Origin of the sequence: Devosia sp. MC532 (genome assembly GCF_016461625.1) — a bacterium.
Lineage (GTDB): Bacteria > Pseudomonadota > Alphaproteobacteria > Rhizobiales > Devosiaceae > Devosia.
In genome coordinates this window covers 114,789-230,131 of the sequence record NZ_JAEMNZ010000002.1, presented here as the reverse complement: position 1 = coordinate 230,131, position 115,343 = coordinate 114,789, and the positions used below count along the sequence as shown (strand labels likewise).

Sequence of the window (115,343 nt, the reverse complement as noted above, 5' to 3'; positions counted from 1 at the left end):
TCGGCTTTGGCGTGGCCTATGCAGCGCGTGTCCGCACCGGGCCTGTGACGCAGGGGTTTTCGCGCATCGCGACGCTGGGCTATGCCGTCCCGGGGACCGTTCTCGCCATTGGCATACTGGTGCCTGTCGCCGCTTTCGACAGAACGCTAGACGGCTTCTTGCGCGCCAACTTCGGCCTGTCCTCTGGCCTCCTTCTCTTGGGATCAGGCGCGGCACTCCTCTATGCCTATAGCGCGCGGTTCCTCGCGATTTCGACAGGCGGGATCGAGGCAGGACTGTCGCGCATTCCGCTCTCTTATGATCATGCTGCGCGCACCTTGGGCCACAGTGCATCTGGCACGCTGCTCAGAGTGCACCTGCCCCTGTCACGCACGGCGCTGATCGCGGCGGCACTTTTGGTGTTCGTTGATTGCATGAAAGAATTGCCAGCCACGCTGCTGCTGCGACCGCTCAATTTTGAAACGCTCGCAACACTACTCTATGGCGAGGCCGCGCGCGGCACTTATGAAGATGCTTCGTTAGCGGCAATTTTATTAGTAGCGATAGGGATATTGCCGGTCATATTGCTGGCGCGCACGGGACGACCGCGAAAACTCTGAGCCTTCTGACACTATCGGTCCAATAGAGTTTTATTCTCTCATCTCACGTTCGATTGAGCGGAATTTTATTCTCCTGAACACGCTTTTAGACCCCTGTGCTTTGAAAATTATGCCCCGAAAAGGCCATGATTGGGTCAACGCGGCAGATACGCCGAGCTCATCAGGACGAGAGAATGACAAAATTTTCCCGACTACTGACCACCGCAGCAGTCAGTGTTGCATTGGTTGCCACTCCCGCCCTCGCAGACGACGCCAGCCCGCTGGTCACTGCTGAGTGGGTTCAAGAAAATATCAGCAATCCCAACGTGCGCATCTTTGAAGTCAGCGTTGATACTGGCGTTTATGAGCGCGGCCATATTCCGGGTGCGTTGAACCTGTCGTGGCACACAGATCTCGTCGACACCGTTCGTCGCGACATCGTTTCGAGCGAAGGCCTGGAAGCGATCCTCCAGCAGGCCGGCGTGACCGAAGACACCACTGTTGTTCTCTATGGCGACAACAACAACTGGTTCGCAGCTTGGGGCGCTTGGGTGTTTGATATCCACGGCATCCACGACGTAAAGCTGCTCGATGGCGGCCGTAAGTACTGGGAAGCACAGGGCCTGCCGCTCGACACCGCAACTCCAGAATACGCAGCTTCGACCATCGACCTGCCAGAAGAAGCGGCTCCGATCCGCGCGCGCCTCGTTGACGTTCTCGAGGTTGTCGAAGGTGGTGCCGACGTGTCGCTGGTCGACATTCGCGGTCCCAAGGAATTCTCGGGTGAGATTTTCGCTCCAGAAGGCGTGCAGGAACTCTCCGTCCGCGCCGGTCACATCCCTGGTGCCGTGAACTTCCCATGGGGCGGCGCTGTGCAGGAAGACGGTCGCTTCAAGTCGACCGAAGACCTCAAGGCAGCTTTCGCGGCTATCGGCATCGACGGCTCAAAGCCGATCATCACCTACTGCCGCATTGGCGAACGTTCGAGCCACACCTGGTTCGTTCTCTCGCGTATCCTTGGCTACGAAGTGAAGAATTACGACGGGTCTTGGACCGAATATGGCAACTCGGTTGGCGTTCCGATCGACAACCCATCGGGCACCGTTTGGGGCCGCATCTAAACCAGAGCTGAACTAGCTTTGACGATCTGACATGGCGGACGCTTCGGCGCCCGCCACTGACTTTTCCGGGGCATTCTTATGACTTTGTCGCCATCTCGCTATCTCGTGCCGCTGATTGCAGCGACGGTGCTGATCTGGGGTTTCGTTTCTCTCAACAGTGCGGGCGTCGAAAGCCGCCCCCTCGCTTTGTCACTGGTGCTCGGCACGGCCTTCGGCATTGTGCTGCAGCGCAGCCGCTTTTGCTTCCTCTGCAACTTCCGCGATCTCATCGAGAAGCGGCAGGCAGGGGGCATCATTGCCATTCTGGTGGCATTGGCCGTTGGCGCGATTGGCTACACCACCATTTTTGGCGCTTGGCTGCCGACACCGGCGCTGGAGCGCTTACCCCCGACCGCCCATATCGGCCCGGTTAGCATTACCCTTGCCATTGCCTCGACCGTCTTCGGCATCGGCATGGCCATCTCTGGCTCATGCCTTTCGGCGCATTTCTATCGCCTTTCTGAAGGCTCCGTCATTTCGCCCTTCGCCATCATCGGCGCTTTCTTTGGTTTCGGCATTGGCTTCCTCACTTGGAACAGTCTTTTCCTCGCTGTGACCACCAATGCCTTTATCGGCTGGATCCCGCACCACCTTGGCTATGCTGGTGGGCTGACGCTGACGCTGGTTTTGCTCGGCGCACTGGCGATTGGTGCGCTGCTGTGGGCCAAGCCGCAAGCAACGGAAGCGGAGCCAGCGCTGACGCTGGAAACCGGGGTTAGGAACCTGTTCTTTAAGCGCTGGCCCGCGATCATTTCCGGCACGCTGGTGGGCATTATCTCCACCCTCGCCTATTTGCGCGTTGCGCCGCTGGGCGTGACCGCCGAACTCGGCTCGCTGGCGCGTACCGCAGGCACTGCGGGAGGCATTGTGCCGTCGAGTCTCTTTGGCTTGGACACGCTGCGCGGCTGCGCCACCATCATCAAAGAAACGCTGCTCTCCAACAACGGCCTCTTTGTTCTGGGGATTATCGGAGGGAGCTTTATCACCTCGTTTATCGCCGGTCAGTTCCAGCCGCGTCGCCTAAAAGGCTCTGACGTTACCCGTGGTCTTGTCGGCGGCCTGCTGCTGGGCTGGGGCTCGATGACGGCGCTTGGTTGCACCGTGGGCGTTTTGCTCTCTGGCATTCAGGCTGGGTCCTTGTCGGGCTGGGTCTTCCTCGTCTTCATGTGCCTTGGCATTCTGCTGACCTGGCGCTTGGCGCGGGTCTTCCGCATCAGCCTTTAAGGAGCAATGCGCCTGGCTCAAGTCAGGCCCTACGATAGAAGCGTTTACCAAGAGGCTGCGGCGCGCTATGCCAATGGTCCAGCGCGCCCAGACTGCTTACTTGTTTGCACGACACGAAATTGTTTTAGAACTTTTGACGTCTCGCATTGCAGTCTTTCCGCACGCGCAGGCGTAAAGAAACATGACTAGTACAGGCCCTCATGTACGACGTATTCGATGAATATTTGAACCGCGATACTTGGCACACACCCGACTCTCTCGAGGATAATGTGTTCCACCGCACGCTCCGCAAGGTCGTCGACAATATCAACTTCACACCCGACGCGATGGGCGACTATTTTCGTAAGGTGAAGGGGCTTGCCCCCGGTGCCGATTGCGAACTGGCACAAGCCATCGCCCGCCGTGTCGCCGACGCGAAGGCCGTGCAGGATTATCGTCAGTATAATCCAAGCCACTAAGTCTTTCCGCTCAGGCGGCGTGGGTTGAAACATCTTGCTTCCATCGGCACTTGCCGATGGAGCAATATCAGGGCATGGTCACCGCCCCACCCTAAGCGGATGAACCAATGTCTGAGTTATTCTCCCCCATCACGCTCCGTGACGTGACTCTGCGCAACCGGACTGTGGTTGCGCCCATGTGCATGTATTCCTCCATCGACGGCTTCGCCAATGATTGGCATTTCGTTCATCTGGGGCGCTTCGCCATTGGTGGTTTTGGTCTGGTGATTGTGGAGGCCACGGGCGTTGTGCCCGAGGGACGCATTTCCTATGCGGACATGGGGCTCTGGAAAGACGAGCACATCGCTCCCCTCGCCCGCATTGTCGATTTCCTGCACACGCACGGCACCGCCGCAGGCATTCAGCTGGCCCATGCGGGGCGCAAGGCCTCGACATCGGTCGAATGGCGCGGAGCGGATGAGCTTCAAACGGAAGAACAGCGCAAGGCCGTGGGCTATGAACACTGGGTACCAGTGGCGCCGAGTGCTGAAAGCCACGACCCCAATGACGACGACTATCAGGTGCCAACAGCACTGGACGCTGCCGGTATTCAGCGTGTCATTGACGGGTTTGCAGACGCTGCAATCCGCGCCGACAAGGCGGGTTTCGATACCGTCGAAATCCACGCCGCACACGGCTATCTGCTCAACCAATTCCTCTCGCCACTCGCCAACCATCGTACCGACGAATATGGCGGCAGCCGCGAAAACCGGATGCGACTGGTTTTGGAAGTGACCGAAGCGGTGCGGGCGGTGTGGCCTGCCAGCAAGCCGCTGATGGCGCGCATCTCCGCGAGCGACAATGCGGAAGGCGGCTGGACAATTGAGGATAGCGTCGTGCTGGCACGCGAGCTCAAAGCGCGTGGCGTTGAGGTGATCGATTGCTCAAGCGGCGGGTTTGCGCAGGGTCGGATCAAGCCCGAAGCGAATTATCAGGTCAAGTTCGCCCAGCAGGTGAAGGCCGAAGGCGATATTCTGACCATGGCAGTGGGCCTCTTGGGTGACGTTGACGCCGCAGAACAGATCATTGCGCGCGGCGAGGCCGACTTCATCGCGCTGGCCCGTGGGGCCATGGACGATCCGCAATGGGCCGCCCATGCGCGACGGGCGCTTGATGGTTCTTATGACAACTGGCCGGTGCAAACAGTGCGGGTGCAGAGTCGAGATAAGGTTCTCGGCGTGCGGAAATGACAAAGGGGGCTCACGCCCCCTTTTCTTTTACAACAGCACCTGTGTGCCGATTTCCACCACCCGCCCAGAAGGGATGTGGAAGTATTCGGTCGCGTCGCTGGCATTGCGCGACAGGCGAATGAACAGCTTGTCCTGCCACGTGTGCAAGAGCGACGTGGACTTGCCAATTTTGAGGGAACGACGCGAGAGGAAGAAGGAGGTCGACATGATGTCGAACTTCCAGCCCAATTTGCGCGCCAGCCCCAGAGCCTTTGGCAGGTTCGGCGTTTCCATAAAGCCGAAGGTGATGACGACGCGGAAGAACAGCGCATTGTAAGCGTCGATCGTGACCTTTTCATCGTCCGGCACGCGCGGCGAAGTCGAGGTGCGAACCGTCAGAATGACGTTCTGCTCATGCAGCACCTTGTAGTGCTTGAGACTGTGCAGCAGCGCCGTCGGCGCGCCCTCGATGTCGCTGGTGAGGAAGATCGCTGTGCCGGGCACAGTCGTTGGCTTTTTCTTGGCGAGATTATCGACGAGGAACTGCAATGGCACTTCATCGCGACGGGTCTTTTCTTGCAGACGGCGACGACCGGCCATCCAGCTGCCCATCAAGAGCGCGACAAACACTGCGACCGCCGCAGGGAACCAGCCCCCCTGGAAGAGCTTTGACGCGTTCGCGGCAAAGAACCCGCCGTCGATAATAGCAAAGACCACGCCAAATGAGGCAACGGCCCAGAGCGGCCATTTCCAATTGCGGCGCATGACAACGAGCAACAAGGCCAGCGTGACAATCATCACCCCCGACACGGCAATACCATAAGCATTGGAGAGGGACGCCGAGCTACCGAATGCAGCAACGAGGATCAGCACGCCGATCATCAGGAACATGTTGATCTGCGGCATGTAGATCTGACCGCTCTGCGTCTCCGACGTGTGGAGCACGCGCATGCGCGGCAGCATGTTCATAGCGATAGCCTGCTGGGTGAGGCTGAAGGTGCCGGTAATGACCGCCTGAGAGGCAATGATGGTCGCCAAGGTGGCGAGGATCACGAAGGGCAGTAGGGCCCATTCAGGCTGCATCTCATAGAACGGGCTGACAACGTTGTTGACGCCCGTATGCAGCACATAGGCCCCCTGCCCGAAATAATTCAGCAACAGGCACGGAAAGACGAGGCCAAACCAAGCCAGTACAATCGGCTTGCGGCCAAAGTGCCCCAGATCGACGTAGAGCGCTTCTGCGCCCGTCACGGCAAGAAAGATTGCCCCCATCACCACGAAGGCGATGCCGAGGTGGGTGACAAGAAACTCGATGCCGAGCAGCGGGTTCAGCGCCCACAGGATCGCCGGGTACTGCATGATATTGAAGAGGCCCGAGGCACCGAGAACGAGGAACCAGATCGCCGTTATGGGGCCAAAAATGATGGCGACTTTCGCCGTGCCAAATTTTTGCACGGCAAAAACGCCGACAATAATGACCAGTGTGATTGGCACCACCCAGCGCGTCATGCCCGGGGCCACAAGATCAATGCCTTCAACGGCTGACAGAACCGAAACGGCGGGGGTGATAATGGCATCGCCGAAGAACATGGCCGCGCCCAAAATCCCGAGCGCTGTAATCCAGAATGGTGGGTTGGTGAAGGTCTTGCGGGCAAGCGCCATCAAGCTGAGCGTGCCGCCTTCACCATTGTTGTCCGCACGGGTGACGAAGAACACATATTTGACCGCGACGGTGAGCGCGAGCACCCACACGATCAGCGAGAGCAGACCAAGGATCTCGACATTGGTTGCCGCAGCGCCCGGGCGCACGTGCATGGCCTGCCGGAAAGCGTAGATCGGCGAGGTGCCGATATCGCCATAGACGACACCGATCGCCCCGAGGGTCAGCATGGGTAGATTGTTGGACTTGTGATCGCTGTGGGGGACGTTCACATCACCGACGCTGGGCGCGGTGTTTTCCGAATGCGTCATGAGCGTTAGGGCTCTCGCTGTAGCAGGGCGGGCGCCGCTATACACCCGCACCCATAAACTATCAATGCCCGGCGCGATGCTTGGTTCAACAAGAAAAAAAGGCCGCTCGATTTGCGAGCGACCTTCCAAGACAAGAATTGTCTCTGAGCGTGAGTGATTTACTCAGCAGCGATTGCAGTTGCAGCGTCTGCTTCGCGAGCCTGCTTTGTAGCAGAGGCCCACCAGATCAGCTGATCGAGCATGTCCTTGGCCGCGCCACCGATTGCACCTTCGATGTCGTTCAGCGACTTGGTGCCGCCAAAGCCTGGGTGAACCGAGGCAAATTCAGCGCCAGCAAGGTGAACTGCCGAGCGAGTCGAAACCATCTGCAGCTCAACACCGATGTTCCGCAGGTGCTCGATAGCGCGTGCGCCACCAACACCACCGTAACCGAAAGCGCCAAAAGCCTTCTTGTTCCACTCGACATAGGCCTGATCAATTGCGTTCTTGAGAGCGCCAGAGATCGAACGGTTGTATTCAGCGGTTACGAAGATGTAGCCGTCGAGTTCAGCAATTTTCTTCTGCCACTTCTGCGCATTTGCGTTCTGCGAAGGCATCCAGGCAGTGGACGCAGCTTCGTCAAAGAATGGCAGGTCATAGTCGCGCAGGTCTACGATTTCAGCTGCGATTTCAGGGCGTTCGTTGGCCTTGTCAGCAATCCACTGGGCAGGGACGTGACCGAAGCGGGTCGGACGAGTGGTCGAAATAATAACGCCAATCTTGAGCTTGGACATCTGAGTGCCCTCCTTGGTAACAAAACGTAACTGAGGCGATATATGTGCCTGTCTCGTCCGTTCACAAGTGGGCACTATTATGTTCCCAGATACAGATGTCTCACTAGGTAACACCGATGTAAGTATCGGAAAATCCTAGGCTTTTAGAACAGAAAATGGACGGATCACGATAATCCGTCCATTTTCAGCATAATTAAAACGCAGTGTTCTGTTTTATCGAACAGTCTTCAGCCTGCGAGGACCGCGCAGTAGCGGCGGGTGGCTTCAGCAAAGCCATAGAGGAGTGCATCTGCGGTGATGCCGTGGCCAATGGAAGCCTCTGCGACGCCTCTCACCTGTTCTTGGAAAGCGGGCAGGTTTTCAAGGGTCAGATCATGCCCGGCATTGACACCCAAACCAATGGCAAGGGCAGCGGCGCAGGTATCAGCCAGCGCCACGAGTTCGCGCTGCGCGGCAGCCCGGTTGTCATAGCAAGCACCATATGGGCCGGTGAACAGCTCGATACGATCGGCACCAACCGCCTTGGCAGCAGCAACGCCGTCAGCCCCTGCATCTGGATCGCAAAACAGCGAGATACGTCGACCTTGAGCACCACGGAGGCGTGGAATGACCGCATTGAGAATGTCGGCCTGACCGACAAAATCCCAACCGTGGTCAGAAGTCGCCTGGCTCGGATCGTCAGGCACCAGCGTCACTTGATGGGGATTGATGGTTTCGATCAGGGTGATGAAATCTTCGCTGGGATAGCCCTCGATGTTGTATTCAACATCGGGATACTCCAAGGCCAAAAGCTCAGCCAAAGCGAACACGTCCGTACGCCGAATATGGCGTTCGTCGGGACGGGGATGAATGGTGATGCCCGCAGCGCCCGCGTCCAAAACCACGCGCGCCATGCCGGTCACACTCGGCCACGGCAGATCGCGGCGATTGCGGAGTTGGGCGACGGCGTTGAGATTGACGGACAGCAGAGTCACGGACGGATATCCTTACAGCAGATAGCTTCTGCTTACGCCCTGCCCCACCGAGGAGCAATACTGAAGCGCTAGGCCGTTAGACGCAGACTAAAAAACACCCGGCGCGATGAGCGAACACCGCGCCGGATGATTGGGCATTACATGCTTTCAGGACCGCGGCTGATCGCAGCCAGACCGGTGCGGACCACTTCGACGAGACCAAGCGGCGCCATCAGAGCGATAAAGCTATCGATCTTTTCTGGCTTGCCGGTGACTTCGAAAACGAAGCTCTCGACGGTCGAGTCGATGATGTGCGCACGGAAGGCATCAGCAAGACGCAGCGTTTCAGCGCGATGATCGCCCGAACCACGAACCTTTATCAGCGCCAATTCACGCTCAACGAAAGCGCCTTCTGCCGAGAGGTCGTGGACCTTGTGGACCGGCACGAGACGCTCAAGCTGGCTCTTGATCTGGATCAGAACCTTTGGCGTGGCGATGACAACAACAGTGATGCGACTAAGTCGACTGTCGTGTTCGGTCTCACTGACGGTCAGGCTCTCGATATTGTAGCCGCGCGCCGAGAAGAGGCTCACGACACGGGCGAGGATACCGGGCTCATTGTCGACCAAAACCGAAAGCGTGTGGCGTTCGTTCTGCTGGGTTTCTGGAGCCATGAAATAGGCGGAACCAGTGGGCTGGAGATGTGCGTTCATTTTTGTTTCTCTCCGCAGCTGGCTTAAACCAGCTGGCGTCCCTTCTCGTCGATGATGTCGCCGATGTCAGCGGTATCAGGCAGGATGATTTCATTGTGCGGCTTGCCCGATGGGATCATCGGCAGGCAGTTCTCGTCCTTCTCGACGATCACGTCGAAGATAACTGGGCCGTCATAGTCGAGCATTTCCGCGATTGCCGCGTCGAGCTCGGCTGGGTTTTCGCAGCGAATACCCTTAGCGCCATAAGCTTCAGCAAGCTTGACGAAGTCCGGCAGCGATTCCGAATAGGAATGCGCATAGCGCGAGCCGTGCAGCAGATCCTGCCACTGGCGGACCATGCCCATGCGCTCGTTGTTGAGGATGAAGATCTTGATCGGCAGACGATACTGAACCGCCGTCGAGATTTCCTGCATGGTCATCTGAACGGACGCTTCGCCGGCGATATCGATCACCAGCGCATCTTCATGCGCAACCTGCACACCAACAGCAGCCGGCAGGCCATAGCCCATGGTGCCCAGACCACCCGAGGTCATCCAGTGGTTTGGCTTATCGAAGTGGAAGTGCTGCGCAGCCCACATCTGGTGCTGGCCCACTTCGGTGGTGATGTAGACTTCCTTGGACTGGTTCTTGGTCGCTTCATACAAGCGCTGGATAGCCCATTGCGGCTTGATGACGGTGTCGGAGTTCTTGAATTTGAACGAACCAACGGCGCGCCACTTTTCAATCTGGCTCCACCAAGGCGCAATCGCTTCAGTGCGAGGCTGATTGGTCTTGGAACGCCAGATGCGGATCATTTCCGCCAGCACGCGGTTACAATCGCCAACGATTGGAATATCGACGCGGATGATCTTGTTGATCGATGCAGGGTCGATATCAACGTGGATCTTGCGGCTGTTTGGCGAGAATGCATCGACGCGGCCGGTGATACGGTCGTCAAAGCGTGCGCCGATGTTGATCATGACGTCACAGTCATGCATCGCCAAGTTCGCTTCGTAAGAACCGTGCATGCCCAGCATGCCCAGCCACTGCTTGTTGGAAGCCGGGAACGCGCCCAGACCCATCAGGGTCGAGGTGACTGGGAAGCCAGTGAGTTCGGCCAGCTCGCGCAGGGATTCGGAGGCTTCCGGACCCGAGTTGATGATGCCGCCACCGGTGTAGAAGATCGGACGCTCAGCCTTGAGCATCATATCGACAGCCGCTTCGATAGCCTTGAGGTCGCCATCCATCTGCGGACGGTACGACTTGGCGCGCAGCGTGCTCGGCTCTGGACGATAGTAATCGCCAACCGCGAACTGAATGTCCTTCGGAATATCGATGACAACCGGACCCGGACGGCCAGTGGTGGCGACGTGGAAGGCCTCGTGCAGGATGCGTGGCAGGTCCGCCACGTTCTTTACGAGGTAATTGTGCTTGGTGCACGAACGGGTGATGCCGACCGTATCGCATTCCTGGAAGCCGTCGGTCCCGATTAGGGTCGTTGGCACCTGCGCGGTGATGCAAACGAGCGGAATGGAATCGAGAAGAGCGTCGGTGAGGCCGGTCACCGCATTGGTCGCGCCCGGGCCCGACGTCACGAGCACAACGCCCGGCTTGCCAGTCGAACGTGCATAGCCTTCGGCCATGTGGGTCGCACCCTGTTCGTGGCGCACCAGAATGTGCTGGACGAAGTCCTGCTGGAACATCGCATCATAAATTGGCAGCGCAGCGCCACCGGGATATCCGAAGATATGTTCAACGCCCTGATCGGTGAGCGCTTGGATCACCATTTCAGCGCCGGTCATTTTTTCGGCCATCATTCAGCCCTTCCTAATTCTCCCCCGGAGGGAAATCCGTCGTTCTCCGCCTCTCCCCGCGCGGCGGAAAAAAGGCAATAAAAAAGGCCCCGTTTGGGACCTTGTGTTCGGCGCATCCGCAATCGCGCGGGGTTTTACCCCACGGTGCCGATGCGCCTGCTAACCACTACGAGAATGAGCGCCCGCATGGGACCTCTCCTGAAAATTCGTTGCGCATTGATAAAGTGATTGTGAGTCCTGAGTCAACCCAAAATGCCGCATGCAAATCACCAGCTGAGATCGCCTCAGCCTGCCACACAGGCTTTTTTAATGGCAGGACGCCTCCAAAGTGCTAAAGGCGGCACAACACAGATTATGACCTTTTGGTGACATGAGTAAAAGCGCGCTCGACAAAGACTTGCAGCGTGTTTCCGGAATGGAAACGGCAACCTTCAATTTAACCCGCTCGCTCGCAGCGCCGGGCATCGCCTTGGTCTTCCTTCTGCTGGCCGCAGTTTGGGCCAGCTACGCGATGGGCGGCTCGCCAGGCACATATATCGTCGTCATATCGGCCTGTATCGCAGGCTATATGGCGCTAAACGTTGGCGCCAATGACGTCGCCAATAACATGGGCCCAGCTGTCGGTGCCCGTGCCATTACCATGGGCGGTGCTCTCGTAATCGCGGCAATCTTCGAAGCGGCTGGCGCTCTGCTCGCTGGCGGCGACGTGGTCAACACAGTAGCGCGCGATCTGCTGATCGCACCGGACTTCGAGTCGAAGACCTTTATTACCGTGATGATGTCTGCCCTGCTGGCCTCCGCGCTGTGGGTGAACCTGGCGACCTATATTGGCGCGCCAGTTTCGACCACTCACGCCGTTGTTGGTGGCGTCGTAGGCTCCGGCATTGCTGCCGCAGGCTTTGGCGTCGTCAACTGGGGCATGATTGGCGCTATCGCCACCAGCTGGGTGATTTCGCCAGTCATGGGCGGGCTGTGCGCAGCAGGCCTTTTGTGGTTGATCATGAAGACGATCACCAATCGCCTCGACAAGATTTCAGCGGCGCGCGTTTGGGTACCAATCCTTGTCGCACTGATGACAGGCGTCTTCGCCATTTATCTGGCGACCAAGGGCATGAGCCGCATTTGGAAGCCTGAACTGCCGATCGTCGTGACGCTGTTCTTCGTGTTCACCGCACTTGGTTGGATTGTTTCCATGCCAATCGTGCGCAAGCAGTCGATGAACCTTGAAAACCGCAAAAAGCATGTAGCGACGTTGTTCCGCATTCCGCTGGTAATCTCGGCCGCGCTGCTGTCCTTCGCGCACGGCGCAAACGACGTTGCCAACGCAATCGGTCCAATGGCCGCTATCGTCAGCGCCATCGAGAGCGGCGGGGCTGACGCAGGTGGCATCAGCTTGCCATTCTGGGTCCTAGCCATTGGCGCAATCGGGATTTCACTAGGCCTCGCGCTGTTTGGCCCCCGCCTCATCCGTACTGTTGGCGAGCAGATCACCAAGCTCAACGAAATCCGCGCATTCTGTGCGGCGCTGTCGGCGGCTGTGACCGTACTCGTCGCTTCAGCACTCGGCATGCCGGTTTCCTCAACGCACATCGCTGTGGGTGCAGTGTTCGGCGTCGGGTTCCTGCGTGAGTATTTCTCGCGCCGCGATATGGAAGGCTCGGCAGTTCCGGTTAACGCTAAGTTCGTTGACCCATCCCAGCTCAATGCCACCCCGGAAGAGGCACTTGCCAATGCGCGTAAGTCTGAAGGGCGTCTGCTGGTCCGTCGTCAGCACGTTTACTCGATCGCGGCGGCCTGGGTCGTGACCGTCCCCGCATCGGCCGTTTTGTCGGGCGTGCTCTATTACGTGCTGAGCCTGATCATTCGCTAATCAGCAACAGCATTAGCCAAACAAAAAGGCCCGAAACCTCATGGTTCCGGGCCTTTTCTCTAATTCGAAAGGGATCGCTTACTTGCCGAGATAAGCCGTGTGAAACTTCACGGCGAGACGCGCCAATGAGCGATCGGCCAAAAGACGCTTGGCTTCTGTCAGCGTCGCCCAGTGGCGTAGACGCTGCCCTTGCTCACGCCAGCTCTCGAGCTGCTCGGTGACGAGAAGTGGGTAGAGATCGACATTCACTAAAGTCGCCCCTTCCCCGCCGGTGCTGGCGCGGTAGCTGCCAATAACGTCCTGCGAGATTGTGCCGACAACACCCGCCTCTTCAGCAGCCTCGCTCGCAGCGCTGTCCCAAGCAGTATAGCCAGGCTCAATAGCACCCTTTGGAAAGATCCACTTGCCGCTGCGGCGCGAGGTGATCAGCAGGAAAGCCATGCGCCCGTCGATGATCGAATATGGCAGAGCTCCGGCCTGACGCAACGCATCTGGCGTTTCGACGGCGGGGCTCCAATGCTTAAGCAATTCGCGCAAGGTCACGACCCTTTGGATAAAATAGGTTGGTCGCTCCTTGGCACAGCTACGCCGCTTGTGTCCACACCACAAACAGAAAGGGCCCCGAAGGGCCCAATCAAAATTCGTTATAACGAGCCGAAAAGCTCGATTAGCGTGCCAGTGCAACGTTTGCTGCGGAAACCTTGCCGTCACGGCCGGTTTCGAGTTCGAAGGTGACCTTGTCGCCTTCGTTCAGGCTCTGTAGGCCCGAGCGCTGCAATGCAGAAATATGCACAAACGCGTCTTTTTCGCCGTTCTCAGGCGAAATAAAACCGTAGCCCTTAGTGGTGTTAAAGAACTTCACGGTGCCCGTAATAGTAGACATAGCAAGACCTCGAGGTCGTAGATGCTGCTCGCGCAGCGTTGGGTGAGCCTGACAGCAAGTTGTCAGAACGTACATTTTCACCAGATCAGGAGGTAGCCTAGTTTCCGGAAGCCCGGTCGTTCAGTTAGCGCAAGTCGAGTGGCACGTTAGTACCGATTATCTACGTAGACTGAACAATTTTCAAGGCAGAACTCACTGTAAGTGAAAGACACCCGGCCGGGGGGCCGACCGGGTGTCTTACGCCCAAAAGGGCGTACGCCGCAGGGGGCGCTACGGCATCTAGAGACGGTGTTAGCCGCGCGGACAAGCCGCTACGTACTGCACACCTGTGCGTGGGTTGCGGTACACGCACTGATTTGGATTTCCGTTATAGTTACGGCTTTGCAGAGCATCGCCAGCAGCCGCACCAGCGATCGCGCCGATACCAGCACCAACGATAGCACCAGCTGCACTGCCGCCGGTGATTGCCGACCCTACGACCGCGCCACCGACGCCGCCAACGGTTGCACCCTGCTGGCTAGCAGTACATGCGGTGAGCGAGAGAGCCGCAACTGCGACCACCAAAATCTTAAGCATGGAATATCCTCCACGATAACTTCCGCGTCCAAAATGCGCGACATCCGTGAATGGTTCCAGAATTCCGCCCAAATTATTTATTTAATTTAGCGAGGCCCGCGCCACTTAGGGCAAATCCAAGCCATCCCAAAATCATAAGCCCACCGCCAATTGGTGCTGCACCTGCAAAAAGTGGTGCACTGAGAAACTCACGCAACGCCAAATCCGCGCCAAAAATCAGCGTCCCGAGCGCCAGAACTGCCCCCGAAACGGCGAAGGAACGAGACCGACCAAAGAGGCCAACCGCCAACAACGCAGGGCCATGGGAGAGAAAGACCGCCGCGATGGCAGAAAGATTGCGCGAGTCCACCATATGGGAGGATGCAGCCGCAGCAGCGACGCCGCTCGCCCCAAGCAAACCCGCAACGACAAGCAGGCCTCGATGCAACACAATCATGTCCAACTCCTTAGCCGCCCTTTTATAGCGCCAGCGAATGGTCTAGAGGATCACTCTCTAAGAGAGTATTGAATATGAGTGAGATGGTCGCGCCAATGCCAGAGCGTGCTTCGCGTGGCGCCTGGGGGCGGGAATTTATCGAGAGTTTTTCTCTCGCTTGGCCGCTGGTTATTGCTCAGCTTGCTCAAAACGCCCTGCAAACAACAAACGTCGTCATGGTCGGCTGGCTCGGCCCGTCCGATCTGGCAGCGGCAACGCTGGCCTCAACGTTCTATACCCCTTTCATGCTGCTCGGCACCGGGATCGTCGCAGCTGTATCAGCGCTTGTTGCACAAGCGCGTGGGCAGCGGGACATCAAGGCAGTGCGCCGTGTCGTGCGCCAAGGGTTCTGGGCGGCCCTCATGATTTGCGCGGTGCTTGTGCCGCTGATCTTACAGTTTCAGAACATTTATCAGCATCTGGGCCAAGACCTCGACACGCTCGCGCATGGCCAGAGCTACATCAATATTCTGGCGTTTTCCCTGTTTCCGGCGCTCGGCATTATGGTGCTGCGCTCGTTTTTGTCAGCGACCGGCATCACCCGTCCCATTCTGATCATCACCATCTTCGGCGTGCTCATTAATGGGCTGATCGCATACAGCCTCATCTTCGGCAATTTTGGTTTGCCGGAAATGGGCATTCGTGGCGCTGGCGTTGCCTCGCTCGTGGCGAACTTGGCGATGTTCGCCATGATGCTGACCTATGTGTTGCGTCACCGCAAACTTAAGCGCTTCAACATCCTCGTGCGCTTCTGGAAGGCGGACTGGGGACACCTCAAGGAAATCTTCCGCATTGGCGTGCCTATGGGCATGACGACACTGGCGGAAGTCGGGCTATTCACCGCCGCGGCGGTGCTCATTGGCCAATTCGGCACAGACGCGATTGCAGCCCACGCCGTCGCGTTACAATGCTCGTCGACCGCTTTCATGGTACCTCTGGGCTTGGGATATGCCGCAACTGTCCGCGTTGGCTTGGCCTATGGTCGCGGCGACAAGGAAGGCATTCGGCGCGCCGGCTGGGCGTCCTTTATCCTCGGAACCGGCTTCATGGTGTTCTCCTGCGCCCTGTTCCTGCTCGCGGGTCGACAGATTGCCGGGGTGTTTTTGGATCCGACGCTCGAGTCCAACGCCCATGCGATCAATCTTGCTGTGACCTTCATCGCAGTGTCGGGCCTGTTCCAACTGGTCGATGGCGCTCAGGTTACGGCAGCCTATTCGCTGCGCGGCCTGAGCGACGCGAAGGTGCCCATGTGGATCGCCATCTTTGGCTATTGGTTCATCGGGCTACCGACCAGCTATGTCTTGGGCTTCACCTTCGGCATGGAAGGCTTGGGCGTGTGGCTCGGTCTTGCTGTCGGCCTCGCCTTCGTGGCTGTGCTGCTGGTCGGGCGATTTGCCTATCGCGAACGCCTCGGACTGCTCAAAACACTGAACCCCGCCTAAAGCGGGGTTCCTCCAAGGCCCAGTCTTGGCCAATCAGCCATGCGGTTGCGGAACCACGTTCGCTGCCGCTTGGCATATTGATGGGTGGCAGTCGTGGCGAGACGGATCGCCTCCTCCTCATCCATTTCCCCTTTCAGCCAAGCCGCAATTTCCGGTACGCCAATTGCCTTCATGGCAGGCAGCATCGGGTCGAGGTTTTGCGCCAACACCGCCTTCACCTCCTCCACAGCGCCATTGTCGAACATATGGTCAAAGCGATGGGCGATACGCTCGCGCAGCACCTCGCGTTCGGGCCACATAACAAAGCGCTCAATATCGGCGTCAGCCAAAATTCCAGCCTGCGGCTCGTCTTGATAAGACGACAGCGCCCTGCCCGTTGCCCGCTTGACCGAGAGCGCCCGAACCACACGCTGAGGGTCAGCAACCTTGAGCCGAGATGCGGTGATGGGATCTTCCGCCGCGAGCAGCGCCATACGCTCAGCCTCGTCAAAATCGGCAATCTCTTCTTCAACCGAAATCATAACGGCTTGAGGCACTTCTGGGATGTCTGCGAATCCCTTCGTCAGCGCATCGAAGTAAAGTCCTGTGCCGCCGACAAAGATCAGCTCACGCGCTGGATCGACCTCTTGAATCAACGCATTAACTTTTCGGATATATTCGCCGGTTGAGAACCGTTTAGCGACAGGCACAACGCCATAGAGATGGTGCTCGGCCTGCGCTTCGTCTTCAACAGATGGACGCGCTGTCACAACACGAAGCGTGTTATAAACCTGCATTGAATCGGCGTTGATAATCACGCCGCCACCCGTCTGGGCGCGCGCGATTGCCAGCGCCGACTTGCCGCTGGCAGTCGGACCCGCTATCAGAACCACGCGCCTCTGGGCCATCATTTCGTTCTCCCGAAAGTCGCTTTATCCATGCCGGTTCTTTCCCTGATCGCCAACCCTGCAGACCCTGATTTCGACACCAAGCTTGCTCAAGCTGTCGTGGCGGAAATAGGCGGGGAACTCAACTGGCTGAACAATGGTATCGCCTGCGATATCATTGAGCCAAAAGCTGAGAACGCTCTCACCCTCGCACGCGAGATCATCGGCACGCGCGCCGTGGACGTCAATTTGGTGCCCACCGATGGTCGCCGCAAGCAGCTTCTTGTCGCAGACATGGACTCCACCATGATCCAGCAGGAATGCATCGACGAACTGGCCGCTGCCTTGAACCTCAAAGACAAGGTTGCCGAAATCACCGAACGCGCTATGCGCGGCGAACTTGATTTCGAACAGGCGCTAGACACGCGTGTGGCTCTCCTCAAAGGCCTTGATCGTGCTGCCATGGACGAGGTTCGTCGTGGCTCCATCACCCTCATGCCGGGTGGGCGTACGCTGATCCAGACCATGAAGGCCTATGGCGCTTACACCTCGCTGGTGTCGGGCGGCTTCACCTTCTTTGCTGACTATTTTGGCAAGCGCATCGGCTTTGACGAGGCCATCGCCAATGTTCTCGAATTCGACGGCGATAACCTCACCGGCACAGTGAGCAAGCCGATTGTCGACAAGACCACCAAGCGCACTCGCCTTGAAACACTCGCCCAAGAAAAGGGCCTGTCGCTGAGCCAGACCATGGCTGTGGGCGACGGTGCCAATGACCTCGATATGATCGCCATTGCGGGCATGGGCGTCGCGCTGCATGCCAAGCCGGTCGTAGCGGCGGCCGCAGGCTACCGCATCGACCACAGCGACCTCACGGCCCTGCTTTATCTGCAAGGCTATGACGACGAAGAACTCGTCCGCTAAGCCAACACCAAGATCCAATAGAAAAGGCCGGCGCAGTTTCCTGCGCCGGCCTTTATCATGTCTAGTCAGCTTTTACTGAGCTGCTGGTGCAGCAGGCTCGGCTTCAGTCGGAACCACTGGTTCAACGGGGGCCGGAGCTTCAATACCCACGGTTGGCTGCAAAGCCGTACCATCTTCCAGCGTGATGCTTGGAACAGTGGTGTCCTGCAGGCCAAGGCCGTCGAGGAGTGGCTCAGTCGGTGCATCGACAACTTCTGGAACAACCAGAGGCTGGATCGGAGCACCAGTGATTTCGCCGCGTTCTGGCAGCGCGCCGCCCGAACCGAAGTAGCTGAAGAAAGCGCTGTCTGGCGACAGAACCATCGTCGTGCCGGTGTTTGCCAGCGACGTACGATAGGCTTCCATCGAACGGTAGAACTGGAAGAACTCTTCGTTCTGACCATAGGCCAGCGCAAAGATACGGTTCCGTTCAGCGTCGCCCTGACCGCGGAGGATTTCCGCATCACGGGTTGCAGCCGCGACGATTTCAACCGCCTGACGATCAGCGATAGCGCGCAGGCTCTGAGCCTGTTCCTGACCACGAGCACGAAGCAATGCAGCTTCGGCAAGACGTTCAGCACGCATACGTTCAAAGGTCGTTGCCGAAACTTCAGCATCGAGGTCGGTACGCAGGATACGTACGTCGACAATATCGAGACCGAGGTTTGCCAGATCCGGACGGATCAGATCACGGGTTTCCTGCATCATCTGTGCGCGCTGATCAGACAGAGCGTCTGAGAATTCACGCAGACCGTAAACCTGACGCAGAGCCGCATCGAGGCTTGCGCCGATACGGGCTTCAGCGACTGCAAGCTGACCGGTCGCACGTTCACGGAACAGACGCGCATCAGCGATGCGGTAGGTCAGGAAAGCGTCAACCTGATAGAATGCGTTGCCCGACACCTGAACACGCATGTTCGAGATATCATAGCGTAGCAGACGATCGTCGATCATCTGAACGGTATCAACGAAGTCGGTCGGGATCTTGAAGTAGATGCCCGGCTCGGTGCGCACGTCGGTGATCTGACCGAAGCGCATAACAATGGCCTGCTCGCGTTCGTCAACGACGTAAAGCGAGGAGAAGACGACGTAGAGGGCGGCAAGAACCAGACCGCCGAGAACATAAAGACGGTTCATGATCAGTTCCCTTCAGTGGTGTTGCGCTTGCCCAATTCTGGCAGCGGCAAATAGGGAACAACGCCCGAACCATTTGCACCTGGCTCGATCAGCACCTTTTCGGAGCTGCCCAGAACCTGTTCCATGGTTTCGAGGAAGAGACGCTGACGGGTCACTTCTGGCGAATTCACGTATTCAGCATAGATCGAGTTGAAGCGTTCCGCCTCACCGGTAGCTTCCTGAACGACGCGGTTCTTATACGCAGCAGCATCTTCACGAGCCGCTGCGGCTTCACCGCGAGCGTTACCGAGAAGGGTGTTGGCGTAAGAACGGGCTTCTTCCTGAAGACGTGTCTCGTCCTGACGCGCACGCTGCACTTCATTGAAGGCATCGATAACGTCAGCTGGAGGACCAGCATTCTCGATCAGCACCTGGCTGACATTTACGCCGAGGCCGTAGCTTTGCAGCGTCGCCTGAGTGATGCGCAGAACTTCCTGCTGAATGCCGGCACGGTCGTCAGAGTAAATGTCCTGAGCCGGACGACGACCAACCGCTTCACGCATCGCGCTTTCAGACGCGTAGCGCACCAGCGATTCCTGATCGCGAACGTTAAACAGGTAAGAGACCGGATCGTTGATCGCCCAGAACACGGAGAACTGGACATTGACGATGTTCTGGTCGCCCGAAAGCATCAAACCGTCGCCCGCATTGCTGCGCGACGATGCAGTCGCTGCACCGATCTGGGTCTGATTGACGGTCGTGGTTGCACGTTCAACCGATTCAACAGGCCACACCATGAAGTGCAGACCCGGGCCCGAAATCTCTGGCTTGGGCTTACCGAAGCGGAGTTCAACACCCACTTCTTGCGGGTTGATGGTGTAGATAGAGTTGGACACCCAAAACGCTGCTAGCGCGAGGAAGCCGCCGATAAACAGCCACTTCCCACCTGGAACGTTACCTTTAAACTGGTCACGGCCACGATTGAGAATGTCTTCGAGATTGGGGGGATTACCGCCCGGACGACGCGGACCACCGCCGCTGCCGCCACCGCCGCTATTGCCGCCACCACCTGGCGCTTGGCCCCAAGGGCCGCCATTGTTGCGGCCGCCTCCGCCACCATTATTCTCCCAAGGCATCGCAATCCTTTCGGTGTCTAAGAGAAAATCTGTTCGTTCTTATATAGGCATGCGCACCCGCGTATCAATCCGCGAGCGCTTGGCGCGTTTCATAGACCTTAATGGAATATGGCGCGCCGTCTTTTTCCGACGGTTCAACATGTGGTTCGGCCACAACCTGCCAGATTTCTGGGTCGATCTGAGGAAAGACGACGTCGCCCTCCGGCTCAAGCTCGACATGGGAGATATAGAGCCGATCCGCCTTGCCGATGGCTTGCGCGTAAATCTCCCCGCCGCCGATGACCATAAGCTCATCAACACCGAGCGCGCCGGCCAAGCTCGCGGCCAATTCTATGGCTGCTTCAAGGCTTGCCCGGACATGGACGCCCGCTGGAACAGCATAGTCTTCTTGCCGCGTCACCACGATATGCGGGCGCCCCGGCAAGGGCTTAGGGAAAGTCTCGAACTGTTTGCGCCCCATGATCATGGGCTTGCCCATGGTGGTTGCCTTGAACCACGCGAAATCGGACGGAATGCGCCACGGAATTGTCTGGTCAGACCCAATGACACTGTTCCGCGCCACCGCGGCAATCAAGGCAAGCTGCATGGAATACGGTCCTCAGTTCATCAGCTGATCGGAATGGCGCAGCAGAAGGATGTCGATCTCTCCTGAGGCCCAGTAATCTGTTTTGACCATTTCAAAGGTCGTTGGCCCGATTTTCTTGACGCCGTCCCCACAAAACGACACCAGATTTTTCGGGTCGCCCTTGTCGACAACGAGACGGAAGTTCTCGATTTGCCCACCTGCCCAATTATTGCCGGTGGTGACGATGTAGGAAATCCAGTTATCCCAATAAGGGGCGTATTCCTCGCCCTTCGGAATGGATTTCCGCACTGTATTGCGGAAGCCTTCATCGACGCAGTACTTGGTTGCGTATTCGCCCTGCGGGTCCCAGCCGCTTTCCGGATCGCCGGTGAGCAGGACGTTGGTACCAACCGTACCGCCAACGCTTGGGCGGTATTTGTGCTCGACCACAACCTTATCATTGGCTGGGAAGGTCGCCTCCCAAACATAGGAGGCGCGATAGGTCCAGAGCGGATAGGTATCATCCTGCACCTTGCCCTCGCCCAAATCATAAACCTCACGCTGAACAATGCCGAGACGTTGAAGCGCGCTCTTGTCCTCCGCCGACAGACCATTGAGTGCGTCTTGGGTCTCGTCGGCGAAATTGACCAAGGGGACGCCCATGCTGGTCAATAGCGCGCTTCGGTCCACCCCGACGGCCACGGCATATTCATAAAGCGTCGCGGGAAGCTCATCGCCGTCGAAGGTCGTCACAAACTCAAAGAGGTTGTCGAGCGGCCCTGTCGGATAGGACACTGGGCTATGATAGGAAAAATCAATGTCGGGCATCGGGAAGGCAACGAGCTGCTCAATGTCTTCGTCGCTATTGTTGCGGAAGACATATTTTACGCGGATCTCGTCGACCGAGATGTAGAGTTCCTCGCTCTCCATCGAGATATGGTCATTGGTGACGAAGTTGAGCCCATTCGTCGTCAATTGAACCGACGTGTCATTGGCAACACTGGGTCCCACCATAATTCCGGCAGCCACCATAAGTGCGATGAAACGCATGTGAACTCCCCACTCTGCCCGCTCCTCGTGGGGAGCAGGACTCTCGTCAAAATGCCTTGTTCCGGTTTAAGCATGTTCAGCTGCGGCGCAAAACCAGCAAATTCGCTGAATTACAGCCGACGAAAGCTGACAGGGGCCTGAGCCTGCACTAGAGCATTCCTCAACACCGCATCCGGGCAAGTAATTAAAGCGCGCAAATCATGGTTCAGACTTGGCAATTTTGGGCGTTTCTGTCCGCAGTGTTTGCGGCGCTCACCGCCGTTTTCGGCAAGATCGGCGTCCAGAACATCAATTCGGACATGGCGACGCTGATCCGGACAATCATCATTCTGGCCATGACAGCGGCCATTGTCGTGTCTTTTGGCCATTGGCAGAAGCTCGAAACTATTCCCGGCAAAACCTGGGTGTTTCTGCTGCTTTCTGGCCTCGCCACAGGCGCATCTTGGCTGTGCTATTTCCGTGCGCTTCAAATGGGGCCGGCGTCGCAAGTCGCGCCCATCGACAAGCTCAGCGTCGTTATGGTCGCTCTCTTCGCAGCGCTGTTTTTCGGAGAAAAGCTGGCCGTGCACAATTGGCTGGGCGTGGCTCTGATCGGCGTGGGCGCAGTGCTCGTCGCGATCCCTTAATCGGGGCGATTGAAATAAGCGAACCACTTGCGGTCGAGCGCGGCATCAAGATCAATGCCATTGTGGCGCGCATAGAGCAGCATCATTGCGAGAAGGTCAGCAGCCTCATCATCGCGCTTCTGCTTGATCTCGTCTTCGCTCATGCCCTTGAGCCGCCCGCGACCCGATAGGCGAAGATGCTCGGCAGTCAGCTCGCCCAGCTCTTCTTGGAGTTTGAGGATGAACCAATCATCATTGCGTTCGACATTCATGCGTTCAGCATAAAGGTCGGAAATCTTGGCGACGAGACCGGTCAGCTCTTCGAGAGTGCGGCTCATACGGAAACCGACGCCTTAATATGCGGATGCGGGTCATAGCCCTCAAACGCAAAGTCCTCGAAGACAAAATCTTCCAGACGCTTGCGCTCTGGGTTCATGATCAGCTTGGGCAGTGGGCGCGGCTCGCGCGTCAGCTGCAACTTCGCCTGCTCGAAGTGGTCATTGTAAATGTGCACATCGCCAAAGGTATGGACGAAGTCGCCCACTTCGAGATCGCACACCTGCGCCATCATATGAGTCAGCAGCGCATAGGAAGCGATGTTGAACGGCACGCCGAGGAAAGTGTCCGCCGAGCGCTGGTAGAGCTGGCAGGAGAGCTTGCCGTTGGCGACATAGAACTGGAACAGACAATGGCATGGCGGCAGCGCCATATTGTCCACTTCCGCCGGGTTCCAGGCCGAAACGATGTGACGGCGGCTATCAGGCTTGTGCTTGAGGCTTTCAACAAGCGCACCGAGTTGGTCGATGTGACGACCGTTGGGCGCGGGCCAGCTGCGCCACTGCGACCCATAGACCGGACCAAGATCGCCGTTTTCATCGGCCCACTCGTCCCAAATCTTGACGCCCCGCTCCTGCAACCAGCGCACATTGGTCTCACCGCGAATGAACCACAGGAGTTCATAGATGATGGATTTCAAGTGCAGCTTCTTGGTGGTTAGCAGCGGGAACCCCTCTTGGAGGTTGAAGCGCATCTGATAGCCAAACAGCGATCGCGTACCGGTTCCGGTACGGTCCGACTTGTCGGCACCGGTTTCAAGAATATCGGAGAGGAGTTTTAGATACGGCTGCATGACCCATAACTAGCGCGATTCGCCGCCGAGGTGTTTCTCGATAAGTCGCGTCAAAGTTGCGATCTGCTCCTGTTGGCGCAAAATGAGACCGCGAATTTCCTCTTCGCGAAGCCGATCGAGTTTTTCATGCAGGGCCATGATCTCGATCTCCGATTTCAAATTCACCTCATAATCATGGGAAGACACCTCCCGATCCTTCGCCGCCTGTCGGTTTTGGCTCATCATAATGACAGGTGCCTGCACGGCCGCCAGCATGGACAGCATCAGATTGAGAAAGATGAAGGGATAGGGATCAAATGCCCGACCGGCCAATAGCAGATTGGTGGTCACCCAAAGCGCCAACACCACGCCAAACCCTGCGATAAAAACCCATGAGCCGCCAAAGGCCGCGACCTTGTCGGCCAACCGCTGTCCAAAGGTCAGACGGTCATTGAATTGCGCCTGCGTATCCCGCGATAGAGTGCGTCGCTCTATCGTTTGCTCAAGGACGTTGCGTTCCTGGTCGGTCAGATTTTCCATATCCTTGCCGAGGAACCTATCGGACGCATGCGCAATACGGGCGGCGGGATCGGAAGACATGGGTTTGTTCTCTTGCTTTATGGATGGAGCAATACTGGCACTGCGGTGGCGCAAGCCAGAGCGGCATCCTACTCCCATATAGAATGCTGTCAGCACCTGTCTCAGAGAGTATTGCCGACTTCAGGCGAGGCGACTGACGAACTCCGTCTCGTCCTTTTCCCAAACATGCGACTTGTCGATATGCGCCAGCGCCCATGCGAACATGGTCTGCATGCCACGCAAGTCCCGCGCCGCGACCGCTTCTTCCAAGATCTCGTTGATCCGCATCTTGGCGGGCAAATGGCCAAGAGGTCCGACACGCTCAAACTCAACACTTATGCCCTCATCAACCCAAGCGCCGACAAGAGCCGCGAATTCTTCAGAAATGAGGAAGGCGGTGAGCTCAAGAACGAGAATTGTGATCGTGTCATTGTCGAAATGCTCGGAGCGTATAACCACGCCGCTCCGCAACGGATGCCAAGCCTCGCCCAACTCAGGCAGGAAGAAGTAGCCGCAGTAAAAGCCGCGGCACACGGTTGGACGTACGTCATAAACGGTGCAGCCCTGCCCTTCGGCGCAATGCAGGCACAAAAAATTGGCGGGCTTCTGCAGTTCTTCCGTGCGGATTGGCGCAAAGGAACAGCAGGCGGTGCAGCTTTCGCAGCTACGCCCTTCAATTGGCTGCAATTCCATAGACCCCTCCAATTCCCCCGGACCTTAGAAGAGCGTGAATTGGGCCAGCTTGTCTAGCACCAGCTTTCGCGCTTACCGCGCCATGGATGGGCCAGACCTTCAGCGATCATAGTGTCTGCGATGGATCGGCCATTGCGCTCGACGATGCGCAGTTTGCGCCCGTATTGGTCTTCGTCACGCTCATAATCGCCCAGTGTGAAAGGCGCTGCATTCAACAGCGAGATAAGGCGCGTTGTTGCGCGCTGGCCCAATGCCGCTTCCTGCGGGCAAGATGGGCTGCTGACTTCGGGCGTATTCAAATCGGCGATGCGATATTTCACACCATCGAGCCAGAAGGTGTCGCCATCGACAACGCAGGTGACGCGATTTCTCGTACTGCAGACAGAAAAATGTGCGCTCATCCTAGCGGCTGTCGCCACCCCAGACGGCGCAACACCGGTCGAGGCAACAGCGCTGATCCGTGGCTCAATAAGCCATTGCGCCAACCCGCTGCGATCGACGCCCACAACGACCAAAGCGCCCAGCATAAACGAGCCTGCAATCGCATAGGCGATGGGGAATTTCACCCACCACGGCATGCGCTGGGATCGGCGCAAGCGGTTAGATCGTACGAGATAAAGGCGGGGCGGCATGGTTACTCCTACACAGAGCAACCTGACCTATCCGATCTTAATCCCGTGTGAATTTTATGCAGAGCGTTTGCATCCTTACGCCCAGTCACCTATATAGAAGGGGCTCGCAAGAGCTATGGCGATAAACTGTCATTGTAATAAACCCATCGGACCCGGGGGCAGTACCCGGCGTCTCCACCATCTCCCCTCTTTACGAGGTGAGCCAATGGGGACGAAACAGGATCGACGAGGGCGTAAAGAGTGTGCTTTCGCTCGGCATGGTACCACCGTTATCGGACTAAAACTTATAGTTGCAAATGACAACAATAAGGCTCCAGTAGCTCTCGCAGCGTAAGCTGCGCGACATCTGGGAAATAAGTCCTCCGCCCCTAGCCGGGCGATAGGCGGGGTTCGCAGGCACCTGGCAACAGAAGCCTGCACTCAATCTCCAATCCGATCGCAAAAATCCGTCTTTGTTCTTGAATTATCAGGGAACGTAGGGCTGATATGAGCCGTTCGGATTCGACACTACTCTCGGGAGAAGCCCCAATGGCCGAAGACCACATGCGTTACGATATCCTCACGCAAGAAGCGATGCGGGGCGTCGTGCGTAAGGTATTGGCGGAGGTGTCGCGCACCGGCCTTCCGGGTGATCACCACTTCTACATTTCCTTTGCGACCCGCGCTCCTGGCGTGCGCATCTCGGAAGAGCTGATCAAGCAGTATGATTCCGAAATGACCATCGTGCTGCAGAACCAGTATTGGGATCTCAAGGTCAACGAAGCCAGCTTTGAAGTGGGCCTGAGCTTTAACGGCAATCCCGAAATGCTGCTCATTCCGTACACCGCTATCAAGGGCTTCTTTGATCCGTCCGTGCAGTTTGGCTTGCAGTTTGATCCGAGCAACGTTGCCGATGATCAGCGCGACGATACCGGCTCTTCTTCCACTGCTGCTGCGTCGGAAGAAAATTCTGCCGAACCGGTCGAAGCGAGCGGCGAAAAAGTCGTTTCGCTCGACGCTTTCCGCAAGAAGCCATAAGTCGTCTCGGAGATGGACAAACGCTCCTTCTCCATTGTCGGCCACCGCACATCGATTGCGTTAGAACCCGCGTTTTGGGCTGGGCTTGAGGCCATGGCACAACAGCGCGGGTTAAGTTTGGCTGGCCTCGTCAGACATATCGACGAAACCCGCGACACGCAGAACCTATCTTCTGCCGTGCGTTTGGCCGTATTGGCCTATTATCGCGATGGCGAAGCTTTGGCTCGCTCCACAGACCCTAAGGCAAAGGCCGAATAGTCGGCGCGAAAAGCGTGGGATTCTGCGGGGCATCGGGCGCGCTCTGAATGAGCATTTCAATCGTCTGCTGATCAAAACTTGGCAACATCGGCTCCGGCGCGACGAGCGGCTGGGAGAATGGCGGCACTGGCTCTGCCTCACGCGCCGCTTCCTCCTCGGCGGCAAGACGCGCGGCTTCTTCCTCAGCAGCTATGCGTGCTGCCTCTTCCGCAGCTAGGCGGCGCTGCTCCTCAATACGCCGGTTCCGATCTTCCGCCGCTGCACGCTGCCGTGCCTCGTCTTCAAGACGGAGCGCATCTAGGCGATCCAGCTCAATCTCATTGGCGCGCACCTGCACGGCAGCGGAAATTTCTGAGAGATCGAGAGTGGCTTCGGGGGCAGAGACAGTCCCGCCAAGTCTGGTGAGAATGCGCGCATTGTCGAGCTCAACCAAGCCGCGTGGATCTTCAAACGCTTTCGGCATCATAACGAAAGAGCCGCTGACACCCATATCGTTGAGCGCCAACTGGAGCGAGCCCGAAAGGGTGGCTGCCTCACCGTCAATAAACATATTGCCCAAGCGCACTGTGCCGCCCGCAATCGTGAAAGCGCCCGGTGCCACAGCGGCACTAAATTTGCCCTCGGCCAGAGCCGCACGCATGACGGTTTCCAAAACGTCTGGCGGGGTGTTGAGAACATCGTCGACGTTCACGAGTGCTGGATAGACCGCCGTAGAATGCCCGGCGACGCCGAATTCCTGAATGGCAAAATTGCCTTCCCCGGAGAGGCTGCGCACCACCTCGGCCAAGCTTTGCCCTGCCCCTTCAAACTGGCCGCTGCCATCGAGAATGCCGGAAAGACCCAGCTCTGGTGCCACGGCATCAATAGTGACGCCGGTCATGGTCCCGCGCCCAGAAATGGTCCGTTCGCTCAAAGCGCCAGCGCAACAATTGACGAGGTTCAGCGAGAGCTTGCCGCCGCCCAATGCGGTTTCAAAGCGCCCCAGCGTGGCCGATTGCTGGTCCCAGAGGAACATAAAACTGGTATCGCCGCCGATCGTCCGCCCATCAAGGCTCAGCTCGCGGGCGATGACTTCAATATTGCCACGCGTTTGGCGGGGTGCGAGCGCGGTGGCCAGGGGGCCTTCTGGCCAGACGCCATCTGCCGCACCGATAAGCGCTTCGCCTCCAAAGAGGAACGCTGCCAGTGCGGTTGCGTCCACACGATCGGTGGTGATGGTGCCGCCAAAGCCCGGCAATTGTCCGATCATCTGCATGCTGACGTCGCCACTAAAGCGGGTGTCGCCTGACGCGCCGGTAATCTCAGAAAGGGCAAGGCTGCGACCAGCGACAAATTCCATGCTGGCGCTGGCTTCCACCGATGGCAGCTGTGCGCCGGACACGCCAACCAATGCCGCCAGCCCACTGCCATCGCGCAAGATCACGTCGGCCGTGCCCGTGCCGGACAGAACAGCGCCATCGTCAAAATCGAAATCGCCATAAAAGGCGACGACTTGCCCGTCCTGCCCCAGAGAGAGACGGCCAGTGAAGCCATCGGCGAGTGTGCCGTCAACAAAGGCGCTGCCGACCATGGCCTCATCGCCGGTAAACAACGCTGGCCCGGTCCAACCGAATTGTTCGAGCAGCGCGAGGCTATCCTGCGCCTCAATCGAAGCGACAACAGAAAGTTGGCCCTCGCCCATGTGCGAGATGGGCCGTTCACTCTCGACGCGGACGTCCAGCGCAGCCTCGGCAATTGCGCCATTGGCGGTAATGGTCTGGCCACTGCCCTGTTCTGCATCGGCCAGCACAATCTGCAAATCGGCTGGCATGGCCAAATCGATGGCTTGTTGCCAATCGAATGGCACATTGGCCATTTCATAGAGTGCCGTGAGGCCAGGCGCGCCCGCCTCTTTGAGATTTAGGCCACCCGAAAGCGTGACATTGGGATCAAGCAACGATCCGCTTAGACGCACAGTGCCGTTAAAGCCGACCCCGCCCCAATCATCGACCGATAGGCGCGAGAACCGGATAGCGTCGCGCGACCATTGCGCCTCGCCGACAAGGTTTTGCGCGGGCAGACCGAGCACATCGAGCGCCTGCGCCTGCACTGAGAAACTGCCATCGGGGAAGCTGATAAGGAAATTGCTGTCGAGCGAGGCATTGGGCGCGAGCGCAAAGAGCGCCTCGCTCAGCGGCGCATCGAGGTCTCCCAAGCGCAGCACAGTGTCCAGTCTCGGCTCTGCGCCAAACCCAATGCGCAGGTCCAGCCCATGATCCTGCCCGCCCAAGGCGATCCAAGCATTACTGAGGCCAAAGGCGTCAGAGCCCAAACGCACGCGACCGTGCAATTCCCCCGGAACGCCGAACAGTGGGTTGTCGTCGCTTGGCTTGCGCCAAAGCGCTGCCAGTGCGTCGAGACGCTGCGCCCGCATGACGATGTCGCCCATGACGCCCAAGCTTCCGCCGGCATTGGTCACCTTGCCCGAAAAACGGGTTTCGGTCTGACCGGGCAAAAGCCCGATGGCTTGCGCAATGGTCCAGCTATCGCCGTCCGTCGTTGCTTCAACGCGCAAATTGCGCAGCGAGAAGCCACGCATCCCAACCTCAGCAAGGTCAATCTCAAGCTTGCCTGCCATTTGGGGAATAGGCGGAGCCGGAATTTCGCCCAAGAGGCGGACGAATTCATACGCCTGTTCGGCTGCAACTTCGCTTGCATCACGCGGCGGGAGCGAGAACACGCCCCCCGAAACCATAATGTCAAAGAAGCGCGTTTCCCCCAGCTGCACATTGGCCGTGCCGGTGAGCCGCATGCCCGAGCGGTTCTGATCTGGGCTCAACGTAAACCCGGTCAGCGACACCCGATCGGTGGACGCGGTAATCTTGGTTTCGAGCACCAGATCGCCCGTAATGTCCTTAGCCGCCGTGGCGAGCTGTGGTGGCTGACGATAGGTCAGCGTGCCATCAAACTTAGGGGCGAGCCCACTTTCAAAAGAGCCATCGGCATTAAAAACCGTATTGGTCGCGAGATCGCGCACCATGGCCGACACGCGCGCTGCACCCTGCGCATCGCTGGCCCCAGAGTTGAGCCGCAGCTCATAGCGCCCATCGGCATAGTCGGCATTGCCCTGAAACTGGAATGGCCCACCAAAACTAGAAAGCCGCAGATCGCCTGACAGATTGGAAACAGTGAAGGTTTCGTGGCTCCGCACATCATTGAGCCGCACACTGCCATCGGTAATGCTGGCGTGGCCCAGAGCGACACCGGTTCCGGCGTTCGACATATCAACGCCACTGGCCAAGAGACCATTCTCGTCGATGGTGAAATCAACAACGGGACCAATCAGCGAAACCGAGGTGGCGTTATAAATATCGCGCAAAAAGTCCATCAGCGCGAACTCAGCTTCAACCCGCCGAACCGTTGCCGCCGGATCGGTGGCCGGGCCCACCACCACATCGTCAAACTCAAGACGCGGGGTCGGCAACAGTGAAAACGCAATATCTCCGCGAATGGACACATCTGTGCCAAGCACTTGGCTGGCCAGCACTTCCATGCGGTCGCGATAATCCGCCCAGTGGATGAACCGGGGCAGAATGAAAGCTGAGCCGAGCACCACGATAGCGAAGATGCCGACCACGATATAAATGCGATTAAGCAATGTTGTGCCTGCCCCGGACAATTTGGAGCGAAGTGTAGGCGCTTGCGGCCCCCGCGCAAGCCATAGCCGCAATTTGCGCAATGAAAACGGGAGAAATTTCCAGCTCCGCCGCTGACGGATCGGTGAAAACACCCGCTTCTATACAGGGGGCGGCGCACTCCCTATATTGCAATGAGAACAAAATGAGATTCGACGAGGCTTGGCGACGTGGCAGCGATGCTGTGTGCGCCTTGGAAACTTTCGCTAATGGTCGACCACGCGCCCCTGCCCCGCCCCAAAGCTGGCCCCATCACAAGCCAACTGAACCGTCAGCCGCCGGTTGATCGGAATATTCCCGATTATCTGCACGGTCTGAACCCGGAGCAGCGCGACGCCGTGCTGACCACGGAAGGCCCGGTTCTGGTTCTGGCGGGCGCGGGCACAGGCAAAACGCGCGTTCTCACCACCCGTATTGCGCATATTTTGAATACCCGCATGGCCTGGGGCTCGGAAATTCTCGCTGTGACCTTTACCAATAAGGCCGCAGCGGAAATGAAGAAGCGCATCCATGATCTGGTGCCTCAACTCGACGGCCTGCCATGGATGGGCACGTTTCACTCGATCGGCGTCAAAATTCTGCGCCGCCATGCCGAACTGGTTGATCTCGAACCACAGTTCATTATTGTAGACACGGACGATCAGCTCAAGGTCATAAAAGAGATCTTAGAAGCCGAAGGCATCGATACCAAACGGTGGACGCCAAAACAGTTCGCCGGAATGTTGGACGCTTGGAAGAACCGCGGATGGCTTCCAAAAGACGTGCCGAGCTATGAAGGCGAGCACTTTGCAGACGGCAAAGCGATCAAGCTTTACTACGATTATCAAGCGCGTCTCAAAACTCAAAATTCCGCTGATTTTGGCGATCTTCTGCTCGAATGCATCCGCCTCTTCCGCGAAAATAAGGACGTTCTAGCCGAGTATCATCGCCGGTTTAAGTATATCCTCGTGGACGAATATCAGGACAGCAACACGGCCCAGTATCTGTGGCTGCGTCTGCTCGCTATGGGCAAGCCTGCGCCGGAAGCAAACATCTGCGTGGTAGGTGACGACGACCAGTCTATCTACGGTTGGCGGGGCGCTGAGGTGGACAATATCCTGCGCTTCGAGCAGGATTTTCTCGGTGCCAAGGTTGTCAAACTCGAGCGCAATTATCGCTCCACTGCCAATATTTTGAAAGCCGCGTCGACCGTCATCGCCTATAACGAAGGCCGCTTGGGCAAAACGCTTTTCACCGACATTGCCGAAGACGGCGAAAAGCTGCTGCTCACGTCCGTTTGGGACAGCGAAGAAGAATCGCGCCACGTTGGCGAAGAAATCGAACAGCTGCAGCGTGACGGCGAGCAGCTCAACGATATCGCCATTCTGGTGCGCGCCTCGTTCCAAATGCGTGAGTTCGAAGAACGCTTCATTAAAATGGGCCTCAATTACCGAGTGATTGGAGGCCCGCGTTTCTATGAGCGGAAAGAGATCAAGGATGCTGTTGCCTACTTGCGCGTAGTGCGCCAGCCTGCAGATTCCCTCTCTTTCGAACGTGCTATCGGTGTGCCCAAACGTGGCATCGGCGACACCACAGTCAAAACCCTCAAAGAAGCGGCGCGGCTATTACAAATGCCTCTGCTCGAGGCGACCCGACAACTTCTACAAACTGAAGAAATCAAGCCAAAGCAACGTACCGTTCTAAGAGAGCTCATTTCTCAGTTCGACGAATGGAGAGCCGTAGGTTTGCGGCGCTCAATACAAGCAGTCGAGCTGAACGAGGATGGTATAGAGATCTATGTCGATGCAGAAAGTGATCCGATCCCACCCAATCAACTTCTAGAACGCATTCTGGACGAGAGTGGCTATACGGAAGCCCTTCTCAGGCCGCTTACCGACGACGAACTCGAGCTCATGGCTGAGGGCAAGATTGTTAAGCGCAGTGCCAAAAATGGGGAAGAGCAAGGTCGACTAGACAATTTGAAAGAATTGGTTCGTTCGCTAGAAGACTTCCCTAATTTAACAGGGTTCCTCGACCACATCTCCCTCGTCATGGATCGTGACGCAGGCGACGCCAGCGATGCTGTTTCGATCATGACGCTGCACTCGGCAAAGGGTTTGGAATTCAACACAGTCTTCTTGCCCGGCTGGGAGGAAGGCCTCTTCCCCCATCAGCGCTCCCTCGACGAAAGCGGCAAGGCTGGGCTCGAAGAAGAACGGCGCCTTGCCTATGTGGCCATCACCCGTGGCCGCAAACGCGTGCGCTTGTCTGTGGCGCAGAACCGCCGCATCCATGGCCTCTGGCAATCCGCCATTCCAAGCCGTTTCTTAGATGAACTTCCCCCCGACGTGGTGGAGGTGAAAGACACCGGCTCGTCCTATGGCGGCTATGGTTATGGTGGTGGCGGCGGCGCATCGAGCCGCTTTAATAAGATCGATCCATTCGAAAGCGTCTATGAAACGCCCGGTTGGAAGCGTGCCCGCGAAAACCAATCGAGCCGCAAGGGCGGTGGCCCCATGACGATTGAGGGCAATCTCGTCGCCCGCTCGGTCAACACCGGCAGTCAATCGAGCAGCTATTCGCTCAACGACCGCGTCTTCCACCTCAAATTCGGCTACGGCACAGTCACCAATGTCGAAGGCAATAAGCTGACGATCGATTTTGAGAAAGCCGGAACCAAGAAGGTTTTGGAGAGCTTTGTGAAGCCGGGCTAAGAGCCCGGTTTTTCTTCATGCTGCCCTATCCATTCGTGAACTCTGCTCCCATTTAAGCGTTGTGCCTGCACACACTTATGGGAAGAAAACATGATCCTCTCCACCACACCCACTCTCGAAGGCCGCCCCGTCTCGCAATATCTTGGCATTGTTACGGGTGAAGTGATCGTCGGCGCTAATATCTTCAAAGACCTGTTTGCCGGTATTCGCGACATCGTCGGTGGCCGCGCGGGCGCTTATGAAAGCACACTGCGCGATGCACGCCGTGAAGCGTATCGCGAGCTGGAAGAAGAAGCCCGCCGCCTCGGCGCCGACGCTGTTGTGGGCATCGATCTCGACTATGAAGTGGTCGGTCAGGGCGGCTCCATGCTGATGGTTTCCGTCTCCGGCACGGCCGTAAAACTCTAATTCCGCGCGGGCAGGACACACTGCGCCATTGACTTGGACGCCTCTCCTGCCCCAATGGCACCGAACTCCAATAAAGGTCGCCCATGTCCGTCGAACAAGTCTCCGTCGCTCTCACCAAAGAACAGGCCTATGCGCTGGTCGACGCCGTGTCTGAACGCGACGATCTGGCCACGACCGTGTCGTGCCACGAGAACGAAGAAACCGGCGAGTGGATCTTTGAGGCCGGCTGCGAAGACACGCCAAACCTCGAAGCGTTTAACGAAATCGCTCAGCAGGTTCTCGGCGGCGCGGTGACCTTTACCGTCGAAGAAATCGACCCGAGCATCAACTGGGTGGCCAAGTCTCTCGAAGGCCTGGCTCCGGTGATCGCGGGCGGCTTTTACGTCTATGGCTCGCACTCGACCGACCCGGTACCCGAAGGCCTGATCGCCATGCAGATCGACGCCGCACAGGCGTTTGGCACGGGTCACCACGAAACCACCACCGGTTGCCTTGAAGCCATCGACATGATCCTGGGCACGAAAAACCCGCAGAACATGATCGACGTCGGCACCGGCACGGGCGTTCTCGCCATTGCATTGGCCAAGAAGCTCAACCGCAGGGTGTTCTCGACCGATATCGACCCGATCGCTGTCACCACGACGCTCGAAAACGCTGCCCTCAATGATTGCGCTGAACTGATCGAATGCATCGAAGCGACCGGCCTCGACCATGAAGAGATCACCTCCCGCGCGCCTTATGATCTGGTCGTCGCCAATATTCTGGCGGGCCCGCTCACCGAACTGGCTCCGGGCGTTGGCGCTGTGACGCAAGAAGGCGGCAATGCCATCTTGTCGGGCATTCTCAACACTCAGGCGCAGGGCGTTATCGACGCTTACCTCGCAGCCGATTTCAAGCTGGTCGAGCATCTCAAGCGCAAGGATTGGACCACGCTTATTCTCGAAAAGAACTAAGCAGCTGCGCCTCAGAAATAGAAAAGCCTCCCTTCGGGGAGGCTTTTTTGTTGGCCCGTCGATCAAATGCGCAATGCGGCGCGAGCCAAAATGCAAAGGTCCAAAAACAAAAAATCCCCGAAGGTGGCTCCGGGGATCGTCTGGTCTAGATTGTCAGCGTAATGCTTGCAGCCGCCTTATGGGCGCTTAGTAACCGCGCCAATCAGCTGGTGCTGCATGCGGTAGCTGACCTGGCGGGTAGCTTCGCGACCACGGCAGTCAATCAGACCACCCAGTGTGCTGCGGAAGCTATTCTTGCTCTCGGTCATTCTCTACTCCATGCGACGGCGGCAATCCGTTGCGCCGTCTGTGCGTTTCTCTATTCCATCCGCGCCATTCCAGTTAGTGGGGCGCGAACAGATCAGCTATGCCTTTTATGCAAGGCGACCGATTAGATGTCGGTATTGTGCTTCTGAGCAGCCTTGGTCTTGGCATCGAACTGAGCAACATAGCGTTCAGCCTGCTGTGTGCGAGCATCAACGATGGCATTCAGGGCGCGGCGGAAGAAATTCTCTTGCTTCGTCATTTTTCTCTCCTAGTGTTCGACACTAAGATAGGCATTCTTCGGGCTACAACCAGTCCGATAAAGACAAGCCAGCTATGCCCAGAGCGCAGCACGGCGCAGGATTTGTAAGCATGACAGACCGTTCTTTCCCGCCCACGCAGTTTCAGAGCTTCGAGGTCAAGAGTGACCCAAGCCAGGTCGCGCCCCGAGTCGCTCAGTTGCGCGCGGCGATGAAAGCTGCGGGCGTGGATGCCTTCCTCATTCCACGCGCTGATGCGCACCGCGGGGAGAGCGTGCCGGAATGCGATGCGCGCTTGGCATACCTCACCGGCTTTACCGGCTCGGCGGGTCATGCCTTGGTCACAGCGGATAAGGCCGCGCTTTTTGTCGACAGCCGCTACACCTTGCAGGCACCCGCGCAGACCGACACAGACGTTTTTAAAATCGAGGAACTGGCAGTTGGCTCGGCCAGCCCGGTACTGCGCGATTACATCGCCGAGGGCGCGACCCTTGCTTACGATCCCTGGCTGCACACTCCGGGCGAAATCCGCACCTTTATTGATGCGCTCAAGGGCTATGCCAAGGTCGTTCCGCACACCAATCTCGTCGATACCATCTGGCACGACCGCCCGGCAGCGCCCATTAGCCCGATCGAATTCCTGGGCCACAACCGCGCCGGCAAAACCGCGCAGGACAAGCTCACTGATCTGCGCAAAACGCTGAGTGACGAAAACGCCGCTGCTGTGGTGCTCACTCTGCCCGAAAGCATCTGCTGGCTCTTCAATATGCGCGGGCGCGACGTGCCCAACACGCCCTTCGTTCTTGGCTTCTCCATCGTGCCACAATCCGGCACACCGAAGCTCTTTCTCGACGAAGGGAAGATCACGCCCGAGATTAAACAGGCACTTTCTGGCATTGCCGAGATCGAACCAGTAACCGGATTCTCTGCCGCTCTTGCAGCTTTCGGCGCAGATGCGAATAGCGTTCTAATCGACCCACAATCTGCCCCCGCTGCCGTTGCCGAAACGCTGACCAAAGCCGGCGCCAAGCTCATCGAAAAGCGCGATCCGATCCTTGGGCCCAAGTCGCGCAAGAACGAGGTCGAACTCTCCGGCATGCGCGAAGCGCATAAGCTCGACGGCGTTGCTCTCGCCAAGTTCCTGCATTGGTTCGATACCGAAGCCCCCAAGGGCAATCTCACCGAGATCGGCATCGTCACCGCGCTTGAAGCCTTCCGCCGCGAGGAAGAAACCTGCGTCGACGCCAGCTTTGATACCATTTCCGGGTCCGGACCAAACGGCGCCATCGTCCACTACCGTGTTACTGAAAAGACCGACCGTCGCCTCAATCCCGGTGAGCTGATGCTCGTCGATTCAGGCGCGCAATATCTCTCCGGCACCACCGACATCACCCGCACGCTCTACACCGGTTCAGCCTCACCCGAGGAGATGGACCGCTATACGCGCGTGTTGAAGGGCATGATCGCTATTTCCATGGCGCGCTTCCCTGTCGGCACCAGCGGCGCAGTCATTGATGTGCTGGCGCGCCAATTCCTCTGGCAGGATGGCATCACCTACACCCACGGCACCGGCCACGGTGTGGGCCATTTCCTCGGCGTCCACGAAGGGCCGATTGGCATTTCCAGCCGCTACACGGCGCCCCTAGAAATCGGCAATGTGCTCTCCAACGAGCCGGGCTACTACAAGGCCGGAGCCTATGGCATCCGCATCGAAAACCTGATCGTGGTCGAGGAAGCCAAATCCTTCCCCGGCTATCTGGAGTTCGACACCATCACCCTCGCGCCCATCGAAACGCGCCTCATCGACCAAAGCCTGCTCACCACGCCGGAGCGCGATTGGCTCAACGCCTTCCACGCCAAGGTGTGGGACGAAATCAGCCCGCGCCTTACGGGCGAGGTGAAGGAGTGGCTCCGCCGCGCCACCACAGCGATCTAATCAAACCAAAGGGCAGTCTCTCGACTGCCCTTTTTACATTCGGCTATTTCGCGACCCGCTCAAACCACTCGTCTTCCGAGATCACCTCAATGCCGAGGCTTTCCGCCTGTTTGAGTTTAGAGCCTGCCCCCGGCCCCGCAACCAGAAGATCGGTTTTGGCCGAAACCGAACCCGCAACCTTCGCGCCTAAACGCTCTGCCATTGCCTTGGCTTCGGTGCGTGTCATCTTCTCAAGACTTCCCGTGAATACCACGGTTTTGCCCGCGACGACGCTATCGGCCGAGATCACCACCACATAGGGCTTTGGCCTCACCTCAAGCAGCAAATCGTTGAGCGCAGAGACGTTCTTGTCATTGGCAAAAAATGACATGATCGAAGAGTGCACTGTCTCCCCAATACCCCCGATTTCCGGGAAGAGCGCGTGCCCATCTTCGTGGTGTGCCGCCGCAAATGCGACATCGCGGAATTTTTCAATCGTGCCAAATTCCTTGGCCAAAAGCGCCGCTGTGGTTTCACCCACATGACGAATACCGAGCGCAAAGATGAAGCGATCGAGCTCAGGTTCACGACGCGCATCAATAGCATCGAACAGCTTTTTGACCGAAACAGCACCAAACCCGTCAGCGTCCTTGAGCTTCTTGAAACTCTTGGCGTCTTCAGCCTTTAGGGTGAAAATATCCGCGGGACGCTTGATGCGACCTTCTTCGTAAAACTGGCTGATCTGCTTGTCGCCCAAGCCATCAATGTCGAGCGCATTGCGCGATACGAAATGCTTTAGGTTCTCGACGGCCTGTGCGGGGCAGAACAACTCGCCCGTGCAGCGACGCACCGAGTCGAGCTTACCTGTCTTCTCATTGATCTCGCGCACAGCTTCGGAGCCGCATACCGGGCAAACATGGGGGAAGACGAAAGGCTCAGCGCTTTCAGGGCGATCTTTGATAACGACATTGACGATCTGTGGGATCACGTCGCCCGCGCGCTGCACAATGACGGTATCTCCAACGCGCAAATCCGCACCATCGCGGATGGGCTCGCCCTTATTACCAATGCCTTTGATATAATCTTCATTGTGCAGCGTCGCATTTTCGACGACCACGCCACCCACAGTAACGGGCACCAGTCGCGCCACCGGCGTTAACGCCCCCGTACGGCCAACCTGAATATCGATCGCCTCAAGCCTAGTGAAGGCCTGCTCTGCTGGGAATTTATGGGCAATTGCCCACCGAGGGGCGCGGGCGACAAAGCCCCAGCGTTCCTGCAAGTCAAGTCGATCGAGCTTATAAACCACGCCATCAATGTCGTATCCGAGCGCCGCGCGCTGCACTTCAATACCGTGGTAATGGGCAATCAGCTCTTCGGCGGACGTCGTGCGGATCATCAGCTGATTTGTAACGAAGCCCCAAGATTTTAGCTTCCGAACGAAATCAAACTGCGTTTCGGCCGGAGGCTGCGGATTACCCGCGCCATCCTCTGCCAGACCCCAGGCATAGGCAAAGAAATTGAGTTTCCGGCTCTTGGTGATTTCCGCGTTTTTCTGGCGCAAAGACCCCGCAGCGGTATTGCGTGGATTAACGTAATCCTGCCCACCGAACTTGGCGGAATGCTCCTTGAGGCGCTGGAACTCGGCGTGGTTCATATAAACTTCGCCGCGGATTTCGATCACCGCAGGCCAGCCCTCACCGGTCAGTTCGTGCGGAATATCGGCAATGGTTTTGAGGTTTTCGGTGATATCTTCGCCCACTGAGCCGTCACCACGCGTTGCGCCCTTTACGAACACTCCGTTCTCGTAGCGCAGCGATGCAGAAAGCCCGTCGATCTTTGGTTCAGCCGTGAACTCAAGCTTGAACTCCGGGTTGCGCAGCGTATCGGCCATGAAGAACTTCTTCGCCCGCGCCACAAAATCGGACACATCTTCATCGGTGAAGGCATTAGTCAGGCTCAGCATCGGCCTGCCATGGCGCACATTGGCAAAGCCATCGGCAGGTGCAGCACCCACAGCTCCGAGCCTACGCAAATAAGGTTTGTAGACCTTAGCTTTTTCTACAGAGAAAATGTAGTTGAAGACGTTACGGAAGGAGTCATACGCACCGTCCGACATTATAGGCTTCGAGTCTACGTAATATGACTCATCGGCCTTCTCGATGACACCAAGCAAATATTCACTTAGCTCGTTTTCTTTCGTGATCGCAGAAAGAACCAAGCCTTGGAGCTTAATTTCCCGCTCCTCCTGAGACAGGCCAATTAGAGGCTTATGAGCGCGATCATATATCCACTCTAATCTGCCAACATCTATGTTTTTTAGGATGTTTACGACGTCAGACTTCCGCGTATTAGGATATGCAGAAACCCAGTCATCAGCGATTGCGTTGATATATTCACTTCTTTGGTGAGAACTTAGCTTAGGACGAGTTGGTAGATCGCTCATCTAACACCACCTGGATACCAACTATACTTTACGTACAATGGGCAACAAAATCACCGGTTCCAGCGCAGATAACCGGCCCGTTTCGTACGGACGTCTACTGAACTTATCCAGCAGACGCCACCCGAAACGAGTGACCGATACTCGATCGAAGTGCAAAATCGTGTCAGCAGTCGCTGGCACCAACAAAAACCTAAATTGAAAGCTCAGTGCACTCCGCTCAGGAGCTTATTGGCAGCAGCGCGCGCTTCATCGGTAATCTCAGCCCCCGCCAACATACGCGCCACTTCTTCCTGTCGCGCATCCCGGTCCAGCGGACGAACATGCGTGCGCATGAAAGCGCCCTCTTTGACCATCTGCTTCTCAATAAGCAGGTGACGGTTCGCGCGGGCTGCGACCTGCGGGGCGTGTGTCACAGTAAGAACCTGCACTGTGCTTGCCAGCCGCGCCAAGCGGCGACCAATCGCATCGGCAACAGCACCACCAACACCAGTGTCGATTTCGTCAAAAATCAGAACTGGAGCCGAGCCGCGATAAGCGAGCACCACCTTAAGCGCCAGCAGGAAACGGCTCAATTCGCCACCCGACGCCACCTTGAGCAGTGGCCCAGCGGCCGTGCCCGGATTGGTCTGAACGTGGAACGCGATCTGATCAAAACCAGCGGCAGCGACACGGTTCTTATCGACCTGCTGGTCGACAATGAACTTGGCCGCACCGAGCTTCAAATCCGGCAGTTCAGCCTCTACCGCCTTGGTCAGCGCTTTAGCCGACTTGGCTCGGCTCGTGCTCAACTTTTCTGCCGCCTCTGCATATTTGGCCCGCGCCAGCGCTTCGGCCTGCTCCAGAGTTTTGAGGCGCCCTTCCCCGCTTTGCAGCGTATTGAGATCGCCTTCATACTTTTCGAGCACTTCCACCAAGCCATCGCAGCTGGTCTGGTGCTTACGCGCGGCCGCGCGCAGCGCGAAAAGACGCTCTTCGACCTGCTCGAGCTCAGAGGGGTCAAACGCCATTTCACGCTTCAGATCTTCCAAGGCGTCAGCCGCTGTATCAAGGGTGGCCAGCGAAGCGTCCAGCGCATCCACAATCGGCTGGAACAGCGTCGCCCCGCTGTCCAGCTTGCGCAGCAAGCGCCGCATAAGGGCTGCGAGTGCAGGCGATGGCGCATTTGGACCGTTAAGGATTTCATCAATCTCGACAACATCAGCAGCAGCCTTTTCGGCTTGCTGCAACTGTTGGCGACGTTCGGACAATTCTGCCTCTTCGCCCAATCCCGGTTTCAGCTTGGAGAGCTCATCAACCGTGTGGCGCGCATAGTCTTCGGCGGCAAGAGCCTCATCAACCTGCGCGCGCTGCTCCTCAACGGCCTGTTGCGCCTCAACCAAGGTCGCCCAAGCGTCCCGCACAGCCGCTGCCGGTTTGGCGAGTTCACCAAAAGCGTCGAGCGCCGCGCGGTGCGTGGCCACATCAACCAAAGCGCGATCATCGTGTTGGCCGTGAATTTCGACGACCTGGCTCCCCACCTTTTGCAAAAGCGAGGCCGACACCGGCTGGTCATTGATAAAGGCGCGGGTACGGCCGTCCGAGAACTGAACACGCTTGAGGATCACGTCCTCATCATCGGGCACAGCGTTCTCGCGCAACAGCGCCCGCGCCGGATGATCTGCGGCCAGTTCCAGCACGGCGACGACCTGCCCGCTATCCTGCCCCTGCCGCACCAACGAGGCATCCCCACGTCCACCGAGCGCTAAAGTCAGCGCATCAAGCAAAATGGATTTGCCCGCGCCGGTTTCACCGGTGAGGACAGTCATGCCGTTATCAAGCGCCAGATCGAGCTGGTCGATGAGAACGATATTGCGGACCGACAGCGCGTTTAGCATGCGCGAAATTCCCTCAAGGGACTGGGCTTTGCTTGTCTTATCAGCTTGGCTGCGGATTGAGACGTCCGCGAGACGCCTTCCACAGCAAAGCCGCTAACACAGCCGCGTGACACGATAGCAAATCAGAACAAAATAGCAACACCGTCTTTCGCTAACCCCAGAGCGAAAAACAAAGGGCCCCGTGTGGGGCCCTTCAAACTCGTCAAATTGACGCGCTTAGTTGCGAACGCCGGCCAACCAGCTGCCCGAATTCAGGCTTGGTGCAAGGCCCTGCTTACCGAGAAGTTCAAAGCCGCGCTTGTACCAATCGCTCGATGGGTAGTTGTGGCCAAGAACGGCGGCAGCCGACATGGCTTCTGTGGTCAGACCAAGCGAGAGATAAGCCTCGGTCAGGCGGTAGAGCGCTTCTTCGATGTGAGTCGAAGTCTGCCACTTTTCAACGACTTCGCGGAAGCGATTGATCGCCGCGGCATACTGGCCATTACCGAGGTAATAGCGGCCAACCGACATTTCCTTACCAGCGAGCTGGTCATAGGCGATCAGGAGCTTTTCCTTAGCGTCCTTGGCGTGCTCGGACTTCGGATAATTGTTGATCAGGAGCTGATAGGTGTCGATCGCATCCGTCGACAGCTGCTGGTCACGGGTAATATCCTTGATCTGAGCGAAATAGGCAGTGCCCTTCAGCCAGAGGATATAGGCGGTTTCAGAGCTCTTGGGATAGAGCGCCAGATAGCGGTCTGCCGCGAGGATCGCCTCGTCAAACTTGCCGATGCGATAGTTCGCATAGACCTGCATGACCTTGCCCTTTTCGGTCAGCGGATCCAGCGGATGCTGGCGATTGAGCTGGTCGAGCTTGCGGATCGCGGTCTGATAGCGCTGGCCATCCATATCGTCGAGCGCACCCTGATAAAGGGCAGCGGCAGGAATGATAGCAGCTTCTTTGAGCTTAGGCGGCTGGAACAGACCACCACCGGCGCAAGCCGTCAGTGCTGTCGCAAAAACGCCAATGGCAGCGAGCCGAACGGCGCGGGCTGTAAGCTTCTTCATTGCATTAAAGGTCACGTACGGCCCCGTATTGGTTCATGCGCACTAATGCGACGTAGTTTCCAAATGGATCAAAACTGTGGCAGCAGAAATCAACGTCTCAGCTTGCCGAGCGCAGATAATGGGACACCTCAAGACCTTCAGGTTGGTCGTTGAAGGCTTCCATTTCAAGCGGCAGATCCTCCGCGCTAACTATCTCATAATTAGCATCGCTGGAAAAGAGACCAGTCAAAACATGAGCATTGAGCGCATGGCCCCCTTTATAGGAGCGGAAGCGACCGAAGATCGGCAAGCCAGCGAGCGAGAGATCACCCACGGCGTCGAGCAGCTTGTGCCGGACGAATTCGTCCTCAAAGCGCAGACCACCTGGGTTCAGGATACGGTCTTCATCGACTGTGATAGAGTTATCAAGGCTCGAGCCGAGCGCAAAACCAGCCGAACGCAGGATTTTGGCGTCGCGCGCAAAGCCAAAGGTACGGGCGCGCGATACGTCTTCAAAATACCGGCGCGGCGTCCAGTCAAAGATCATGCGCTGGCGGCCGATGACGCGAGAATCAAATTCAATTTCAAGATCAAGCGCGCGCCCGTTGTAGGGCTCAAGCGCTGCGAAGGCGTCGTTGTTACGAACAGTAACGGCGCGCATCACCTTGAGGAATTTCTTGGCAGCCGGCTGCGTGACCAAACCGGCTTCAATAATTGCCTTGGCAAAGGGATAGGCGGACCCATCAAGGATCGGGCATTCCGGTCCTTCAAGCGTGATCAGCGCGTTGTCGACGCCAAGTCCCGAGAGTGCGGATACCACGTGCTCAACGGTCGAAACACTGTAGCTATCGCCCAGGTCGATCGTGGTCGCGAGCGTCGTGCGGCTGACGCGCGTGTGCAGCACCGGAACCGTCTTTGTATACGTGCCGCCGCCGAGGGCGCGTCGAATAACATAGCCAGTATCGGGCGCTGCAGGCGCCAAAATCATTGTCACAGGCTGCGCCCCGTGGACGCCGTAGCCAGCAAAGTTAATCTCGCTGGCCAAGGTCCGCTGACGCGTAGATAGCTTAGTCATGCCTGGAATATTCCAAATAGGTCACGCTCAATCAGAACGCTTATCGAAAAAAAGCTCGGTGCGGAAGCCGCACCGAGCAAGGTTTTCACCTGTTGATCACGAAAAGACTAACCGTGCTTACGCAGGAATGCTGGAATCTCAAGGTGTTCCTTCTGCGCGGGTGCAGCAGGAGCGCGACCATGTGTATCAAGATTGCCACGCGCGCCTTCGGTTGCTGGCGGGACACGCGAAGCGCGCTGACCACCATTCTCGATTGCACTGCGAGCCGCAGCATCGTCAGCCATGGTCTGGCGCGGTTCAGCACGAACCTCTGCCTGCGCAGGAGCGCCCAGGTTCAGACCAACATTGGATGCCAGACGCTTGAAGAGTGCGCGAGCATTGCGTGGCTCTTCAGTCTGCACCTGCGGAGCGACTGCTGCTTCCTGAGTGCGGCGAGCGACAGCTGGCAGCTCTTCAGTACGCGGCATACGACGCTGACCGTCCGGACGCGCTGCATTGGATGGAACATAAACCGAAGGGATCGGCTGTTCCTGAGCAACGACAATCTCTTCTGGCTCATAGTGAGATTCAGAAGCCGGCACGTATGGTTCTACGACGATACCGTCGTCTTCGTGAAAGGAAACTGGCGATGGCTGCGCAGCGGGCGTTGGGTGCTGAGCGTGGAACGCCTCGGCAACCGCAGCTTCAACTTGCGAGCTGATGTCTTCAACTTCCATCATTACTGGCTCAACCGGAGCCTGCGGCACCACGGGACGGTTGGCCTCAACCGGAACGTGGCGTTTTACTGATAAAGGGGTGCGGGACGCGTGCGGCTTAGCCGGCTCCATTGCCTGAACCATAGTCGCGTCGGTGCCAGTAGCAACGACAGATACGCGGATCGTACCGTTCAGGTTTGGATCGTAAGTCGCACCAAGAATGATATTCGCGTCGGTATCCACTTCTTCGCGGATACGCGAAGCGGCTTCATCGACTTCATAAAGGGTCAGGTCTGGACCGCCGGTGATCGAGATCAGCAGACCACGAGCACCATGCATCGACACATCGTCGAGCAGTGGGTTCGCGATAGCCGCCTCAGCAGCGTGACGTGCACGATCTTCGCCCGAAGCTTCGCCCGTACCCATCATCGCCTTGCCCATGCCACGCATAACAGCGCGCACGTCAGCGAAGTCGAGGTTGATCAGGCCTTCCTTGACCATCAGATCGGTGATGCAAGCAACACCCGAGAACAGCACCTGATCAGCCATCGCGAAAGCGTCCGCGAAGGTGGTCTTTTCGTTGGCAACACGGAACAGGTTCTGGTTCGGGATAACGATCAGCGTGTCAACGTGACGGTGCAGTTCGTCAATGCCATCTTCAGCCAGACGGGTACGACGATTACCCTCGAAGTTGAACGGCTTGGTCACAACGCCAACGGTCAGGATGCCCTGTTCGCGCGCAGCCCGAGCCACGACGGGCGCTGCACCAGTGCCAGTACCACCACCCATGCCGCAGGTGATGAACACCATGTGCGAGCCGGAAAGGTGATCGTTGATTTCGTCCCAGCTTTCTTCCGCTGCCGCACGACCCACTTCCGGGTGCGATCCAGCGCCAAGACCTTCAGTGACGCCAACGCCAAGCTGAATGATCCGCTGTGCCTTCGACAGGGCGAGTGCCTGCGCGTCGGTGTTTGCAACGACAAAATCCACGCCTTCAAGGCCGGATTGAATCATGTTGTTTACGGCGTTGCCGCCACCACCGCCCACACCGAACACGGTGATGCGGGGCTTGAGTTCCTGAATATCGGGAATAGTGAGGTTGATCGTCATGTGTGGCCCCATAGGTGGCGTGGTTGATTAAGATTTAGCGGCCTAATCGTTAATCCCACCCTAACAATTGCCTGTATTGCGCAGTTCTCGGCGCATTTTGCGACACCACATGCAAGGCACGCCCTCTGGTGTTAACCAGCCGATAAGCAACAAAATTAACCTTGCACGGTGCGGAGCTGGTCAGTTTGGGCCTTGATAAAGTGATAATAAAATAAACGAATGCCCATAAAGTGAGAGGGCGCTCGCTTAACGAACGCCCTCTCCTGATTTGGCTCTACGGAGTTATCCGTATCTATCTTTGTGTGTTAATTCGCGTCCAACGCCGCCACCTGATCGATCGTTTCCGTCGACGATCAGAAGCTGCTACGCAACCAATTGCCGACTCGTGAGAGGTAGCCGTCCGTCCCAATGAGTTTGCGGCTACTGCGCGGCTCGGAGTATTCATTGGCGCAGACCTGCGGATAAACCAGCATGCCCGCCACTGTCGCAAAGGCGGCGCCACGAGCAATTTCAGGCAGGCCCGAAATTCCCATCGGGCGACCATTGCGGACGTTGCGAGCAAGGGTGCGACGCGCCACTTCCGGCAGGCCAGTCATTTCGCTGGCCCCACCGGTTAACACGAAGCGACGTCCGCAGACGTCCATCATGCCCGTGGCCTGCATGCGGTCGCGGATTGCTGTCAGCACTTCTTCGATACGCGGACGCATGATGCGGGTCAGAACAGCGCGCGGGATTTGCCCCGGCGCTTCGTCATGACTTGCACCCACGGGCTGGATCGGGATCATCTCGCGTTCGTCCGCCTGCCCCGGCAGAACCGAGCCATGCAATGTTTTGAGGCGCTCTGCGTCCTGCACGCTCACCGAGAGCTGGCGCGCGATGTCGAGTGTCAGATGGTGGCCACCAATGGCGATAGCATCGGCATAGACCATGTGCCCGTCGTTAAACACCGACACAGTCGTCGTCGCGCCGCCAAAGTCGATGCAGGCGACACCCAATTGCGCTTCATCATCCACGAGGGTTGCAAGACCCGAGGCATAGGGCGTGGCAACGATAGCTTCGATCTGCAAGTGGCAGCGGTGAAGCACCAGTTCCAGATTGCGCATAGCCAGAGTTTCCGCGCTCACCACGGCAACGTCGACGGACAGCTTCTCGCCCACCATGCCCTTGGGATCACGAATGCCCTTGTGACCATCGAGCGAAAACCCGATCGGCAGCGCGTGAATAATGGACCGTTCTGGGCGAACCGAGCGAGAATTGACCGCCTTTAGCACGCGCACAAGGTCAGACTTTTCCACCTCTTGGCCGTCAAGATTGACCGCCGCCGAGAAGGTTTCGGACCCTAGACGACCAGCGGTAACGTTGACGAGCACGCTTTCCAGCGTCAGTCCTGCGGCGCGCTCAGCCATGCCCACGACATTGCGAATAGCCTGTTCGGCCTTTTCAATATCGGTGACGACGCCACTCTTGACGCCTGCGGCAGGACCATACCCAAAACCGATCACTTCCGCCTTATGCGTACGCCCCTTCAAGGAGCGACCTTCGCTGCGCGGCACGAGACGCGCGATAATGCAGCAGATCTTGGTCGACCCAATGTCGAGCACGGCCACCAGAGTGGTCTTGCCAGGTTGAACCGGACGAAGCCGGGAGGTCATCGCATCGGTGATCATTGGGGTGTCGTCACAGTTTCTTCGATAGGCTTATTGGGGCGGAGCGCGACCAGCGTGTCATTGCGCAAATCAATCTGCGCCAGATCGCGGTCGAGCAATCGGAATTCATCTTGATAGTCTTGCAGCTTGCGCAGCGCTTGGGCGACGCCCTGCTCCGGCAGCTGCACCCGCAGGCCAGTGCTATAAATCAAATCCCAACGACGGTCGGCGATACGCGAAATCGCCACCAACTCGTCTTTGAGTTGCGGAACAGTGTCGATGGCGCGGATCATCGCTAAGGCATCGTCCGCAGCGCCATCGCCAATGACCAATGGCAGATCGCCATAGGCACCACGATCCTCGCCGATCTGATCCCCTGCCCGATCAATCAAGAAGGTGATGCCATCCACGCGCCAACGCGCAACCGGCAGTTTCTCGGTGATCGTAACGTCCACCTTGCCCGGATAGGTCTTGCGGACCAACACGCTTTCAACGGCCGGAAGCTCAGCAATGCGCTTGCGGGCGGCATCCACATCAAAACTCATCGTCGAGGTTTCGAGCTGGATCGCCAAAGCGTCAAAAACATCCTGCTCGGATGTCAGTGTTTGACCGGAGATCGAGATTTCCGAAACGGCAAGGCCCGCATGCGCAAATTGCGCCTGCGCCAGTTCGACCCCGATCATCGCCAGATTGCCGATAGGCTCACGGACTTGGTAGAGCCCGGCACAGCCAGCGAGTAGCAAAACAGCAGTAAAGACCTTACGGATCTTCCCGCTATGCAATACCCAAACGCGGTTCAGGGAATTTTTGATACGGCGACGCGGAGCGCGCGCACGGACAGGCAAAGCGCGGGTCGTCACTGGTCGCGCTCCAGCGAGAAGTGCCTCGCTTTTTACCTGTTGCAACTCGCGTCCTCCACCATCCAGGAGACTAGATCTTCGTAAGAGTGTCCGGCATGCAGAGCCTGCTCGGGCACCAGGGATGTCGCTGTCATACCCGGCTGGGTGTTGATTTCGAGACAAACCAGTTCGCCATCTTCCCCGGCCGCCTCGTTGTACCGGAAGTCACTTCTGGTCACGCCTCGGCATCCGAGTGCTGCATGGGCAGCTAATGCGAGCTTTTGCACTTTGTCGTAAATTTTCGGTTTCAGATCGGCAGGCAAAATATGCACCGACCCACCAGCCGCATATTTTGCTTCGTAATTGTAGAAGCTGAGGTTTGTGACGATCTCTGTCACCCCTAGCGCCACATTACCCATCACTGCGCAGGTGAGTTCACGGCCCGGAATAAACCGTTCAACCATGACCTCTTCGCCATTATTCCAATCTTCGCGCAACAGTTCCTGCGGCGGATGACCAGTCTCGGCTTTGACGATAAACACGCCAAAGCTGGAGCCATCGGCGATCGGCTTGATCACATAAGGCGGGGCCATAACGTGATCGCGCGCCGCCTCTGCCCTGGTCACGATGACGTGATCAGTGACAGGGATACCCGCAGCCTTAAACGCGATCTTGGCCTGATGCTTATTCATCGCCAGTGCCGAAGCCATCACGCCCGAATGCGTGTATGGGATATCGAGCAGCTCGAGCACGCCCTGGATCATGCCGCTTTCGCCAAACGGGCCATGCAAAGCGTTGAACGCCACATCCGGCTTGAGCTGACGCAGTACGTCGGCAACGTCACGGCCAACGTCAACCTCGGTCACCCGATAGCCCGCATTGCGCAGAGCCGCAGCGCAGCCAGCGCCAGAGCTCAGCGACACGGGACGCTCGTTCGACCAACCACCCATCAAGACCGCGACGTGCTTGCTCATTGTGCAGCCTCATTCTGTGCAGCAGCCAATTGCGCTGGAAGCGCGGCCGCCCATTGCGTGATATTGCCTGCACCCAAACACACAACATAGTCGCCTGCTGCCGTGCGTTCCGCCAGAATTGCAGCAAGGTCTTCAGGACCAGCAAGAACGCGCGCATCGCGATGACCACGGGCACGAATGCGGTTGACCAATTCATCATTGGTCACGCCCTCAATCGGCTGCTCGCCCGCCGCATAGATTGGCGCTACCAGCACGGTGTCTGCGTCGTTGAAGCAGGCCGCGAAATCATCAAACAGATCCTGCACACGGCTAAAGCGGTGCGGCTGAACAATCGCCACCACATCGCGTCGTGCCGATTGGCGCGCTGCCTTCAATACTGCCGCGATTTCAACGGGGTGGTGACCATAGTCGTCAATCACTGTCACGCCGCCCGCTTCACCTGTCTTGGTGAAGCGACGCTTGACGCCCGTAAAGCCCTTGAGGCCCTTGCGGATCGCTTCTGCAGGCACATGCAGCTGGTCCGCCACGGCAATCGCCGCGGTCGCATTGAGCGCATTGTGAATGCCCGGCATTGGCAGTTCGAGCCCATCAATCCGCAATTGCGTCTGACGAATACGGTCACGAATTTCGACCGAGAAGGTCTGAACGCCGTCATGATTTTCGACATCGATCAGGCGCACGTCTGCCTGAGGGTTGCGCCCATAGGTGACAACACGACGATCGCGAATTTCGCCAACCAGCGACTGCACAATCGGATGATCGAGGCACATCACCGCAAAGCCGTAGAACGGCACATTCTCAACGAACTGGTGGAAGGCCTTCTTCACGCCTTCAAAGTCACCGTAGTGATCAAGATGCTCAGGGTCGATGTTGGTCACGACCGCCACGTCCGCCGGCAGCTTCACGAAAGTGCCGTCGCTTTCGTCCGCCTCAACCACCATCCATTCGCCGCCACCGAGACGGGCATTGGTGCCATAGGCATTGATGATACCGCCGTTGATCACGGTCGGATCAAGATTGCCGGCATCGAGCAGCGCCGCGACCAGCGTGGTCGTCGTCGTCTTGCCATGCGTGCCGCCAATAGCAATGGCGGTCTTAAACCGCATGATTTCGGCCAGCATTTCGGCGCGACGCACCACAGGCAGAGCCCGCGCCCGCGCTTCCATCAGCTCCGGATTGTCTTTCTTGATCGCCGAGGAGATCACCACGACTTCAGCTAGCCCGAGGTTGTCGCCGCTCTGACCGATCTCAACCTTGATCCCCATGTCGCGCAAGCGCTGAACATTGGGATTAAGCGAGGCGTCGGAGCCCTGCACCGTGTAGCCTTGGTTGTGAAGGATTTCGGCAATACCGCTCATGCCAATGCCGCCAATGCCGATAAAATGGACCGGCCCGATGTTCCGCGGCATCTTCATGATGGAATTCCTTCATTCGTCTTTGGTGCAAGCCCAGCGATTTGCTCGGCAAGGTCGGCCAGTTTCTCGACAGCCTGAGGCTGACCCAAGGCTCTGGCAGCCTCAGCGGCTTGCTGTAATTTGGCAGGATTGCTGAACAGGTTCTGCAACCGAGTGGCAAGCGATTGCGGTGAGAGTGTGTCTTGCTCCATCACCCAGCCGCCGCCGCCCTCTTCGAGCACCTGGCCATTGTATTTCTGATCGCTATCGAGCGCGCCGGGCAGCGGAATCAAAATCGCTGGACGGCCAATAACGCAAAGCTCGTTTACGGTGGATGCCCCAGAGCGTCCAATCACCAAATGCGCATTGGCGATACGCTCCGGCAGATCGCCGATAAAGCTCGCCAACTCAACATTGGTGCGCGATTGGCGGTAGCTTTCCGTCACGCGATCAATGTCTTCGGGCCGCGCTTGCTGAACGATCTGCAAACGCGAACGCAGCGCATCCGGCAGAAGCGCAATCGCCGCCGGAACCACATCGGAGGTAAAGCGCGCGCCTTGGCTCCCGCCAGTCACCACCAACCGGATCGGACCGACAGCGTCGAGCGCGGGATAAGGGCGGCCCGCCACAGCCCGAACACGGTCACGCGCCGGATTACCCGTCACCACTGACGCCACTTTTTGCGCATCAGCAAATTTCGCCTTGGCAAAGCTCAGCGCCAGCGTATGTGCAAAACGGGTCAGCGCCCGGTTGGCGCGCCCCATGACCGCGTTTTGCTCGTGCAGAATGCCCGGCACGCCGGACAGCTTCGCCGCGATGAACGGCGGGAATGTCGGATAGCCACCAAAGCCTATAACGGCGGCAGGCTTGTCCTTAGCGAAAATGCCATAGGCCTTGGCCACGCCACGCAGAATAGTAAAGCCCGCACCCGCGGCCTTCACCAAATTCGCGCCTGAAGGGGTGGCGGAGGGGACGATATGGATCGCCTTGGCCGGGAAGTCCGCGCCATAGGCTTCCACCCTATGGTCCGTCATCAGCTCGACAACATGACCACGGCGTTGCAGCTCTTGAGCCAGCGCCATAGCCGGGAACAGGTGCCCACCGGTCCCACCGGCAATAAGAATAAATCTGCTCATTCTGCGGGGGCCACCACTGCACTGCGATACGAAGGAATGCCGGTCGCCATACGCTCTTCCGGCTTGGTACGGGTCAATGCAAGCATCAGCCCCATACCAAAGGCCACTGCAAACATGGACGTGCCGCCATAAGAGACGAATGGCAGCGTCATCCCTTTGGGTGGGATCAGGTTCAGGTTCACAGCGAGATTGATGCCCGACTGCATCGCAAACTGCACGGCAATGGTCGATGCGGCCAATCGCGCAAACAGACTTGTCTGACGCTGCGCCGAGATCATCGCGCGGATCACGATAAAGGCGATGAGACCAACAAGGCCCATGCAGAACAGAATACCAAACTCACCCGCCGCCGCCGAAAACACATAGTCAGCATGCGCGTCGGGAATGAGCTTTTTGGCCAGCGACTCGCCCGGACCACGCCCAAACCACCCGCCTTCCAGCAGGGACTGAATGGCGCGGTCGATCTGATAGGTGTTACCACCAGCATCAGGATTGATGAACGTATCGATACGGCGCGACACGTGCGGGAAGAACATATAGGCCCCTGCCAGCGCACTGACCGCCAGTAGCCCCAGCCCAATAATCACCCACCAGCTGATCCCGGAGAAGAACAGCAATACGGCCCAAGTAGCGACCACCAGCGCGGTCTGCCCAACGTCCGGCTGCAGCAGCAGCGCCGCCACGATCAGGACCATGAGCCCCGCGGCCATCCAGCGCCCTGGCACGTTGCGATGGATGAGCGATTCAGAAAACAGCCACGCGCTGATCACAGCGAAGGCAGGCTTGACGAATTCTGATGGCTGAATGGATTGCCCGGCGAGCGAAACCCACCGGCGCGCGCCCTTAACCTCGGTCCCGAAGTAGAGGGTCGCCCAGAGCAATACTGTCATCACCACCAGCACGCAGAGCGCGCTCAAGCGTGCTTGGCGGTGAGACAGTAGAGAGGTTGCCAGCATAACTGGCACCGCCAAGACGCAGAACATGGCATGGCGGATTACAAAGTGCCACTCATCGAGCCCGATGCGTTCGGCCACAGCAGGGCTTGCGCCAAAGCTGAGGACCATCCCACACGCCAAAAGCATAATCAGAGCGCCGAGCAGCTCGCGGTCAATCGACCACCACCATTCGGCAAGCCAAGTTTTTTCAGCACGGGAGAACATCATCGGGAAAGCCCGGTTACGCGGTACAACTTACCTCGATTTGTAACCAACGATGGTTACCGATTTGCCAAGGCATTTGCGTTTTGCAAAAGCGTGATCAGAAAAAAAACAAGCCCCGGCGAACCGGGGCTTGCTTGGAATTTCAATGACTTGATCGACTTAGCGGAGCTTGAGGCTCGACAGACCAATCAGCGCCAAAACAAAAGAAATGATCCAGAAGCGAATAACCACCTGACTTTCCGTCCATCCCAGATGCTCGAAGTGGTGATGGATGGGCGCCATTCGGAAAACGCGCTTCCCTGTCAGCTTGAACGAGGTCACCTGCACGATCACCGAAACCGTCTCAAGAACGAAGAGACCACCGATGATGCAGAGGACGATTTCGTGCTTGGTCGCAACCGCGATCGTGCCCAAAGCACCACCTAAGGCGAGCGAACCTGTGTCACCCATAAAGATCTGCGCCGGTGGCGCATTGAACCACAGGAAGCCAAGTCCTGCCCCGATCAGCGCACCGCACACAACCGCCAATTCAGCCGTACCCGGCACGGAATTGAGGAAGAGATAGTCCGCGTAGTTCTGCGAACCAACGACATAGGCGATGAGGCCAAAGCAAGCCGCCGCCACCATCACCGGCACAATCGCCAAACCATCGAGGCCATCTGTCAGGTTCACCGAATTGCCCGCAGCAACCACGACGAAACCGCCGAACAGAATGTAGAAATAGCCAAGGTTGATGGCGAGGTCTTTCACGAACGGGAAGACCAGCGAAGTGCCATAAGAGCCCGAAGCAAGCTGGGAAATCGCAAAGGCCGCGACGCCACCGATCAGCGCTTCCAACAGCAAGCGCTGCTTGGACCCAAAGCCCTTGTGGCTCATGCGCTTGACCTTGAGATAGTCGTCGTAAAACCCAATCGCGCCAAAGCCGATGGTTACGAACAACACCACCCAGACATAACCATTGGTCAGGTTCGACCACAGCAATGTTGAGATCACCGCGCCCGAAAGGATCATCAACCCGCCCATTGTCGGTGTGCCCTTTTTGGTCAGCAAGTGTCCAGCAGGACCATCTTCACGAATTGGCTGTCCACGTCCCTGCTTCAGGCGCAGCAGGGAGATCATCCCCGGGCCGAACATGAAAACAAAGAACAACGCCGTTACAACTGCTCCAGTTGTACGGAAGGTGATGTACCGGAAGACGTTGAAGGCTGACACGGAGTCGCCCAACTGGCCGAGAAAATAGAGCATTCTATTCCGCTATTCTTGTTGGGGATTTCAGCTGTTTGAGAATTTCTGTGTGATGGCGCTGACAATACGCGCCAGACCAACCCCGTTCGATCCTTTGATCATAACTGCGTCGCCAAACGCAAGATCATCTATGATCACCTCTTGAGCTTGTTCAACACTCTGATGATGGCTGGCCACAATGCCAGCGGGCAGAGCCTGTCCGAGAGCCGCCATATGCTGGCCCACGAGATGCACGCGCGTCGCGCCCGACGCCAGTACGGCTGGTGCAAGGCCCGCGTGCAACGCGTTCGCCGTGTCACCCAATTCTCTCATATCGCCCAGCACGATGACCTTGCGACCATTCGCCGGTGTAACTGAGGCGAACACGTCCAATGCCGCACCCATTGAGGCGGTGTTGGCATTATAGCTCTCATCGATCAGCAACAGAGCCTTATCGGCTGATCCAAAATTGGAGCGCTGTCCCCGCCCCGGCTGCGCTCCCAAGCGCGCTAAAGTGTGCAGGGCAAAACCCGTATCGATCCCTGCGAGGTCCGCCACAATTAGCGCTGCCGTTGCATTGACCAGCATATGCCGCCCAGCGACGCTCAGCTCAAGCGCATAGCGTTCCCCACCACGCTCCACCGTCGCCGTACTGCCGTCAGCTCTCGTCACAACATCAACGATCTGCCAATCGACACCGGCCGAAAAGCCGTAGGTGATGACCCGGGCAACACCTGCAGCGCTTGCCGCTTGCAGCAAAATATCAATTTGTGGGTGATCAGCATTGATCACCGCCGTGCCACCGGGCTCAAGCCCGTCAAATATCTCCGCCTTAGCCAGCGCGATGTTTTCCAGCGAGCCGAGATTTTCCAAATGGGCAGGCGCCACATTGGTGATTACCGCCACATGGGGGCGCACCAGCTTGCTCAACGGGCGAATTTCGTTGGGCGCGCTCATACCCATTTCAAACACACCGAACTGCGCCGTTTCCGGCATCCGCGCCAGCATCAGCGGCACGCCCCAGTGGTTATTAAAGCTCTTGATCGAGTAATGCGTTTCGCCAGCTGTTTCGAGCACAGTGCGAATGGCTTCTTTGGTCGTGGTCTTACCCACGCTTCCGGTCACACCAACGATAAACGCCCGGCTCCGCGCCCGCGCTGCCCGCGCCATGTCGCGCAAACCGCCCAAGGCGTCAGCGACGACAATACGCCCCTCGCCCACGCTTTTGCCGTCTGTCACCAGAGCTGCCGCAGCGCCATTGGCGATAGCGGTATCGACAAAATCATGCCCGTCGAAGCGATCGCCCTTGATCGCTACAAACAGGGCATCACGGCCAAGATCACGGGAGTCGATTGAGACCGAGTTGATCTCAGTCGCACTCACACCAGCCGCGCGCCCACCGGTCGCTGCGAGAATGGCATCAAGCGTAAAAAGTGGAGGGGTCATGAAATTAGCTGTCGTTGAGAGAAGCGCAGTTGGTGACGCAAAAAGTCAGATCACCGTTCTATAGCGAAATTGAGGTGCTGGACCACGCGTGTCACTTTCCCCCAAAACAAAACGCCGGACTATGAGGTCCGGCGCCATTGCATTAGCCCTTAATCGCTTCCAGAACCACTTCGTGGTCCGAGAAGTGCGATTTGGTGGTTCCGATGATCTGGTAGGTTTCGTGGCCCTTGCCAGCGACCAGAAGCACGTCGCCTTTCTTGAGGCGCTTCACCGCAGCAAAGATAGCCTCACGACGATCAGCGATTTCCTCAGCGCCCTTGGCACCAACCATCACCTCAGCGCGGATCGCAGCCGCGTCTTCAGTGCGTGGATTATCGTCCGTGACGATCACTTCGTCCGCCAGATTGCTGGCGATCTCACCCATCTGCGGACGCTTGCCCTTGTCGCGATCCCCGCCACAACCAAACACCACGCGCAGCTTGTTCGGCGCGTATGGACGCAAGGTCGTCAGAGCCGTGCGCAGTGCTTCGGGCTTATGCGAATAGTCCACGAAAATGGCTGCGCCATTGTGTTCGGCAACCAGCTCAAGACGCCCAACAGCGCCAACAAGTTCCGGCAGTGCTGCAAACACATCAGCCTTATCAACACCTGAAGACATCGCCAGAGCGGCCGCTACCAGCGTGTTTGACACCTGGAATTCACCAGGGATTTTGAGGTGGAAGCTGACGAGTTCGCCAATATGGCGGATCTCAACGCGCTGACCGTAGCCTTCCGGCTTGATCGAAAGCAGCTCGATATAAGCGCCTTCACGACCGACCGTGAGCAATGTTGCGCTGGCCGAAAGCGCCGCGAACATAAACGCTTCGTGTTCCGGATCATCGACATTGACGATTGCCGCGCCGCCATCGACCAGAAGCTCAGTGAACAGACGCAGCTTGGCGTTCTTATACTCTTCCATGTCAGCGTGATAATCGAGGTGATCACGGCTGAGATTGGTAAAGGCGACCGCTTCAAAGTGGATGCCGTCAAGGCGGCGCTGGTCCAGACCATGGCTCGACGCTTCGAGCGCCACATGGTCAATCCCCTGCGCCTTGAGCGCGCGCATGGCCTGATGCAGCGTGCGGCTGTCGGGCGTGGTCAGAGCGCCGTCGATACGACGGTTGCTCGTCTCAATACCCAGCGTACCAATGCTTGCACCCGGCACCCCGACTTCTTCCCAAATCTGGCGAACAAAGGATGCAACGGAAGTTTTGCCATTCGTGCCGGTCACAGCCACCAGCATTTCTGGCTGCGGCTCAAACACTCGGCTTGCCGCGCGCGCATAGGCAGCGCGAACATCTGGAACCACGATCACTGGCACGCCCGGGTCACCCGGAGGCGAAACGTCCGTCACAACAGCAAGCGCGCCGCGTTCAACCGCGTCAGCGATAAACTGATTGCCGTGCACCTTAACGCCCGGCAGAGCGAAAAAGACATCGCCCGGTTCAATACGCCGGCTGTCCGAATTCAACCCGAATACGGCACCAAGGCCCTTTTTCGGGCGGGCGCCAGATCCCTCGAGCAGTTGGCTAACGCTTATGGACAACAGTCAAAATCCTTCTGGATAGAGCTGCCGCACTGATTGCGGAACGATCTGTTGATCCAGCAGCTCACTAAATTCTGGCGCAATACCCAGCATTGGTGCAATCCGTTGCACGATCCGGCCGGTCATATGTCCCGCATTCCAACCTGCGGTTGTGCCTGACCGTTCATTTTCTGCCTTTGGCTCATCGACCATCACGACCATAGCATAGCGCGGATTATCGAGGGGGAAGGCCGACGCGAAAAAGTTCGTCACCTTGCTCGATGAATAACGGCCATCAACCACTTTTTCTGCAGTACCAGTCTTCCCGCCAGCGCGGTAGCCCAGCGCGAGCTTATTCATCTGCGAACCTGAACCACCGACAGCGATGGCATTCAACCGCATCAAATAGCGGATGTATTCGCTGGTCTGCGCACTTACCACAGGCTCATAAAGCTTCTCTGCGTCAGCAATCGAGCGCTTGAAAAGCGTTGGAGCAATGTAATTGCCGCCGTTCACCAGCGCTGTATAGGCCATCACCATATGCAGCGGCGACACCGACAGACCATGCCCAAACGAGGCCGTCGCTGCGCCCACTTCAGACAACGACTTTGGAATGGACGGGGAGCGCATTTCGGGCAGTTCAAACTCGACGCGTTCGTCAAATTTGAGGCGGCTGAGGAAGGCGCGGAAATTGTCTTTGCCCATCGCCTGCATCACCCGGATCGTGCCGATGTTAGACGAGTATTTGTAAACTTCCGGCAACGCCAGAATACGGTTTTTACCGTGGAAGTCGCTAATGGTGTACCGGCCGAAGCGCACACCATAGCGCGCATCGAACTTGTCCGTGATACGGACAGTCCCGGAGTCCAGCGCTCCCGCGATGGTGATGGTCTTGAAAATCGAGCCCGGCTCAAAGATGCCCGACGTGATCCGGTTGAATGTATCTTTGACCAAGGCAGACGCGGGCTCATTCGGATTGAAGTCCGGCAGCGATGCCATCGCAACAACTTCACCCGAATAGATGTCGATAATGACGCCGGCAGCCGCGATCGCCTGATAACGCGCCATCGAATCCTGCATTTCCTGATGCAGAATATGCTGCACGCGCATGTCGACCGAGAGCTCAATTGGCGTCAGCGCATTGCCGCGCGCAAGGCCAAGCTCCTGCAAAACCGAAAGGTGGTCGGTGTCGACATAGCGCTCAATGCCCGCAATGCCCTGATTGTCGACATTGGTCGATCCCAGAATATGGGCAGCCTCGCTCATCGCCGGATAGAAACGCTTGGATTCCGTGATGAAATCAATGCCCGGAATACCCAGACGCATCACTTGCTCTTGGATGGCTGGCGTCAGTTCACGCTGCACCCACACAAAGCCCTTTTCGCCCGTCAGTCGCTTGCGCAGCCATTCTTCATCCAGGCTTGGCAACACGGTACGGAGCTTAGAGACAGCCTCTTCAACGTCAATAATGCGGCGCGGCTCGGCGTAAAGCGAAGGCACACGGATATCGACCGCCATCTCCAAACCATTGCGGTCCAGAATGGGCGGGCGCGACGCCATGATCGCGTCACGCGTTTGCCCTTCGATCGATTGGTCCGGCACAACCATGCCCAGCTGAATGAGGCGACCGCCCACCAGGCCAAAGCCCATGACGACGGCCAAAATCATCCACCGAATACGCGCCTGCGTCAGGTTCCCGCGCTGCTTACGCGAGCCCTCTAACGCAATGGTCGGCGGCATTCCCTCGGCGACGATAGCCATTATTCGGCTCCATCCAGTTCAATGATAGCGTCGATTGGATCAACACCTTCTGCAATTGCTTCAAACAAGGCATCCATCGATGCCGCATCGGGTTTTTCGGGGCGCATCGGCAAGGCCGCGAACGCCCCAAATTGCTCTTGCGCAACAGGGGTCAATTCGAGCTCCACCTGATGGCGCTTCACAATTGGGTCGATGTGACCGGGCTGATTGAGCACCGCCCAGTCTGCTTTGATCAGAGAGAGTTCCCCCTCCTGCTCATTGATTTTTACGGCCAACGCAGTTCGCTCAGCCGCCGTGCCTTCAATGGAAAACTTGAGCGCGTAAACGCCCGAAAGCATGGCCACCGACACAAACAGCAGGAAAATGTTGACGCTGCGGATCATTACGCTTCTCGCACTTCCGGAACACCCAGACCACGCAACTGCACCGGACGCGCAGCATCAGTGGTGCGACGCGCACTGCGCAACACAGCCGAGCGCGAGCGCGGATTGCGCGACAACTCAGCCTCGCCCGCCTTGACGGCCTTGGCGACCGGATGCCAACGCCGCGCTTCGGCCTGCACCTGCGGCAAGTGACGCGATGCGGTCGGCCCACCCTTGTCAGGGTCGAAGAAGCGCTTGACGATACGATCTTCCAACGAATGGAAGCTCACCACGGCCAGCGTCCCCTCTTCGCCCAAAAGGCGTTCGGCCGCGAACAGGCCTTCAACCAACTGGTCGAATTCGCCATTCACCGCGATCCGCAAGGCTTGGAACGAGCGCGTTGCCGGATGCGCATCACCAGGCTTACGACCGATGGCCTTCTCAATGATCTTGGCGAGTTGAAGCGTCGTGTTAATCGGCTCGTCTTCGCGCGCGGCCACAATGAACTGGGCGATACGGCGAGACTTGCGCTCTTCGCCAAACGCATAAAGCAAGTTCGCCAATGCTTCCGTTTCCAGCTCATTGACCAGATCGGCAGCGCTCGTGCCAGAACCGCTCATGCGCATATCCAGCGGCCCCTCACGCATAAACGAGAAGCCTCGCTCCGCCTGATCGAGCTGCATGGAAGACACGCCAATGTCGAGCACAACGCCATCAATCGGCCCAAAGGGCGCGGCCAGCGTATCGAGAGCCGAGAATGTGCCAGCAACAAAATGGAAGGTATCGGGGAATTCGGCGCGCAACCGCTCGACATGCGGAGCAACGGTCGGATCACGATCGATCCCGATCACGGTCGCTCCGGCCTGCAACAGCGCACGCGAATAGCCGCCCGCGCCAAACGTACCGTCGACAATTTTCATTCCCGGTGCGGGCTTCAAGGCCCAAAGCACTTCGTCCAACAAAACCGGTAGATGTGGCCCTGCAGTCACGTCTGACTCGGCCGGATTTGGCTTGCCCATATTCGGCAAAACTCCATCACCGGCAAAACGCGCCGGTTACAAAAACTCATCCCCCATTTTGCAATGGGACCTTTAAGATTTTGTTTCCCATTCACCTGACGGCGGAACCACTCACGATCTCGTGACTTATATTCTTCATTGCGCCTTTAAAATATTCAGGCGATTAAATATGTGCCTGCCGAGATTTCAGATGCCAATAACCAACAAAACATTCATCCGATCGACAGCACTGTTAATGCTCATTGGCTTGGTCGCCCTTATCGGCATCGTCGGGACCAATATTTGGCTGGTCGAGCGCTCCCAAGGCTATTTCCAAGAAGTGATTGACGCTCGCTCCATACGCCGAGCCTCGGTCGACCTTCTCGGGTCATTGCAGGATATGGAAACCGGGCAGCGCGGCTATTTGCTGACCCAAGACAAAAAATATCTTGAGCCATACGAACAGCATATCGAAGCAATCGACCTAAACTTGGCCGACCTGACGACAAGCCTGAGCGGAATTGAAAATGCGCAAGAATCGTTGCAGCGCCTGAAAACCAATATCGCCATCAAGCGCGCTGAACTTGCCGACACCCTAACCCTTGCAGATACCCAAGGATTTCCCGCGGCGATCGAACGGGTCCGCAGCGACAGTGGCAAGCAGGCCATGGATGACATCCGTGCTTTCCTCACGGCTGTGATGACAGGCGCGGATGATCGAATCTCTGCCGGCGCTGAGAACCAAGAAAACACGATCAATTTTCTACGCCTCGTCACGGTCGTGGGCGGCGCGGTAATTCTACTTGTGGTCAGCGGCTCCATCTGGACCATGATTTCCTATATGCGCGAACTAGCCCTTGCGCGCAAAGAGATTGAAGAAGCCAACCTCGGGCTCGAAGCGCGCGTCGCTGATCGCACCAAAGAGCTGGGCAAGGCGAATGAGGAAATCCAGCGTTTCGCCTATATCGTCACGCACGATCTGCGCGCCCCGCTCGTCAACGTCATGGGCTTCACCAGTGAGATGGAAACAGGCGTTGCAGCCGTGCGGACCTATATGGAACTGCACCCGCCTGCCCCCGGCGACACAGTGGCTGAGGAAGCCTATCTTGCCGCCTCTGAAGATCTTCCCGAGGCCGTAACCTTCATTCGTGCTGCCACGCGCAAGATGGATAGCCTCATCAACGCTATTCTAAAAATCTCCCGCGAAGGGCGGCGCACCTTGCGCCCTGAAGCGATTAACCTTCAGCGGCTCGTCGAGAACTCAGCCGCAGCCGTCCACCACCAACTGGTTGAAGGGCAAGGCCAGATCGAGATCGACATCAAGGTCAACGAACTGTTCACCGATCGGCTCTCTGTCGAGCAGGTCTTGGGCAATATCCTCGATAATGCGATCAAATATCAAAGCCCTAATCGGCCCCTACATGTGCGGATCACAGCCCGCAACGCGCCCGGCAATCGCGTGATCATTGATGTCGCCGACAATGGGCGCGGCATTGCTGACACCGACCACGAACGCGTCTTCGAGCTCTTCCGCCGCTCCGGCACGCAAAACAATCCAGGCGAAGGCATTGGCCTCGCCCACGTCCGCACAATGGCCCGCAGCCTCGGCGGCGACGTAAAACTCTCATCCAAACTCGGTGTAGGCACAACCTTCACTGTCGATCTTCCGCGCGATGTGCGCGCTTACCTAAAGGGAAATGGGGCATGAATAACGCGCGTCCAGTGACCATCGTCATGGTCGAAGATGATGAGGGCCACGCCCGCCTCATCGAGAAGAACATCCGTCGTGCCGGTGTTGCCAACGAAATCCTTGGCTTCACAAACGGCACCGATGCGCTCGACTTCCTTCTTGGTCCAGATGGCACGGGCCTGACCAATCAGGGTCGTCAACTGCTTGTCTTGCTTGACCTCAACCTGCCCGACATGACCGGCATCGATATTCTCGAAAAGGTCAAAGCCAATGAGCACACCCGCCGCTCACCGGTTGTCGTGCTCACCACCACCGATGATCAGCGCGAGATTCAGCGCTGCTATGACCTTGGCGCCAATGTCTATATCACCAAGCCAGTCGACTACGATGGCTTCGCCAATGCCATCAAACAGCTCGGCCTGTTCTTCTCAGTCATGCAAATTCCAGAGGCCGAATAACTTAAATGCCGAATAGAACGCCGACCGTTCTTTATGTTGATGACGACCCGGGTCTGACGCGGCTGGTGCAAAAAGCCATGCAGCGCAGGGGCTTTCACTTCTTCAGCGCGAGTGGCGTTGGCGAAGCGTTGAGGCATTTGCAGAATGAGAATATCGATGTCGCGGTGCTTGATCACTATATGCCCGACGGCACCGGCCTAGACATTCTCGCAGGCATGGGAACGCTCGAGAGCCGGCCCGGTGTTGTCTATGTGACAGGCGCTGCTGAAACTGAGATTGCCGTGTCCGCCATGAAGTCCGGGGCCACCGATTTTGTGCCCAAGACCGGGTCTGAGCAATTCATGGAATTGCTCTTGGTGGCGATTGATAGCGCCGTCGACAGTGTGAGATTGACCCGCGCCAATGAACGCGCCAACCGCGAAGCCCGTGAAGCCCGCGAACGCGCCGAAATGCTGTTGGGGGAGGTCAATCATCGTGTCGCCAATTCACTGGCCATGGTTGCCGCGCTCGTAGGCTTGCAAGCGAACGCCTTAGAGGATCAGGAAGCCAAGCGCGCCCTCTCCGAGACGCAGGCGCGTATTCATGCTGTGGCGGGGGTGCATAGGCACCTTTATACCTCCGGCGACGTCCGAACCGTGCAAATTGGCGACTATGTCTCAAGCCTGATTGGCGAACTCGAAAACAGTGTTCAGGCAGAAGGCCAAACCGCACGCATTCGCACCGATGTGCAGAGCTTTCCAGTCCCAACGGAGAAGGTCGCCTCTCTCGGCGTCATTCTCATTGAGTTGGTCACCAATGCGCTCAAATATGCCTATGAGGGTCGCGAGCCCGGCGAGATCCGCATCACGATGCGCTGTCAGAATGACAGTGTTCGCTTGATCATCGAAGATGATGGCGTTGGCTGGAGCGGCGTAGGCAAACCGCGTGGCACTGGGTTGGGAACGCGCATCGTCAGAGCAATGGCCCATTCCCTCAGTGCCGATGTCACTTATCGTAACGGGCCGGGCACAAGTGTTGAGGTCACCTTCCCACTGAACGGCTGAGCGTAGAGCACAGGGGCAAGCTCGTTCGGTACAGCGGCAAATTTCACGATGCCCACAACCAGTGCCAAAACCAGAGCGCCGCTCAGGACGTAAAACCTAAAGTAGCTGTTTTTGAAAGGGTTTTTCCGACCCCGCATCGGATCACCGCTGTTAGAATAGTCCATAGAGAGGCCCGTAATTGTATTGCAGACATAAGCCCGTCGCAGGGAAGTGGTTGCAATAACAAACCTAAGAGTGTGCCCAAAACATCAAAGACCGGGATTGCTCCCGGTCTTTCGTATGTCGTAAATCCTTAAGCCAGCTTGGATTTAGCCTTCTGGGCCTTAAACTCAGCCGGGTTAAATTCGCGGTCACCCTTAGCGTCACGAATGCGTGTCGGCAGGCCAAGCTTCCCCAAAAGATCGATGAACGGCACAGCTGGCAGTTCTTCGACATTGGCCATGCGATGGCAATCCCACTCACCCGTAGCGATCAGCATTGCGGCCGCGACAGCAGGCACACCCGCCGTATAGGAGATCGCCTGGCTATTGGTCTCAGCAAAGGCTTCTTCGTGGTCTGAGATGTTGTAAACCAACAGCTCAGTGGCCTCGCCATTGCGCGTGCCCTTGATGAGATCGCCAATGAAGGTCTTGCCGGTGTAGCCCGGCGCGAGCGACATCGGATCAGGCAACACCGCCTTCACCACCTTAAGCGGCACAACTTCCAAGCCCTCTGCCGTCGTCACCGGCTGCTCAGAAAGCAGGCCAAGGTTGTTCAGAACGGTGAAGACATTGATGTAGTGCTCGCCAAAACCCATCCAGAAACGAACATCTGGAACACCGAGATTGGCCGAGAGCGAATGCACCTCGTCGTGACCGGTGAGATAGGTCGTGTGCGAACCAACGACCGGCAGATCGTCCGTGCGTTTGACTTCGAACATCTTGTTCGCCGTCCACTCGCTATTCTGCCAGCTCCAAACGGTGCCGGTGAATTCACGGAAGTTGATTTCCGGGTCGAAATTGGTCGCAAAATAGCGCCCATGGCTACCAGCGTTGACGTCGATAATGTCGATACTGTCGATCTGGTCGAAATAGGCATTCGCAGCCAGCGACGCGTAAGCATTGACCACGCCTGGGTCAAAGCCAGCACCGAGAATGGCGGTGACGCCCTTGCGCTCGCATTCATCGCGATGCTTCCACTCGTAGTTGCCGTACCACGGTGGCGCTTCGCAAATCTTCTTTGGGTCTTCGTGAATTGCTGTGTCGATATAGGCAACACCCGTATCCATACAGGCGCGCAGAACCGACATATTCAAAAACGCAGAACCGGCGTTGATGACGATGTGTGTTTGGGTCTGCTTGATCAGTGCCTTGGTGGCTTCGACATCCATTGCGTCGAGCTTATGTGCGGCCAAGACTCCGGGGCGCTTAAGCGCCTTCTTGTCCAAAATGCCCGCAACCAGTGCGTCAGCCTTGGACAGCGTTCGGGAGGCAATGTGAATGTCTCCCAAAACATCATTGTGCATTGCAGCCTTATAAGCTGCGACCTGCGCGACACCTCCGGCGCCGATGATCAGTACGTTTTTCTTCAATTGTCACGAAACACCTTTTTATGGGTGGAAAGGTCAGCCAATCCTAAGACAGGCTAGCGAGATAGTCAGAATAGTCGAACGTGCGTACCAGCTCGACATCCCCATTTCGTTTCTTAATAGCGATGGAAGGCATGGCAACACCGTTGAACCAGTTCTTCTTCACCATTGTGTACCCGCCTGCGTTCTGCAGAGAGATACGGTCTCCAACCTTGAGTTCCGTCGGAAAATCATATTCGCCAAACACGTCACCAGCGAGACACGACTTGCCCGCGATAACATAGTGGTTTGGACCGGCATTCGGTTCCATTTCGGCACTCTGCCGATAGATCAACAGATCCAACATATGGGCTTCAACGGCGCTATCGACAATGGCGACGGACTTTTCGTTTTCGATCACATCGAGAACGGAAACTTCCAGCGTCGTCGTTCCGGTGACGATTGCGTCGCCCGGTTCAAGATAAACTTGTAGCTGATAGCGCTCAGAAAACGCCTTGAGGCGTGCTGCCAGCGCATCGATGTCGTAGCCAGCGCCGGTGAAGTGAATACCACCACCAAAGCTGACCCACTCGAGCTTCTCGAAAAGGTGACCGAGCTTTTCTTCAAAAGTGTCGAGCAAGGCGGAGAAAGCGACAACGCTGTCGTTCTCGCAATTGCAGTGCAGCATGAACCCGCTGATGCGATCCATAACCGCCTCAACCTTGCTGACGTCGCGTTCCCCCAAACGGGAGTATGGTCGCGCCGGATCGGCAAGATCGAAATGCGAATGGCTTACGCCCGGATTGACCCGCAGCCCAACTGGCATATGCGCAGCCTTGGCACCAAAACGCTCGAGCTGATTGATCGAGTTGAAGATCATCTTGTCGGCGTAAGAAATCGCTTCGTCGATTTCATCATCGGACCAAGCCACGGAATAAGCGTGGGTTTCTCCGCCAAACTTTTCCTTGCCCAAACGCACTTCATTCAGCGAGGACGAGGTTGAGCCATCCATATGCTGGGAGATTTGCGGGAAGGTTGACCAGGTCGAAAACGCCTTAAGCGCCATCACAGCTTTCGCCCCGGAGAGCTGCCGCAGGCGATCAACTTTTGCCAGATTGAGATCGAGCTTGGCTTCGTCGATCAGGTAAAACGGTGTTGCCAGGGGCATCGCGCCAACTCCAAAAAAGCGTGTGCCCGCCGGAAATACGGCGGAGGTCCAAGGGGCCCCCGTTTAAGGGAAGATGACGAAAATCGCAAGGGCACACAGGGATATCTCACGGGGTTGCGACCCCACGTCCTGTGGACGCCCCTCCCCACCACCATGGGGAAGGTATGCCAGTTGACCTATAAGCCGGGTTCTGTAAGGCCGCTAAAAGCGACGCGGTGACCATTCATCTGAGGCGGCCGTCGCCGGCGCGCTCGTGCAACCAACCCGGATGATCTGGCCTCGAAACAGGCTGGGCATAAAGCCCGCGTCATCCCTATTTGGTTTTGCTCCCGGTGGGGTTTGCCGTGCGGCCTCTGTCGCCAGACGCCCGGTGCGCTCTTACCGCACCCTTTCATCCTTACCTCGGCATGCCGAGGCGGTTTGCTTTCTGTGGCACTTTCCCTAGGGTCGCCCCCGGCGGCTGTTAGCCGTCACCGTGTTTCGATGGAGCCCGGACTTTCCTCCAACGGGCAGTTACCCACCCGCCAGCGGTCACCCGGTCAACTGACGGTGCCTAAATGCGGCAGCGCCACTGATCCGTCAAGTGAGCATCGGTTGCGGTTTAGGTCGAGTAATCGCTTGATATGCCAAATTGATCGACGCCATGCGCGCAGTCGCGACATCGATCAGCTCTTCAGGCACGCCCTTAGCAATCAAACGATCCGGATGGTGCTCGGCAACAAGCAGACGATAAACCCTGCGCACTTCCTCAGGCGGCGCATCGTGGCGCAGGCCCAGCACCATATAAGGGTCCACCCCCTCCTCCAGCATCACATGCTGGGAGGCGATCTGTTCAAACCGCGCCTCATCGAACCCAAAAATTGAGCTGACGTGTCGCAGGTACTCCAGCTCGCTTTCATGCACGAGCCCGTCAGCCGTGGCGATAAAGAACAGCCCGTCGAGCACGTGCTCCAGCGTTTCTGGCGTTTCGGCGAAATAGCGGGACACTTTGCGTGCATAAGAATCGTAGCCAGCAACATCCTGCTTGGCCAAATTGAAAAGCTTCTGCACCTGCTCGCGGCTACCATCGGCAATATCGACCGTCGCGTTAAACGCCCGCACTTCCGATGCCGTCACCGCGCCGTCGGCCACAGCCATCTTGGCGGACAAGGCAATCAACGCCAGCGTAAAGGCAGCGTCGCGCCCACCCGGTAGCCATGTGTCTGGGTCGATAATATCAGCCACTCGCCCCGCAAGGCCGGTGCGATCTGAAAACGAGCCAAGGAACCGCGACAGCTTATGACGCAGATCGTTGTTTTCTTCAGCTTTGCGGACGCAAGATAACATTTGCTGTCGCTTTCAGTTTCCGTCGAAACACCTCTTTATCGGCATTTTACGATGAAGTCCATGCCAGCACCGCATGGACCCGTTTCATCAGTTCAACGGATAGACTTCATATTCGGGGATGTCCCTACCATCATAAACCGGAGGGAAGCCCCTTGGTTGCGCGTTCGCGGGACCTTGATCAAAGAAAAAACCGCCCGGCACATAGTCATTGCCACCACCAACATTGGCTGGCGGCACGACCGCGTTTGGTGGCACGATCTGTTGACGGCGAACAGTGGCGCGGCTCCCCTGCTGATTGAGGAAATCCTGCACAGGCCCAGCTTCCCATTCTTCCATCTCATCAAGCTCTTCAGGCCGAATGACGCGATTGTCTTGGGGCCGGATAACACGGTTGTCTGACGGACGTATGACGGTCTGGCTATGGATCGGCGGCGTATCGATAATCAGAGGTGGTGTATACGCGACATCGACTGACGGCGGACGCTGCCACGCAGGCGTCGGAAACCCGACGACCTTTGGCACAGTAGCGACAACCGCAGGAGCAGGAACAGGAGCCGCTGGTGGCGTTGCAACGGGCACAGCCACCGGAGGCGGTGCTGGTTTTGGCGCAGGCTTCTCTACGGCCTGCTGTGCAGGCTGAGTAGGCGCTGGAGCTGCTGGCTTTGCGGCAACTGGCTTGGTTTCAGGCTGGGCCGCGGGCTTAGCCGCAGGCGCGCTGCCACCGCCGGAGATATAATCGGGAAGCGCACGCCCGGAATTCAAAAAATTATCGACCACATCGCCAGACTGCGCCGCAGCAGGTGCGCTCGCCTTTGGCGCTTCCGCCACCTCTTGGCGCGCTTCAACCACTGGGGCCGCCGGAGCTGAAACAGCTACAGGCGCTGACGCAACAGCAGGCGCACGCACTTCACTGACCACAGCCACGCTTGATCCGACATCAGGCATGAACTGGCGTGTAATGAAGTCAGCGGACGGAATAGCCACGACCAGCAAAGCGCCGGTCCAGGCCAAGCCATTGGTAATGCGGCGGTCGATCTTCATAAAATCATCCAAACGGCTGTGGGCGCTAGGCGAGGACAAACCCCGCTTTCATGGCCACAATATGAACTGCGGCCATGATCCCATCATCCGCCACCCCATCTGAACGGGGGATGAACGCTACCGGCTAGGAGGATGCAGACCATCCTTCGACGCGGCAGAACGGCGTTTCTGTACCGAGGCACTCGTCGATTGCGCGGGTGCAATAACAGGAACGTCAGAGAATATCCCGCGCATCCGGCCGTAAACCAGAATGACACTGGCACAAATCGCGATCGCGACAATCGGCCAAACGGCTATTACGACGTTCTCAATCATGGAACATGCCTCAGCTCACGTAGGTTACGTAGGCTTTCCACGAGCAATATACACCCTGCGACGAGGAAAAACACCGTCCCGACCCAAACGAGTTGCAACGCCCCTGCGGTTGCTTGGGGGCCGACGATGGTTATTGCCGCGATAGGGGATAGAAAGCCCGTGGTGATCAGAGCGATAGCGGCATTGCCGAGGAAACTCGACCACTGCGCCGTACGCGCATTTCGGATGACCAAAACATCCAATGGCGTCAATTCAGTTTGCACGGACCTTCCCCAAGGCTTCCCAGCATACAGCTGCGAGCATTGAAGAAGGACCAAGCGTTCGTGTCAATTGTTTACGGGCGGCGACCCAACAGACGCGCCAGCGCCAGAACCAGGTTTGATCGGTTCAGCGTAAAGAAGTGGAACTCCGTTATGCCTTCATCGAGCAGTTCGGTGACCTGTTCCGCCGCAACCGCCGCAGCCATGAGCGCATGCGTTTCTGGGTCTTCGTCGAGCCCATCAAAACGCTCTGCGAGCCATTCTGGGATCGACGCACCGCAGCGACCCGCAAAGCCAGAAATCTGCTTGAACGAGTGGATCGGCTGAATGCCGGGCACTATTGGCGCGGTGATACCGGCCTTTTGAGCGCGCTCAACATAGCGCAGATAGTCCGCGTTCGAGAAGAACATCTGCGTAATCGCGCGGTTCGCCCCGGCATCGATCTTGCGCTTGAGATTGTCGATTTCGACATTCCAGCTTTCGCTCTGTGGGTGCTTTTCCGGATAGGCGGCAACCGAAATATCGAAATCGCCAATCTTGCGGATACCCGCAACCAGATCAGCCGCGTTCTGATAGCCTTCCGGATGCGGCGTAAACGGCTGCCCAATGCCCTCTGGCGGATCACCGCGCAGCGCCACAATGCTAGTCACACCGGCATCCTTATAGCCGCGCACAACCTCGTCGACTTCGGCCTTGGTCGCGCCAACGCAGGTCAAGTGCGCTGCCGCTGGCACACCGGTGTCCGATGCAATGCGGCTCACCATGCGCAGCGTACGCTCGCGTGTCGAACCACCGGCGCCATAGGTCACCGATACGAAACGTGGCTTCAGCGGCGCAAGCTTGTGCACGCTTTCCCAAAACCGCTCTTCCATAACGTCGGTCTTGGGGGGAAAGAACTCGAACGAGATCTGCAGATCCGGCCGCGTCTCTGCGGTCTTGCGGCTAGCGCGCAAATTGTCATCGAGCATTTTAGTTTTCCGTCTTATTTCGATCGACCAGAGACCACAGACACACGGTCAGCCCCTGATCATTTGTGTCGCTTGGGAACAGACGTACAGACTGCACATCCATTCCCGCTGAATTGGCCCAACCCGACATCTGCTCATCGGAGAGCCCGAGGCGTCGGTGCGCATGGTTGGTGCGCAAAAACTCGAGTGTGTGCGGCGCAAAGTCGACGATCAGCACCTGCCCACCGGGCTTCAACAACCCCTTGGCCTGCGCCAGCATTCGGCCCGGATCGTCAAAATAGTGCAACACTTGGTGCACCACGATCACGTCCGCTGGCCCTAGCGTGCTATCCAGCGCCGCCATATCGCCGAGGCGAACCTGCGCATGGGCGAGCCCAGCTTCCACCAGACGCGCTCTGGCAACCGCCAACATTTCACGGCTGGAGTCGATGCCGATCCCGCGCTCGTATGCAGGCGCCAGCACCTCGAGCATCCGCCCTGTACCCGTCCCCAGATCAAGCAGCAGCTCAATCTTGCGTTCGCCCACAGCTTCCAAAACCGCCGCTTCCACGGCAGCTTCTGGCACATGAAGAGTTTTTAAGAGGTCCCAGCTGTCCGCCACTTGCGCGAAGTAATTCGCCGCCAGAGCCTGCTGCGCGCTCCGCGCTTCAGCCTGACGCGCTCTGTCGCGCAACCGCTCAGGGTCGGTCGGGTCAACACGTGAGGTCAGCCAACGGGCCAGATCTGCGCCCTGCCCCGATGGGGTCAGGCGATAGTAGGCCCAAGCCCCTTCCGCATGGCGTTCGATTAAGCCAGCATCAGCAAGCAGTTTCAAATGACGGCTGACACGGGGCTGACTTTGATCCAATATCTCGGTCAGGTCCTTGACCGAGTGATCGCCATCGGCCAGAAGCGCCAAAAGGCGCAGCCGGGTGCTTTCCCCCGCCGCCTTCAAAACGCCCACCAACTCGTTCAGATTGCTCATACACACCTCGGATATAAAGATATGTTTATATCTTGATCGTGACGAGGTCTAGCCTGTTCTTAACCCCTTTGCCGTCATTCTGCCACGCGGTTCCTTTTGAAGGGCCCGCCCGGCAAACCGCCGTATTCCAGCGCCCGCCCGCTGATAGGAGACTTTATGCTGCCACTTGAGTGGATCGACAATCACCCGCTGGTCAGCACAAGCATAGCGCTCATCCTGCTCGCACTCGCCGCTTATGCTGCGAATCTGGTGATCAAGCTCGTCCTCTTGCGTGTCCTGCATCGCCTGCTCAAGTTCACGCCCTATGGCAAAGACCCAGAGCTCAGCCGCCAGAATGTCATTGAGCGCCTCTCCCAGGCCGCGCCACCACTGATCATCGCCCTCGGCATCGCCATCGTGCCAAACCTGCATGATGTGGCCGTCGTCGCCATTCGCAACGTCGCCAATGCCACCATTATCCTGATGCTGGCCCGCGCCATTTCGGCTGTCCTCAACGTCGTTGACGTTATCTACCATCGCCGCCCCAAGGCCCGCCTGCGGCCGATGAAGAGCTATATTCAGGTCCTCAAAATCGCCGTCTATGTCATCGCCACGGTCATGATGATCGCAACCCTGATGGATCAATCCCCGGTCATTCTGCTCTCGGGTCTTGGCGCTATGGCCGCGGTGCTGATCTTGGTCTTCCAAGACACGCTGCTTTCACTGGTCGCCGGCATTCAGATTTCGTCCACCGACATGGTCCGCGTTGGCGATTGGATCGAAGTGCCCAATCAGGACGCCAATGGTGATGTTCTCGCCATCGAGCTGCACACGGTCAAAGTTCAGAACTTCGACAAAACCATCACCACCATCCCCATTCGCCGCCTCGTCACCGATCCGTTCAAAAACTACCGCGGCATGCAAGAATCCGGTGGCCGTCGCATCAAGCGCGCCATCAATATCGACCAAAGCTCCATCCGCTTCCTCAACCAGGAGGAGCTCGATCGTTTGGCCTCAATTGGTCTTCTCGAAAACTACCTCAAAAAGAAGCGCGAGGAGATTGCGCAGTGGAACGCCAGCCTAGGCGAGCGCGCCACAGTCCCCGCCAACACGCGCCGCTCGACCAATATCGGCGTCTTCCGCGCTTACGCTGAGGCCTATCTGCGCAACCACCCCCACATTCACCCCTCTATGGTGATCATGGTGCGCCAGATGGAGCCGACCTCCACCGGCTTGCCGATGGAGTTTTATGCCTTCACCAACACCGTGGTTTGGGTGAATTACGAAGCCATCCAGTCGGACATCTTCGATCATCTCTATGCCATTATGGCTGAGTTCGACCTGCGCGTTTTCCAGGAACCCGCAGGTCACGACATGCAGCAAATGGGCCGGCTGCTCGCTCAGCCGAACCGGACCGTTCAGGCCGAATAGCGCTCTAGGCTGGGGCCTTTCTTGCGAAAGGAATGAGCACGCCAGAGGGCAAAAATCTCTCTGGCGTCTTCCAGCTCAAGCGCCTTAAACCGCGACAGAACCATCTGCTTTTCCTCTTCAGAAGGCAGATCGCGCCACGGCAGCGTCGCCACAATCGCCTCATAAAGGTCTGCGTTAAGCCCCAGCGCTTTCAACGCAACAGTGAACGCGGCATAGTCCTGCGACGCCAGCCAGCGCACCACGATCTCCGGGCCGACCTTGAGCATCACGGCAATGCCCGCCGCCGAATGATGGCCATAACCAAAGCGGGCAAATCGCGCCAACGCCCGATCATCGAGCTGACGCCGATCCGCCAACCCCTTCACCTGGTTATAGGCAACCTTCCACTCCTGCGCGTTGAACCCCGCACGAGCGCGCAAGCGGTTATAGACCACCGCATTGATCTTGCTCGCCGTTACCGGATCCAGCGCCACATTGGATTGCGGAATAGCCTGCAGAACCTTTTCAGACGCCTCGTCGATCTCGTTGCGAACCGAGGACCAGTCGATATCATTGCGTCCGCGCAAATCGTCAGCCAGCGCGGCGTCCTGCTGGGCACGCTTGATGAGTTTCGCCAGCGTTTCGCGCGCAAACTCAGCCTTGGGGTTTTGCACCAGACGCACAACCGAAGCGCCGTCGCCATGCTCAACAATGGCTTCCCCAACCCGCTCATTGACGCCATTGCGGCTAGCAATGGCGATGCGATGCTCCTCGGTTTGGTTGGCTATGATGTCGATCAGATCGTCATCACTGAGAACCGTCGAGAACTCGAGCAGAGGGTGGGCTACCTCGATCGCGTCATTCGCGAGCCGAAGCACCACCGTACCGGGCGCGCGCTCCAGTGGAGCCAGTATCTTGGCGACATGCGCCCGCGCTTCGATCTCGACATACTCAGCCAAGCGGCAGAGCGCTTCGTCGTATTGATTGACCTGATCGTCGTCGCAGCGATCAGACACAAACGAAAACAGCTGCGCCATGTTCCGGAAAAGCATTGTGCGTTCAGACGTATCGCTGTCGGTCGTCAACACGCGAAAACTTGCGAACGCTCTTTGCCCATTATCATTCTCGCCCATGCGCCCTATCTCCGAGTGTGGCTTTTTGGGAGAGATTGAACCCCTATCTGCTTGTGGCCGCTAAAGCTTCACTCCAGCATTTGAATAAAACACCACCGAAGCTTTTAACCGCCCAGCAAAAAGGCCCCGATGCTGAGCACCGGGGCCTTCATATTCAGAGCAAAGCTCTAGCGATTAGCGCAGATCGAAACGGTCTGCGTTCATCACCTTGGTCCAAGCCGCCACGAAGTCACGAACGAACTTCTCAGCATTGTCCGCCTGGCCGTACACCTCTGCGATTGCGCGCAGCTGGCTGTGCGAACCAAAGATGAGGTCAGCGCGGGTCGCTGTCCAACGCGCTTCGCCAGTCACACGATCAACGCCCTGATAGACATTGTCGCCAGCTGGGGTCCACTTGGTGGACATGTCCAGCAGGTTGACGAAGTAGTCGTTGGTCAGCGCTTCTGGGCTGTCGGTGAAGACGCCGTGTTCGTTGACGCCAGCCTTGAGCACACGCAGACCACCAACCAGTGCGGTCATTTCCGGAGCGGAAAGGCCGAGCAGCTGTGCACGGTCAACCAGAGCAGATTCTGGCGACAGGCGCTGCTTGCGGTAGAAGTTACGGAAACCGTCTGCCTGTGGTTCGAGCCACTTGAAGCTGTCAGCGTCGGTCTGTTCGTCGGTCGCGTCAACGCGGCCTGGGGTGAACGGAACTTCGATAACAACGCCAGCGTCGAGCGCTGCCAGTTCAACACCGACAACACCGGCCAGAACGATCAGGTCAGCAAGCGAAACACGCTTGGAGCCGGTCTGGGACTCGTTGAATTCAGCCTGAATTTCTTCGAGCGCAGCAAGCACTTCTGCAAGCTGTTCTGGCTGGTTGACTTCCCAGTCCTTCTGCGGCGCGAGACGAACGCGAGCGCCGTTTGCACCGCCGCGCATGTCCGAACCACGATAGGTCGAAGCCGAAGCCCAAGCGGTCGAAACCATAGCCGATACCGAAAGACCAGCGGCTTCGATGTCGCCCTTAAGAGCCACGATGTCAGCATTGTCGATCAGCGCAAAGTCGCGCGCTGGAAGCGGGTCCTGCCAGATCAGCTCTTCCGATGGAACTTCCGCGCCGAGGTAACGAGCCTTCGGGCCCATATCACGGTGGGTCAGCTTGAACCAAGCGCGTGCAAATGCATCGGCCAGTTCATCTGGGTTCGCCAGGAAGTGACGGGAGATCTTGTCGTAAGCAGGGTCCATGCGGAGCGCCAGATCGGACGTCAGCATCGCTGGAGCCCAGCTCTTGCCTTCGATATGCGCATCCGGAACAGTGCCAGCACCGGCGCCGTTCTTCGGCGTCCACTGCTTTGCACCAGCTGGCGAAGTGGTCAGTTCCCATTCAAAACCATAAAGGTTTTCAAGGAACTTGTTGCTCCACTGGGTCGGTGTCTGCGTCCAGATGACTTCGAGACCCGACGAAATGGTGTCCGCACCCTTGCCCGAACCAAACTTGCTGTTCCAGCCGAGGCCCTGTGCTTCGATTGGCGCGCCTTCTGGCTCAGCTTCAACCAGCGATGCGTCGCCAGCACCGTGGGTCTTGCCGAAGCTGTGACCACCAACGATCAGCGCAACGGTTTCGTAGTCGTTCATCGCCATACGGGCGAAGGTGTCACGAATGTCACGCGCGGAATCCAGTGGATCGGCGTTACCAGCTGGACCTTCTGGGTTCACATAGATCAGGCCCATCTGCACAGCCGAGAGGGCGTCGTCGAGCTTGCGCTCGCCGGTGTAACGCTCAGCGTCCGAAAGCCATTCGCCTTCCTGACCCCAGTAGATGTCCAGTTCTGGAACCCAGGTGTCAACGCGGCCGCCTGCGAAACCAAAGGTCTTGAAGCCCATGGATTCGAGCGCAACGTTACCGGTCAGGATGAACAAGTCAGCCCAGGAGATACGGTTGCCGTACTTGCGCTTGATTGGCCACAGCAGACGGCGGGCCTTATCAAGGTTGACGTTATCTGGCCAAGAGTTCAGCGGCGCGAAACGCTGCTGGCCTTCGCCACCGCCACCACGACCGTCCTGAACACGGTAGGTACCAGCGGAGTGCCAAGCCATACGGATCATGAACGGGCCATAGTGACCCCAGTCGGCTGGCCACCATTCCTGGCTGTCGGTCATCAGCGCGCGAAGGTCTGCCTTGAGGCCTTCATAGTCGAGCTTTGCAAACTCTTCAGCGTAGTCGAATTCTTCGCCAAGCGGGTTCGCCTGAGCAGAATGCTGGTGCAGGACCGAGAGGTCGAGCTGGTTTGGCCACCAGTCGCGGTTCTGCGTACCGGTCTGCTGCTTGCCATGATTCACCGGGCACTTGCCTGCCGGTGCTGCGTCTTTCTGGTCAGGGAATACGTTATCTTCCACAGCGGGGCTCCTTTTTATTGGCCCCACATATAGGGATTCGCACTCGATAAGGCCAATTGATAATTCTTCCAATCATGATAAGATTATCTTATCATGCAAATCTCGTTGAAACAGATGCGTTACGCCGTTGCAGTCGCCCGCGCTGGCCATTTCGGCCGCGCTGCGGAAACCTGCGCGGTCACCCAACCTGCCCTGTCTCAACAGATTCTCGCCCTAGAGGCGCTTTGTGGCACGCCTTTGTTCGACCGCTTGAAAACCGGCGTTCGCGTCACCCCATTCGGTCACGAGTTCGTTCTGCTCGCTGAAGAGGCTCTCCGCAGCGCCGAAGCGCTCGACGCCTTTGCCTTGCGTCACGCCGACCGCCCCGATCGCCCTCTCCGCTTTGGCCTGATCCCCACGGTCGCGCCTTATCTGCTGCCCGAAATCTTCCCGGCGCTCGGCCAGACCATGCCCGATCTGCGCTTTGCGATTTCCGAAGCGCAAACCGATAATCTGCTCACCAGCGTCCAAGACGGACGGCTCGACCTCGCACTGATCGCCACCGAGCCACCGCAAACCGGCCCACGCCTTGTGGTTCATCCGCTATTTGAAGATCATTTCGTTCTGGCCACGCCCAGCAATGAAATTGTCCAGCAGCCGGTTTCGCTCAACACCATCGCTCCTGAACGCATGCTCCTGCTTGATGAGGGCCATTGCTTCCGCGATCAGGCCATTGCCGCCTGCGGCCTGCCGGGCCGTGGCAAGAGCACGTTTTCCGCGACCTCGCTCTCAACCATTGTGGAATTCGTCGCCTCAGGTCAGGGCGTCACCCTGCTGCCTGAAATTGCGATGCGCAAAGAGGGCCATAACCCGCGCATTGCGGTCCATCGGCTCAATGACCCAACCGCAACCCGTCAGTTGCGGCTCGTCTGGCGCGAAGCCACGCCCTTTGGCAAAACCTTTGAAGCCATTGCCCATCAGATCCGCCAGGCGCAACCGCCAACCGCCTAGGCCTTGCTGCGCCGGTATCGTCTCAGTCCGTCCCAAGAGTAGATCGCTAAGGCGAGCCATATCAGGGCAAAGCTGGCAAATCGCACCGGATCAATGCTCTCACCAAAATAGGTAATCGCCAGCACAAAGGTGATGGAAGGCGAGAGATACTGCAGCATGCCAATCGTCGTCATGCGCAGGCGGCGAATGCCATATGCAAACATAATCAACGGCAAAGCTGTCGCCGGACCGGTCAATACCAAGAGCGTCATCAGCTTGGGATCAGCATGAACCCCCGCCCCGTTCGCCGCAAAATAAAGCCCTACCAGCACCATGGCGATGGGCGACACGACAATCGTCTCAACAAACAGCCCTGAAGTTGAGCCCACCTGCGCAGTCTTGCGAATATAGCCATAGGCCGCAAAACTCAGGGCTAGGCTGAGCGCAACAAGAGGCACCTTGCCCAGCGCCACCCACTGAATAGCAATCGCGAGACACGCCACCGCAATCGCCGAATACTGCACGCGGTTCTGTTTTTCTCCCAAAAGCGCGATGCCAATGGCGACGTTGACGATGGGGTTGATGAAGTAGCCAAAGCTGACCTCCAGCACCTGCCCGCTTTCGACCGCCCACACATAGATCAGCCAATTGCCAAACAGCAGCAGCGCCGAGCTGGCCAAAACCGCCAAGGTTCGCCGATTGGCCAAAACCGCCTTAACTTCGCCAAATCCAGTGGTGAAGGCGAGCAAGAGCCCGACAAACAGCACCGACCAAAGCGCCCGCTCTGCCACCACCAACACCGAGCCCGCGGGCTCAAGAAAGTGGAACAACACCGGCAAAACGCCCCAGGTGGAATAGGCCCCGACCGCGGCGAGAACCCCACTATTGTCGTTCGCCTTGGCAGGCTGTGGACCACGAACACGATTTGGCGAAGACATAGAACTACCCCGGCACGGACCCGTGCCCCTTGGCAGTAACAGGCTCACAGCACGCCATCAATTGGCCCCGCGCGCCTCCGGTATAAACTTTGCCACCCTTGGCAAACTTTTGACTCTATCCCACGTTGTACTCGGTGACCGCACTTGAACGCGGGACCATAGAGAGGAGAAACAGATGAAAACTGTCACCTGGATCCTGATTGCCAACGGCACGCAAGCCCGCGTTGTCGAATACAACGGCGCCAATAAGGGTCTCACCACAATTGGCGCACTCGATTGGTCGATAGAGCCCCTGCAAGCGCAAGACATCAACACCGATAAAGAGGGTAAGGGCAAAACTTCAGACAAAAGCCCCGCCCAATTGCGCGAAGCCGATTTCATCAAGGAAGTTGCCGCCCGCCTCGATAAGCGCGCTCTCAAAAACGAATTCCAACGCCTCGTCATCGCCGCCGCCCCGATTGCCTTGGGCAATCTGCGCAAGGCTATGTCCGAGCACGTCAAAAAGACCATTATCGCCGAGTTGGACAAAGACCTGACCAACATCCCCACCGACCAAGTCGGCAAGCATTTCGACGGCATAATTCCCGTCTAGCTCAAACCTTCGGCACACTCGCTACCGTCCCTCCCCCCTCGAGGGGAGGGATTGGGGGTGGGGGGACTAAACCCTCAAACGCGACCGCCTAAACCGCTTCCGCGTCCTCGTGCTCATCTTCGTCATCCACCCCGCTCAGCACGTCCAAAAACTGCAAGAGCAGCGAATTGACCAGGTCCGGCCGTTCGACGCTTGGAATATGCGCCACGCCCTCAAGCACCACGGCAAACGCATTGGGCATGGTTTCCGACAAGGTTTCGTGTCGCTCAACCAGCGCCGTAAAATCCTCATCGCCAACGATCAGCAGCGCTGGCGCCGTCAGATCCTCTGTGCGATCCCACGCCTTTGGCCGCGCGATCTCTCCCGTCAGCTCCGGCTTGCGCAAAATATTGCCGTTCATCTCCATAAACAGCGCCCGCGCATCCCCGCCCACACGGCCGCTTTTCGCCCGAGGTCCATCCAGCCATTGATGGGTGATAACCTTATTGAGCATGTCGAGATCACCGCGATCCCATGCGTCTTCTTCGGCCATTTCAATGGCGCGTTCTTCCGCCGTCGCCGTCCATGGCGCGCCTGTCACCGAAGTCCCAATCAGCACCAGACCCAACACGCGTCCCGGATGCGCCAGCGCAAAGTCGATGGCGAGGCCACCGCCCATCGAGCAGCCGACAAACAGCGCCGCGTGAATATCGAGCGCGTCGAGCAAGGCTTCGAGATCGTCGAGATGGTTGAAAGCTTCGTCGGTGCTGGTGGTCTCGCCATAGCCCCGTCGATCATAGGCAATGGCGTGCCAACCGGCATCCGCCACCGCGCTCATCTGCTCGGCCCACATGCGTTTGTCGCAAACACCGGCGTGCAGGAAAATGATCGGGAGCCCGTCCCCCTGTTCTACCCCCTCGATGGTTGCGCCACCAATGTCGATAGAAAAGGGTTCTGCGGTCATTTTAGGAACTCACTCTGCGATACTGGCGCAGAAGGTAATCTCTTTGATCGGCGCAAACCAGCAACCGTCTCGATCCGCTACCGGAAAAAAGCGCCCCAATTGTGCGGGCGACCGACCGGGCTGACTATCTGCGGCGATCACATAACCAGGACCAGCGCCATCGGCCTCATGGGCGAAAACGAAAGTGTCGCCGTTTGGCAGAGCAAAGGTAATGCCGCCACCGTCGACTGCCACGTCACACGCGAAGCTGTCGTAGCCAGTCAAAGAGCATTCCCCAGAAGCCCCCAGCGCGGGCACTGCGAGAGCGCAGCAGAACAGCAATGCCGCTCCCGTCAAAAACCTCTTCATCAAATCCCCCAGAAAGCCAAGGCTCCGCAACCGCGGTGGTTTTGCACAGCTTACCGTAGAAAGTCCAGCGGCCTCAAAGGGTTTTCGCATCCTCCTGCCGCAATGGTAAAACAGCCACTTAATTGAGCTTGAGCAGGGTGTTAAGCGCGTTTGAAATGTCGGCCTGAGTGTAAGGCTTTGAAACCACAGGACTGTCCTGCCATTCCGCCGACAGCCCCTCGCGTCCGTACCCCGTTGCAAAGAGGATCGGCACGCCCCGGTCGGCCAAAATCTTCGCCACCGGGAACACCGAGGAACCACCGATATTGACGTCCAATATCGCAGCATCGGGCTGTTCAACCGACGCGGCCAGCGATTGGGCTTGGTCGATCCACATCGCTTCCCCGACGATTGTGAACCCCAAATCCTCCAAAATGTCTTCGAGATTGAAGAGGACGAGCGTTTCGTCCTCAACCACAAAAATCTTGCCGGATGGATTAGCCAAAATCGCCCTCCTGTGCGCCATAGGCCGCGGCGGGCACCGACAACAGTGCCGAAAATCCCTCAGCGGCATAACGCTGGTTGAGCGTCCCACCCAATTCTCCCGTCACGACCGTGCGCAAGAGGCGCGAGCCAAATCCGGTTCGCGTTGGCTCCGCCACACGAGGCCCCCCGCGTTCCACCCAGTTGATCATCAATTCCGTGCTGGCGCCCTGCTCCCAGCTGACCGACAAAACCCCATCGGCCGCTGAAAGAGCGCCGTGCTTTGCGGCATTGGTCGCCAGTTCATGCAGCACCAGCGCCAGTGCAATCGTCGACTTGGCGTTGATCGGGATGATCGGCCCGCCATAGCGCACGCGCTCATCGTCAAAGGCCGAGAGCTCTTCGCGCACCAATTGGCCGATTTCGGTGTCGCGCCAACTGCGCTGGCTCAAAATCGTATGGGCCTTTGAGAGCGCAATCAGCCGCGATTCAAAGTTCGATCGCGCCGTATCGAGGTCATCGGTCGTCCGCAGGGTCTGCCGCGCGATCGATTGCACCGTCGCCATGGTGTTCTTCACCCGATGGTTCAGCTCATCAATCAGCAAGCGCTGCCGCCGCTGCGCCTTCACCGCTTCCGTGCGATCAATCCCATGCACAAACACGCCGGTGATTATGCCGTCGCGATCCTTTATTGGGTTAAAAGTGAAATCGAGATAGCGCTCCAAAGGCGGCTGGCTCGGATCATTGTTGATGATCACCTTCGCCGCCTCGGCACTATGGAAATATCCCTCGTGATAGACCCGGTCGAGCAACAGGAAGAACCCTTGCTCAATCATTTCCGGCAGGGCGTCCGCGCCAGCCATGCCCAAAGTCGCGCGATTGTTCACCATCGTCGCGAACCCATCGGAGGCGAATTTGATTTCGTGGTTCGGGCCCGACACCACCACCACAAAGCCCGGTGCCTGCTGAAAGAGCCTGCGAAACTCTTCGGCCGTTTTTTCAGTCTCACGCGTGCGTTCGATCAACTGTGAGGCCGCCGGAAACGCTGCGACCGCCAGCGCCCCATCACCATCGGCACTCGCCAACTCGGACACATCCACCGCCTGCTGCAAGATGTATTCCACCTCACCATCCTCGCCAAAAATAGGCACTTGGACGGCGGTCCAATATTTTTCGCGGATCGTGCCGTCCGCGCCAGCGATGGGATAATGCAAATAGGGCAGTGTCTGACGCAGCCCCGTCTCTAAAACGCGCTCATAGGATTGCTGGAGCTTGACGCGCCCTTCCCCCGAATTCGGGAAAAGCTCGAGCACCATGCGCCCCACGACGTCTTCCCGCTTGCGTTCGGCGGCCTCCAAATAGGCCGCGTTCACAGCCAAAATGCGCAGCTCGCGATTGAGAAGGAGGTAGGGACTGGGGAGCGCCTCGAAGACGCGGGAAAAGACCGTCACATCCATGCGCGCGTCAGCCCCTTACAAAAATAGTCCGAAACCGGAAGACGTTTACGTCTGACATTGGTTCCCGCCAGAAGCAGAACTGCCGGACGAAACCGGCAAACAAGAGCAGCTTTCCCTCACATTGCTTAAGGCCCAATGAAGAGAACACTGCGTTTTTCTCTAGGTGGAGGCCGGAGAACTTTTCTAGACTTATCCCCGCCGACATAACCTACGTTAGTTTCATGCCCGTTGCGCCCATGAGCACGGTCATGACGAGTGAACGGGACGCAACGGCAGACGCAATGGGGTCGCCCATTGCTGATCCAACCTCTGGACCTGGTAGTCAGCGTGATACCCTAGGGCCAAGATAGTGGCGGCCGCTGCCAGCGCTGCCACAGCCAAGCCCAAATGCGGCAGCGCAATTGGGCGACAGGTTCTTGCGATGACGGGCCTCGTCATTGGCCAGATCGCCCAGAGGTGAGGATGGTCTGTCACTCCGGCGAGGCGGAAACCTCACCCTTTTCACCACCCCTTTTATCGAGGCCAAGTCTCGCCGGGGTTGCTCATCCAACAAAAAACCGGCCCCGAAATTCGGGACCGGCTGAATGTGTTGCTTGTCTTGAAAAGACTTAGCGGGTCAGCGGCTTGTAGGTCGCGCGCTTTGGATTGACGGCATCGGCGCCAAGACGACGGACCTTGTCCGCTTCATAGTCCTGGAAGTTACCTTCAAACCATTCAACATGGCTGTTGCCTTCAAAGGCCAGCATGTGGGTCGCCAGACGATCGAGGAACATACGATCGTGGCTGATGATCACTGCGCAACCTGCGAATTCTTCCAATGCTTCTTCAAGCGCTGCAAGGGTTTCGGTGTCGAGGTCGTTGGTCGGTTCGTCGAGGAGGAGGACGTTCGAGCCAGCCTTGAGCATCTTTGCAAGGTGAACGCGGTTACGCTGACCACCCGAAAGATTGCCAACCTTCTGCTGCTGATCGCCACCCTTAAAGTTGAAGGTGGAGGTGTAAGCGCGCGAGTTCATTTCGCGCTTGCCGAGCATCAGAACGTCGTCGCCGCCAGAAATTTCTTCCCAGACGGTCTTATTGCCATCGAGCGCATCGCGGCTCTGATCGACATAACCAAGGTCAACGTTTTCAGCGACCGTGATTGTGCCCGAGTCTGGCTTTTCCTGACCGGTGAGCATCTTGAACAACGTGGTCTTACCCGCGCCGTTCGGCCCGATGATCCCCACGATACCGCCCGGAGGCAGCTTGAACGAGAGGTTGTCGATGAGCAGACGATCGCCAAACGACTTGGAGATGCCTTCAACGTCGATAACATTGTGGCCGAGGCGTTCGCCTGGCGGAATGATGATCTGAGCGGTGTGCGACTGGGTACGCGCATCGTTGATCTTGACCAGTTCGTCATAGGCCTTGATACGCGCCTTGGACTTGGACTGGCGTGCCTGAGGCGACATGCCCATCCATTCCTTTTCGCGTTCCAGAACCTTGGCACGAGCTGCGTCTTCGCTCTTTTCCTGCGCAAAGCGCTTGGCCTTGGCATCGAGGTAAGCGGAGTAATTGCCTTCGTAAGGCACGCCACGACCACGGTCGAGTTCGAGAATCCAACCGGTCACGTTGTCGAGGAAGTAGCGATCGTGGGTGATGATCAGCACTGCGCCTTCGAATTCACGAAGGTGACGTTCGAGCCATGCGGTCGTTTCAGCGTCCAAATGGTTGGTCGGTTCGTCGAGCAGCAGCAGATCTGGCTTGGAGAGCAGCAGCGCGCACAGAGCCACGCGGCGCTTTTCACCACCCGAAAGATTGGCCACCGAAGAGTCGCCCGGAGGGCAACCAAGGGCTTCCATAGCCACTTCGACCTGGCTTTCCAGATCCCAAAGGTTCTGGCTGTCGATAACGTCCTGGAGCTTGGCCGCTTCGTCAGCGGTCTCGTCCGAATAGTCCATCATCAATTCGTTATAACGATCGATGACAGCCTTCTTCTCCTTAACACCGAGCATGACATTGCCCAGAACGTCGAGGTTTGGATCGAGCTGTGGTTCCTGCTCAAGATAGCCAACCTTGGCGCCATCGGCAGCCCAGGCTTCACCGGTGAATTCGGTGTCGATACCGGCCATGATCTTGAGAAGGGTAGACTTACCCGAGCCGTTCGGGCCAAGGATGCCGATCTTCGCATCGGGGTAGAACGAGAGGTGGATGTTATCCAGAACCTTCTTGCCCCCGGCATAAGCCTTGGACATGCCGTGCATGTGATAAATGAACTGTCTGGCCATCGCCGCGTTCCTCGAATGGAAATTTGTGCCTCATTTAAGTGATACCCACCAGCTAAGCAACCGCCGCAGCAAAAGCCAAATGCCGCGCTTGCTCGGAATGTCGGCGTAATTTGAAGTCGGAGCTTATAAGTCAATGAACAGGACCATATCCTGGCCCCTAATCTCTGTTTTTCTGGTGTCTCCGGCATTTGCCGAAGATCTCCAGATCGTTCCCGATATCAGTCATTACACGCTGGATAACGGCCTACAGCTGGTGGTGATTCCCGATCACCGCGCTCCCGTCGTCACGCAAACGGCTTGGTACAAAGTTGGCTCAGCCGATGATCCGGTTGGTCAGTCCGGCATTGCCCACTTCCTCGAACACCTGATGTTCAAAGGCACCGAGAAATTCCCCGGTGGCACACTCGATCGTTTGGTCAGCGAATCCGGCGGCGACCACAACGCCTTCACCACCTATGACACCACCGCCTATCTCCAGACCGTGCCCGCCGATGTGCTGCCACAGATCATGGAGATCGAGGCCGACCGCATGCGCAATCTGCTTCTGCCCGAGGAGGTGATCGCCTCCGAGCGCTCTGTTGTCGAAAACGAGCGTCGTCAGGTCGTCGACTTTGATCCCGGCAGTGTTCTGAGCGAAGAGATCGACGCCACCCTCTTCCAGAACCACCCCTATCGCATTCCCATCATCGGCTGGGCGCACGAGATCGCGCAGCTCGATCAAGAAGATGCCCTCGGGGTCTATGAGCGGTTCTATGCTCCCAACAATGCAATCGTTGTGATTGCTGGAGACGTGACACCAGATGCAGCACTCAAGCTGGCCGAAGAGACCTATGGCAAAGTTCCGCGCGGGCCAGACCTGCCGGAGCGCGTTCGCCCGCAAGAGCCTACCCAAGAGACCACGCGCACGGTGACCCTTTTGGATGACCGCGTATCAACGCCAAGCTTTGTTCAGTCTTGGATTGTGCCCTCTTACCGCACGGCAGAGCCGGGCGAAGCGGAGGCACTCGACGTTCTCAGCGCCATCCTGAGCACCGGCACGCTCAGCCGTCTCAATCAGGAACTTTATATCAATTCAAGCGACGCCTCTTACGCCGCGACCTTTTACGACGGGGGCGCTTTCGACTATGGCACGTTCAGCCTGACCGCTTCGCCCCAACAGGGCATCGACCTCAAGGCGCTCGAAGCCAAAGCCTATGGCGAAATCGAAAAAATCATCGAGAGCGGCGTCACCGATGCCGAACTGGATCGCGTCAAAAACCGCTATCTGCGCAATATGATTTTCCGCCTCGATAGCGCTGCGGGCGTGGGCAATTACTATGGTTCCTGGCTCATCAACGGCATGACCATCGACGAGATCAACAACCGCCCCAACCAGATCCGCGCCGTCACCTCGGCCGATATTCAGGCTGTCGTCGCCAAATACCTGCGCCCCGAAATCTCCGTCACGGGCTATCTCCTGCCTAAGGCGCCAGCTGCAACCGGTGAGGCCCCTGCGCCCGCAGAGCCTGCCCCAAGCCTGGCCCCAGCAACCGAGGAGACAGTGCAGTGATCGCCTTCCCAATGACCAAATCTGTCCGTCTCGCCGCCGTGCTCGCCCCCGTTTTGCTGGGCACGCTCACACTCCCGGCTGTCGCTGAATCAAAGTTCAAGCAGTTCACCACGCCTGGCGGCATCTCCGCATGGATGGTGGAAGATCAGACCTTCCCCATCATCTCCATGTCCTTCGCATTTGAAGCCGGAGCGACCAAGGAGCCTGCGGAAAAAGCGGGCGTGGCCGGCCTTACCGCCGCTGTCATGACCGAAGCTACCGCGCAGCTTGATCCAAACCAACTCGCCGCCAAGGTCGAAGAGGTAGGGCTTGATCTCCAGCTATCTGCCGACAAGGATTACTTCTGGGGAAGCGCCCGCACCACGAGCGACCACGCCGACGAGGCTTTTGCGCTCATGGCCGAAGTGCTCAACGAGCCTCGGTTCGCGCAAGACGATCTCGATCGCGTGCGCCGCATCGCCATTGAAAACATTCGACGCAGTGCCGAAGACCCGAGCTATCGCGCTTCGCTTTTGTGGAACACCGCCATTTATGGCGACCACCCCTATGCTCGCCCGACCATCGGCACCGAGGAAACGCTGACCGCGATTGTGCCAGAAGACCTGCGCGCCTTTTACAAGGCTGGTCTCTCGCGCGACACGCTCAAGATCGGCATCATCGGCGCCGTGACCGAAGCTGAGGCCGGCGCGATCATCGATAAGGCTTTTGGCGCACTGCCTGAAAAGAGCACGCTGCCGACGGTTGCAACGGCCGAGGTGAACATTGGCGAAACTCTCGCCGTGGCATACCCGCTCCCTCAAACGAGCCTGCGCATCACCTATCCCGGCATCGCCATCGAAGACCCGGACTATTACCCAGCTCAGGTCCTCGTCGAGATGCTGGCGGGTGGTGGGCTCAGCTCCATCCTCAACACCGAAGTGCGTGAAAAGCGCGGCCTGTCCTATGGCGTGAGCGGCGGCCTTGCCAATTTCCGCTATTCCAACCTCATCACCTTCGGCACCTCCACCGAGCCACAAAACGCGGCCGAAGCGCAAACGGTGATCAATGACATCTTCAAGCAGATCGCCGAAGAGGGCCCGACCCAAGAGCAGGTCGATCTCTATAAGCGCTATCTGATCGGCTCCTACGCCATCAACAATCTGGGGTCCACCGGCGGTCTTGTCGGCACCATGGTCAGCAACCAATTGCTGAACCTGCCCCTCGATTACGTCGACACCCGCACCGAGCTGATTGAGGCCGTCACCCCGGAACGCGTACAGGCCGTGGCTAAACGCATCTTTGGCATCACACCAACAATTCTCACCGTCGGCCCAGAAGCCGCCGAGTAAAACGCCAATCTGGCGCACCGATCACTTCTGCTCGGTGCGCCAGAATTGACTTAGATTAGGCGGAACGAAGTCATCACGCCTTTGTTATGCTGACACTTAAGGATTGTCAGCATGTCAGAACTTCTACCGCCTCCCGCGACGCATTCACGTCGCCCCTCCGCTTTTGAAAGTGTCGCCACTTTCTGCCTCATCGCCGCTTTGCTCTTCTTCGGCGCAGGCATTTTTGTTCCTCTGGTTTTGGCGATCCTTCTCGCTTTTGCTCTCAATCCGGTCGTGTCCATGCTCAACCGCAGACTGGGTCTTCCCGACCCTGTCGCGGTGATTTTGGCCGTCCTTTTGGCCATGACCCTTTTGGCCGGTTTTGCGCTCCTCGCAGGCTCGCAAATCGCCCATCTGGCGCAAGAACTCCCCGGCTATCGCCAGACCATTCAAGGCAAAATCGAAGGCCTGCAAAGCCAGTTCAGCGGCCTGACATGGCTGGATCAGTTCAATGGTATGATCTCCAATATCGGCGCCGGCTTCGGCGGCAGTAGCGACGCGCCAGCCGTCACCGGCCAGATGAAGCCGATCCCGGTCTCCATCTCCAATGAACTAGGCCCCCTCAGCATCGTCACCTCGGTGATGGGCTCCATCGTTGGCCCTGTCGCGACCATTGCCATCGTCACCGTCTTCCTGATCTTCCTGTTAGTGGGCCGTGCTGATCTGCAAGATCGCTTCATTCGCCTTGTCAGCGCCGGTCGCTACTCGCTCACCAACCTCGCCATCACCGACGCCAGCCGTCGCGTTGGCCGCTATCTCATCATCCAGTTGTGCGTGAACATCACCTATGGCGTCATCTTTGGCATTGGCCTCTGGCTCATCGGTGTGCCGAGCGCCCCTCTGTGGGGCATGATGATCGTGCTGTTCCGTTACATCCCTTTCGTTGGCGCGCTGATCGTTGCCGTGCTCCCCTTCGCTCTCGCCTTCGCGGTCGATCCGGGCTGGAACATGCTGCTGATGTCGGTCGGTCTCTTCCTCATCATCGACCTCACCACCGCCAACGTCATCGAACCGCGCCTCTATGGCACAAGTACGGGCGTTTCCCCGCTCGCCATTCTGCTCTCCGCCATGTTCTGGGCCACGCTCTGGGGTCCTGTAGGCCTGATCCTCGCAACGCCCATGACCGTCTGTCTCGTCGTGATCGGGCGACACCTGCCGCAGTTCCAATTCCTCGAAACCCTTCTCGGCAGTGAACCCGTGCTCTCGCCCGCCGAACGCCTCTACCAGCGCATGCTTAAGGGCGACACCGAAGACGCGATTGATCTCAGCGACGACTATCTCGAAGAAAATGGCCGCGCCGCACTCATCGCCGATGTCATGCTTCCGGCACTGCGTCTGGGAACAACCGAGCTATCAGATCGCCCAGAGTCCCTGCCCCAGCGTCGCCAGCTCATCACCTCATTTGAAACCGTCATCGCCGACGTCTTCGAGCACGAGTTTGCCGATAATGCCTCCGTCCTCATCGTCGGCGGCCGCACCGAAATTGACGAAGCGGCCGCACGCCTCATCGGCCTAGAGCTGGCTGAGCGGACCATTCCCGCCACCATTCTTCCTCCCGGCGCCATCCGTCAGGAATCCATTGGCCGGCTAGACCTCGATCCGGTCGAAACCCTCGTACTGGTGTTCATGGGACGCGATGTGCGCGCTCAATGCCGCTATGTCGCTCGCCGTATTCGCCGCATGAGCCCCAATGTGCGCCTCATCGCTATCGTCACCAATGCGCTTGCCGCCGACGAAACCGCAGAATCGCTCCATGTCGATAACGTCTACCGCGACTTCCACAGCGCCGTAGATGGCATCTCGGAAGTCGCAACACCAAAAAGCATCGAGCCTTGGGAAGAGGTACCGCAACCCTTCGCCGGACTTGGTCGCGGTGATGATGCTCTGGGTCAGGAACTCGACGCGATAGCCGAGCGCTTTGGAGTTCCGGCAGCGCTCATCAATCTGATCGACGATGACCGTCACCTCGACGATGGCGATGCTGCCAAACTCACCCAGCTGGTTGTTGCCGACAACGCTCCACTGATCGTCCACGCAGCAACGCCGGACGAGCGCATCGGCGACAACTCATATCTGGTGACCAACGGCATAGACTTCTACGCCGCGGTCCCGTTAACGGTCGCCAACGGCACCACCCCGCTCGGCGCACTGGTTCTCTTGGACTACGAGCCACACGAAGGCTTCACGGAGGACGATCTCGCACGCCTCAAACAAGAGGCCGCAAAGCTCGTCGAAAACTTCGCTTAGCAACAATCCCAGTGCCCGCGTGACAGCGGGCACTACTCCGCCGGCAGCGCGGCGACGGACGACCGGCCATCGGCAATGACCTGATCACGCCCGGCCTTCTTGGCAACATAGAGCCGCCTGTCCGCCTCTGCCAGCAGCTGTGGCCCGCTCAAAATGCCCGTCTCAACCAAGCCAATACTCACCGTCACCTTCAATCCCGGGGCCAGATCACTAAAGTCCGTCTCCCGCACAGCGGCCGTAATTTGCCAGGCAAGTGGCGCCGCAGCTTCCAACGACACATTTGGAAATAGCAGTCCGAACTCTTCCCCCCCGATGCGGTAAGGCCGCATGTCCGGATCGATCGTGCGCAGCAGTTGTGCAACCCTGCGCAGAACCTCATCCCCGACAATATGCGAGTATTGGTCGTTGACGAGTTTGAAGTGGTCGATGTCGAGTATCGCCAAGGACGATTTTGCATGCCCCATCGTGTCGAAGGCACTGTTAAACGCACGCCTATTCGGAATCTCCGTGAGCGGATCGACACCCGCCTGCATCTCGAGCTCTTCCGTTCGCTTGCGCAATTTGTCGTTCGTCAACTGCATATCGACCACGACAGCGCGTTGCCGCGTCCGATCATCGCTCTGCCGGATATAGGCAGCATGAAAGCTGCGATGGAACGACAAGGCGCGTGCGAAATCGCCCTTGAGCTCCCAAATATCAGCCAAGCGTTGCAAGCTTTGAACGATCTGATCACTGATGGAATGTTGCGATGCGATCCGCTCGGACTCGACATAAGCGGCAAGCGCCTCGTCAATGCGCCCCATATTCCGAAACACTTCGCCCCTTGTGTAGAGCATATGCGTTCGCGCTCGCGGGCCATGCTTGCCAGGCAAGGTCTCAGCTTCCACTAAATCTTTCAGCGCCCGGTCGAAATGGCCGCAATAGGCCAACAGCTCTGCACTGTTACACAGCGCCACCGACAAATTCCAGAGGTCACCGGCGGCCCGCGACACATCGGCGGCCGCCCTTAGGGTTTTGGTCGCATCATCTATGACCTGCTCGCCATTCATACCGGGATCGATCTTGTCGGCGACCAATATTGCCGAGAGGGTGGCGTAAGATCCGTTGACCAACGTCAGGGCAATCGTGCTCTCGTCGCCGGAAGCATAGGCGAGATCAAGCGCCTCTTTCAGCATTTGCGATGCCAAGGTTCTCTCATTGCAGACGACCAGCGCTACGGCCTTACAATTCAGCGTGAAAGCATGAAGTGCAGGATCAGCCGTTCGCGAGGCGATAACCACAGCCTCACTGGCGATCTCAAAGCTAATGTCGCTCAGGCCCAATTCCAAAATCAGCCACGAGTAAACCGCCAGAGACAGGGCATGTCCCCAGTCGTTCTCCGTCTGCGAGAAGTAATTGCGGGCTGCGTCAGCGGCCTGCACGCCTTCGTGAGGATAGCCGAGCTGCAAGCAGAACCATCCGATACACCGGTTGCATTCCGCCTCAGCCTCGAGGTCGCCTGCAGCTTGGGCCTGGGTCAGCAACACGCGCGCTTGCTCCAGCCCCTCGAACGAGCGGCCAACACGTCCATGGTCCCAACACTCTCGGGCGAGCTCTACCAGCTGCTTGTTTGAAACGTCGTTCAACAGACCCTCCGATGGAGCCAGCGTGACCGACTTATGTAAATAAATTTAGAAACAAAAATCAAAAAACATCAAAACAGTACAAATGATTATCTGCGCTACTGAACTCTTTCTCTACAATATAGATCGAATGCTAATCGGAACCGACTTGAACGCAGGCGTCTTGCTACGCGGATCTACTTCCGTTCCCACCAGCACATTGGCCTCGGGGTAGTACGCCATAGCGCTGCCAACGGGCAGATCAAAGCTGGTGGCAATGCCAACCATCTCTCCGGCCTCTGATGAAACGGCAATTCGCTCCCCCTCGCGGACGCCAAAACGCGCCATGTCTTGCGCATTGAGAAACACCGAATAGCGCCCCGCCTTGCCGCGATAGCTATCCTCTTCCTCATAGATAATGGAATTGAACTGGCCTTCGCTCCGCACTGTCGCGAGCATCAATTGATCTGGCCTCATCTGTGGAATTGGCGTCACCACAAAATGGGCTTTGCCATCCACCGTGCCGAAACTGGGCGTGTGCATGACCCGGTTCTGAATATGGAATTCGCGCTTGGCGACATCGATATCGGCCAAGCCCTCCATGCCCGGAACAATGGCCGCAATGGCGTCGCGAATTTTGCTGTGCTTGGAAAAGCCGTCAAAATCAATTGGACTGCCCGGCAATATCCGCTGACCCAACTGCCCCAAAATCCAGCTTTCTGGGCGCACTGTCTCGATGCGTTCAATGCCGCCATCCGAGAGGCGAACGAAGTTGAACATCGACTCTTGCGTTGTCGGTTCCCATTCTTCGTCGCGCGCCGTTACCGGCAAGATCATCACCTCACCGTCGCCCAGCCCATGAACATGGCCCTGATTGAGCGTCGTGGTCAGAAACAGCTTGAACCCTATATTGCCCATGGCCCGGCTGGAAAATGCTGTGTCTGGCGTCGCCGCCCACAGATTGCCGCCCATAATCACAGCAGCATCAATCTCCCCCGCCTCGGCGCGCTTCATGCAAGCCATGGTGTCGAGACCCTTCTCCTCAGGGAAGGTGACGCCAAAAGCCTCTTCCATCTTGGCCAACACATCCTTGGCCAAAACAGGCTTCACACCAATCGTGCCGATGCCCTGCACATTGGAGTGCCCGCGCAGTGGCAACAGGCCCGCGAAGCGTTTGCCCAACATGCCGCGCACCAGAGCAAGATTTGAAATCGCCTCAACATTGGCAACACCGTGAACATGGTGGGTCATCCCCATGCCCCAGGCAAAAACCGCGTGTTTGGCCCGGCCATAATTGGCCGCCACACGTTCAATCTCTTCTCGTGCAATCCCACAGGCCGAAACGATCTCGTCCCAGCTCAGCGCCTCAAGATCGCTCCTGAAAATCTCGAACTCGGCGCTATGGGCTCGGATAAAATCCGCGTCCTCGGTCCCCTGCTCAAGCACGGCCTTGGCCAGTCCCTTGAACAGCGCAATGTCCGAGCCGATGCGCGGCTGCAAATAGTCTGACGCAATATCGCTCCCGCCCTTGAGCATGGACATCGGCGATTTCGGCACCGCAAACTTGACCAGCCCCGGTTCCTTGGCCGGGTTGATCACAATCACCTGCCCGCCCCGCTCGCGGCAGTTCTTGAGCATATGAATAAAGCGCGGGTGGTTAGACGATGGATTGGCCCCGATGACAAAGATCAAATCGGTCCCGGTCAAATCCTCTAATTCAACGGTTGCCGTGCCCTTGCCGATTGTCGTCGCAAGGCCCTCGCTGGTCGCCTGATGGCAATAATAGGAGCAATTGTTGACATTGTTGGTCCCATAGGCCCGCGCCAGCAATTGGAACAGGAACCCCGCCTCATTCGAGCTGCGGCCGGACGAATAAAAGAAGGTGCGACGCGGGTCGGTCTCGGCCAAACGGTGTGCTGCATGCTCAAGCGCAGTGTCCCAATCGATCGGGACAAACCTGTCTGATCCGGCGCGACGGAACAACGGCATCCCCAAACGCCCCAGATGTTCCATTTCTTTGCCGGTCAGCTCGCCCAACTCAGCAATGCTGTGTTCAAATATTGGATGTGGAATGGCGGGCTGGATATCGGTCGACTGCGCCTGCACACTCTTGTTGCAAACCGATGGAAACTCATCGAGTTCGTTGGTCATGCCGCCGTGCTGGCCACCCATGCCATAGGCGCAAGCCTTGCAGGTGTTCTTGGCCGTCAGTGCCTTGGTGGCTTTGCCCACCCCCATCTTGCCGATGGTTGAGAGCGTATAGAGCACCTTCTTGGGGCCACCGCCCACAATTGCACTGGTATCGGCCACGAAACTTACCCTCCCCCGAAACAGGTCGGCTATTCTCATGCCCTGACGAGGCAGACGCAAGTGCTGGCTGCGCGAGTTTGAGAAGTGAGGATGATTTTGGTTTTCAAGAAAACCCGCCCCGATCTGTTCCCGTTCCCTCCGTTGAACAAATCGGGGCGTTAAGCCCGGGCGCCCTTATCACCCGAGCCGGGTAACTGAAAACTCAGTGGAGGCAAGTGCTACATGCTCATTGCCCTGCACGCCATTGGCCAAAAGGTTAGTGCGCCATCAGAAAAACCTAGGCTCTGAACCTGTGCAAGCATTTTCAAACAAAATCGCCGCGAAAATCTTTTGCTGCCTATTTCCTGCGCTTTGTGCTGCCTTTTTGAAGGCCACAAAACCGAGAAGGGCCGGCCACAGGCCGACCCTCTTTTGCTGCTGTTTTGCTGTTTTAATAAACGAACATCGTCAGCTGCGAGCCATTGCGATGAACTGCAAACACTCTGTCTGGCTTGTGCGAGGTTCGGCTGAGCGAAGCATTGAGCAATGCATCACCCGAAACTGCATATTGAAGATTTGGGGCCATGCCTGTCTGGGCCATGGCCGACTTCAGCCAGTTGCGCAGTTCTGGACAGACATTGACCTTCTGCACCTGCACATTGCTCGCCCGGTTCCAACCGTCAAACTTAGTGCCCTGCATCATCTGCGCGAGTTGAGCGCTCGAAACGCCATTGCAAACGATCCCTGCAGCAGCGGGGCCGCCGCTACCGTTTCGACCTCCTGCGCCAAGCGCACCAAAGTTGATGACCTGCATACCGCCACCAGCACCAGGTGCGCCCGGATTGCCGGGATTGCCGGGAGTACCCGGCCCGCCAGGACCACCAGGACCTCCTGGGCCACCCGGAAGGATACCGATGCTCACCACGTCCGGTCCAAGCAGACCAACGTCGACAAGCGTTGTTCCACCCAGACCAACATTGGCATTGATGCCACCGCTGGTGTTCACATTGGCCGTAACGGCACCATTGCCAACATTGGCGTCGAGCAAGCCGCCACCGCCGCCGCCAAGACCAATGTCCACCAAAGCGCCCGTGTCTGCAGAGCCAGAGCTGACGCCGACGAGACCGCCAACATTAAGGCCGCTACTTGAGTCCGAACTGGAGCCTCCGCCTCCGCCCAAACCGCCGGTAACAGTCTCAGTGACCGAGCTCAGTGTGTCCGTGACACCGCTGAGCAAGCCACCGCCACCGCTATCACTTCCGCCGCCACCAAGAAGACCTCCCAAAAGTCCCTGAGAATGTGCCGGAATAACCGATCCTACCATCAGCGCCGCAGACAGTAGGGCAATGCCCATTTTCGTCATGATCAACTCCCGTAAGCGCGAAACACGCTATACGGATAAATCCGCATGAATACTTATGTTGCATCACGCGACCATAATCTAGAAAACACAGATTCCAAATAGTAACGCCGTTATTTTCACTATATTTCAAAATAGAACTATTTAATTCCTTACTTAGCCAAGCCCTTGAAAAAGAGCGCGAAGTTGAAACTTCGCGCTCCTGGGAAGTGAGCAAGGAGCGTCAGCCTCGCTCACTCCACCTTCGTAAGGCCGTCAGATCGCCAGCCTAATTTGCTCGGGGCTTGGGATAAATCCGAACGCCACGCCCCGCAGCGGTTTCCGCAATACGTCGTCAGTGCAGGCACCAATAAAAACGCCCGGTCGAAACCGGGCGCTTTTAGCGGAGTGTGATGGGTTACTTAACCCAACCACCTTCCTTGCACTGCTCAAGAGTGATCACGCTAAGATCGATCGTGGTCGTGGCCTGAGCCAAACCTTCAGCGGCTGGCTTGTCGCCACCCGTTGGCTCCACATTCGCAACACCACCAGCGGCAGCGTCGCTCAGAGTATTGTTTTCAGTCGCGTTCATTTCGGAAGATCCACCAGCGGCTAGGGCGATCTCATCGCATTTGGCCTGCACAGCAGCCACATCGCCTTCAATCACGGGATTACCAGAGATGGTCTTGGCGTCTTGCGCCATCGCTGGAACGACCATCATGCCAACAGTTAGTGCAAAAATTGAAATTGCCGATTTCATATGCATTTTAGTGTCCTGTATGGTGTTTCGTACAAGAGCTCTTGCTCGTCCGACAAATGGAAGTGCGACAGAAACGTTCCGATGGGTGCGATCACGTCAGAAAAACTGATCTATGCTGGCCTTCAGCGAGCCCGCGGCACTGGCCGGGTCTCAACGAAACAATTCAGCGGGCGCACGCACTTAGCCAGCCTGTTCCAAGATGGCTGCGCCAAGATCCGCCTCCCCAGAACCCGTTCACATTCTCTAGAGGCCGTGCTCATTAACACCGCTGGCGGCATCACCGGAGGCGACCAAATTGAATGGTCAGCGTCGGTCGAAGCAGCAGGTCACCTTGTCCTGACCACCCAAGCCTGCGAACGCAGCTATCGCTCCACCGGCCAGACGGCCCGTATCCAGACCACTCTTGAAGTTGGCAAGAACGCCCATCTCGATTGGCTCCCGCAAGAGACGATCCTGTTTGAAGCCAGCAAGCTCGCCCGCGGCCTCAACATACATCTTGCCGAAGGGGCGACCCTCACCGCTATTGAGGCGGTGTTGCTCGGTCGCGAGGCGATGGGCGAAGATGCACGCGACGCCGAGCTCTCCGACAACTGGCGTATCTACCGCTGTGGTCGGCTGATCCACGCCGAAGCCACCAAACTAACCGGCACAGCTGCAGAGCGCGATGCCAACGCTCTCCTGTCCGGAGCACGCGCCTTCGCCTCGATTGTACACATTACCAAGACCAGCGATGAAGCCGAGCGTATTGCTGACCGCCTCCGCGCGCTCATCCCTCCACACAGCCGCACTGCCATATCGGCCAATGGCGAGCGCGTCGTCCTGCGTGCGGCTGCGCCCTCAGGCATAGAACTGCGCCGGACCATCGTTCCCATACTCACAGCTCTCGCCGCAACCGGGACCCTACCCCGCCTTTGGCATCTCTAGGAAACGCCCATGAACCTCACGCCTCGCGAAAAAGACAAGTTGCTCATTGCCATGGCTGCCATCGTGGCGCGTCGACGACTTGAGCGTGGGGTCAAACTCAACCACCCCGAAGCGATCGCCCTGATCACCGATTTCGTGGTCGAAGGCGCTCGCGATGGCCGCCCCGTCTCGGAGCTCATGGAAGCGGGCGCTCACGTCATCACCCGCGATCAGGTGATGGAGGGCATTCCAGAGATGATCCATGACATTCAGGTCGAAGCGACATTCCCCGACGGCACCAAGCTCGTCACCGTGCATCAACCCATCCGATAAGGCTGTACCATGCTCAAACGCCTTCTTCTTGCCCTCGCCGCCACAACCATCGCCACCGTCCCGGCATTCGCCCATCTCGACCCGGAGGCTCATGGCTCCTTCGCCGCCGGCTTCAGTCACCCTCTGTTCGGCCTCGACCACATCCTGGCTATGGTCGCCGTTGGCTTGTGGGCGGCCCAGCAATCAGGTCGCGCCATCTGGCTCGTTCCAGCCGCGTTCGTTGGCACCATGGCGCTCGGCTTCCTCGCAGCTATCCTCGGCATGCCCCTCCCCTTGGTTGAGCCGGTCATTCTCGCCTCGGTCATCTTCATCGGCCTCGGCATTGCCTTAGCCCTCCCCGTTCCACCAGTCGCAGTGGCAGGCCTTGTCGCCTTCTTCGCCTTCTTCCACGGCCACGCACATGGTGGGGAATTGGGTGCGGCTGGCGCTTCGCAATTCGCGCTAGGCTTTATTGTCGCAACTGCTATTTTGCACGCCGTCGGTATTGGGGCCGCTCAGTTGTTTGCGCGACTGTCCGCTCCCCTTGCGACGCGTCTGGTCGGCGCAGCCACAGCATTCGCTGGTGCGTGGCTTGCATTTGCATAAGGAGTCTTGATGATCCCCGGTGAAGTCATTCCTGCAAGCGGCGAGATTGAGCTCAATCGTGGCGCAGTGCAGATCACCCTCGAAGTTGCAAATGCGGGTGATCGGCCCATCCAAGTTGGCTCGCACTACCACTTCTACGAAACGAATCCTAGGCTGCTGTTTGATCGTCAGCAGGCGCGTGGCATGCGCCTCGACATACCAGCGGGCACGGCTGTGCGTTTCGAACCCGGACAGGCGCGAGAGGTCAAACTCGTGCCCATCTCCGGCGACCGCAAAATCTATGGCTTTCGCCAATCCGTCATGGGCGCACTGTAAACGCCCAATTCCTTAAACTCGATGTGCGCTGCACACGACCGGCAAAGAAAATGACCCAGGAAACAATCAACGAAAACAATAAAGAAGCGTTCTTCAAGCGTCATTTCATTGCCGTGATCGAGGACTTGAAGGAAAATGGCTTCAACGACGGCGAAGCCATGGCCATGATTGGCTCGCTAGCGCTCACCGTGTCTGAAGGGCTCGGGCACAAAAAGTGGAGCGAAGCGAAGGCCGCGTGCACTCGCGAGCAATATGACGCTCTGCTCCTGACCTTCCAGCAGCAGGGCGAAAAGGCCCATGCCGAAGGGTTAAGCAAGCAGGCCTACGCCATCCAAACGCTCTCCACCGCACTCGTGGCCGCGACCCAGCGCAAAGACCCACACATCGCGCAGGGCGAGCCCCTGCTCGACGACATCATCGATGAAGCGATCACCTTCTACGAAACCTTCAAAGACACGACCGTGAATTAAATCAGAGCTGGCGCAAGCCAGCTCTCTTGTTTTCAGCCGCCAAACCGGCCAATCTGAGCCTTGGGAAGCTTCTGTTCCGGGCTCATACGGGACATAAAATGCCAGCACGTATCTCGCGCGCCAGCTATGCCGACATGTACGGCCCGACCACCGGCGATAAAGTCCGGTTGGCGGATACGGAACTCTTCATTGAGGTGGAGAAGGACTTCACCACCTATGGCGAAGAGGTCAAATTCGGTGGCGGTAAAGTCATCCGTGATGGCATGGGCCAATCGCAGCGCACCCGCGCTCAGGGCGCCGTTGATACTGTCATCACCAACGCATTGATCGTCGATCACACCGGCATCTATAAAGCCGATGTCGGCCTCAAGAACGGCGTCATCTCCGGCATTGGCAAAGCGGGCAATCCGGACACCCAGCCGGGCGTAGACATCATCATCGGCCCTTCAACAGAGGCGATCGCCGGCGAGGGTAAAATCCTCACTGCGGGGGGCATGGACGCCCATATCCACTTCATCTGCCCCCAGCAGATCGAAGAAGCGCTGATGAGCGGCGTCACCACCATGCTCGGCGGCGGCTCCGGCCCGGCTCATGGCACGCTCGCCACGACGTGCACTGGCGCTTGGCACATCGAACGCATGATCGAAAGCTTCGACGCCTTCCCGATGAACCTTGCTCTCGCTGGCAAGGGCAATGCGGCCGTTGCCGCCCCGCTCGAAGAAATGATCCTCTCCGGCGCTTCCTGCCTCAAGCTGCACGAAGACTGGGGCACCACCCCCGCCACCATCGACAATTGCCTCTCAGTCGCTGACGATTACGACGTGCAGGTGATGATCCACACCGATACGCTCAATGAATCTGGCTTTGTCGAAGACACGGTCGGCGCCTTCAAAAGCCGCACCATCCACGCCTTCCACACCGAAGGCGCGGGCGGCGGTCACGCTCCGGACATTCTCAAAGTCGCGGGCCTGCCCAACGTCATTCCCTCCTCGACCAATCCGACCCGTCCCTACACGGTCAACACCATTGCCGAGCATCTCGACATGCTCATGGTGTGTCACCACCTCGATCAATCGATCCCGGAAGACGTCGCCTTCGCCGAAAGCCGCATCCGTAAGGAAACCATCGCGGCCGAAGACATTCTGCACGACATGGGCGCACTCTCGATCATTTCCTCCGACAGCCAAGCCATGGGCCGCGTCGGCGAAGTGCTGATCCGCACCTGGCAAACCGCCGATAAAATGAAGCGTCAGCGCGGTCGCCTGCCGGAAGAAACCGGCGATAACGACAATTATCGCGTCCGCCGCTACATCGCTAAATACACCATCAATCCAGCCATCGCCCACGGCATGAGCCACCACATCGGCTCAATCGAAGTTGGCAAGCGCGCCGACCTCGTCCTCTGGAACCCAGCCTTCTTCGGCGTCAAACCTGAAATGATCCTGCTCGGCGGCTCGATTGCAGCAGCGCCCATGGGCGATCCAAACGCCTCCATCCCGACCCCGCAACCGATGCACTATCGCCCGATGTTCGCCGCCTACGGCAAGTTAGCGTCGCGCTCCTCGGTCGTATTCATCTCACAAGCCGCACACGACGCTGGGCTGCGCCACCGCCTCGGCGTCGACAAACAGCTTCTTCCGGTCTCCAACACGCGCGGCGGCATCGGCAAAGCCGCGATGAAGCTCAACACCGCAACCCCGAACATCGAAGTGCATCCTGAGACCTATGAAGTGCGGGCCGATGGCGTCCTGCTCACCTGCGAGCCCGCAACAATACTCCCTATGGCACAACGGTATTTTCTCTTCTAAGTCTGTTTGACACTCCCCCCTCGCTGCCGCACATTGCTGCCGTTGCGAGGGAGGTGCGCCATGTCTAAGTCCAAAGGATTCCCCAAGAATCCCGTACAGGCGCTGCGAGCCCAAGAACTCCTCACGGCGCTGCAACAGTTGACCGCCGCCAATGATTGGAAGCGCGCCGCACCCCTTAGCCTTGAGCTCACCCGCATCGCACCAGAGCTGACTGAGGCCCATGACATCATGGGCCGCGTCGCCTTCCAAACAACGGCATTCGACATTGCTGAAACCTGCTTTGAACGCGCTGTTGCGCTCGGGCCTGTCAATGCTATGCGGCTGCACGCTTGGGCTACCGCGCTCATCGCTCGTGGCAATTTCAAAGCCGCTGAAAGGGCGCTGGAACGCGCCCTCGTCTTCCGCCCCAAAGACCCGCAGATCTCCTGCGATCTGGCCGACGCCTATCTCGCCCAAGACCGCTCGAGCGACGCCTTCAAGCTCTTCCGCTCCGTCGCAAAGCAAAACCCGGCCAACAGCTATGCCCGCCACATGCTGTCGGCGTTGTCAGACGCCCGCCAGCCAGATCGGACCTATGTCACCAATCTCTTCGACAGCTATGCGCCAATGTTCGATCAGCACCTGACCGGCGCGCTGCACTACCGCATCCCCGAGATTGTCGCCGAGGCCGTAACGCCCTACAGCCCCTTCGCATCGGTGCTCGACCTGGGCTGCGGTACCGGTCTCATCGCGGAGGCGCTCAAGGGTAAGTATGCAGCAATCGACGGCGTCGATCTCTCGCCCCGCATGATCGAGAAGGCCGCAGAACGCGGTCTCTACCGAACCCTCTCCACGGGCGACTGTGTCGACACTCTCAAAGCCAGTGCGGATCTGGCATCGCGCTATGGCCTCATAGCCGCGCTTGATCTGCTCATCTACATCGGCCCCGCCGAAGACTTGTTCCAAGCTGTCGCCGCAAAACTCAGTCCAAAGGGCATCTTCGTCTTCACCACCGAAGCCGCCGACACCCCGGAAATAGCCATCCGCTCAAGCGGGCGTTTCGCCCACTCGTCTGAGTACATTCGAGCCTGCCTTGCCGCCAATGGGCTCGCGGTCCTTGACCAACAGCATCACACGATCCGTCTCGAGCACGAAAAGCCTATCCCGGGTGAAGTCTATATTTGTCGACGAAACTGAACTTGCCTAATCCACGAATAGCCATGATTGTGTGCCCGTGATTGGGCTATTCGCATCAACCGCTTGATTGGAGAGTTCCGTGACAGTGATACGCATAATTTCGGCCATCGGCCTTATCTTGGCCAGCACTGGCGCGGTTCTAAGCCAGGACGCTGTAGCCCCAGAAGAAGTGCCAGCACTAACCGCTCCCGCACTGAACACTGCAGCCGTTTCGCTGGCCATCTCCATTGATACCGCAGGCGATATTGACCGGAAAATGGTCAGCTATGCCTGCGAAAACGGCGTCACCTTGCCCGTTCAATATATCAACGCAGCGCCGAACTTCCTCGCGATTGTGCCGGTAGATGGCGCCAATCTGCTGATGGTCACCACCCTATCCGGCTCGGGGGCACGATATGTCGCCGGTCCATATGAATGGTGGAGCACAGGGGATGACGCGACCTTGCGAGACCTGATGCAGGATGAGGATAGTGACCCACTCCTTAGCTGCACCGCTGTCGTAAACACTCCATAAAAACCGGAGGGGGAGGCGATGGACTTAGAAAGCCACACTGTCGACCTCTTCGCTCATACCCGCATCGTGATTGGAATGGTGATCGGTCTGGGGATCACCCGGACCCTTCTCACCTTCGCCAATATCATTCAAACACCGAAGACCCACACCAGATCGCTGCTCCACCTGCTATGGCTCGGCGCCATGCTCGTTGAGCTGGCACTATTCTGGTATATCCACATTGAACTGGTTCTGCTGCCGCATTGGAACTTCGGCTATTTCGCCTTCTATGTCGGCTATGCGATCGTGCTCTATATGCAGACGGCTCTGCTTACCTCAGACAGAGCACCAGACCATGGTGGCTACCAGGAATTCTTCATTGAGCGGCGCCACTGGTTCTTTGGCTTCTTCATCGCAAGCCAAGTCTTTGATATCTTGGATACAATCTTCCTAGCGCCAAAAGAACAGTTGGAACCGGCCGACCTGATTGTTGGCGGCGTCTTTATCGTTCTAGGCCTCGCTGGATGGATATCGAAGAAGAGGCGTGTCCATTACACCATTATCACGCTGCATATGCTGGGCTTGGCCATTGTGAGCTTCTTCTACGCGATTGAAACAATCTAGCGCTCAGACAAAATAATAAATGTTCAATACTAAGCCATTAGGCTTGGTCCTTGGGTATATAGCTCTCGTGCATTGAGCCATGCCGCAAGGATAACCATGGAACACTTGACGTCTTCCGAAATATTCCTTCACGTCCGAGTACTTCTCGGCACAGTGATCGGCCTGGGTCTCGCCCGTTTGATCATGACCGTCGCTGGCATCATTCAGCACCCCAAGCGCGCAAGATCCTCACTCCTGCACATGCTCTGGGTGTTCTCCATGATCATCGAGCTGGTGCTCTTCTGGTGGTGGGAACTCTCCCTCTACTCAGTTCACGAGTGGACCTTCGGCGTCACCGGCTTCCTCGTCATCTATGCGATGCTGCTCGTCCTCATCGCCACCATTCTCGCCCCCGACCACATTTCTGAATACTCTGGCTACGAGGACTTCTTCCTCAAACGCCGCCGTTGGTTCTTCGGCCTCTTCGCCGTCGTCGCCATCTTCGACGTTATCGACAACGCCATCAAAGGCGGCGTCTACAGTGCACGCTTTGGCGATGGTTATGCCCTGCAGGCCGGAACTGGCATCATTGTTGCTTTGATTGCATGTTACAGTAGCAATCGCGCCCTCCATCTCACGATCGTTGGGCTGCATTTCGTCTATCAAGCCTATCTGATGAGCAAGTACTTCAACGGCTAGCTCACGACGAGGAAACTTCATGCGCCGAGTGACCGACATTATCGCATCCGATCCGTCAGCCACCCCGCCCTATGACAGCATAAAGCTCGAACACGCTGAGCGTCGCCTGCGGCGCAAGGTGTTGCGCCTCTCTGGAGGCGATGAAGTCCTCATTGACCTGCCGCAAACCACAACCCTTGATCACACCAGCCTGCTCTTGCTGGACGACGGCCGCACCGTCAGCATTATTCCGGCCGAGGAACTTCTCTACGAAATTCGGGCCAAAGACCCCACCCACCTCATCCGTCTGGGCTGGCATATCGGCAATCGCCATACCCCCGCCCAACTTGAAGAAACACGCATCCTGATCCAGCGCGACCACGTCCTCAAAACCATGCTCGAAGGATTGGGCGCGACAGTCACCAATGTGAGCGAGCCCTTCTTCGCTGAGCACGGCGCTTATCACAGCCACGCGCATGCCGATGCAGGCCACGCCCTCCTCGCCAAACGCTCATGACCTCAGACCTGCAAAAGCTCCTGACTTGGTTGTCCCCGGCCTTCCCGGTGGGCGCATTTGCTTGGTCGGCTGGTCTCGAAACGGCCATTGTGCAGGGCACAGTTAGAGATCGCGCCACGACAGAGGAATGGGTAGCAGCAACGCTCGAGCACGGCAGCATCAAGACCGACGCGATCCTGCTCGCGCACGCCCACATGTCTCATGCCGATCAGGCGACACTGCGCGACTTGGCCGACTTGTGCCTGGCCCTCACCCCAGCGCGGGAGCGCCACGCCGAGACGGTCCTAACCGGCAACGCCTTCGTGCTGGCGAGCGCCGCCTGGCCGACCGAAAGCCCTCTCGCCCTGCCCAAACCCTGTCCCTATCCCATCGCGATAGGGGCAACAGCCGGTGCACACGGCATCGACGCCCTAGCCACAACTACCGCCTTCCTCACCAGCACAGTGCACAGCCAAGTGTCTGTCGCCGTGCGCCTCGTCCCGATCGGTCAAAACGATGGCCTCGCCATCATGGCCAGCCTCGAACCCAGAATTCTCAAATTGGCCGAAATTTGCTTGGCAGCAACACTGGACGATATCGGTTCGGTAGCCTATTGCGCAGACATCGCACAGATGCAGCACGAGACTCTGGGCACGAGGATATTCCGATCATGAGCATGTTGATTGCCGCTTTTGTTTGTATCGCCCTCTTGGCGATCTCCGTCTCCCACTTCGTCTGGGGCGTCGGCCTATCTTGGCCCTTGAAGAACCGCAAACTACTTGCGCAAACCGTCGTCGGCTTTACTGGCGTTGAGAAAATGCCAAACCCATTGCTGACCTTGGCAGTTGCCATCGGCACCTTCTATGCGGCCTTCATCGCCCTCGCGATGGCCGACCATGACGGTGGCGGCACCAATCTCAACCTCGTCGGCGGCGTCATTGCAGCGATCTTCCTGGCCCGCGGTATCGTTGGCTACACACCGAAGTGGCAAGCCATAACCGCCGAACCCATTTTCCGTCTCAACGACAAGCGCGTATATTCGCCACTCTGCCTGTTTATTGGGCTAGGGTTCCTGTCGCTCATCCTCCTTCGCCTCATCTAGTCTCTCGGAGCACCCAATGTCCAAAAGCCTACACGGTCCCCTTCGCATTGGTATTGGTGGACCGGTAGGCTCGGGCAAAACCACCTTGTGCGAGATGCTCCTCAAGGCCATGCGCGACCGCTATTCCATGGCAGTCGTGACCAATGACATCTACACCCAAGAAGACGCGCTGATCCTCGCCCGGGCGCAGGCCATCTCCGAGGATCGCATCGTTGGCGTTGAAACCGGTGGCTGCCCGCACACCGCTATCCGAGAGGACGCCTCGCTCAACCTCGCCGCAATCGACGCGCTGAACGAAAAATTCCCCGATCTCGACATCATTCTAATCGAGAGTGGCGGCGACAACCTCGCGGCAACCTTCTCACCCGATCTTGCGGACCTCACCATCTACGTCATCTCCGTCGCCCAAGGCGAAAAGATCCCACGCAAGGGTGGCCCCGCCATTTCGCGCTCCGACCTCTTGGTCATCACCCACACCGACCTCGCGCCCTATGTCGGCGCCAGCCTTGCGGTGATGGACAGCGACACGCAAAAAATCCGCGACGGTCGCCCCTACGTCTTCACAGACCTCCTGCGCCGCGAAAGCCTCGACCAGATCATCGGCTTTATCGAAAAGCACGGCGGCTTCACCGCCGAGGCAGCCGAGTAATGACAAGCGCAGCGCCCTACCTCAGATTGCGTAAGGCGCTGATCGCTCCCCTTCCCGCGCCCATCTGGCCGACGGGCCTCGTAAAGGCGACGCTGTCCCAAGTCCCTCCCGAGGCAGTCCATAAGCTCCTCAAGGCCACCTTCCGCGACATCGCAAAGCCCTGCTCAGCGTGGTATGCAGCGCTCTCTACCGACGAAGAATACGATCCCGCATTAGCGCTTGTCGCGGTCGGACCAGACGGCACGGTCGCCGGCTATATCCAAAGCTGGACCTCAGGCTTCGTCAAAGACCTCGTGGTGGCCCCAGAGTATCGCCGTCAGAACATCGGCACCTTGCTCATGGCCGAAACCTTCGCGCTATTCGCCGCGCGCGGCCTCTCTCACGTTGACCTCAAGGTCGAACGCAAAAACAAACCCGCGCAGAAGTTCTACGCGGGCTTGGGCATGATCGAAGTGCTTGATTAGCCTGCGGCGGGCCGAACGAGCACCACCACCGAACGCGGCGGCAGGGTCACCGTAGCGCCTGAAAACGGCACATCCGCATTCGTATCGGACTGAATACCCACCGCCCACTCGCCGTCTGGTATGTGGGCGACAACGGGTTCAATCTTGCGATTGTACCAGATGACGACCTCATCATCCTTATGGCGCAAATGCTGGCCGAGAACCGAAGCGCTGCTGTCGTTCCAGTCGCCCTCATTCATCTCACGACCATCAGGGTGCATCCACACCACATCGCGCACGCCATTCTTGTCGTGGCCGGTCAGGAAGTGGTCGTGATGGATGGCCACGTGATCCCGGCGGAAATGATTGAGCGCGGCGACATAGTTCACGAGGTCGCCGTCAACATTGTCCCAATCAACCCAGGTGATCTCATTGTCCTGCGCATAGGCATTATTATTGCCATGCTGGGTGCGATACATCTCATCGCCCTGCTGGATCAGCGGCACGCCGCGCGAGAAGAACAGCGTCGCCAGCATGGCTCGCACATCGCGCTTCCGCGCCGCGATAATCCCTGCATCGTCCGTTTCGCCTTCGACGCCGCAGTTCCACGACAGATTATGGCTGTGCCCGTCGCGGTTCTCTTCCCCGTTCGCCTCATTGTGCTTGTCGTGGTAGCTCACCAAATCGCGCAGCGTGAACCCGTCGTGCACGGCCAGCATATTGACCCCATGGCTCGGCTTGCGCCCCGCCACGTCAAAAATCTCAGCCGAGCCGGAAACCTTCCCGGCAAGCGCGCCCAAGGCATGGCTCTCGCCCTTCCAGAAGCCACGGATTTCGTCGCGATAAGTGTCGTTATGCTCGGCAAACTCCTTGCCGAACTGACCCACCGCATAGCCACCCGGACCCGGATCCCACGGCTCAGCCACCAGAATGCACTTGGACAGCACCGGATCTTGCTTGATCTTGCGCAGCATCTCCGCTTCCGGGTTAAAGCCCGGATCGCGGCCCAGTACCGTCGCCAGATCAAAGCGGAAGCCGGAAACCCCGCATTCCTCGACATAGTAACGCAGGCTGTCGATCACCAGCCGCTGCACCGCCGGATGGTCACAGCGCAGCGTATTGCCCGTGCCGGTGTCATTGACGAGGTGCTTCTTCCCATCGACTTCGACAAAGCGATAATAGGTCTGCGGATCTAGCCCCATCATCGAGAGGATCGGGCCTTGCTGGTCACCCTCCCCGGTGTGGTTATAGACCACGTCGAGGATCACCGAGATATTGGCCGTGCGATAGGTGTCCGTCATCACCCGCAGCTCTTGCGGCCCACGCGGCGCGAGGCGCGGATCAACGGCAAAATAGGCCACGGGGTTATAGCCCCAGGCATTGGTCAGCCCGAGCGCCGGAAGGTGCCCTTCATCAATCCAGGCCGCTGTCGGCATAAGCTGGATCGTATCAACGCCGATGTGCTTGAAATGGTCGACCACCCACTTGGTCGTCAGCGCCGCAATAGTGCCTCGCAACGGTCCCTGCACGCTGGGGTGGCGCATGGTGAAGCCACGAACATTGAGTTCGTAATAAAGGCTCGGCGCCTTCTTGCGTGGCACAGCCGGCTCATTGCTCGCCCCCGGCACAATCGCTTTCGGCACCAGAGGCGCGGTATCCACAGCCTCGTCTCGTTCCAGACGTAGCTTTGGCGAGCGCACGAAAACGCGGTCTAAAATCCGCGCATAGGGGTCAACGAGCAGCTTGTTGGGGTCGAAGAAAAAGCCCTGATCGGGCTCATAAGGCCCGTCAGCGCGCAAGCCATAGCGCGCTCCGGGTCCAATATTGGCGATCAATGCCGCCCTGATGTTGTCCTGATGAACATCAAGCTCAAAGCGCTCGATCTCTTCGTCCAGTTCATTGAACAGACAAACCCAGATCGCCGTGGCGCTTTCGGAGTAAACGGCAAAGTTCACTCCGTCAGCGGTCACGGTTGCGCCCAGGTGCTCGATACGACCAGCACCCGGCACCAGTTCAGGCTTCGATGCGAGAGCCAGATTAGGTGATAACGGTGGGAGCGTCCCGTCCAGTTCGGCTCCGGATTCCTGCGATGGCATCTGCGATCCCGATAAGTTCTGCAAGGGCGACTTGAGTGTCGAGATCGTGGTTTCCATCGGCTGCCTCATAGCGTTCAATATAGAGACGCAACGTAGCACCAACGGTCCCGGTTCCTGACAAACGCAGGACCAATCGCGACCCTTCCGTAAAACCGATCCTCACACCCTGCTTGGCGCTGGTCGAACCATCGACAGGATCGAGATAGCTAAAGTCATCGGCATAGGCGACCTGCAGATCATCGCCCAATACCTGACCGACAAGACCCGGCAGCCTGGCGCGCAGATCATCAACCAGCGTGTTGGCAATCCCAGCATCAACTTCTTCGTAGTCGTGACGGGTGTAATAATTGCGGCCGTAGGTCTTCCAGTGCTCACGCACGATCTCATCGACGCCCTGCTTACGCACGGCAAGAATGTTCAGCCACAGCAGCACAGCCCAAAGGCCATCCTTCTCGCGAACATGATCCGAGCCGGTTCCGGCGCTCTCTTCCCCGCAGATGGTCACGCGGCCAGCATCAAGCAGATTGCCGAAGAACTTCCAGCCCGTTGGCGTCTCATGCATTTCAATGCCGAGCTTATCGGCCACACGATCCGCCGCCGCACTCGTCGGCATGGAGCGTGCAATCCCCGCGATGCCCTTCTTATAGCCCGGCGCCAAATGCGCATTGGCCGCCAGCAGCGCCAGCGAGTCCGAAGGCGTGACAAACCGCTTCTTGCCGATGATGAGGTTACGGTCCCCGTCACCATCTGAAGCCGCACCAAAATCTGGCCCTGCATCGGTCATCAGCAGGTCATGCATGTCCTTACAGTACACAAGGTTCGGATCGGGGTGCCCGTCGTCAAACGACGGCGACGGCGTACCATTGATAACCGTGCCCTTGGGCGCACCCAGCATGTCCTCAATGATCTTGTGCGCATAGGGGCCAGTCACCGCCGACATCGCATCAAAAGTCATGCGGAAGCCGCCCTTGAACATCGCGCGGATCGCGTCGAAGTCGAAAAGGCTCTCCATCAGCTTGGCATAGTCGGCGACCGGATCGATCACCTCCACCACCATGTCACCCACCTTCTGGGTGCCAATCGTGCCGAGATCAATGTCCGCCGCGTCGACGCTCTTATAGCTGTCGATCACCTTCGAGCGCGCATAAACCGCGTCGGTAATCTTCTCCGGCGCCGGACCACCATTGCCAATATTGTACTTGATGCCGAAGTCACCATCCGGCCCGCCCGGATTGTGCGAAGCGGACAGGACGAGGCCGCCAAAAGCCTTATAGTGGCGGATAACATGGCTTGCTGCCGGGGTAGAGAGCAGACCGCCCTGCCCGACAAGCACCTTGCCAAAGCCATTTGCCGCCGCGATGCGGATCGCCTTCTGAATGGCGACGTCGTTGTAAAAACGACCATCCCCACCGATCACCAGCGTCTGCCCTGCAAAACCTTCAAGGCTATCGAAGATCGCCTGAATGTAGTTCTCGACATAGTTCGGTTGGCTGTAGACGGTGACCCGCTTGCGCAGCCCGGACGTCCCCGGCTTCTGATCCTGATACGGCGTTGTCTTAATCGTCTGAATTGTCATCGAGCTTATATCCGATCAGCGAAGCGTAGAGTTGGGCGTAGCGGCGTGCGCTTGCTTGCCAGCTCACCTCCGACTTCATCCCGCGCTTCTGCATTTTCTTCCAAGATTTTTCATCGGCGTAGAGCGCCAGCGTGCGGCGGATGGCGTTTGCCAATGCCCCTTCGCTCGGCGGCGAAAACTGAACGCCCGTCGCAACATCGGCGGAGAGCGCCGCCACATTGGCGTCGATTACGGTATCATTGAGACCGCCCACACGCGCCACTAGCGGAATACATCCGTAGCGCAGCGCATAGAGCTGGGTCAGACCGCAGGGTTCAAACCGTGAGGGAACCATCATCACATCGGCCCCGCCCTGAATGAGATGGCTGAGCGCTTCGTTGTAGCCGGTCACGAGCCCGACCCTTCCCGGGTGGCGCTGCGCGGCAGCCCGAATAGCGTTCTCCAGCCCCACTTCTCCCGAGCCCAGCACAGCCAGCTGCGCCCCCGCCGCCACCATCATATCGATATTGGCGGCGATCAGGTCGATGCCCTTCTGCCAGGTCAGGCGCGACACCACCGCGAACAGCGGCCCATCGCTCTTGTCGAGGCCAAAGCTCTCCTGCAACTTGGTCTTATTCGCCTTTCGATACTGGAGCGTGTTGGCAGAATAATTCTGCGTCAGCGCCGCGTCCGTCGCCGGGTTCCAAGCCTCAAGGTCAATGCCATTGAGCACGCCGTCCACCGTCGATGGGCGATTATTGAGAATGCCCTCAAGCCCCATGCCAAACTCATGGGTACGGATTTCAGCGGCATAGCTCGGGCTAACAGTGGTCACAAAGTCAGCGCATTCAATGCCCGCTTTGAGATAGCTCACGCCGCCATAGTATTCGACGCCATCGACGGCAAAAGCATGAGGCGGCAGGCGCAACTGGCCGAAAATTTCGCCACCGAAATTGCCCTGAAACGCCATGTTGTGAACGGTCATCACGGTCTTAACGGACGATGCCGCACCGAACTTCACATAGGCCGGAACAAGACCTGCCTGCCAATCATGGCAATGGATGACTTGCGGGCGATAGGCCTCAACCAGTCCCGCGCCCAGCTCCGACGCGACCCAAGACAGGGCCGCAAAGCGTTTCCAATTATCCGGCCAATCCCAGCCTTCAGGCCCGAGATAGGGGTTCCCCGGTCGGTCATAAAGCGCTGGCGAATCGATAACGATGAGATCGAGCCCAGCCGCCCGCCCGGCGATGAGCTTGGCCTTGACGCCAAACAAATCGTCGAAACTGGCCACGACCCGACCATCGGTCATCTTCGCCATAATGGCTGGATAACCCGGCACCAGCGTGCGCATGGTCACGCCTTGGTCGGCCAAAGCGGCAGGGAGCGCGCCGGCGACGTCCGCCAGCCCGCCCGTTTTGATCAGCGGATAGATCTCCGCCGTGACCGAGAGAACTTCGATCATCGATCCGCCAGATATTTGTTGATCATGGCCTGCGTCACGAGCGTGACCCCTTCTTCAGTTCGCCTGAAATACTTGGCGTCGAATTCCGGGTCTTCGCCCACGACAAGTCCTTCGGGAACACTCACGCCGCGGTCGATAACCACCTTGCGCAAGCGAGCATTCCGCCCGATTTCGCAATAGGGCAGCACCACCGCCTCATCAAGCACCGAATAGGAATGAACGCGCGCCCCGGTGGACAACAGCGTGCGCTGCACATGCCCGCCTGAAATAATGCAATCCCCTGACACCAGCGAATTCACCGCCGAGCCCCGACGCCCGTCATAATCATGCACGAACTTGGCTGGCGGGGTGATTTCGGCGTGGGTCCAGATCGGCCAGTCACGATCATAAAGATCAAGCTGCGGGGTGATGTCGGTCAGATCGATATTGGCCTTCCAATAGGCGTCGACCGTACCCACGTCACGCCAATAGGCGACCTTCTCATTGCTCGAGCGGACGCAGGAGCGATTGAACCGATGCGCCCATGCCGTACCGTTCTTGACGATGTAAGGAATGATATCCTTGCCGAAGTCGCGGCTTGACCCTTCCGTCGCCGCATCGCGACGCAATTGCTCCATCAGGAAACGCGTCTCAAACACGTAAATCCCCATGGAGGCCAGCGCCATGTCTGGGCGATCCGGAATGCCCGGCGGGTCCTTCGGCTTTTCGACGAAATCGACCACGCGGTCGCGCCCATCAACGCGCATCACGCCGAAGCCCTGGGCTTCCATACGCGGCACTTCGAGGCAACCAATGGTCACATCAGCGCCGGTATCGACGTGCTGACGGAGCATGATTTCATAGTCCATCTTGTAGATATGGTCGCCCGCCAAAATGACGATATAGCGCGCACCATAATCTTCGATGATGTCCATGTTCTGATACACGGCGTCGGCCGTGCCAGCGTACCACATGTCCTCCGCCACGCGCTGCGATGCGGGCAGCACGTCAAAGCTCTCGTTACGCTCCGTGCGCAGGAAGTTCCAACCGCGCGACAAGTGGCGGATCAAGCTATGGGCCTGATATTGCGTCGCCACCGAAATGCGGCGGATGCCGGAGTTGATCGCATTGCTCAGCGCGAAATCGATGATGCGCGACTTGCCGCCAAAGTACACAGCTGGCTTAGCGCGGCGATCCGTCAATTCCATAAGCCGCGTGCCTCGCCCCCCAGCCAGCACATAGGCCATCGCCTCACGAGCTAAAGGCGACGGGACCCGATATTCAGCCATAGTAGTCTCCCTCCTCAAGCCCGGTAAACGCCACCGGGCGCTACTCAAACACAGCCCTTCATTCGGGCTCGAATTTTAAGAAAAGCGTCGCCAGCGGGGGCAGATAAAGTTCGGCCTCCGCAGGCCAGTGTTGCCCCTTCACGGCCCGCGCTTCAACGCCGCCATGATTTCCCGTATTGCTGCCAGCGTACCAGCCAGCATCGGTGTTGATCCGTTCGACCCATCTGCCTGCAGCTGGCAGCGGCACCTTGTATCCGGTGCGCGGTACGGGAGTGAGATTGGTGATTACCAAAACCGGGTCTGCCCCTGGCGCCTTGCGCACCCAGGCCAAAACAGAATTCTGCTGATCATTGCCGATCACCCAATTGAACCCCTCGGGCTCGCAGTCCCGCTCATGCAATGCGGGCAGGCTCCGATAGGCCGCATTCAAATCGGCAATCAGCCGGCGCATCCCCTCATGGTTGGGCTGATCGAGCAGATACCAGTCGAGCGCCTTGCTCTCATTCCACTCGGCGCGCTGAGCAAATTCTTGGCCCATGAACAAAAGCTTCTTGCCCGGATGACCCCACATGAACGCCAGATAAGCGCGCAGATTGGCAAATTGCTGCCAGTCATCGCCCGGCATCTTCTCGAGCAATGTCCCTTTGCCATGCACCACCTCATCATGGCTCAGCGGCAAAACGAAATTCTCGCTAAAGGCATAGACCATGCCGAAGGTCATATCGGCATGGTGGAACTTACGATGCACCGGGCTGCGGCTCATATAGCGCAGCGTGTCGTTCATGAAGCCCATGTTCCATTTGAAGCCGAAGCCCAGCCCATTGGCATAGGTCGGCGCCGTCACGCCCGGCCAGCTGGTGCTTTCCTCGGCGATCATGAACCCACCGGGAAACTGCCGATAGACCTCGGCATTCACCCGCTGCAGAAACGCCACCGTCTCAAGGTTCTGATTGCCACCGTGCTCATTGGGCACCCATTCCCCCGGCTCACGCGAGTAATCGAGGTAAAGCATCGAGGCCACCGCATCGACCCGCAGCCCGTCGATATGAAACTGATCAAACCAATAGAGCGCATTATTGGTGAGGAAAGCCGAAACCTCTTTGCGCCCCAGATTATAGATCGCCGTGTTCCAATCAGGGTGAAACCCTTGGCGCGGATCGGCATGTTCGTACAGCGCCGTGCCATCGAAATTGGCGAGCCCGAATTCATCGGTCGGAAAATGGGCTGGCACCCAATCGAGGATCACCCCAAGTCCCGCCTCATGCGCCGCATTCACAAAGCGCGCAAACCCTGCCGGATCGCCAAAACGCGCCGTTGGCGCATAGAGCCCCGTCGGCTGATAACCCCAGCTCGGATCATAGGGATGCTCAGAGATCGGGAGCACTTCGATATGGGTGTAACCCATGTCCGCCACATAAGGCACAAGCTGTTCGGCCAATTGGTCATAGCTCAAAAAGCCGCCATCCGGCCGCCGCCGCCACGAGCCTAAGTGCACCTCATAAATCGACATCGGGGCGCGCCGCCAATCCTTGGCCTTGCGCTCTTCCATATACTGCGCGTCCGTCCAAACGAACGGCGTCGGATCAGGCACAACCGATGCATTTTTGGGGCGCATCTCGGCCTGCCGCGCAAACGGATCTGCCTTGAGGGGCAAGATTTGGCCGTCTGGCCCAACGATCTCATACTTGTAGATCGTCCCCGTCCCGAGCACCGGGATGAACACTTCCCAAATGCCCCCGCGGTTGCGCATGGGGTTGCGCCGCCCGTCCCATTCATTGAACGGACCAACGACCGAAACGCGCAGTGCATTGGGCGCCCAGACAGCAAAATGCGTTCCGTGAATGCCCTCAAACGCCATCTCATGCGCGCCGAGCTTATCGAAGAGCCGCAAATGCGTGCCTTCTCCGATATAATAGTCGTCCATTGGCCCCAGCACTGGCCCGAACGTATAGGGGTCGTAAACGTCCCACTCCCCGCCCGCGTTCTTGGCCCGATAACGGACCGGTTGCGGGGTATCGATCGCAACCTTGCCCTCAAAGAACCCCGCACCATGACGTGGGATCAAATGACCAAGCTCAGCGCCATCGAGCGTATAAGCAGTCAGCGTTTCCGCATTGGGCACAAAAGCACGCAATACCCACGCACCTTCAATCTGATGCAGGCCGAGAAAGCCGAAAGCGTCACTGTGCCGACCGGCAACAATGGCTTCGACCTCATGTGTCTCGGCTTGCCAGACTTCCTTACCCAAGCTCACGCGCTTCCCCTCATCACGACCGTCCAATCCGACCCGAGCCTAACGCTGCATAGTGCTATGTGTTCATTCTTACTGACGCCAAGCCAGCATTTATTTCGTTGCCACTCCCCAAATCTCCGACGCGTACTGCCGAATGGTTCGGTCCGAGGAAAAGAAACCAACACTGGCCGTGTTGCGGATGGCGATAGCATTCCAACGCGCACGATCCTTCCAGATCGCATCCACTTCCGCCTGCGCCGCCACATAGGCATCGAAGTCGCGCGCCACCATGAACCAGTCATGGTCATAAAGCCCGCCGATCAGGTCACGATAGCGATGCGGATCATCAGGCGAGAACACGCCGGACGAGATCGACTCCAGCGCTTCCTTGAGCGCGTGAGATTTGACAATCGCCGACCGAGGCACTTCCGCCCGCGAGCGTTTCTCAGCAACTTCGTCCGCTGTCATGCCGAAGATGACGATATTGTCGTCGCCAACTTCCTTGTGCATCTCGACATTAGCGCCGTCCATCGTCCCGATGGTGAGCGCACCATTGGCCATGAACTTCATATTGCCGGTGCCCGATGCCTCCATCCCCGCCGTCGAGATCTGCTCGGACAAATCCGCTGCCGGGACGATCACTTCAGCCAAGCTGACGTTGTAGTTCGGCATAAACACGACCTTGAGCAGCCCGCGCACCGCCGGATCATGGTTGATCACCCGCGCCACGTCATTGATCAGCTTGATGATCAGCTTGGCGTTCCAATAGCTCGGCGCGGCCTTACCGGCGAAAATCTTGACGCGCGGCACATATTCCCGCTCCGGATGCGCCCGGATTTCATCATACAGCGCCACCGCATGAATGATGTTCAACAGCTGGCGCTTATATTCGTGAATACGCTTGATCTGCACGTCGAACATCGCGTCCGGCGACACCACAATATTCATCCGGTCCTTGATGACCTTGGCCAGCCGCTCCTTATTGGCGCGTTTGACCGCCGCAAACTGGGTCTGGAACCCTGGGTCCTCAGAATGAGGGATGAGCGCCTTAAGCGCATCAATACGATCCAAAAACTCAGGCCCGATCCGATCCGACAACAGCTTGGTCAGTGCAGGATTACACTGCATCAGCCAGCGGCGCGGGGTTATCCCATTGGTCTTGTTATTGATGCGCTCGGGATAAAGCTTATGGAGGTCCGCAAACACGGTCTGCTTCATCAGATCGGTATGCAGCGCCGACACGCCATTGATCGAGTGCGAACCCACGAACGCCAGCTGACCCATGCGCACGCGACGGCCACCATGCTCGTCAATCAACGACACAGCAGCAATCTGCTGATCGGTAAACTTGGCCCGTGTCCGCGCTTCCGACAATACATCAGCGTTGATCTGATAGATGATCTGCATGTGGCGCGGCAGCAGCCGCTCCAGCAGCGCCACCGGCCAGCTTTCGAGCGCCTCAGGCAACAGCGTATGATTGGTGTAGCCAAATGTGCCCTTGGTCAGGCGCCAAGCCTCAGCCCATTTAAGCCCATTCTCATCGACCAGAATGCGCATCAATTCTGCAACGGAGATCGCCGGATGGGTATCATTGAGCTGGATCGCAATCTTGTCCGGCAGCGAACCCAAGTCACCAAATTGCTGGCGATGACGGCGCACAATGTCCTGCAAAGACGCCGACGAGAAGAAGAACTCTTGGCGCAGGCGCAGCTCCTGCCCCGCAGCCGTCGAGTCCGCGGGATAAAGCACGCGCGTAATCGCACTCGCCTTCCCACTCTCTTCCAGCGCACCAATATGATCGCCCGAATTGAACCGATCGAGAAGGATCGGATCTATGGGCTGCGCACTCCAAAGGCGCAGCGTATTCACGCGCTGCCCGCGCCAACCCACGATGGGCGTATCATAGGCGACAGCCAGCAAATGTTCATTGGGGTGCCATTCCTGGCGCACTTCCCCATCGGGGTCCATAACCGGTTCGACCTTGCCACCAAAGCCAACCTCATAGGCGCTTTCCCGACGCTCGAATTCCCATGGATTGCCGTGCGTCAGCCAGTCTTCAGGCAGCTCCACCTGCCACCCTTCACTCATCTCCTGACGGAACAGGCCGTGGACATAGCGAATGCCATAGCCATAGGCCGGAATATCGACCGATGACATGGACTCCAGAAAACACGCCGCAAGACGACCGAGGCCACCATTGCCCAGCGCGGCGTCAGGTTCGAGATTGATCAGCTCGCCAAGGTCAACATTGAGGTTCTTGAGCGCC

General features: G+C 57.9%; 103 protein-coding genes and 2 other RNA genes (2 of these 105 cut by a window edge). 40 read left to right on the top strand and 65 right to left on the bottom strand.

What is annotated here, in order from left to right; translation table 11 throughout:
* The 5 genes from JHC09_RS04060 to JHC09_RS04040 all read left to right on the top strand — a co-directional run.
* Positions 1–599: the end of an iron ABC transporter permease gene (locus JHC09_RS04060; protein WP_248308887.1), read on the top strand. 1,063 nt of this gene lie to the left of the window's left edge; 599 of the gene's 1,662 nt are visible here — the last part of the coding sequence; its start codon lies beyond the left edge, outside the window; it ends in the stop codon at positions 597–599.
* 173 nt (positions 600–772) lie between these two features.
* Positions 773–1,699 (top strand): sulfurtransferase, encoded by a 927-nt coding sequence (locus JHC09_RS04055; RefSeq protein WP_169195188.1) that lies wholly within the window; start codon positions 773–775, stop codon positions 1,697–1,699.
* A gap of 78 nt (positions 1,700–1,777) precedes the next feature.
* Positions 1,778–2,962 (top strand): YeeE/YedE family protein, encoded by a 1,185-nt coding sequence (locus JHC09_RS04050; RefSeq protein WP_199530915.1) that lies wholly within the window; start codon positions 1,778–1,780, stop codon positions 2,960–2,962.
* A 200-nt stretch (positions 2,963–3,162) separates the two neighbouring features.
* A complete protein-coding gene (locus JHC09_RS04045; protein WP_169195186.1) occupies positions 3,163–3,420 on the top strand; it encodes a hypothetical protein in 258 nt (85 codons plus the stop codon).
* A 107-nt stretch (positions 3,421–3,527) separates the two neighbouring features.
* Positions 3,528–4,649, top strand: coding sequence for an NADH:flavin oxidoreductase/NADH oxidase (locus JHC09_RS04040; RefSeq protein WP_199530914.1), 1,122 nt, complete (start codon positions 3,528–3,530; stop codon positions 4,647–4,649).
* A gap of 27 nt (positions 4,650–4,676) precedes the next feature.
* Here JHC09_RS04040 and JHC09_RS04035 read toward each other — a convergent pair whose 3' ends face one another.
* The 5 genes from JHC09_RS04035 to JHC09_RS04015 all read right to left on the bottom strand — a co-directional run bounded on the left by JHC09_RS04035 (position 4,677) and on the right by JHC09_RS04015 (position 10,831).
* A complete protein-coding gene (locus tag JHC09_RS04035; RefSeq protein ID WP_199530913.1) occupies positions 4,677–6,599 on the bottom strand; it encodes a potassium transporter Kup in 1,923 nt (640 codons plus the stop codon).
* Between the two features lie 158 nt (positions 6,600–6,757).
* Positions 6,758–7,372, bottom strand: coding sequence for an NADPH-dependent FMN reductase (locus JHC09_RS04030; RefSeq protein WP_169195183.1), 615 nt, complete (start codon positions 7,370–7,372; stop codon positions 6,758–6,760).
* Between the two features lie 227 nt (positions 7,373–7,599).
* Positions 7,600–8,346 carry a pyridoxine 5'-phosphate synthase gene (locus JHC09_RS04025; protein ID WP_199530912.1) on the bottom strand — a complete coding sequence of 249 codons (747 nt, stop codon included), beginning with the start codon at positions 8,344–8,346 and terminating at the stop codon, positions 7,600–7,602.
* A 137-nt stretch (positions 8,347–8,483) separates the two neighbouring features.
* Positions 8,484–9,038: an acetolactate synthase small subunit gene (gene ilvN / locus JHC09_RS04020; protein WP_169195181.1), complete on the bottom strand. Its 555-nt coding sequence runs from the start codon at positions 9,036–9,038 to the stop codon at positions 8,484–8,486.
* Positions 9,039–9,061: 23 nt separating this feature from the next.
* Positions 9,062–10,831, bottom strand: coding sequence for an acetolactate synthase 3 large subunit (locus JHC09_RS04015; protein ID WP_199530989.1), 1,770 nt, complete (start codon positions 10,829–10,831; stop codon positions 9,062–9,064).
* A 370-nt stretch (positions 10,832–11,201) separates the two neighbouring features.
* Between JHC09_RS04015 and JHC09_RS04010 the strand changes: the two genes are divergently transcribed.
* Positions 11,202–12,701, top strand: coding sequence for an inorganic phosphate transporter (locus JHC09_RS04010; protein WP_169195180.1), 1,500 nt, complete (start codon positions 11,202–11,204; stop codon positions 12,699–12,701).
* Positions 12,702–12,779: 78 nt separating this feature from the next.
* Here JHC09_RS04010 and JHC09_RS04005 read toward each other — a convergent pair whose 3' ends face one another.
* From JHC09_RS04005 to JHC09_RS03990, 4 genes are all read right to left on the bottom strand, one after another.
* Positions 12,780–13,238 carry an NUDIX domain-containing protein gene (locus JHC09_RS04005; RefSeq protein ID WP_199530911.1) on the bottom strand — a complete coding sequence of 153 codons (459 nt, stop codon included), beginning with the start codon at positions 13,236–13,238 and terminating at the stop codon, positions 12,780–12,782.
* 130 nt (positions 13,239–13,368) lie between these two features.
* A complete protein-coding gene (locus tag JHC09_RS04000; RefSeq protein WP_169195178.1) occupies positions 13,369–13,584 on the bottom strand; it encodes a cold-shock protein in 216 nt (71 codons plus the stop codon).
* A gap of 291 nt (positions 13,585–13,875) precedes the next feature.
* On the bottom strand, positions 13,876–14,160 hold the full coding sequence (locus JHC09_RS03995) for a glycine zipper domain-containing protein (protein ID WP_169195177.1): 285 nt from the start codon (positions 14,158–14,160) through the stop codon (positions 13,876–13,878).
* Positions 14,161–14,233: 73 nt separating this feature from the next.
* Positions 14,234–14,596, bottom strand: coding sequence for a DUF423 domain-containing protein (locus JHC09_RS03990; RefSeq protein ID WP_199530910.1), 363 nt, complete (start codon positions 14,594–14,596; stop codon positions 14,234–14,236).
* Positions 14,597–14,670: 74 nt separating this feature from the next.
* Here JHC09_RS03990 and JHC09_RS03985 point away from each other — a divergent pair, with 74 nt between their 5' ends.
* Positions 14,671–16,077 carry an MATE family efflux transporter gene (locus tag JHC09_RS03985; protein ID WP_248308875.1) on the top strand — a complete coding sequence of 469 codons (1,407 nt, stop codon included), beginning with the start codon at positions 14,671–14,673 and terminating at the stop codon, positions 16,075–16,077.
* On the opposite strand, the gene miaA is transcribed toward JHC09_RS03985, so the two are convergent.
* On the bottom strand, positions 16,074–16,967 hold the full coding sequence (gene miaA, locus JHC09_RS03980; protein ID WP_349236461.1) for a tRNA (adenosine(37)-N6)-dimethylallyltransferase MiaA: 894 nt from the start codon (positions 16,965–16,967) through the stop codon (positions 16,074–16,076). The two genes, JHC09_RS03985 and miaA, sit on opposite strands and share 4 nt — an antisense overlap.
* 27 nt (positions 16,968–16,994) lie before the next feature.
* Between miaA and serB the strand changes: the two genes are divergently transcribed.
* Complete coding sequence (serB, locus tag JHC09_RS03975; RefSeq protein WP_199530909.1) at positions 16,995–17,867, top strand: phosphoserine phosphatase SerB; 873 nt, start codon at positions 16,995–16,997, stop codon at positions 17,865–17,867.
* 72 nt (positions 17,868–17,939) lie between these two features.
* Here serB and JHC09_RS03970 read toward each other — a convergent pair whose 3' ends face one another.
* The 4 genes from JHC09_RS03970 to JHC09_RS03955 all read right to left on the bottom strand — a co-directional run bounded on the left by JHC09_RS03970 (position 17,940) and on the right by JHC09_RS03955 (position 21,773).
* The gene (locus tag JHC09_RS03970) at positions 17,940–19,043 is read right to left on the bottom strand and encodes a protease modulator HflC (protein WP_169195174.1); all 1,104 of its coding nucleotides are present in this window, start codon (positions 19,041–19,043) and stop codon (positions 17,940–17,942) included.
* Between the two features lie 2 nt (positions 19,044–19,045).
* Complete coding sequence (gene hflK, locus JHC09_RS03965) at positions 19,046–20,158, bottom strand: FtsH protease activity modulator HflK (RefSeq protein WP_199530908.1); 1,113 nt, start codon at positions 20,156–20,158, stop codon at positions 19,046–19,048.
* Positions 20,159–20,222: 64 nt separating this feature from the next.
* Positions 20,223–20,744 carry a dihydrofolate reductase gene (locus tag JHC09_RS03960; protein WP_199530907.1) on the bottom strand — a complete coding sequence of 174 codons (522 nt, stop codon included), beginning with the start codon at positions 20,742–20,744 and terminating at the stop codon, positions 20,223–20,225.
* Between the two features lie 12 nt (positions 20,745–20,756).
* Positions 20,757–21,773 carry a DUF4424 domain-containing protein gene (locus JHC09_RS03955; protein WP_199530906.1) on the bottom strand — a complete coding sequence of 339 codons (1,017 nt, stop codon included), beginning with the start codon at positions 21,771–21,773 and terminating at the stop codon, positions 20,757–20,759.
* Positions 21,774–21,973: 200 nt separating this feature from the next.
* Here JHC09_RS03955 and JHC09_RS03950 point away from each other — a divergent pair, with 200 nt between their 5' ends.
* A complete protein-coding gene (locus JHC09_RS03950) occupies positions 21,974–22,399 on the top strand; it encodes an EamA family transporter (protein WP_199530905.1) in 426 nt (141 codons plus the stop codon).
* On the opposite strand, the gene JHC09_RS03945 is transcribed toward JHC09_RS03950, so the two are convergent.
* The 5 genes from JHC09_RS03945 to JHC09_RS03925 all read right to left on the bottom strand — a co-directional run bounded on the left by JHC09_RS03945 (position 22,396) and on the right by JHC09_RS03925 (position 25,390).
* A complete protein-coding gene (locus JHC09_RS03945; protein ID WP_169195169.1) occupies positions 22,396–22,716 on the bottom strand; it encodes a phosphoribosyl-ATP pyrophosphohydrolase in 321 nt (106 codons plus the stop codon). The genes JHC09_RS03950 and JHC09_RS03945 overlap by 4 nt on opposite strands.
* Positions 22,713–23,507, bottom strand: coding sequence for a thymidylate synthase (locus JHC09_RS03940; RefSeq protein WP_199530904.1), 795 nt, complete (start codon positions 23,505–23,507; stop codon positions 22,713–22,715). Before JHC09_RS03940 ends, JHC09_RS03945 begins: the two co-directional genes overlap by 4 nt.
* Before the next feature lie 9 nt (positions 23,508–23,516).
* Positions 23,517–24,086, bottom strand: coding sequence for a DUF1003 domain-containing protein (locus tag JHC09_RS03935; RefSeq protein WP_199530903.1), 570 nt, complete (start codon positions 24,084–24,086; stop codon positions 23,517–23,519).
* A gap of 120 nt (positions 24,087–24,206) precedes the next feature.
* A complete protein-coding gene (locus JHC09_RS03930; RefSeq protein ID WP_199530902.1) occupies positions 24,207–24,758 on the bottom strand; it encodes a hypothetical protein in 552 nt (183 codons plus the stop codon).
* Between the two features lie 53 nt (positions 24,759–24,811).
* Positions 24,812–25,390 carry a thermonuclease family protein gene (locus tag JHC09_RS03925; protein WP_199530901.1) on the bottom strand — a complete coding sequence of 193 codons (579 nt, stop codon included), beginning with the start codon at positions 25,388–25,390 and terminating at the stop codon, positions 24,812–24,814.
* A 63-nt stretch (positions 25,391–25,453) separates the two neighbouring features.
* Between JHC09_RS03925 and ssrA the strand changes: the two genes are divergently transcribed.
* The 3 genes from ssrA to JHC09_RS03910 all read left to right on the top strand — a co-directional run bounded on the left by ssrA (position 25,454) and on the right by JHC09_RS03910 (position 26,665).
* Positions 25,454–25,811, top strand: a transfer-messenger RNA (tmRNA) gene (ssrA, locus tag JHC09_RS03920).
* 107 nt (positions 25,812–25,918) lie between these two features.
* Positions 25,919–26,407, top strand: a complete 489-nt coding sequence (locus JHC09_RS03915; protein WP_199530900.1) for a ClpXP protease specificity-enhancing factor SspB — start codon at positions 25,919–25,921, stop codon at positions 26,405–26,407.
* A gap of 12 nt (positions 26,408–26,419) precedes the next feature.
* A complete protein-coding gene (locus tag JHC09_RS03910) occupies positions 26,420–26,665 on the top strand; it encodes a ribbon-helix-helix domain-containing protein (protein WP_199530899.1) in 246 nt (81 codons plus the stop codon).
* Here JHC09_RS03910 and JHC09_RS03905 read toward each other — a convergent pair.
* Entirely contained in the window at positions 26,646–30,302 is a 3,657-nt protein-coding gene (locus tag JHC09_RS03905) for an AsmA family protein (RefSeq protein WP_199530898.1), read from the bottom strand. The two genes, JHC09_RS03910 and JHC09_RS03905, sit on opposite strands and share 20 nt — an antisense overlap.
* 246 nt (positions 30,303–30,548) lie before the next feature.
* Here JHC09_RS03905 and JHC09_RS03900 point away from each other — a divergent pair, with 246 nt between their 5' ends.
* The 3 genes from JHC09_RS03900 to JHC09_RS03890 all read left to right on the top strand — a co-directional run bounded on the left by JHC09_RS03900 (position 30,549) and on the right by JHC09_RS03890 (position 34,393).
* The gene (locus JHC09_RS03900; RefSeq protein WP_248308874.1) at positions 30,549–33,032 is read left to right on the top strand and encodes a UvrD-helicase domain-containing protein; all 2,484 of its coding nucleotides are present in this window, start codon (positions 30,549–30,551) and stop codon (positions 33,030–33,032) included.
* A 90-nt stretch (positions 33,033–33,122) separates the two neighbouring features.
* Positions 33,123–33,440 carry a heavy metal-binding domain-containing protein gene (locus JHC09_RS03895; protein ID WP_182394088.1) on the top strand — a complete coding sequence of 106 codons (318 nt, stop codon included), beginning with the start codon at positions 33,123–33,125 and terminating at the stop codon, positions 33,438–33,440.
* Between the two features lie 83 nt (positions 33,441–33,523).
* Complete coding sequence (locus JHC09_RS03890; RefSeq protein WP_199530897.1) at positions 33,524–34,393, top strand: 50S ribosomal protein L11 methyltransferase; 870 nt, start codon at positions 33,524–33,526, stop codon at positions 34,391–34,393.
* Positions 34,394–34,569: 176 nt separating this feature from the next.
* On the opposite strand, the gene JHC09_RS17045 is transcribed toward JHC09_RS03890, so the two are convergent.
* Positions 34,570–34,701 (bottom strand): hypothetical protein, encoded by a 132-nt coding sequence (locus tag JHC09_RS17045; RefSeq protein ID WP_282567598.1) that lies wholly within the window; start codon positions 34,699–34,701, stop codon positions 34,570–34,572.
* A 122-nt stretch (positions 34,702–34,823) separates the two neighbouring features.
* Positions 34,824–34,958: a hypothetical protein gene (locus JHC09_RS17040; RefSeq protein ID WP_282567599.1), complete on the bottom strand. Its 135-nt coding sequence runs from the start codon at positions 34,956–34,958 to the stop codon at positions 34,824–34,826.
* A gap of 110 nt (positions 34,959–35,068) precedes the next feature.
* Between JHC09_RS17040 and JHC09_RS03885 the strand changes: the two genes are divergently transcribed.
* Entirely contained in the window at positions 35,069–36,892 is a 1,824-nt protein-coding gene (locus JHC09_RS03885; RefSeq protein WP_199530896.1) for an aminopeptidase P family protein, read from the top strand.
* Between the two features lie 43 nt (positions 36,893–36,935).
* On the opposite strand, the gene ligA is transcribed toward JHC09_RS03885, so the two are convergent.
* From ligA to rsmH, 17 genes are all read right to left on the bottom strand, one after another.
* The gene (ligA, locus tag JHC09_RS03880) at positions 36,936–39,317 is read right to left on the bottom strand and encodes an NAD-dependent DNA ligase LigA (protein ID WP_199530895.1); all 2,382 of its coding nucleotides are present in this window, start codon (positions 39,315–39,317) and stop codon (positions 36,936–36,938) included.
* Positions 39,318–39,520: 203 nt separating this feature from the next.
* The gene (recN, locus tag JHC09_RS03875; RefSeq protein WP_199530894.1) at positions 39,521–41,191 is read right to left on the bottom strand and encodes a DNA repair protein RecN; all 1,671 of its coding nucleotides are present in this window, start codon (positions 41,189–41,191) and stop codon (positions 39,521–39,523) included.
* 216 nt (positions 41,192–41,407) lie between these two features.
* Entirely contained in the window at positions 41,408–42,253 is an 846-nt protein-coding gene (locus JHC09_RS03870; RefSeq protein WP_169195158.1) for an outer membrane protein assembly factor BamD, read from the bottom strand.
* Between the two features lie 82 nt (positions 42,254–42,335).
* Complete coding sequence (lpxC, locus tag JHC09_RS03865) at positions 42,336–43,292, bottom strand: UDP-3-O-acyl-N-acetylglucosamine deacetylase (RefSeq protein ID WP_169195157.1); 957 nt, start codon at positions 43,290–43,292, stop codon at positions 42,336–42,338.
* Positions 43,293–43,399: 107 nt separating this feature from the next.
* Positions 43,400–45,097 carry a cell division protein FtsZ gene (gene ftsZ, locus JHC09_RS03860; RefSeq protein WP_169195156.1) on the bottom strand — a complete coding sequence of 566 codons (1,698 nt, stop codon included), beginning with the start codon at positions 45,095–45,097 and terminating at the stop codon, positions 43,400–43,402.
* A gap of 353 nt (positions 45,098–45,450) precedes the next feature.
* Positions 45,451–46,764 carry a cell division protein FtsA gene (gene ftsA / locus JHC09_RS03855; protein WP_169195155.1) on the bottom strand — a complete coding sequence of 438 codons (1,314 nt, stop codon included), beginning with the start codon at positions 46,762–46,764 and terminating at the stop codon, positions 45,451–45,453.
* The gene (locus JHC09_RS03850) at positions 46,761–47,603 is read right to left on the bottom strand and encodes an FtsQ-type POTRA domain-containing protein (RefSeq protein ID WP_199530893.1); all 843 of its coding nucleotides are present in this window, start codon (positions 47,601–47,603) and stop codon (positions 46,761–46,763) included. The genes ftsA and JHC09_RS03850 overlap by 4 nt, the downstream gene beginning before the upstream one ends.
* Before the next feature lie 32 nt (positions 47,604–47,635).
* Positions 47,636–48,556 carry a D-alanine--D-alanine ligase gene (locus JHC09_RS03845; protein ID WP_199530892.1) on the bottom strand — a complete coding sequence of 307 codons (921 nt, stop codon included), beginning with the start codon at positions 48,554–48,556 and terminating at the stop codon, positions 47,636–47,638.
* The gene (murC, locus tag JHC09_RS03840; protein ID WP_199530891.1) at positions 48,553–49,971 is read right to left on the bottom strand and encodes a UDP-N-acetylmuramate--L-alanine ligase; all 1,419 of its coding nucleotides are present in this window, start codon (positions 49,969–49,971) and stop codon (positions 48,553–48,555) included. The genes JHC09_RS03845 and murC overlap by 4 nt, the downstream gene beginning before the upstream one ends.
* On the bottom strand, positions 49,968–51,086 hold the full coding sequence (gene murG / locus JHC09_RS03835) for an undecaprenyldiphospho-muramoylpentapeptide beta-N-acetylglucosaminyltransferase (RefSeq protein WP_199530890.1): 1,119 nt from the start codon (positions 51,084–51,086) through the stop codon (positions 49,968–49,970). The genes murC and murG overlap by 4 nt, the downstream gene beginning before the upstream one ends.
* Complete coding sequence (locus JHC09_RS03830; protein ID WP_199530986.1) at positions 51,083–52,246, bottom strand: putative peptidoglycan glycosyltransferase FtsW; 1,164 nt, start codon at positions 52,244–52,246, stop codon at positions 51,083–51,085. The genes murG and JHC09_RS03830 overlap by 4 nt, the downstream gene beginning before the upstream one ends.
* A 159-nt stretch (positions 52,247–52,405) precedes the next feature.
* The gene (gene mraY / locus JHC09_RS03825; protein WP_169195150.1) at positions 52,406–53,491 is read right to left on the bottom strand and encodes a phospho-N-acetylmuramoyl-pentapeptide-transferase; all 1,086 of its coding nucleotides are present in this window, start codon (positions 53,489–53,491) and stop codon (positions 52,406–52,408) included.
* A gap of 27 nt (positions 53,492–53,518) precedes the next feature.
* A complete protein-coding gene (gene murF / locus JHC09_RS03820) occupies positions 53,519–54,916 on the bottom strand; it encodes a UDP-N-acetylmuramoyl-tripeptide--D-alanyl-D-alanine ligase (RefSeq protein ID WP_199530889.1) in 1,398 nt (465 codons plus the stop codon).
* 142 nt (positions 54,917–55,058) lie between these two features.
* Positions 55,059–56,501, bottom strand: a complete 1,443-nt coding sequence (locus JHC09_RS03815; protein ID WP_248308873.1) for a UDP-N-acetylmuramoyl-L-alanyl-D-glutamate--2,6-diaminopimelate ligase — start codon at positions 56,499–56,501, stop codon at positions 55,059–55,061.
* Positions 56,502–56,504: 3 nt separating this feature from the next.
* Positions 56,505–58,241, bottom strand: coding sequence for a penicillin-binding protein 2 (locus JHC09_RS03810; protein WP_199530888.1), 1,737 nt, complete (start codon positions 58,239–58,241; stop codon positions 56,505–56,507).
* Positions 58,241–58,624, bottom strand: coding sequence for a hypothetical protein (locus JHC09_RS03805; RefSeq protein WP_169195147.1), 384 nt, complete (start codon positions 58,622–58,624; stop codon positions 58,241–58,243). The genes JHC09_RS03810 and JHC09_RS03805 overlap by 1 nt, the downstream gene beginning before the upstream one ends.
* Entirely contained in the window at positions 58,624–59,622 is a 999-nt protein-coding gene (gene rsmH, locus JHC09_RS03800; RefSeq protein WP_199530887.1) for a 16S rRNA (cytosine(1402)-N(4))-methyltransferase RsmH, read from the bottom strand. Before rsmH ends, JHC09_RS03805 begins: the two co-directional genes overlap by 1 nt.
* A gap of 235 nt (positions 59,623–59,857) precedes the next feature.
* Between rsmH and JHC09_RS03795 the strand changes: the two genes are divergently transcribed.
* The 3 genes from JHC09_RS03795 to JHC09_RS03785 are packed head-to-tail and all read left to right on the top strand — an operon-like array spanning position 59,858 to position 62,792.
* The gene (locus JHC09_RS03795; RefSeq protein ID WP_248308872.1) at positions 59,858–61,309 is read left to right on the top strand and encodes a CHASE3 domain-containing protein; all 1,452 of its coding nucleotides are present in this window, start codon (positions 59,858–59,860) and stop codon (positions 61,307–61,309) included.
* Complete coding sequence (locus JHC09_RS03790) at positions 61,306–61,749, top strand: response regulator (protein ID WP_199530885.1); 444 nt, start codon at positions 61,306–61,308, stop codon at positions 61,747–61,749. The genes JHC09_RS03795 and JHC09_RS03790 overlap by 4 nt, the downstream gene beginning before the upstream one ends.
* Positions 61,750–61,754: 5 nt before the next feature.
* Complete coding sequence (locus tag JHC09_RS03785; RefSeq protein ID WP_199530884.1) at positions 61,755–62,792, top strand: histidine kinase dimerization/phosphoacceptor domain -containing protein; 1,038 nt, start codon at positions 61,755–61,757, stop codon at positions 62,790–62,792.
* A 292-nt stretch (positions 62,793–63,084) separates the two neighbouring features.
* Here the strand turns inward: JHC09_RS03785 and JHC09_RS03780 are convergent, their stop codons facing one another.
* From JHC09_RS03780 to JHC09_RS03745, 8 genes are all read right to left on the bottom strand, one after another.
* Positions 63,085–64,362, bottom strand: a complete 1,278-nt coding sequence (locus tag JHC09_RS03780) for a saccharopine dehydrogenase family protein (RefSeq protein ID WP_199530883.1) — start codon at positions 64,360–64,362, stop codon at positions 63,085–63,087.
* Positions 64,363–64,405: 43 nt separating this feature from the next.
* Positions 64,406–65,506, bottom strand: coding sequence for a carboxynorspermidine decarboxylase (gene nspC, locus JHC09_RS03775; protein WP_199530882.1), 1,101 nt, complete (start codon positions 65,504–65,506; stop codon positions 64,406–64,408).
* Between the two features lie 163 nt (positions 65,507–65,669).
* Positions 65,670–66,053: RNase P RNA component class A (gene rnpB, locus JHC09_RS03770), an RNA gene on the bottom strand.
* Between the two features lie 32 nt (positions 66,054–66,085).
* Positions 66,086–66,832, bottom strand: coding sequence for a DnaJ family molecular chaperone (locus JHC09_RS03765; protein WP_199530881.1), 747 nt, complete (start codon positions 66,830–66,832; stop codon positions 66,086–66,088).
* An 87-nt stretch (positions 66,833–66,919) separates the two neighbouring features.
* Positions 66,920–67,873, bottom strand: a complete 954-nt coding sequence (locus JHC09_RS03760) for a hypothetical protein (protein WP_199530997.1) — start codon at positions 67,871–67,873, stop codon at positions 66,920–66,922.
* A gap of 311 nt (positions 67,874–68,184) precedes the next feature.
* Positions 68,185–68,451, bottom strand: a complete 267-nt coding sequence (locus JHC09_RS03755; protein WP_199530880.1) for a hypothetical protein — start codon at positions 68,449–68,451, stop codon at positions 68,185–68,187.
* 71 nt (positions 68,452–68,522) lie between these two features.
* Positions 68,523–69,416 carry a methylenetetrahydrofolate reductase [NAD(P)H] gene (gene metF / locus JHC09_RS03750; protein WP_199530879.1) on the bottom strand — a complete coding sequence of 298 codons (894 nt, stop codon included), beginning with the start codon at positions 69,414–69,416 and terminating at the stop codon, positions 68,523–68,525.
* A gap of 1 nt (position 69,417) precedes the next feature.
* Complete coding sequence (locus JHC09_RS03745) at positions 69,418–70,380, bottom strand: metalloregulator ArsR/SmtB family transcription factor (RefSeq protein ID WP_199530878.1); 963 nt, start codon at positions 70,378–70,380, stop codon at positions 69,418–69,420.
* Between the two features lie 156 nt (positions 70,381–70,536).
* Between JHC09_RS03745 and JHC09_RS03740 the strand changes: the two genes are divergently transcribed.
* Positions 70,537–71,790: a mechanosensitive ion channel domain-containing protein gene (locus JHC09_RS03740; protein WP_199530877.1), complete on the top strand. Its 1,254-nt coding sequence runs from the start codon at positions 70,537–70,539 to the stop codon at positions 71,788–71,790.
* On the opposite strand, the gene JHC09_RS03735 is transcribed toward JHC09_RS03740, so the two are convergent.
* Positions 71,778–72,902, bottom strand: a complete 1,125-nt coding sequence (locus JHC09_RS03735; protein ID WP_199530876.1) for a DUF2336 domain-containing protein — start codon at positions 72,900–72,902, stop codon at positions 71,778–71,780. The genes JHC09_RS03740 and JHC09_RS03735 overlap by 13 nt on opposite strands.
* A gap of 174 nt (positions 72,903–73,076) precedes the next feature.
* Positions 73,077–75,281: a catalase/peroxidase HPI gene (katG, locus tag JHC09_RS03730; RefSeq protein WP_199530875.1), complete on the bottom strand. Its 2,205-nt coding sequence runs from the start codon at positions 75,279–75,281 to the stop codon at positions 73,077–73,079.
* Between the two features lie 93 nt (positions 75,282–75,374).
* Between katG and JHC09_RS03725 the strand changes: the two genes are divergently transcribed.
* Positions 75,375–76,271 (top strand): hydrogen peroxide-inducible genes activator, encoded by an 897-nt coding sequence (locus JHC09_RS03725; protein ID WP_199530874.1) that lies wholly within the window; start codon positions 75,375–75,377, stop codon positions 76,269–76,271.
* Here JHC09_RS03725 and rarD read toward each other — a convergent pair.
* Positions 76,268–77,188, bottom strand: coding sequence for an EamA family transporter RarD (rarD, locus tag JHC09_RS03720; protein ID WP_199530873.1), 921 nt, complete (start codon positions 77,186–77,188; stop codon positions 76,268–76,270). The two genes, JHC09_RS03725 and rarD, sit on opposite strands and share 4 nt — an antisense overlap.
* A gap of 175 nt (positions 77,189–77,363) precedes the next feature.
* Between rarD and JHC09_RS03715 the strand changes: the two genes are divergently transcribed.
* A complete protein-coding gene (locus JHC09_RS03715) occupies positions 77,364–77,780 on the top strand; it encodes a host attachment protein (protein ID WP_199530872.1) in 417 nt (138 codons plus the stop codon).
* Between the two features lie 88 nt (positions 77,781–77,868).
* Here the strand turns inward: JHC09_RS03715 and JHC09_RS03710 are convergent, their stop codons facing one another.
* The 5 genes from JHC09_RS03710 to ettA form a co-directional block, all read right to left on the bottom strand.
* Entirely contained in the window at positions 77,869–78,723 is an 855-nt protein-coding gene (locus JHC09_RS03710) for an alpha/beta hydrolase (protein WP_199530871.1), read from the bottom strand.
* 9 nt (positions 78,724–78,732) lie between these two features.
* Positions 78,733–79,071: a hypothetical protein gene (locus JHC09_RS03705; protein WP_199530870.1), complete on the bottom strand. Its 339-nt coding sequence runs from the start codon at positions 79,069–79,071 to the stop codon at positions 78,733–78,735.
* 118 nt (positions 79,072–79,189) lie between these two features.
* Complete coding sequence (locus JHC09_RS03700; protein ID WP_248305962.1) at positions 79,190–79,555, bottom strand: response regulator; 366 nt, start codon at positions 79,553–79,555, stop codon at positions 79,190–79,192.
* Complete coding sequence (locus tag JHC09_RS03695; RefSeq protein ID WP_199530868.1) at positions 79,548–80,990, bottom strand: HWE histidine kinase domain-containing protein; 1,443 nt, start codon at positions 80,988–80,990, stop codon at positions 79,548–79,550. Before JHC09_RS03695 ends, JHC09_RS03700 begins: the two co-directional genes overlap by 8 nt.
* A 608-nt stretch (positions 80,991–81,598) precedes the next feature.
* Positions 81,599–83,254: an energy-dependent translational throttle protein EttA gene (gene ettA, locus JHC09_RS03690; protein WP_169195123.1), complete on the bottom strand. Its 1,656-nt coding sequence runs from the start codon at positions 83,252–83,254 to the stop codon at positions 81,599–81,601.
* A gap of 133 nt (positions 83,255–83,387) precedes the next feature.
* On the opposite strand from ettA, the gene JHC09_RS03685 reads away from it, so the two are divergent.
* The 3 genes from JHC09_RS03685 (at position 83,388) to JHC09_RS03675 (ending at position 88,417) form a co-directional block, all read left to right on the top strand.
* Positions 83,388–84,803: a pitrilysin family protein gene (locus tag JHC09_RS03685; RefSeq protein ID WP_199530867.1), complete on the top strand. Its 1,416-nt coding sequence runs from the start codon at positions 83,388–83,390 to the stop codon at positions 84,801–84,803.
* On the top strand, positions 84,800–86,131 hold the full coding sequence (locus tag JHC09_RS03680) for a pitrilysin family protein (protein ID WP_199530866.1): 1,332 nt from the start codon (positions 84,800–84,802) through the stop codon (positions 86,129–86,131). The genes JHC09_RS03685 and JHC09_RS03680 overlap by 4 nt, the downstream gene beginning before the upstream one ends.
* A 111-nt stretch (positions 86,132–86,242) precedes the next feature.
* On the top strand, positions 86,243–88,417 hold the full coding sequence (locus JHC09_RS03675) for an AI-2E family transporter (protein WP_199530865.1): 2,175 nt from the start codon (positions 86,243–86,245) through the stop codon (positions 88,415–88,417).
* Between the two features lie 32 nt (positions 88,418–88,449).
* On the opposite strand, the gene JHC09_RS03670 is transcribed toward JHC09_RS03675, so the two are convergent.
* The 4 genes from JHC09_RS03670 to JHC09_RS03655 all read right to left on the bottom strand — a co-directional run bounded on the left by JHC09_RS03670 (position 88,450) and on the right by JHC09_RS03655 (position 94,412).
* Positions 88,450–90,042: a GGDEF domain-containing protein gene (locus JHC09_RS03670; RefSeq protein ID WP_199530864.1), complete on the bottom strand. Its 1,593-nt coding sequence runs from the start codon at positions 90,040–90,042 to the stop codon at positions 88,450–88,452.
* 111 nt (positions 90,043–90,153) lie between these two features.
* Positions 90,154–92,328, bottom strand: coding sequence for an FdhF/YdeP family oxidoreductase (locus JHC09_RS03665; protein WP_349236508.1), 2,175 nt, complete (start codon positions 92,326–92,328; stop codon positions 90,154–90,156).
* A gap of 430 nt (positions 92,329–92,758) precedes the next feature.
* Positions 92,759–93,670 carry a hypothetical protein gene (locus JHC09_RS03660; protein WP_199530863.1) on the bottom strand — a complete coding sequence of 304 codons (912 nt, stop codon included), beginning with the start codon at positions 93,668–93,670 and terminating at the stop codon, positions 92,759–92,761.
* A gap of 394 nt (positions 93,671–94,064) precedes the next feature.
* Positions 94,065–94,412 (bottom strand): hypothetical protein, encoded by a 348-nt coding sequence (locus JHC09_RS03655; protein ID WP_199530862.1) that lies wholly within the window; start codon positions 94,410–94,412, stop codon positions 94,065–94,067.
* Positions 94,413–94,658: 246 nt separating this feature from the next.
* On the opposite strand from JHC09_RS03655, the gene JHC09_RS03650 reads away from it, so the two are divergent.
* The 15 genes from JHC09_RS03650 (at position 94,659) to JHC09_RS03580 (ending at position 104,481) form a co-directional block, all read left to right on the top strand.
* Positions 94,659–95,330, top strand: a complete 672-nt coding sequence (locus tag JHC09_RS03650) for an urease accessory protein UreD (RefSeq protein ID WP_349236507.1) — start codon at positions 94,659–94,661, stop codon at positions 95,328–95,330.
* A 9-nt stretch (positions 95,331–95,339) separates the two neighbouring features.
* A complete protein-coding gene (locus JHC09_RS03645; RefSeq protein WP_169195115.1) occupies positions 95,340–95,642 on the top strand; it encodes an urease subunit gamma in 303 nt (100 codons plus the stop codon).
* Positions 95,643–95,651: 9 nt separating this feature from the next.
* On the top strand, positions 95,652–96,227 hold the full coding sequence (locus JHC09_RS03640; protein WP_199530860.1) for a HupE/UreJ family protein: 576 nt from the start codon (positions 95,652–95,654) through the stop codon (positions 96,225–96,227).
* 9 nt (positions 96,228–96,236) lie between these two features.
* A complete protein-coding gene (locus tag JHC09_RS03635; protein WP_199530859.1) occupies positions 96,237–96,542 on the top strand; it encodes an urease subunit beta in 306 nt (101 codons plus the stop codon).
* A gap of 50 nt (positions 96,543–96,592) precedes the next feature.
* A complete protein-coding gene (locus JHC09_RS03630; protein ID WP_169195112.1) occupies positions 96,593–97,012 on the top strand; it encodes a hypothetical protein in 420 nt (139 codons plus the stop codon).
* A gap of 98 nt (positions 97,013–97,110) precedes the next feature.
* Entirely contained in the window at positions 97,111–98,820 is a 1,710-nt protein-coding gene (ureC, locus tag JHC09_RS03625; protein ID WP_199530858.1) for an urease subunit alpha, read from the top strand.
* 60 nt (positions 98,821–98,880) lie between these two features.
* Complete coding sequence (locus JHC09_RS03620) at positions 98,881–99,996, top strand: methyltransferase domain-containing protein (RefSeq protein ID WP_199530857.1); 1,116 nt, start codon at positions 98,881–98,883, stop codon at positions 99,994–99,996.
* Between the two features lie 79 nt (positions 99,997–100,075).
* On the top strand, positions 100,076–100,510 hold the full coding sequence (locus JHC09_RS17155; RefSeq protein WP_199530856.1) for an MliC family protein: 435 nt from the start codon (positions 100,076–100,078) through the stop codon (positions 100,508–100,510).
* An 18-nt stretch (positions 100,511–100,528) separates the two neighbouring features.
* Positions 100,529–101,113, top strand: a complete 585-nt coding sequence (locus JHC09_RS03610; RefSeq protein ID WP_169195108.1) for a hypothetical protein — start codon at positions 100,529–100,531, stop codon at positions 101,111–101,113.
* A gap of 96 nt (positions 101,114–101,209) precedes the next feature.
* Entirely contained in the window at positions 101,210–101,791 is a 582-nt protein-coding gene (locus JHC09_RS03605; protein ID WP_199530855.1) for a hypothetical protein, read from the top strand.
* A gap of 19 nt (positions 101,792–101,810) precedes the next feature.
* A complete protein-coding gene (locus JHC09_RS03600; protein WP_199530854.1) occupies positions 101,811–102,287 on the top strand; it encodes an urease accessory protein UreE in 477 nt (158 codons plus the stop codon).
* Complete coding sequence (locus JHC09_RS03595) at positions 102,284–102,940, top strand: urease accessory protein UreF (RefSeq protein ID WP_199530853.1); 657 nt, start codon at positions 102,284–102,286, stop codon at positions 102,938–102,940. Before JHC09_RS03600 ends, JHC09_RS03595 begins: the two co-directional genes overlap by 4 nt.
* Positions 102,937–103,368: a DUF3995 domain-containing protein gene (locus tag JHC09_RS03590; RefSeq protein WP_199530852.1), complete on the top strand. Its 432-nt coding sequence runs from the start codon at positions 102,937–102,939 to the stop codon at positions 103,366–103,368. Before JHC09_RS03595 ends, JHC09_RS03590 begins: the two co-directional genes overlap by 4 nt.
* A gap of 16 nt (positions 103,369–103,384) precedes the next feature.
* Complete coding sequence (gene ureG / locus JHC09_RS03585) at positions 103,385–104,017, top strand: urease accessory protein UreG (protein ID WP_199530851.1); 633 nt, start codon at positions 103,385–103,387, stop codon at positions 104,015–104,017.
* On the top strand, positions 104,017–104,481 hold the full coding sequence (locus JHC09_RS03580) for a GNAT family N-acetyltransferase (RefSeq protein ID WP_199530850.1): 465 nt from the start codon (positions 104,017–104,019) through the stop codon (positions 104,479–104,481). Before ureG ends, JHC09_RS03580 begins: the two co-directional genes overlap by 1 nt.
* On the opposite strand, the gene glgX is transcribed toward JHC09_RS03580, so the two are convergent.
* The 6 genes from glgX to JHC09_RS03550 form a co-directional block, all read right to left on the bottom strand.
* Entirely contained in the window at positions 104,478–106,613 is a 2,136-nt protein-coding gene (gene glgX / locus JHC09_RS03575; RefSeq protein ID WP_248308871.1) for a glycogen debranching protein GlgX, read from the bottom strand. The genes JHC09_RS03580 and glgX overlap by 4 nt on opposite strands.
* Positions 106,498–108,132 (bottom strand): alpha-D-glucose phosphate-specific phosphoglucomutase, encoded by a 1,635-nt coding sequence (locus tag JHC09_RS03570; protein WP_199530849.1) that lies wholly within the window; start codon positions 108,130–108,132, stop codon positions 106,498–106,500. The genes glgX and JHC09_RS03570 overlap by 116 nt, the downstream gene beginning before the upstream one ends.
* Complete coding sequence (glgA, locus tag JHC09_RS03565) at positions 108,113–109,573, bottom strand: glycogen synthase GlgA (RefSeq protein WP_199530982.1); 1,461 nt, start codon at positions 109,571–109,573, stop codon at positions 108,113–108,115. The genes JHC09_RS03570 and glgA overlap by 20 nt, the downstream gene beginning before the upstream one ends.
* The gene (gene glgC / locus JHC09_RS03560; protein WP_169195100.1) at positions 109,573–110,844 is read right to left on the bottom strand and encodes a glucose-1-phosphate adenylyltransferase; all 1,272 of its coding nucleotides are present in this window, start codon (positions 110,842–110,844) and stop codon (positions 109,573–109,575) included. Before glgC ends, glgA begins: the two co-directional genes overlap by 1 nt.
* A gap of 58 nt (positions 110,845–110,902) precedes the next feature.
* Positions 110,903–113,098 (bottom strand): 1,4-alpha-glucan branching protein GlgB, encoded by a 2,196-nt coding sequence (gene glgB, locus JHC09_RS03555; protein ID WP_199530848.1) that lies wholly within the window; start codon positions 113,096–113,098, stop codon positions 110,903–110,905.
* 90 nt (positions 113,099–113,188) lie between these two features.
* On the bottom strand, positions 113,189–115,343 hold the 3' portion of the coding sequence (locus JHC09_RS03550; RefSeq protein WP_199530847.1) for a glycogen/starch/alpha-glucan phosphorylase. It continues 317 nt past the right edge of the window; only the last 2,155 of its 2,472 coding nucleotides appear in the window; the start codon falls outside the window, past its right edge — the gene reads right to left on this strand; the stop codon is at positions 113,189–113,191.

What these genes read in the sequence shown, in the direction of transcription:
- JHC09_RS03990 (WP_199530910.1), bottom strand. Translation starts at nt 14,596, where the DNA reads ATGATTGTGTTGCATCGAGGCCTGCTTGTCGTTGCGGGTTTGCTTGGG.
- JHC09_RS04045 (WP_169195186.1), top strand. Translation starts at nt 3,163, where the DNA reads ATGTACGACGTATTCGATGAATATTTGAACCGCGATACTTGGCACACA.
- JHC09_RS03705 (WP_199530870.1), bottom strand. Translation starts at nt 79,071, where the DNA reads ATGAAGAGGTTTTTGACGGGAGCGGCATTGCTGTTCTGCTGCGCTCTC.
- JHC09_RS03935 (WP_199530903.1), bottom strand. Translation starts at nt 24,086, where the DNA reads ATGTCTTCCGATCCCGCCGCCCGTATTGCGCATGCGTCCGATAGGTTC.
- JHC09_RS04035 (WP_199530913.1), bottom strand. Translation starts at nt 6,599, where the DNA reads ATGACGCATTCGGAAAACACCGCGCCCAGCGTCGGTGATGTGAACGTC.
- JHC09_RS03695 (WP_199530868.1), bottom strand. Translation starts at nt 80,990, where the DNA reads ATGGATGTGACGGTCTTTTCCCGCGTCTTCGAGGCGCTCCCCAGTCCC.
- JHC09_RS03685 (WP_199530867.1), top strand. Translation starts at nt 83,388, where the DNA reads ATGAACAGGACCATATCCTGGCCCCTAATCTCTGTTTTTCTGGTGTCT.
- recN (WP_199530894.1), bottom strand. Translation starts at nt 41,191, where the DNA reads ATGCTAAACGCGCTGTCGGTCCGCAATATCGTTCTCATCGACCAGCTC.
- JHC09_RS03995 (WP_169195177.1), bottom strand. Translation starts at nt 14,160, where the DNA reads ATGCTTAAGATTTTGGTGGTCGCAGTTGCGGCTCTCTCGCTCACCGCA.
- JHC09_RS03895 (WP_182394088.1), top strand. Translation starts at nt 33,123, where the DNA reads ATGATCCTCTCCACCACACCCACTCTCGAAGGCCGCCCCGTCTCGCAA.
- JHC09_RS03630 (WP_169195112.1), top strand. Translation starts at nt 96,593, where the DNA reads ATGACCCAGGAAACAATCAACGAAAACAATAAAGAAGCGTTCTTCAAG.
- JHC09_RS03790 (WP_199530885.1), top strand. Translation starts at nt 61,306, where the DNA reads ATGAATAACGCGCGTCCAGTGACCATCGTCATGGTCGAAGATGATGAG.
- JHC09_RS03830 (WP_199530986.1), bottom strand. Translation starts at nt 52,246, where the DNA reads ATGTTCTCCCGTGCTGAAAAAACTTGGCTTGCCGAATGGTGGTGGTCG.
- murC (WP_199530891.1), bottom strand. Translation starts at nt 49,971, where the DNA reads ATGAAGATGCCGCGGAACATCGGGCCGGTCCATTTTATCGGCATTGGC.
- JHC09_RS03970 (WP_169195174.1), bottom strand. Translation starts at nt 19,043, where the DNA reads ATGAACCGTCTTTATGTTCTCGGCGGTCTGGTTCTTGCCGCCCTCTAC.
- ettA (WP_169195123.1), bottom strand. Translation starts at nt 83,254, where the DNA reads ATGGCCAGACAGTTCATTTATCACATGCACGGCATGTCCAAGGCTTAT.
- JHC09_RS04050 (WP_199530915.1), top strand. Translation starts at nt 1,778, where the DNA reads ATGACTTTGTCGCCATCTCGCTATCTCGTGCCGCTGATTGCAGCGACG.
- JHC09_RS17045 (WP_282567598.1), bottom strand. Translation starts at nt 34,701, where the DNA reads ATGACCGAGAGCAAGAATAGCTTCCGCAGCACACTGGGTGGTCTGATT.
- JHC09_RS03930 (WP_199530902.1), bottom strand. Translation starts at nt 24,758, where the DNA reads ATGGAATTGCAGCCAATTGAAGGGCGTAGCTGCGAAAGCTGCACCGCC.
- glgC (WP_169195100.1), bottom strand. Translation starts at nt 110,844, where the DNA reads ATGGCTGAATATCGGGTCCCGTCGCCTTTAGCTCGTGAGGCGATGGCC.
- rarD (WP_199530873.1), bottom strand. Translation starts at nt 77,188, where the DNA reads ATGTCTTCGCCAAATCGTGTTCGTGGTCCACAGCCTGCCAAGGCGAAC.
- ureC (WP_199530858.1), top strand. Translation starts at nt 97,111, where the DNA reads ATGCCAGCACGTATCTCGCGCGCCAGCTATGCCGACATGTACGGCCCG.
- JHC09_RS03725 (WP_199530874.1), top strand. Translation starts at nt 75,375, where the DNA reads ATGCAAATCTCGTTGAAACAGATGCGTTACGCCGTTGCAGTCGCCCGC.
- JHC09_RS03900 (WP_248308874.1), top strand. Translation starts at nt 30,549, where the DNA reads ATGGTCGACCACGCGCCCCTGCCCCGCCCCAAAGCTGGCCCCATCACA.
- ilvN (WP_169195181.1), bottom strand. Translation starts at nt 9,038, where the DNA reads ATGAACGCACATCTCCAGCCCACTGGTTCCGCCTATTTCATGGCTCCA.
- JHC09_RS03795 (WP_248308872.1), top strand. Translation starts at nt 59,858, where the DNA reads ATGCTCATTGGCTTGGTCGCCCTTATCGGCATCGTCGGGACCAATATT.
- JHC09_RS03940 (WP_199530904.1), bottom strand. Translation starts at nt 23,507, where the DNA reads ATGCAGCCGTATCTAAAACTCCTCTCCGATATTCTTGAAACCGGTGCC.
- JHC09_RS03610 (WP_169195108.1), top strand. Translation starts at nt 100,529, where the DNA reads ATGGACTTAGAAAGCCACACTGTCGACCTCTTCGCTCATACCCGCATC.
- JHC09_RS03655 (WP_199530862.1), bottom strand. Translation starts at nt 94,412, where the DNA reads ATGCATATGAAATCGGCAATTTCAATTTTTGCACTAACTGTTGGCATG.
- JHC09_RS03710 (WP_199530871.1), bottom strand. Translation starts at nt 78,723, where the DNA reads ATGACCGCAGAACCCTTTTCTATCGACATTGGTGGCGCAACCATCGAG.
- ligA (WP_199530895.1), bottom strand. Translation starts at nt 39,317, where the DNA reads ATGAGCGATCTACCAACTCGTCCTAAGCTAAGTTCTCACCAAAGAAGT.
- JHC09_RS03740 (WP_199530877.1), top strand. Translation starts at nt 70,537, where the DNA reads ATGCTGCCACTTGAGTGGATCGACAATCACCCGCTGGTCAGCACAAGC.
- JHC09_RS03985 (WP_248308875.1), top strand. Translation starts at nt 14,671, where the DNA reads ATGAGTGAGATGGTCGCGCCAATGCCAGAGCGTGCTTCGCGTGGCGCC.
- JHC09_RS04015 (WP_199530989.1), bottom strand. Translation starts at nt 10,831, where the DNA reads ATGGCCGAAAAAATGACCGGCGCTGAAATGGTGATCCAAGCGCTCACC.
- JHC09_RS03760 (WP_199530997.1), bottom strand. Translation starts at nt 67,873, where the DNA reads ATGAAGATCGACCGCCGCATTACCAATGGCTTGGCCTGGACCGGCGCT.
- JHC09_RS03570 (WP_199530849.1), bottom strand. Translation starts at nt 108,132, where the DNA reads ATGACAATTCAGACGATTAAGACAACGCCGTATCAGGATCAGAAGCCG.
- JHC09_RS04055 (WP_169195188.1), top strand. Translation starts at nt 773, where the DNA reads ATGACAAAATTTTCCCGACTACTGACCACCGCAGCAGTCAGTGTTGCA.
- hflK (WP_199530908.1), bottom strand. Translation starts at nt 20,158, where the DNA reads ATGCCTTGGGAGAATAATGGTGGCGGAGGCGGCCGCAACAATGGCGGC.
- JHC09_RS03580 (WP_199530850.1), top strand. Translation starts at nt 104,017, where the DNA reads ATGACAAGCGCAGCGCCCTACCTCAGATTGCGTAAGGCGCTGATCGCT.
- JHC09_RS03635 (WP_199530859.1), top strand. Translation starts at nt 96,237, where the DNA reads ATGATCCCCGGTGAAGTCATTCCTGCAAGCGGCGAGATTGAGCTCAAT.
- miaA (WP_349236461.1), bottom strand. Translation starts at nt 16,967, where the DNA reads ATGATGGCCCAGAGGCGCGTGGTTCTGATAGCGGGTCCGACTGCCAGC.
- lpxC (WP_169195157.1), bottom strand. Translation starts at nt 43,292, where the DNA reads ATGACTAAGCTATCTACGCGTCAGCGGACCTTGGCCAGCGAGATTAAC.
- JHC09_RS03960 (WP_199530907.1), bottom strand. Translation starts at nt 20,744, where the DNA reads ATGCAGCTTGCCTTGATTGCCGCGGTGGCGCGGAACAGTGTCATTGGG.
- JHC09_RS03805 (WP_169195147.1), bottom strand. Translation starts at nt 58,624, where the DNA reads ATGATCCGCAGCGTCAACATTTTCCTGCTGTTTGTGTCGGTGGCCATG.
- JHC09_RS03605 (WP_199530855.1), top strand. Translation starts at nt 101,210, where the DNA reads ATGGAACACTTGACGTCTTCCGAAATATTCCTTCACGTCCGAGTACTT.
- JHC09_RS03890 (WP_199530897.1), top strand. Translation starts at nt 33,524, where the DNA reads ATGTCCGTCGAACAAGTCTCCGTCGCTCTCACCAAAGAACAGGCCTAT.
- ftsA (WP_169195155.1), bottom strand. Translation starts at nt 46,764, where the DNA reads ATGATCACCGATGCGATGACCTCCCGGCTTCGTCCGGTTCAACCTGGC.
- JHC09_RS03595 (WP_199530853.1), top strand. Translation starts at nt 102,284, where the DNA reads ATGACCTCAGACCTGCAAAAGCTCCTGACTTGGTTGTCCCCGGCCTTC.
- JHC09_RS03715 (WP_199530872.1), top strand. Translation starts at nt 77,364, where the DNA reads ATGAAAACTGTCACCTGGATCCTGATTGCCAACGGCACGCAAGCCCGC.
- JHC09_RS03745 (WP_199530878.1), bottom strand. Translation starts at nt 70,380, where the DNA reads ATGAGCAATCTGAACGAGTTGGTGGGCGTTTTGAAGGCGGCGGGGGAA.
- JHC09_RS03660 (WP_199530863.1), bottom strand. Translation starts at nt 93,670, where the DNA reads ATGACGAAAATGGGCATTGCCCTACTGTCTGCGGCGCTGATGGTAGGA.
- JHC09_RS17040 (WP_282567599.1), bottom strand. Translation starts at nt 34,958, where the DNA reads ATGACGAAGCAAGAGAATTTCTTCCGCCGCGCCCTGAATGCCATCGTT.
- JHC09_RS03915 (WP_199530900.1), top strand. Translation starts at nt 25,919, where the DNA reads ATGGCCGAAGACCACATGCGTTACGATATCCTCACGCAAGAAGCGATG.
- metF (WP_199530879.1), bottom strand. Translation starts at nt 69,416, where the DNA reads ATGCTCGATGACAATTTGCGCGCTAGCCGCAAGACCGCAGAGACGCGG.
- JHC09_RS03765 (WP_199530881.1), bottom strand. Translation starts at nt 66,832, where the DNA reads ATGTTATCTTGCGTCCGCAAAGCTGAAGAAAACAACGATCTGCGTCAT.
- mraY (WP_169195150.1), bottom strand. Translation starts at nt 53,491, where the DNA reads ATGCTCTATTTTCTCGGCCAGTTGGGCGACTCCGTGTCAGCCTTCAAC.
- JHC09_RS03600 (WP_199530854.1), top strand. Translation starts at nt 101,811, where the DNA reads ATGCGCCGAGTGACCGACATTATCGCATCCGATCCGTCAGCCACCCCG.
- murG (WP_199530890.1), bottom strand. Translation starts at nt 51,086, where the DNA reads ATGAGCAGATTTATTCTTATTGCCGGTGGGACCGGTGGGCACCTGTTC.
- JHC09_RS03810 (WP_199530888.1), bottom strand. Translation starts at nt 58,241, where the DNA reads ATGGCTATCGTCGCCGAGGGAATGCCGCCGACCATTGCGTTAGAGGGC.
- JHC09_RS04030 (WP_169195183.1), bottom strand. Translation starts at nt 7,372, where the DNA reads ATGTCCAAGCTCAAGATTGGCGTTATTATTTCGACCACTCGTCCGACC.
- JHC09_RS03910 (WP_199530899.1), top strand. Translation starts at nt 26,420, where the DNA reads ATGGACAAACGCTCCTTCTCCATTGTCGGCCACCGCACATCGATTGCG.
- JHC09_RS03925 (WP_199530901.1), bottom strand. Translation starts at nt 25,390, where the DNA reads ATGCCGCCCCGCCTTTATCTCGTACGATCTAACCGCTTGCGCCGATCC.
- JHC09_RS03945 (WP_169195169.1), bottom strand. Translation starts at nt 22,716, where the DNA reads ATGAGCCGCACTCTCGAAGAGCTGACCGGTCTCGTCGCCAAGATTTCC.
- JHC09_RS04040 (WP_199530914.1), top strand. Translation starts at nt 3,528, where the DNA reads ATGTCTGAGTTATTCTCCCCCATCACGCTCCGTGACGTGACTCTGCGC.
- JHC09_RS03950 (WP_199530905.1), top strand. Translation starts at nt 21,974, where the DNA reads ATGGTTCAGACTTGGCAATTTTGGGCGTTTCTGTCCGCAGTGTTTGCG.
- JHC09_RS03620 (WP_199530857.1), top strand. Translation starts at nt 98,881, where the DNA reads ATGTCTAAGTCCAAAGGATTCCCCAAGAATCCCGTACAGGCGCTGCGA.
- JHC09_RS03645 (WP_169195115.1), top strand. Translation starts at nt 95,340, where the DNA reads ATGAACCTCACGCCTCGCGAAAAAGACAAGTTGCTCATTGCCATGGCT.
- JHC09_RS03845 (WP_199530892.1), bottom strand. Translation starts at nt 48,556, where the DNA reads ATGAGCAAGCACGTCGCGGTCTTGATGGGTGGTTGGTCGAACGAGCGT.
- glgX (WP_248308871.1), bottom strand. Translation starts at nt 106,613, where the DNA reads ATGGAAACCACGATCTCGACACTCAAGTCGCCCTTGCAGAACTTATCG.
- JHC09_RS03785 (WP_199530884.1), top strand. Translation starts at nt 61,755, where the DNA reads ATGCCGAATAGAACGCCGACCGTTCTTTATGTTGATGACGACCCGGGT.
- JHC09_RS03955 (WP_199530906.1), bottom strand. Translation starts at nt 21,773, where the DNA reads ATGCGTTTCATCGCACTTATGGTGGCTGCCGGAATTATGGTGGGACCC.
- rsmH (WP_199530887.1), bottom strand. Translation starts at nt 59,622, where the DNA reads ATGGGCAAGCCAAATCCGGCCGAGTCAGACGTGACTGCAGGGCCACAT.
- JHC09_RS03735 (WP_199530876.1), bottom strand. Translation starts at nt 72,902, where the DNA reads ATGGGCGAGAATGATAATGGGCAAAGAGCGTTCGCAAGTTTTCGCGTG.
- serB (WP_199530909.1), top strand. Translation starts at nt 16,995, where the DNA reads ATGCCGGTTCTTTCCCTGATCGCCAACCCTGCAGACCCTGATTTCGAC.
- ftsZ (WP_169195156.1), bottom strand. Translation starts at nt 45,097, where the DNA reads ATGACGATCAACCTCACTATTCCCGATATTCAGGAACTCAAGCCCCGC.
- JHC09_RS04010 (WP_169195180.1), top strand. Translation starts at nt 11,202, where the DNA reads ATGAGTAAAAGCGCGCTCGACAAAGACTTGCAGCGTGTTTCCGGAATG.
- ureG (WP_199530851.1), top strand. Translation starts at nt 103,385, where the DNA reads ATGTCCAAAAGCCTACACGGTCCCCTTCGCATTGGTATTGGTGGACCG.
- JHC09_RS03675 (WP_199530865.1), top strand. Translation starts at nt 86,243, where the DNA reads ATGTCAGAACTTCTACCGCCTCCCGCGACGCATTCACGTCGCCCCTCC.
- JHC09_RS03640 (WP_199530860.1), top strand. Translation starts at nt 95,652, where the DNA reads ATGCTCAAACGCCTTCTTCTTGCCCTCGCCGCCACAACCATCGCCACC.
- JHC09_RS04000 (WP_169195178.1), bottom strand. Translation starts at nt 13,584, where the DNA reads ATGTCTACTATTACGGGCACCGTGAAGTTCTTTAACACCACTAAGGGC.
- JHC09_RS03590 (WP_199530852.1), top strand. Translation starts at nt 102,937, where the DNA reads ATGAGCATGTTGATTGCCGCTTTTGTTTGTATCGCCCTCTTGGCGATC.
- JHC09_RS03885 (WP_199530896.1), top strand. Translation starts at nt 35,069, where the DNA reads ATGACAGACCGTTCTTTCCCGCCCACGCAGTTTCAGAGCTTCGAGGTC.
- murF (WP_199530889.1), bottom strand. Translation starts at nt 54,916, where the DNA reads ATGACCCCTCCACTTTTTACGCTTGATGCCATTCTCGCAGCGACCGGT.
- nspC (WP_199530882.1), bottom strand. Translation starts at nt 65,506, where the DNA reads ATGCCCCTGGCAACACCGTTTTACCTGATCGACGAAGCCAAGCTCGAT.